Here is a 115343-nt window from a genome sequence, read left to right on the forward strand (position 1 = left end):
CGCTGAACAACTCGAAGAAAAACTGCTCGATTTTTAATTTCGGAAGCGATTATGGCCTTATTACAAATTAGTGAGCCTGGCTTAAGCGCTGCGCCACACCAGCGTCGTCTGGCGGTGGGCATTGACTTAGGCACCACCAATTCCCTCGTGGCGACCGTTCGTAGCGGCCTGGCGGAAACGCTGGCAGACGCCGAAGGGCGTCATCTGCTACCCTCCGTCGTCCACTACCAGCAGCAGGGCCACTCGGTGGGATATGACGCGCGCACCAACGCGGCGAAAGATCCTGCCAACACCATCAGCTCCGTTAAACGCATGATGGGCCGCTCGCTGGTGGATATTCAACAACGCTATCCGCATCTGCCGTATCAACTGCAGGCTAGTGAAAACGGCCTGCCGATGATTGCCACCGATGCCGGACTGCTGAACCCGATTCGCGTTTCTGCCGATATCCTGAAAGCCCTGGCTGCGCGCGCAACCGCGACGCTTGAAGGCGATCTCGATGGCGTCGTGATCACCGTACCCGCATATTTCGACGATGCACAGCGTCAGGGCACCAAAGACGCCGCGCGTCTGGCGGGCCTGCACGTATTGCGTCTGCTGAATGAACCGACGGCTGCGGCAATCGCCTACGGTCTGGATTCCGGACAAGAAGGCGTCATTGCCGTGTACGATCTTGGCGGCGGGACGTTTGATATTTCCATTCTGCGCTTAAGCCGCGGCGTGTTTGAGGTGCTGGCGACCGGCGGTGATTCTGCGCTGGGCGGTGATGACTTCGACCATCTGCTGGCGGACTACATTCGCGAGCAGGCGGGTATTGCCGATCGTAGCGATGCCCGCGTACAGCGTGAGCTGCTGGATGCTGCTATTGACGCGAAAATCGCGCTCAGCGATGCCCAGGCGGTTACCGTGAATGTGGCGGGCTGGCAGGGTGAAATCACGCGCGATCAGTTCAACGAACTGATCGCCGCACTGGTTAAACGCACGCTGCTGGCGTGTCGTCGTGCGCTGAAAGATGCGGATGTCGATGCCAGCGAAGTGCTTGAAGTCGTCATGGTCGGCGGCTCAACCCGCGTGCCGCTGGTACGTGAGCGCGTGGGTGAATTCTTTGGCCGCACGCCGCTGACGTCTATCGACCCGGATAAAGTCGTGGCAATTGGCGCGGCTATCCAGGCGGACATTCTGGTCGGCAACAAGCCGGACAGCGAAATGCTGTTGCTGGACGTCATCCCGCTTTCCCTTGGTTTAGAAACCATGGGCGGCCTGGTCGAGAAAGTGATCCCACGTAACACCACCATTCCGGTGGCGCGCGCGCAGGAATTTACCACCTTCAAAGACGGCCAAACCGCGATGTCCATCCACGTGATGCAGGGCGAGCGCGAGCTGGTTCAGGATTGCCGTTCGCTGGCGCGTTTTGCGCTACGGGGTATTCCAGCATTGCCTGCGGGCGGGGCGCATATCCGCGTCACTTTCCAGGTCGATGCGGACGGTTTGCTGAACGTCACGGCGATGGAAAAATCGACCGGTGTCGAGTCGTCCATCCAGGTTAAACCGTCTTACGGTTTAACGGATAGCGAAATCGCCTCCATGATTCAGGATTCAATGAGCTATGCCGAACAGGACGTGAAAGCGCGCATGCTGGCGGAACAAAAAGTAGAAGCCGCACGCGTACTGGAAAGTCTTGAAGGCGCACTCACTGCTGATGCCGCGCTGCTCAGCGCCGCAGAGCGTCAGGTGATTGATGAGGCAACGGCCCGTTTACGGATCGTTGCTGAAGAAAATGACGCTGACGCAATAGAACAAGCGATTAAAAACGTTGATAAAGAAACCCAGGACTTCGCCGCTCGCCGCATGGATAAATCTGTCCGTGTTGCGCTGAAAGGCCAGTCCGTGGACGAGGTGTAATATGCCAAAGATTGTTTTTTTGCCTCATGCGGACCTGTGTCCGGATGGCGTAATTCTGGAAGCTGAGACCGGCGAAACCATTCTCGATGTTGCCCTGCGCAACGGTATCGAGGTGGAACACGCCTGTGAAAAATCCTGTGCCTGTACGACCTGCCACTGCGTGGTTCGTGAAGGTTTTGACTCCCTTGCGGAAAGCACGGAAGACGAAGATGACATGCTGGATAAGGCATGGGGTCTGGAGCCCGATAGCCGTTTGAGCTGTCAGGCGCGCGTCACCGATGAAGACCTGGTGGTCGAATTCCCTCGTTACACGATTAACCATGCCCGCGAGCATTAACAGAGGTTAGTATGGGACTGAAGTGGACTGATAGCCGCGAAATCGGCGAGGCGCTGTACGATGCCAACCCGGATCTCGATCCGAAGACCGTGCGATTCACCGATATGCACCAGTGGATCTGCGATCTGGAAGATTTCGATGACGATCCCAGCGCATCCAGTGAAAAAATTCTGGAGGCGATTCTGTTAGTCTGGTTAGATGAAGCAGAATAGAAAATGAAACGGGCTGCCTTGAGGCGGCCCGTTTGCTAGTTGCTAATAAGGATAAATAAAATGACCGAAGCGATGAAGATTACGCTCTCTACCCAGCCTGCTGATGCGCGCTGGGGCGAAAAAGCCACCTACAGCATCAATAATGACGGCATTACCCTGCACCTGAACGGCAGCGATGATTTAGGTTTGATCCAGCGCGCCGCGCGCAAAATTGACGGCCTGGGTATTAAGCACGTTACGCTGGCGGGCGAAGGCTGGGATACGGATCGCAGCTGGGCATTCTGGGCAGGTTACAAAGGCCCGAAAGGCACGCGTAAAATCGAGTGGGCCAACCTCGACGAAGCCGGTCAGAAAGAGCTGGAAAGCCGTCTGATGATCATCGACTGGGTGCGCGACACCATTAACGCTCCGGCGGAAGAGTTAGGTCCGGAACAGCTGGCGCAGCGCGCAGTGGATCTGCTGTGCAAAGCGGCAGGCGACAAAATGTCTTACCGCATCACCAAAGGCGAAGACCTGCGCGAGCAAAACTACATGGGTCTGCATACGGTCGGTCGTGGATCTGAGCGTCCGCCAGTGCTGTTGGCGCTGGATTACAACCCGACGGGCGACAAACAAGCGCCGGTATATGCCTGTCTGGTCGGCAAAGGCATTACCTTTGATACCGGTGGCTACAGCCTCAAACAGAGCGCGTTCATGGACTCTATGAAGTCCGATATGGGCGGCGCGGCGACCATTACCGGTGCGCTGGCCTTTGCTATCACCCGTGGTTTGAACAAGCGCGTGAAGCTGTACTTGTGCTGTGCAGACAACATGGTGAGCGGTAACGCATTCAAGCTTGGCGATATCATTCGTTATCGTAACGGTAAAAACGTCGAAGTGATGAACACCGACGCCGAAGGCCGACTGGTCCTGGCGGATGGCCTGATTGATGCGTCTGCGCAGAAACCAGAGCTGATCATTGATATGGCCACGCTGACCGGTGCGGCGAAAACTGCGCTGGGCAACGACTATCACGCGCTGTTCACCTTTGACGATAAACTGGCGAGCCGTCTGATGGCGAGCGCGGCGGCTGAGAACGAACCATTCTGGCGTCTGCCGCTGGCGGAATTCCACCGCAGCCAGTTGCCGTCTAACTTTGCTGAGCTGAACAACACCGCGAGCGCGGCATATCCAGCCGGTGCAAGCACCGCGGCAGGTTTCCTGTCCCACTTCGTTGAGAACTATCACGAAGGCTGGCTGCACATCGACTGCTCCGCAACTTACCGTAAAGCGGGCGTTGAGCAGTGGTCTGCGGGCGCAACCGGTTTGGGCGTACGCACCATTGCGAACCTCTTGACCGCAGGGTAACTGTTGCACTCACCCTAGCCCTCTCCTGGGGGAGAAGGGATGGTTTGCTCCCTCGCCCTTGAGAGAGGGCCGGGGTGAGGGGGAAAAATGACATCTGGAAAGTTTATGTCCGATACCAAAAACGAATTAGAAACTCTGCTGGAGCAAGCGGCGACTGAGCCAGCCCATCGTCCGGCATTTTTCCGCACACTGCTGGAATCCACGGTGTGGGTACCAGGAACGGCGGCGGAAGGCGAGCAGGTTGTTGAAGACAGCGCGCTGGATCTGCTGCACTGGGAAAAAGACGACGGCACCTCGGTGATCCCGTTCTTCACCTCCCTCGAAACGTTGCAGGAAGCGGTGGAAGACGAGCAGGCTTTCGTCGTGATGCCGGTGCGCACGCTCTTTGAGATGACGCTTGGCGAAACCCTGTTCCTCAATGCCAAACTGCCGACCGGTAAAGAGTTCACCCCGCGTGAAATCAGCCATCTAATCGGTGAAGAGGGCAATCCGCTGAGCACGCAAGAAGTGCTGAAAGGCGGCGAAACGCTGCTGCTGTCCGAAGTAGCAGAACCCCCGGCGCAGATGATTGACTCTTTAACCACGCTGTTCAAAACCATCAAGCCGGTCAAACGCGCGTTTCTGTGCTCTATCAAAGAGCGAGCCGACGAACAGCCGATTCTGCTGATCGGTATTGAAGCGGACGGTGAGATTGAGGACATTATTCAGGCGGCGGGAAGTGTGGCAACGGATACGTTGCCGGGCGATGAGCCGATTGATATTTGTCGGGTTGTGAAAGGTGAAAAGGGCATCAGCCACTTTATTACTGAGCACATCACGCCGTTTTACGAACGTCGCTGGGGCGGATTCTTGCGCGATCTTAAAACCAGCCGCATCCTCTAAATTGATCGGGGTGAGCGTTCACCCCGTCGCTTCCAGCAGCAATAAATCCATCAGCAAAACCAGATTTGATTCAAACGACGTCACGCCTGCAGCTTCTGCAGCGTAATGCACCGCCTCGTCATACAGCGCAAAATGCACATCCGCCATCCCCGCCAGGGTATTCGCCGACGCGCGCGTAAACGCGACCACTGTCATGCCGACATTTTTCGCAATCCGCGCTTTATCCAGCACCTGTTCCGTTTCACCGCTGCGTGAAACGGCGATAAACACCTGGTAGCGAGCCGCGTTGCTCAAAAAGATATTTCGACTGTCGCCGGGGCCAGAGATAAACGCCGTTTTGCCTAACACCTGCAATTTCTTGGTCAGGTATTCAGCAAACAAATACGAAAAGCCCGCGCCGTAGAGAAAGAAGCTCTCTTTCTCGCGCAATAGCGTCGCAAATTGCTGTCGCTTCTCTTGCGTGGCCCATTGAAAGGTCAACTGATAGTTGGCGATAAACTGATTAAACAGAGCAGGGAGCTGCGGCAAATCCTGAGCCTGCGACGCAATATGCGGCGTATCGGAAAGTAGCTGTTTACAGTGCCAGATAAACTCGCTGAAACCGCTAAACCCCAGCTTTTGACACAGCCGCATGATGGTCGCGGTCGAGACAAACGTCGCCTGCGCCAGTTCGCGCACCGTGATATTGCCCACCAGCAACGGGTGTTCTGTCAGGTGCGCTAAGACGCGATACTCCGCGCGGGTCAGTGATTCCCCGCGCGTCAGCAGCGTTGCCAGGCGATTATCCATTACGGCGTAGGTTCAATCGGCAGGTCGTCGCGCGCACCCCATTCGCTCCAGGCGCCGTCATAGAGCGTGACGTCTGAAACACCCAGCGTCGCTAGCGCCAGAATCACCACGCAGGCCGTCACGCCGGAACCACAGCTGGCAATAATGGGCTGATGAAGATCCACACCCTGACGCTCAAAAATCTCGACCAGCTCATCGGTGGTTTTCAGTTCACCTTCAAAGACTAAATCGCCCCACGGCACGTTGAGCGCGCCGGGAATATGGCCGCGCTTCAGGCCAGGACGCGGTTCGTCCGCTTGCGCGTTAAACCGTGGCGCCGGACGGGCATCGACGATTTGCGCTGTTTTTTCGTGGCTGACCAGCAACACATCGGTGAGGCGTTTCACCTGGGCGGCATCTAACGAGGCATCAAAGTCCCCTTCAGGCAGCGCAACGTCACCCTGTTGCAAGGGCAATTCATCACGCTTCCAGCCAGCGAGACCGCCCGCCAGAATAGACACCTTGTCTGCACCAAAGGCTTTCAGCATCCACCACGCACGCGGGGCGGAGAAAAGATTCCCTTCGTCGTACACGACAAGATGTTTTTCGCGATTCACGCCCAGCTCACGCATGGCCACGGCAAAGGCTTCCGGGCGCGGTAGCATATGAGGAAGCGGGGATGTGTGATCGGACAGGGCTTCAATATCAAAAAAGACCGCGCCCGGCAGATGTCCGGCGCGGTATTCAGCGGTGAGGTCGCGGTGTTCCTGACCGAGAGGTGCCATACGGGCGTCAATAATTTGTACTTCCGGATCGTCGCTATGTTCAATCAGCCAGTCGGCTGCAACAAAATATGAGGTGGACATGGTTGCCTCCATTTTCGCCACTTAACCGTTCCCCTTAGTGCTGCAAATGCTGCAACCCGAAGGATTGACGGTAAAAATGGATTGTCGGTGTTTTTTCTGACACCGACAAGCAAACCACGTTCAACTCGCGAGCAACCCCTTATTTTTTCACCGCTTCGCCGTCCTGCCAGGCTTTTTGCAGCGCAGGCCAGTAGTCACGGTTAGCTTCTATCATGTCATCCAGAATCGCTTTCGCGTGTTCCATTGTTGGCACCGTGCGGTTCAGGGTGAAGGCCTGCAGGGCTTTTTCGTAGCTGCCTTCAACAGTGGCTTCGACCAACAGTTGCTCAGACGCAAGCTGCTGCTGCAGCAAAGTCTGATGGAACAGCGGCACCTGCCCGACGCGAATCGGTTCTGGCCCTTCGGATGTGATATACGCAGGGACTTCAACAACCGCATCGTAAGGCAGATTGGTGATCGCGCCACGGTTTTCGACCATCACCAGATGGCGCTGGCGCAGGTTGAACGCCAGCGAACGGGCGACATCCACAATAAACTCGCCATGAACGCCGACGTGGAACGCATCAGATAAAATACCGGTACGCTTGTACTCTTCAGCTGCCGCGAACAGCTTTTTCTCGCGCCCGTTCATCACTTCGTTGGCACGGGTGTAGTCCGGGGTCTGATGTTCAACGATCTGGTTAGGCATCAGGTAATACTGCAGATATGGATTCGGCAGATAGTCCGGGAAATTATCCATGATCGGCTTAATGTTGCGCCAGGTTTTGACCCATGACGGATCGGAGTGCTGCGGATCGGTTTTGGCCGCGTCTTCGGTCAGCAACCCAAATTTGGCGATGTGGCTGCGCAGCTCCGGCAGTCTGTCGACGCCGTCCACCATCACGCGCGTAAACCAGCCAAAGTGATTCAGGCCAAAGTAATCGACTTCCAGTTTGTGGCGATCGACGCCCAAAATCGCCCCCATATTGCGCATCGCCGCCACCGGCATATCGCAAATGTTGAGCACGCGTGCGTTCGGACGCAGACGGCGCACACCTTCTGCCACTATCGCCGCCGGGTTGGAGTAGTTCACAATCCAGGCCTTCTCGTGGGCAAAACGCTCGACAAGATCGATCAGTTCCACCATCGGCAGGATTGTGCGCAGTCCGTAGGCCAGCCCACCCGGCCCGCAGGTTTCCTGGCCGACTACGCCGTGACGCAGCGGGATCTTTTCGTCCTGTTCACGCATTTTGTACTGACCCACGCGCATCTGAGCAAAAATAAAGTGCGCGCCACTGAAGGCCACTTCTGGATCGTCGGTGACGGTGAAAATAATGCTCTGGCTGTGATCGCGTATGACTTTTTCAACGACTGGCGCAATGGTGTTCTGGCGCGCCGCGTCGATATCATAGAGGCGAATTTCTGCCAGCGGAAAGTCTTGTAACTGCACCATCAGGCTTTTCACAATGCCAGGCGTATAGGTGCTGCCGCCACCGGCGATGGACAGAATAAAAGGGGGGTTAAACATATTTATCTCCTTCAGAGAAACGTCTCAACGGCTTCTCGCATTTTTTTGACATGCAGCCCGTAGACCACCTGAACGTTGTTACCTTGTTTGATAATTCCCTTCGCGCCGGTCGCCTTGAGTCGCGGCTCATCAATAATGGCGACATCTTTCACAGTGACGCGCAGTCGGGTGTAGCAGTTATCCACCACTTCGATGTTTTCTCGCCCGCCGAGGCCGATAACAATGGATTCTCCCAGCCCGTCGTTATTGCCTTTCGCCTGATACTCTTGCTTGCTGTACAGGCGGGTCTCCTGATCCTCGTCTTCACGACCTGGCGTCTTCATGTTGAAGCGCAAAATCAGGAAACGGAACACGATGAAATAGAGCGCGAACATAATCAGCCCGACCACGATGTACATCGGCCAGTTCGATTTCTCCGTGCCAAGCGGCAGGTTATAGAGAATGAAATCGATAATGCCGTTGGCACCGATGGCGTGAACGCCGAACAGATAAAACAGCATCATGCCGAGGCCGGTCAGCACCGCATGCACCACAAAAAGCAGCGGGGCAACAAACAGGAAGGAAAACTCAATAGGTTCGGTGACACCCACCAGCAGCGACGTCAGCGCCGCCGGGATCAGAATCGCTTTGGCGATCGCTTTGCGCTCCGGTTTAGCGGTCATGTACATCGCCAGAGCCGCGGCGGGCAGGCCAAACATTTTGCTGATGCCGCGCGCATCCCACACCACGGTGCTGCTGAGTTGCTTCACGTCAGGGCAGGCCATCTCGGCAAAGTAAATATTGCGCGCGCCCTGGTAAATCGTCCCGCAGACTTCCTGCGTGCCGCCCAGTTCGGTATAGAGGAAAGGGGTGTAGACAAGGTGATGGAGGCCGGTCGGCACCAGAATGCGCTCCAGGAACCCGTAGATGGCGACGCCAAACGGACCGGACCCTTTAATCGCCAGTGCCATCGTGCTGATACCGTGTTGAGCAAATGGCCACAGCTCGCTCATTATGACGCCCAGCAGCATTGAGACGGGCAGCATGATAATGGCGACAAAACAGTGTCCGGAATAGATAGCCATCGCGCCGTTAAACTGTACGCTGGAATATTTGTTGTACAGATATCCAGACAGGGCACCCGTCAGGATCCCGGCGAAGACGCCCATCTCCAGAACCTGTACGCCCAGCACCATGCTTTGACCGGCTGCTTTCATGTGCTCCGCAGGCGCGAGTTCCCCCTGCAACTGAAGCGTGACATTCATGGCGTTGATAAACACCACAAACGTCACCAGACCAATTAATGCCGCGTAACCTTTGTCGCGCGCCGCAAGGCCGACAGGGATCCCGACGGCAAACACCAGTGCCAGGTTTACAAGCACCGATACGGCAGATTTGGCAATCAACTGACCGATGTTTTGAATCAGCGGATTCCCCAGAAACGGAAGGTACTCGGCAAGATTACCGTTACCAAACACGTTGCCGAAAGCGATGAACAGACCGACAATAGGTAAGATAAGTACCGGTCCGTACAATGATTTTCCGAAGTTTTGTAGGGCGTTCACGGCTCGTTTCATGGCTATCTCTCTTAATGAACCGCGCACTCAGAGTGCGTCTCAGGTTTAAAACTAGCAGGTGAAGGGGCAAGGGATCTATCTATCTTATTGTTTTAAAAACAAATGACTTCGAAGGTTACATGTAACGTGCGACACTGTGATCGGTGTGGCAGCAGGGATTCAAGTGAAGAGATATGCGAGGCGCTTTCCAAATTCTTGCACTGGACTTTTGAATTAATGAAACTAGCCGATAATAATTACCCGGATGACCATCAACAGGCCCACAGGCCAGGGATATAAGATGAAACCGTTTCGTATAGCCGCAATTTCGCTGGCACTGTTTTCCACGTTCACGCTTTTCGGTTGTGACAACAGCGACGATAAAACTCAGGCCGCTGCACCCGCTGCATCGGCCGCCCCACCTTCAAAAGCTGCTGAAAAACCTGATGGTGAAAAGCTTGCGAAACTGGCTGCGCAAAGCCAGGGAAAAGCGCTGACGCTGCTCGATGCGTCTGAAGTGCAGCTCGACGGCGCATCAACCCTGGTGCTGACCTTCTCTGTCCCGCTCAATCCTGATCAAGATTTCGCCCGTACCGTTCATGTCGTCGATAAAAAAAGCGGCAAAGTGGATGGCGCGTGGGAACTCTCCCCCACGCTTAAAGAGTTGCGCCTGCGTCACCTGGAACCGAACCGCAATCTGGTGGTGACTATCGAGCGTGACCTTCAGGCACTGAACAAAGCCACGTTTGGGATTGATTACGAAAAGGCCCTGACTACGCGTGACATTGAACCCAGTGTGGGGTTTGCCAGCCGGGGTTCACTCCTGCCGGGAAAAGTGGTTGAAGGCTTGCCGGTCATGGCCCTGAACGTCAACAATGTGGACGTCAATTTCTATCGAATTAAGCCGGAGTCGCTGGCGGCATTTGTCAGCCAGTGGGAATACCGCAATTCCCTGACTAACTGGGAGTCCGATAATCTACTCAAAATGGCAGAGCTGGTTTATACCGGACGTTTTGATCTGAACCCGGCGCGTAACACCCGTGAAAAACTGCTGCTCCCACTGCGTGATATCAAGCCGTTGCAGCAGTCAGGTGTCTACATCGCCGTGATGAATCAGGCCGGACATTACAACTACAGTAATGCCGCCACGCTTTTTACTCTGAGCGATATCGGCCTGTCTGCTCATCGTTACCACAATCGTCTTGATATCTTCACCCAGAGTCTGGAAAACGGCGCTGCGCAAGCGGGAATCGAAGTCACGCTGCTAAACGATAAGGGGCAAACCCTGGCACAAGGCACCAGTGATGCGGATGGACACGCGAAGCTCGAAACCGATAAAGAGGCCGCGCTGATCCTGGCGCGCAAAGATGGCCAAACGACGCTGCTCGACCTCAAACTCCCGGCGCTCGATCTGGCTGAGTTTGATATCGCCGGTGCGCCCGGTTTCAGCAAGCAATTCTTTATGTTTAGCCCACGCGATCTTTATCGTCCGGGTGAAACGGTCATTCTCAACGGTTTGCTGCGTGACAGTGACGGCAAACCGCTTCCCGATCAGCCTGTGAAGCTCGAAGTCCTTCGTCCCGATGGGCAAGTGGCGCGCACGTTTGTCAGCCAGCCCGAAAACGGGTTGTATCGCTTCAATTATCCGCTGGATAGCGGTGCCCAAACCGGCATGTGGCATATTCGCGCGAATACGGGCGACAACCAGCAGCGGATGTGGGATTTCCATGTTGAAGATTTTATGCCAGAGCGCATGGCGCTTGACCTGAAAACGCAGAAAATGCCTGTTTCGCCACAAGACGAAGTGAATTTCAACGTTGTGGGTTATTACCTTTACGGTGCGCCGGCCAATGGAAATAGCCTGCAAGGGCAACTGTTCCTGCGCCCATTGCGTGAAGCTGTCAGCACATTACCTGGCTTCCAGTTTGGCGACATTGCAGAAGAGAATCTCAGCCGCAGTCTCGATGAAGTGCAATTGACGCTCGATGAAATGGGGAGAGGGCAGGTTTCAACCGAGAGCCAGTGGAAAGAGACCCATTCACCGCTTCAGCTTATTCTTCAGGCGAGCCTGCTGGAATCCGGTGGCCGTCCGATAACTCGACGTGTGGAACAGGCGATCTGGCCTGCAGAGACACTTCCAGGGATCCGCCCGCAGTTTGCCAGCAAAGCAGTGTATGACTACCGAACCGATACCACGGTGAATCAGCCCATTGTGGATGAAAACGGTAACGCCAGTTTCGATATCGTCTATGCCGATGCCAGCGGAGCTAAAAAAGCTGTGTCGGGTTTACAGGTTCGTTTGATCCGGGAGCGCCGTGATTACTACTGGAACTGGTCGGAAAGCGAAGGCTGGATGTCCCAGTTCGACCAAAAAGAGCTGGTAGAAGGCGAGCAGGAGATGACGCTGGCAGCCGACGAGACGGGCAAAGTGACGTTCCCCGTGGAGTGGGGTTCATACAGGCTTGAAGTCAAAGCGCCAGACAACGTGGTCAGTAGCGTACGATTCTGGGCCGGTTACAGCTGGCAGGACAACAGCGACGGCACCGGTGCGGCTCGTCCGGATCGCGTGACGCTGAAGCTCGACAAACCCGCCTATCAACCGGGCGATACCATTAAGTTACATATCGCCGCACCGGCCGCAGGTAAAGGCTATGCGATGATCGAGTCCAGCGAAGGTCCGCTATGGTGGAAGGAGATCGACGTGCCGGCAAATGGGCTGGATCTGTCCATACCGGTCGATAAAACCTGGAAGCGCCACGATCTTTACCTGAGCACGCTGGTGGTTCGCCCGGGTGATAAATCCAAATCTGCTACACCAAAACGTGCTGTGGGACTACTGCATCTGCCGATGGGAGATGAGAATCGCCGTCTGAATATCGCGCTGGATAATCCGCAGAAAATGCGTCCGAATCAAACGCTGTCGGTAAAAGTGAAAGCCAGCGTAAAAGAGGGGACGGTACCTCAAAAAGTGAACGTACTGGTTTCCGCCGTGGATAGCGGGGTGTTGAATATTACCGATTACGTCACGCCGGATCCGTGGCAGGCCTTCTTCGGCCAGAAACGTTACGGAGCAGATATCTACGATATTTATGGTCAGGTGATTGAAGGGCAGGGCCGACTGGCAGCGCTACGTTTTGGTGGCGATGGTGATGAACTGAAACGTGGCGGTAAACCGCCGGTGAATCATGTCACTATTATTGCTCAACAGGCGCAGCCCGTCGTGCTGGATGCCAACGGAGAAGGAACGGTTTCTTTACCGATTGGTGATTTTAACGGTGAGCTACGGCTAATGGCGCAGGCCTGGACCGAGGATGACTTCGGCAGCAATGAAAGCAAAGTGATCGTCGCCGCGCCCGTCATTACTGAGCTGAACATGCCACGTTTCCTGGCCAGCGGCGATACCACACGATTAACGCTCGATCTCACTAACCTTACCGACCAGCGGCAAACGCTGAACGTCGCGCTGAACGTTTCAGGGCTGATGGCTCTTGAAGGCGCTCAACCGCAGCCGGTTGAATTAGCACCAGGTGCGCGAACCACACTCTTTATTCCTGTGCGTGCCCTGGAGGGCTACGGTGACGGCGAAATCGCTGCACAAGTCTCAGGCTTGACGCTTCCGGGCGAGACGTTCGCTGCGCAGCAGAAGAGCTGGAAAATTGGCGTGCGTCCGGCATTCCCGGCACAAACGGTCAATACGGGGGCGATGCTCAACCCGGGTGAAAGCTGGACCGCACCTGCCCAACATCTCACCGGGTTCTCTCCGGCAACCCTGCAAGGGCAATTGCTGCTCAGCGGTAAGCCGCCGCTGAATCTGGCGCGTTATATCCGCGAGTTACAGGCTTACCCTTATGGTTGTCTGGAGCAAACCGCCAGCGGGTTGTTCCCGTCGCTTTATACCAATGCAGCGCAACTCGCCGCGCTTGGCATCAAAGGAGACACGGACGATAAACGGCGTACGGCCATTGATATTGGCATCTCGCGCTTGCTGCAAATGCAGCGCGACGAGGGTGGTTTTGCTTTGTGGGATAAGAACGGCCCGGAAGAGTATTGGCTCACCGCATACGTCACTGACTTCCTGGTACGTGCCGGTGAGCAGGGCTACAGCGTGCCGGTTGATGCCATCAATAATGCCAACAGCCGTCTGCTGCGCTATCTGCAAGATCCCGGCATGATGTCGATTCGCTACAGCGATAATGCGCAGGCGAGTAAATTTGCCGTGCAGGCTTATGCTGCGCTGGTCCTGGCGCGTCAGCAAAAAGCGCCGCTGGGGGCGTTGCGTGAAATCTGGCAGCGCCATGATCAGGCCGCTTCAGGGCTGCCGTTGATGCAGTTAGGTATGGCGCTGAAACTGATGGGTGACGCACCGCGAAGCCAGCAGGCACTGGATTTAGCGCTTAAAACTCCGCGGAGTGATTCCAGAAACTGGATGGCAGATTATGGTAGCCAGCTTCGTGATAATGCGCTGATGCTTTCGCTGCTGGAAGAGTACAAGCTGTTGCCGGATGCGCAAAATAGCTTGTTGAATGTTCTATCAGAACAGGCATTCAGCCAGCGTTGGCTGTCGACTCAAGAAAGTAATGCTCTGTTCCTGGCCGGACGTTCGTTACAGACGCTTTCAGGAAAATGGCAGGCAACGACCAGCCTGGCGGAAAGTGCGCTCAGTGGCGATCGCGCGCAGGTGCAAAATGTCGCGGGCGATCGGCTTGGCACATTGCAGGTCACAAACAGCGGGACGGGGCCGTTATGGGTACGTCTTGATACCTCGGGGTATCCGGAATATGCACCGCAGCCGAGCTCAAACGTTCTGCAAATTGAACGCCATATTCTGGCCACCGATGGCAGCACTAAATCGCTCTCTTCTTTAAAAAGCGGCGAACTGGTACTGGTCTGGCTAGAAGTCAAATCCAACCAGAATGTCCCCGATGCACTGGTTGTCGACTTATTGCCTGCTGGGCTTGAGCTTGAAAACCAAAACCTGGCCAGCAGTAGCGCCAGCCTGCAAGACAGCGGCAGTGAAGTTCAGAATCTGCTCAGTCAGATGCAGCAGGCCGATATCCAGCATATGGAGTTCCGCGACGATCGCTTCGTTGCGGCGGTCCCGGTAAACGAAGGACAACCTGTTACGCTGGTCTATCTGGCGCGCGCTGTCACGCCGGGTACATACCAGGTTCCGGTTCCTATGGTGGAGTCCATGTATGTTCCGCAGTGGCGGGCAACAGGTGCGGCAAGTGGCCCGCTGATTGTCGTTCCGTAACGTGCGGTCAATGCATCTGAGACGCTCCCGTTGGCTATGGCTGGCGGGCGCTTTTCTTATTTTATGGGGGCTGGTTTTCGCTGCCGATCGCCTGTGGCCGTTGCCTTTAAAAGAGGTCAGTCCCGCGCGCGTGGTCACAGATGAAAAAGGAATTCCGCTTTGGCGATTTGCGGATAGCGAAGGGATCTGGCGCTATCCCGTCACCATTGAAGACGTTTCTCCGCGCTATCTTGAAGCCCTGATCCAGTATGAGGATCGCTGGTTCTGGGATCATCCTGGTGTAAACCCTTTTTCAGTCATGCGCGCGGCCTGGCAGGATTTGCGTTCGGGTAAAGTCGTCTCGGGTGGCAGCACGCTCACTATGCAGGTAGCGAGGCTTCTTGACCCTCATCCGCGCACCTTTGGCGGAAAAATCCGCCAGCTATGGCGTGCCATGCAGCTGGAATGGCATCTTTCCAAGCGCGATATCCTCACGCTTTATCTTAATCGCGCTCCATTTGGCGGGACGCTACAGGGCGTTGGTGCAGCAAGTTGGGCTTATCTTGGTAAATCCCCCGCCCAGTTGAGTTATTCAGAAGCCGCGCTTCTGGCAGTGCTCCCTCAGGCACCGAGCCGCCTGCGCCCAGACCGCTGGCCGGATCGTGCTGAAGCAGCCAGGAATAAAGTCCTGGAGCGCATGGTGACGCAAGGCGTCTGGACTGCGCAGCAGGTCAAAGAGTCGCGCGAAGAACCAGTCTGGCTTGCTCCGCGACAGATGCCGCAATTAGCTCCGCTGTTCTCGCGCATGATGCTCAACAAAAGCCGCGAAAATAAAATTGTAACCACTCTGGATGCCTCCCTTCAGCGACAACTGGAAGAGCTGGCGATCAACTGGAAATCCCGGCTCCCGTCGCGCAGTTCATTGGCGATGATCGTAGTGGATCATACCAATATGAAGGTGCGCGGCTGGGTGGGGTCGGTAGACATCACCGATGACAGCCGTTTTAGCCATGTTGATATGGTTAATGCGATTCGATCGCCAGGATCGGTGCTGAAGCCTTTTATCTACGGAATGGCGCTGGACGATGGCCTGATTCATCCCGCCTCTCTGCTGCAGGATGTTCCGCGCCGCACGGGAGATTATCGGCCGGGTAATTTCGACAGCGGATTTCACGGTCCCGTCAGCATGAGTGAAGCATTAGTCCGTTCGCTGAATCTACCCGCCGTGCAAGTGCTGGAAGCTTACGGGCCAAAACGTTTTGCAGGATTACTCAGTAACGCAGGCTTACCGCTATTGCTACCTGCAGGCGCACAGCCAAATTTATCACTCATTCTTGGCGGAGCAGGGGCGCGGCTTGCCGATATTACGGCAGCCTACAGTGCGTTTGCCCGGCACGGTAAAGCTGGTCGATTGCGCCTCCAGCCAGGCGAGCCGCTTGTCGAACGACCGTTACTTTCGCCGGGCGCAGCCTGGATTATTCGGCGTATTTTAGCCAATGAGTCGCAGCCGCTGCCCGATGCCGCGCTGCCGCAGGTTGCCCCGCTGGCGTGGAAAACCGGCACCAGCTATGGCTATCGCGATGCCTGGGCGGTGGGTTTGAACGCGCGTTATCTTATCGGTATCTGGACGGGACGCCCCGACGGGACCCCTGTCGCCGGGCAGTTTGGGTTTGCCAGCGCCGTGCCGCTGCTGAATCAGGTCAACAACTTGCTTCAGTCTAACTCGACGATTGACGAGTCACGCTTGCCGCGAGACTTGCGCCCAGACTCCGTGGGGCGCGGCGTGATTTGCTGGCCGGGCGGCCAGTCGCTGCCCGTTGGGAGTGAAAACTGTCGCCGCCGGTTGTCGACATGGCTACTTGACGGCAGCCAGCCGCCAACGCTGTTGCTGCCGGAGCAGGAGGGTATTCGGGGAATTCGTTTTCCAATTTGGGTAGATAACGAGGGCAAGCGCGTTGCCGCCGATTGCCCTGGCGCGCAAGAAAAAGTCCTGGACGTCTGGCCGCTACCGCTTGAGCCATGGCTGCCTACTTCAGAGCGAAGACAGGCGCGTATCCCATTAGCATCTTCGGTTTGCCCTCCTTTGGCGCAGGATTCACCCGCGCCCTTCCAGTTATCCGGGGTGCGTGAGGGGGCTGTTATCAAACGTTTGCCTGGCGAATCGCGCGTATCGTTGCCGCTCGCCACATTTGGTGGGGAAGGAAGGCGCTGGTGGTTCCTGAATGGCGAGCCTTTGGATGTTCAGGGGCGCGCTTACACTTTGCAGCTTGATAAAGCAGGCGATTATCAGGTACTGATCATGGATGAAACGGGGCAGGTTGCCACAGTGAACTTCGTCCTGCAGTGAATAAAAGCAAATTGTCGATGCGGTCTGTTGCTAAAGCTCGTCTTATTTTAAAAAAATGTTACTTAGATCCATAGGCAATAGGGATAATGCTCTCTATAATCCGCGCCAGGTCATACAGACGTATGCAAAACAACAGAACAAATTACAGGGGTTATCATGACTATTGAACGTACTTTTTCCATCATTAAGCCAAACGCGGTGGCAAAAAACGTTATTGGCAGCATCTTTGCTCGCTTTGAATCTGCAGGGTTCAAAATTGTTGGCACCAAAATGCTGCATCTGAGCGTTGAACAGGCTCGCGGCTTCTATGCAGAGCATGACGGTAAACCTTTCTTCGACGGTCTGGTTGAGTTCATGACTTCCGGCCCAATCGTTGTTTCCGTGCTGGAAAGCGAAAATGCAGTACAGCGTCACCGCGATCTGCTGGGTGCGACCAACCCGGCTAACGCCCTGGCGGGTACTCTGCGCGCTGATTATGCTGATAGCTTCACTGAGAACGGAACTCACGGTTCTGATTCAGTTGAATCTGCCGCGCGCGAAATCGCTTATTTCTTCGGTGAAGGCGAAGTGTGCCCACGCACACGTTAATTTTTTCGTAAATGCTGCGTGCAAACGTGGCATCCCTGCGCCAGAATTTGTACAATGCTACGCCCCGGAAGAGCAGACTGCTCACCGGGGCGTTTCTTTTTAACCCTCCACGGGCCACAACGTGTAACAACGAGGCCGGAAAATATTATGTCTGAATTAGTGAATACCTCAGAAGTCGCCACTGTCGCGGTTCCCAATAAAAATGGAAAAATCAACCTGCTGGATCTGAACCGCCAGCAGATGCGCGAGTTCTTTCTTGAAATGGGCGAAAAGCCGTTTCGTGCCGACCAGGTCATGAAGTGGATGTACCATTATTGCAGCGACAACTTTGATGACATGACGGACATCAACAAAGTGCTGCGTAACAAGCTGAAAGACGTCGCTGAAATCCGCGCACCTGAAGTGGTCGAAGAGCAACGCTCAGCCGACGGCACTATCAAATGGGCGATTGCAGTTGGCGATCAGCGCGTTGAAACGGTTTATATCCCGGAAGAAGATCGCGCGACGCTGTGCGTTTCCTCTCAGGTGGGTTGTGCACTTGAGTGTAAATTCTGTTCAACGGCGCAGCAGGGCTTTAACCGTAATCTGCGCGTTTCAGAAATTATCGGGCAGGTATGGCGCGCAGCGAAAATCGTTGGCGCGGCTAAAGTTACGGGCACGCGTCCTATCACCAATGTGGTGATGATGGGCATGGGTGAACCGCTGCTGAACCTGACTAACGTCGTTCCGGCGATGGAAATCATGCTGGACGATTTCGGTTTTGGTCTGTCCAAACGCCGTGTGACGCTCTCCACGTCTGGTGTTGTTCCTGCGCTGGATAAGCTGGGCGACATGATTGACGTTGCGCTGGCGATCTCTTTGCATGCACCTAACGATGAAATCCGTGATGAAATTGTACCGGTCAACAAAAAGTACAATATCGAAACATTCCTCGCTGCCGTGCGCCGCTACCTTGCGAAGTCGAATGCGAATCAGGGCCGTGTCACTATCGAGTATGTGATGTTGGATCATGTGAATGATGAAACCGATCATGCACATCAGTTGGCAGAGCTGCTGAAAGACACACCGTGTAAAATCAACCTGATCCCATGGAACCCGTTCCCGGGCGCGCCATATGGACGTAGCTCAAACAGCCGTATCGACCGTTTCTCCAAAGTGCTGATGGATTATGGGTTTACCACTATCGTGCGTAAAACCCGTGGCGATGACATCGATGCAGCCTGCGGACAACTGGCGGGCGATGTGATTGACCGTACCAAACGCACGCTGCGTAAGCGTATGCAGGGTGAGACAATCGACGTTAAAGCTGTTTGATTATCATGCAGTCACGGCGCATGCTTTGCGCCGTGAAGCATCAGCTTACTGAATAATCAGTCAGATTCATTGTAATCACTTAATAATTACGGTGCGTTTCTGACGACTTTAAGGCAGTATGTAACGTCGTAACAACAGTTTAGCTTCGCGAGTTGAGCTGCACTGTAAACTAAGGCCTGGCAGTCCTATACTGTCTGTCTAAGGTTAATTGACCAGAAGTTTCGCGGTGCGGGTGGCATTGTGACTGACCGGCACCTGAATCCTAATTTACACGTACCAGTAGTTGTAGCGAATGAATACTGAAGCCACTCACGATAAAACTGAAGCACTCTCCACTGGCGTTCGTCTTCGCAACGCCCGTGAACAACTCGGACTCAGCCAACAAGCTGTTGCAGAACGCTTGTGCCTGAAAGTTTCCACGGTTCGCAATATTGAAGAAGATAAGGCACCTGCCGATCTTGCTTCAACGTTTCTGCGTGGTTACATCCGCTCTTATGCAAAACTGGTGCATATCCCCGAAGAAGAACTGTTGCCGATGATGGAAAAACATGCACCGGTTCGTGCGGCGAAAGTCGCTCCGATGCAGACCTTCTCTCTGGGCAAACGTCGTAAAAAACGTGACGGCTGGTTAATGAGTTTTACCTGGCTGGTTCTGTTTGTGGTTATTGGCCTGACCGGCGCCTGGTGGTGGCAAAACCACAAAGCGCAGCAGGAAGAGATCACCACCATGGCCGATCAATCTTCGGCGGCATTGAATAATTCCGGCAACAACGGCGCGCAAAGCGTGCCGTTAAACACTGACAGCGCTTCGACGTCAAGCGAACCTCAAACCGCTGAGACGGATTCTCAGACTGTCGAGCCTGTCCAGAATCCAGCGCCTGCTATGACGCCAGATCAGACTGCTGCGCAAAACGCAGTGGTATCGCCTTCTCAGGCAAACGTTGATTCTGCACCGGCGGTAACCCCCACAACGACTGGCAATGCTAACGTTACTCAGCCACTGCCTACCGATCAGGCTGGCGTTGCGGCAACGACTGCCGATGCCAACGCGCTGGTCATGAACTTCTCTGCCGACTGCTGGCTTGAAGTGACAGACGCGACTGGTAAAAAGCTGTTCAGCGGTTTGCAGCGTAAAGATGGCACGTTAAATCTAACGGGTCAGGCACCGTATAAGCTTAAAATCGGTGCTCCATCTGCGGTACAGATCCAGTATCAAGGTAAACCTGTCGATCTAAGCCGTTTTATCAGAACAAACCAGGTTGCGCGTCTTACCGTTAGTGCCGAACAATCTGCAGCACAGTAACAGGCGAGTAACGCGGGAGACTTTTCATGCATAACCAGGCTCCGATTCAACGTAGGAAATCCAAACGGATCTACGTTGGGAATGTGCCAATTGGCGATGGTGCACCTATCGCCGTCCAGTCGATGACCAACACCCGCACCACGGATGTTGCTGCGACAGTTAATCAAATCAAAGCATTAGAGCGCGTAGGTGCGGATATTGTTCGCGTTTCCGTGCCGACAATGGATGCGGCTGAAGCATTCAAACTCATCAAGCAGCAGGTCAATGTTCCGCTGGTTGCGGATATCCACTTCGACTATCGCATTGCGCTAAAAGTGGCCGAATACGGCGTTGATTGCCTGCGTATTAATCCGGGTAACATCGGCAGCGAAGAACGTATCCGCGCAGTAGTTGATTGTGCTCGTGATAAAAATATACCTATCCGCATCGGCGTTAACGCCGGGTCGCTGGAAAAAGATCTGCAGGAAAAATACGGCGAACCTACTCCGCAGGCGCTGCTGGAATCAGCCATGCGTCATGTCGATCATCTCGATCGTCTCAACTTTGATCAGTTCAAAGTGAGCGTTAAAGCGTCAGATGTGTTTCTGGCGGTCGAATCCTATCGTTTGCTGGCAAAACAGATCGAACAGCCGCTGCACCTTGGGATCACTGAAGCTGGTGGTTTGCGTAGCGGTTCCGTTAAGTCGGCCATTGGTCTGGGGCTGTTGCTTTCCGAAGGTATCGGCGACACGTTACGCGTTTCGTTAGCGGCCGATCCGGTCGAAGAGATCAAAGTTGGTTTCGATATTTTGAAATCACTGCGCATTCGTGCCCGCGGCATCAATTTTATCGCGTGTCCAACCTGTTCGCGTCAGGAGTTTGACGTTATCGGTACGGTAAACGCGCTGGAACAACGCCTCGAAGATCTCATTACGCCAATGGATGTCTCGATCATCGGGTGTGTCGTTAACGGTCCTGGTGAAGCGCTTGTGTCTACCCTCGGGGTGACGGGTGGGAATAAGAAAAGTGGCCTTTATGAAGATGGCATTCGTAAGGATCGTCTTGATAATAACGACATGATCGATCAGCTTGAAGCCCGCATCCGAGCGAAAGCAACAATACTGGATGAAGCGCAGCGCATCAGCATTCAGCAGATTGAGAAATAACGTGATGGGAAGCGGTGCTTCCCATGTATGATTGAACCCATTCTTAGGGTTCTTTTTTGTATATAGAAAGAGAATAAACGTGGCAAAAAACATTCAAGCCATTCGCGGCATGAACGATTATCTGCCTGGCGAAACCGCCATCTGGCAGCGCATTGAAGGCACACTGAAACAGGTGCTCGGCAGCTACGGTTATAGTGAAATCCGTTTGCCGATTGTAGAGCAGACCCCGTTATTTAAACGCGCGATCGGCGAAGTGACTGACGTCGTTGAAAAAGAGATGTATACCTTTGAGGATCGCAATGGCGATAGCCTGACGCTGCGTCCTGAGGGAACGGCGGGCTGCGTACGTGCCGGCATCGAACATGGTCTTCTGTACAATCAGGAACAGCGCCTGTGGTATATCGGCCCGATGTTCCGTCACGAACGTCCGCAAAAAGGCCGTTATCGCCAGTTTAACCAGTTGGGTGTCGAAGTGTTCGGTCTGCAAGGCCCGGATATTGACGCTGAACTGATCATGCTGACTGCGCGCTGGTGGCGTGAGCTGGGGATTTCTCAGCACGTTGCACTGGAGTTGAACTCCATCGGGTCCCTGGAAGCACGCGCGAACTACCGTGATGCGCTGGTTGCGTTCCTGGAACAGCATAAAGACAAGCTGGATGAAGATTGCCAGCGTCGTATGTACAGCAACCCGCTGCGCGTTCTGGATTCCAAAAACCAGGATGTTCAGGCACTGTTGAACGATGCGCCTGCGCTGGGTGATTATCTTGATGAAGAGTCTCGCGAGCATTTCGCGGGCCTGTGTAAATTGCTTGAAGCCGCTGGCATTGCGTATACCGTAAATCAGCGTCTGGTACGTGGTCTGGATTACTACAACCGCACCGTGTTTGAGTGGGTGACCACCAGTCTCGGCTCTCAGGGCACTGTCTGTGCTGGCGGGCGTTATGACGGTCTGGTCGAGCAACTGGGTGGCCGCGCAGCGCCAGCGGTTGGTTTTGCGATGGGACTTGAGCGACTTGTTTTGCTGGTTCAGGCAGTTAATCCGGAATTTAAAGCAGAATCCGTTGTCGATATATACCTGGTCGCTTCAGGTGCGGATACGCAGTCTGCAGCCATGCAGTTTGCCGAACGTGTGCGCGATGCGCTACCGGGCGTTAAACTGATGACCAACCACGGCGGTGGCAACTTCAAAAAACAGTTTGCCCGTGCTGATAAATGGGGCGCAAGTGTTGCACTGGTACTGGGTGAGTCCGAGGTGGCCGCTGGTGAAGTCGTGGTGAAAGACCTGCGCTCTGGTGAGCAAACAACGGTAACGCAGGATGGCGTTGCGGCGCACTTGCGCACTTTACTGGGCTAAGGGGAAGAACGGCGTGGAAATGTACGAGAACGAAAACGACCAGGTTGATGCGGTTAAACGCTTTTTTGCTGAAAACGGCAAAGCCCTGGCTGTTGGTGTAATTTTAGGTGTGGGTGCGCTGATGAGCTGGCGTTACTGGAACAGCCATCAGGCTGATTCCGCGCGTGGAGCTTCCCTGTCTTACGAAAATACCGTGAGCGCAATTCGCGCCGATCAGCCTCAAACGCTGACGGCCGCTGAAAAATTTGCTGCTGACAATAAAAACATCTATGGCGCACTTGCGTCGCTTGAAGTTGCTCAACAATTCGTTGATAAGAACGAACTGGATAAAGCGGCTGCGCAGCTCCAGCAGGGTCTCTCTGCAACGAGCGATGATAATCTGAAAGCGGTGATCAATCTGCGTCTTGCCCGTATTCAGGTTCAGCAGAAAAAGGCTGATGATGCGTTGAAAACGCTCGACACCATCAAAGGCGAAGGTTTTGCTGCCATTGTCGCTGACCTGCGCGGTGAAGCTCTGCTGAGCAAAGGCGACAAACAAGGCGCGCGCAGCGCGTGGGAATCAGGCGTGAAAAGTAACGCCTCACCTGCGCTTAGCGAAATGATGCAGATGAAAATAAATAATTTGTCCGTCTGAGAGGGACCCGATGCAATTGCGTAAATTACTTCTGCCAGGACTGCTTTCCGTTACGTTATTGAGCGGCTGTTCATTGTTCAGTGGCGAAGAAGATGTTGTAAAAATGTCTCCATTGCCAACCGTTGAAAATCAATTTACCCCCTCCACCGCGTGGAGTTCTTCCGTGGGTAGCGGTATTGGTGATTTCTATTCCAACCTGCATCCAGCTTTTGCAGACAACGTTGTTTATGCAGCTGACCGCAAAGGCACCGTTCGCGCATTTAATGCAGATGACGGTAAAGAAGTCTGGTCTGTGAACCTGGCGGAAAAAGACGGTTGGTTCTCTCGTGCACCTGCGCTGCTCTCTGGCGGGTTGACCGTTTCCGGTGGACACGTTTATATCGGTAGCGAGAAAGCCCAGGTTTATGCGCTGAACACCAATGATGGCTCCATCGCATGGCAATCTCGCGTTGCAGGTGAAGCGCTGTCACGTCCTGTCGTCAGTGACGGTGTGGTGCTGATTCACACCAGTAATGGTCAGTTGCAAGCGCTGAACGAGGCTGATGGTGCTGTGAAATGGACCGTTAACCTGGACATGCCAGCACTTTCTCTGCGTGGTGAATCTGCTCCGGCTACGGCTTTTGGTGCAGCTATCGTGGGTGGTGATAACGGCCGCGTGAGCGCCGTATTAATGCAGCAAGGCCAGATGATTTGGCAGCAGCGTATTTCTCAGGCTACAGGGCCGACTGAAATCGACCGTCTGAGCGATGTTGATACCACCCCAGTCATTGTCGACAACGTGGTTTATGCGCTTGCATATAACGGCAACCTCACGGCGTTGGATCTGCGCAGCGGCCAGGTCATGTGGAAACGTGAACTGGGATCTGTGAATGATTTCGTCGTTGAAGGTAATCGCATTTATCTGGTCGATCAGAACGATCGCCTACTGGCACTGAACACAGACGGCGGCGTCACGCTGTGGACGCAAAGCGATCTGCTGCACCGTCTGCTGACCGCACCGGCGCTGTATAATGGCAGCCTGGTTGTGGCTGATAGCGAAGGTTACATGCACTGGATTGATCCAGAAAACGGACGCTTTGTGGCACAGGAGAAAGTCGATAGCTCAGGTTTCCTGACCGACCCTGTTGTTGCTGGTGGCAAACTGCTGATCCAGGCAAAAGACGGAACGCTGTACGCAATCACGCGTTAATCGTAGCGTTTGTAGTATAATAAACGGCTCCTGTTAACTCAGGAGCCGTTTTACTGTTTTTATAGACGTCGTGAATACGGCGTTATTTTGAATTTTATGAGGCTTCAAACATGGTACCTGTGGTCGCGCTTGTCGGGCGCCCGAACGTTGGAAAATCCACTCTTTTTAACCGTTTAACACGCACCCGTGATGCGCTGGTTGCGGATTTCCCGGGGCTGACTCGTGACCGTAAGTACGGTCGTGCTGAAGTGGAAGGACGAGAGTTTATCTGTATCGATACCGGTGGTATTGATGGCACAGAAGACGGCGTGGAAACGCGTATGGCGGAACAATCTCTGCTGGCAATCGAAGAAGCGGACATTGTGCTGTTTATGGTTGATGCCCGTGCGGGTTTAATGCCAGCCGATACGGCTATTGCCAAACACCTGCGTTCTCGCGAAAAGCCCACCTTCCTGGTGGCGAATAAAACTGACGGTATTGATGCCGATCAGGCCGTCGCGGATTTTTGGGCTTTGGGCCTGGGAGAAATCTATCCGATCGCGGCTTCTCATGGTCGTGGCGTCACTAGCCTGCTGGAAACGGTGCTGATGCCATGGGTTGACGAAATCAACCCGCCTGAAGAAATCGACGAAGACGCCGCCTATTGGGCGCAATTCGAAGAGGCCGTGGAAGGCAAAGAAGAGCCTGTGGATGACTTTAACCCGCAGGATCTGCCGATCAAGCTGGCGATTGTTGGCCGTCCAAACGTAGGTAAGTCAACGCTAACTAACCGTATTCTCGGTGAAGATCGCGTCGTGGTTTATGACATGCCTGGCACCACGCGTGACAGCATTTATATCCCGATGCAGCGTGACGAGCGCGAATACGTGCTGATTGATACTGCGGGCGTGCGTAAGCGTGGGAAAATCACCGATGTGGTAGAAAAATTCTCCGTTATCAAAACGCTGCAGGCGATTGAAGATGCAAACGTGGTCATGTTGGTTATCGACGCGCGTGAAGGTATCTCCGATCAGGATCTCTCACTGTTGGGCTTTATCCTCAATAGTGGGCGCTCACTGGTTATCGTCGTCAACAAATGGGACGGCCTGAGTAATGATGTGAGAGAGCAAGTGAAAGAGATGCTGGACTTCCGTCTGGGCTTTATCGACTTTGCTCGCATTCACTTTATCTCCGCGCTGCACGGCAGTGGTGTGGGGAACCTGTTTGAATCTGTTCGTGAAGCCTACGACAGCTCAACGCGTCGTCAGAGCACCGCAATGCTGACTCGTATTATGACCATGGCCTCTGAAGACCATCAGCCGCCGTTAGTTCGTGGTCGTCGTGTGAAGCTGAAGTATGCTCATGCCGGTGGTTATAATCCGCCAATCGTGGTCATTCACGGCAACCAGGTGAAAGATCTGCCTGATTCCTACAAACGCTACCTGATGAACTACTTCCGAAAATCGCTGGACGTGATGGGTACGCCTATCCGAATTCAGTTCAAGGAAGGGGAAAACCCGTTTGCAGATAAGCGCAACACATTGACGCCAAACCAAATGCGTAAGCGTAAGCGTTTAATTAAGCACATCAAGAAAAGTAAATGATGATTCACTAAAAAATCATCCGCTTCCAAAAATCCCAGAAGCCCGCAATGCGTCGGGCTTTTTTATTACTGGTCGCTATCCGGTTGATGCAGATGTGAAGGATGCAGAACGCTGCACTTAAGGTGGAAAGCCAGTTCCTGTATCTTGCTCACTAGCAGGTAGCTGATGACACAACCTCCTTGAGCGAACCCCGCAATTCCAACACGCTTGTCGGCCGAAGGCTCCCCCCAGCCTCATCACGGGCAAACAGTAATTAATCACCGGATTGACAGTTTTTCAGACGCCTAAAGTGGCGGAAGCATTGAGCGAATTAGCTTTCAGAATATCCATATAAAAAATAGCACCTTTAGTTTATGGGATGCCGTCGCGCAGGTGTAAGAAAGTGACAGGATTAACCCACTAAAAGGAAAGCAAAATGGCTGTTCCCGTATATATCTGGCTTTAAAATTATCCTCATGGATTTAATGAATTTTATACAAAAACCAGCGCTTCAGTTTTGAATGTATACAAGGATGTACACAAAGTTTTTATTAGATTTAACATGTATAAAAATCAATAGAATATTTCGTGTTGTATTTTCACATCAAGAAAAGCAAGTCATGGCACGATAACACGCGACTCTGTCAGGTTTTTTGTTTTTTATCTGCTGGGATTCATAACGACTCAGGGCGGTAGAATGATCGCAGCGATTACAGCGGGTGTTCACGACGTCATGTTAGAATGATCGTGTCACTAACATTCAATTGAGGAGTCACAATGACGATTATCTGTCCGGCATGCCAGGCAACGCTTGAGCCTGAAAATGGGATGGCGCATTGTGGTAACTGTGGTAACGATATCGCTCTGGTGGCACGTTGCCCTGAGTGCCATCTGCCTCTTCAGGTCTTAAAGGCTTGCGGTGCGGTCGATTATTTCTGCCAAAACGGTCATGGATTGATTTCAAAAAAGCGTGTTGAGTTTGAGCCGGTTTAAACCGGCTTTTTCTTACGCGTTTTTTTGGCAGGCGTTATGCCTTTCACTTCGCTTTCTACCCAGCCATCTGCCAGGCGGGTCGTCATTAAATCTCCCGCTTTAACCTGTTTAGTCTGCTTCAGCACTTTGCCATTCGTCGCTGTGGTCACGCTGTAGCCACGTGCCAGCGTGGAGAGCGGGCTGACGGCTTCGAGATGGGTAACGGCATTGCCAAAACGTTCTCGCGTCGTGCTTAAACGTGCGCGTAAGTTCTCGGCGAGACGATATTCCAGCTGTTGAATACGGGTTTGCGAACGGTAAATCTTCGGCTGCGGGTTTTGCTGATTCAGCCGCTGAGTCATGCGCTGCTGACGAGAAACAACGCGTTTAAGCTGATTATCCAACGCGAAATTCATACGCTGCCGCAGGCGTTCCAGTACGGTTTGCTGGCGCGCAAGTCGCAGCTGTGGATGCTGTTGCTGCAGCCGATGGTGCAATTGAGTAAAGCGGCGCGCGCGATTAGCCAGGAAATAGTCCATCGCCATTTCAAGACGCTGTTGCCCGTTCTGCACCTGGCGTAGCAGTTCCAGCTGATTTCGACTGACTACCTCAGCCGCAGCTGATGGCGTCGGCGCACGCATATCCGATACAAAATCGGCGATAGTGACATCGGTTTCATGCCCAACGGCGCTTACGACGGGTATCTGACTGGCAAAAATCGCCCGCGCGACGCGCTCATCGTTAAAGCTCCAGAGATCTTCAAGAGACCCGCCGCCGCGTCCAACAATTAACACGTCGCACTCATGACGCGCATTTGCCAGCTCAATCGCGCGAACAATTTGCCCCGGCGCATCGTCACCCTGAACTGCTGTTGGGTAGATAATGACGGGCAGGGAGGGGTCGCGACGCTTCAGCACATGCAGAATATCATGCAGCGCTGCACCGGTTTTGGAGGTGATGACGCCGACGCAGTTTGCAGGGGAGGGCAGTGGTTTTTTGAACTGCTGATCGAACAGACCTTCCGCTGACAGCTTCGCCTTTAACTGCTCATATTTTTGCTGTAACAACCCTTCGCCTGCGGGCTGCATGCTCTCAACGATGATTTGATAATCACCGCGCGGTTCGTACAGTGTGATATTGGCGCGGACCAGCACCTGCTGGCCATGCTGAGGACGAAACGTTACGCGGCGATTGCTGTTGCGAAACATCGCGCAGCGCACCTGAGCGTTATCGTCTTTAAGCGTAAAATACCAGTGACCGGATGACGGCTGCGTGAAATTGGAAATCTCACCGCTGATCCAAACCTGTCCCATTTCCTGCTCGAGCAGTAAACGAACCGATTGATTGAGGCGGCTAACAGTATAAATTGAGGGGCTTTGGGAAGATAACATGTGAGCGGGATCAAATTTTAAATCAGCAAGTTATTCAATCGATAGTAACCTGATGAGACACGATCGCAAGCATTTTTATAAAAAAGTGTAGATGCAATCGGTTACGCTCTGTATAATGCCACGGCAATATTTAACCCTCCAGGTCAGAGATATTGCCCATGCTACGTATTGCCAAAGAAGCACTGACGTTTGACGACGTCCTCCTCGTTCCCGCTCATTCTACCGTTCTGCCGAATACTGCCGATCTCAGCACGCAGTTGACGAAAACCATTCGCCTGAACATTCCTATGCTTTCTGCGGCAATGGACACCGTGACTGAAGCGCGCCTGGCGATTGCCCTGGCACAGGAAGGCGGCATCGGCTTTATTCACAAAAACATGTCTATCGAGCGCCAGGCTGAAGAAGTTCGCCGCGTGAAAAAACATGAATCCGGTATTGTCTCCGACCCACAGAGCGTTCTGCCAACCACCACGCTGGCGGAAGTCAAAGCGCTGACTGAACGTAACGGTTTTGCGGGCTATCCGGTAGTTACCGAAGATTACGAACTGGTGGGTATCATCACTGGCCGTGACGTGCGTTTCGTGACTGACCTGTCTCAACCCGTCAGTGTTTATATGACGCCAAAAGAGCGTCTGGTTACCGTGCGTGAAGGCGAAACGCGCGATGTCGTGCTGGCCAAAATGCACGAAAAACGCGTTGAGAAAGCGCTGGTTGTTGACGACAGCTTCCATCTTCGCGGCATGATCACCGTTAAAGACTTCCAGAAAGCAGAACGTAAACCAAACGCCTGTAAAGACGAGCATGGCCGTCTGCGCGTTGGTGCTGCTGTTGGCGCAGGTGCGGGCAACGAAGAGCGCGTTGACGCGCTGGTTGCCGCAGGCGTTGATGTTCTGCTAATTGACTCCTCACACGGCCATTCCGAAGGCGTTCTGCAACGTATTCGCGAAACCCGCGCTAAATATCCTGACCTGCAAATCATCGGCGGCAATGTGGCCACGGGTGCTGGCGCGCGTGCTCTGGCAGAAGCCGGCTGCAGTGCAGTTAAAGTCGGTATCGGTCCTGGCTCCATTTGTACGACCCGTATCGTTACCGGCGTAGGTGTACCGCAGATCACAGCGGTATCCGACGCTGTAGAAGCGCTGGAAGGTACCGGTATTCCGGTTATCGCTGATGGCGGTATTCGTTTCTCCGGCGACATCGCAAAAGCCATCGCGGCTGGCGCAAGCGTGGTGATGGTGGGCTCTATGCTGGCGGGTACTGAAGAATCTCCTGGCGAAATCGAACTGTTCCAGGGTCGTTCTTATAAGTCTTACCGCGGGATGGGTTCTCTGGGCGCGATGTCCAAAGGGTCATCTGACCGCTACTTCCAGACGGACAACGCTGCGGACAAATTAGTGCCAGAAGGTATCGAAGGTCGCGTGGCGTATAAAGGTCACCTGAAAGAGATTATTCACCAGCAGATGGGCGGCCTGCGTTCCTGTATGGGTCTGACCGGCTGTGGTACCATCGATCTGCTGCGTACTAAAGCGGAATTCGTACGTATCAGCGGTGCGGGCATCCAGGAAAGTCACGTTCACGACGTCACGATCACTAAAGAGTCCCCGAACTACCGTTTAGGCTCCTGATAAGTTTCCGCGCCCGGCTTAATGCCGGGCGCTTTGTTTCACTTGCCTCGGAATTATCGTCAATGACGGAAAACATTCATAAACATCGCATTCTTATCCTCGACTTCGGCTCCCAATACACGCAGCTCGTTGCTCGTCGCGTTCGTGAACTTGGCGTTTATTGTGAACTGTGGGCATGGGATGTCACGGAAGCACAGATCCGTGAATTTAACCCAAGCGGCATTATTCTTTCTGGTGGTCCGGAAAGTACCACTGAAGATAATAGCCCACGCGCGCCGCAGTATGTATTTGAAGCAGGCGTTCCTGTATTTGGCGTGTGCTACGGCATGCAGACGATGGCGATGCAGTTGGGCGGCCATGTTGAAGCCTCTAACGAGCGCGAATTTGGTTACGCGCAGGTCGAAGTGTTGACTGATAGCGCGCTGGTGCGTGGCATTGAAGACTCCCTGACCGCAGACGGTAAACCGCTGCTGGACGTGTGGATGAGCCACGGCGATAAAGTGACGGCCATTCCGTCAGACTTCGTGACCGTTGCCAGCACCGAAACCTGTCCGTTTGCCATTATGGCCAACGAAGAAAAACGCTTCTACGGCGTGCAGTTCCACCCGGAAGTGACACATACCCGCCAGGGCATGCGCATGCTGGATCGTTTTGTTCGCGATATCTGCCAGTGTGAAGCCCTGTGGACGCCAGCGAAAATCATCGACGACGCCATTGCGCGTATCCGTCAGCAGGTTGGCGACGATAAAGTGATCCTCGGTCTGTCCGGTGGCGTTGACTCCTCCGTAACTGCCATGCTGCTGCACCGTGCTATCGGTAAAAATCTAACCTGTGTATTCGTCGATAATGGCCTGTTACGCCTGAACGAAGCCGAGCAGGTGATGGACATGTTTGGTGACCACTTCGGCCTGAACATTGTTCACGTTGAAGGCGAAGAGCGTTTCCTGACCGCACTGGCGGGCGAGAACGAGCCGGAAGCAAAACGTAAAATTATCGGCCGCGTGTTTGTTGAAGTCTTCGACGAGCAAGCGCTGCGTCTGGAAGACGTGAAGTGGTTGGCACAGGGTACGATTTACCCTGATGTGATCGAGTCTGCGGCCTCTGCTACCGGCAAGGCACACGTCATCAAATCTCACCACAACGTGGGTGGCCTGCCGAAAGAGATGAAGATGGGGCTGGTTGAGCCGCTGCGTGAGCTGTTCAAAGACGAAGTGCGTAAGATTGGCCTTGAGCTGGGTCTGCCATACGACATGCTGTACCGTCACCCGTTCCCGGGACCAGGTCTTGGCGTGCGTGTGCTGGGCGAAGTGAAGAAAGAGTACTGCGACCTGCTGCGTCGTGCTGATGCTATCTTCATCGAAGAACTGCACAAAGCCGATCTGTACAACAAAGTGAGCCAGGCGTTCACCGTGTTCCTGCCGGTTCGTTCCGTCGGCGTGATGGGCGATGGCCGCAAATACGACTGGGTAGTCTCTCTGCGTGCGGTAGAAACCATCGACTTCATGACGGCACACTGGGCGCACCTGCCGTATGATTTCTTAGGCCGCGTGTCTAACCGTATCATCAACGAAGTAAACGGTATTTCTCGTGTCGTGTACGACATCAGCGGGAAGCCGCCAGCGACGATTGAGTGGGAATGATTTAACGTCCTGCGTAAAGCTGAACAGACTTTCGAGCCCGCGTCACTGCGGGCTTTTTTGTTTTTGTATCTGGCGTTTTCTGGCGTAACACGTTTGCAGCGCGTCATCCCTTTTTCTGAATTCAGTCCTGTGAGCGGCTATTTTGAGACGTTGTTTTTATCGGCTGGTTGTCCAAACTGATTTCAGGCGGATGGAACAAAATAAACGGACATAATGAATTTCCTAAGTTAGTTTTCAGCAAATATATGACTATAGCGTATCCTGTATTTTCCTCGCCGATTACTCAATTACGTTATTTCACTCTTGCGTTAAGATAATACTCAAACGTGACAGATATCGCAAAAATGACTGCCATGTATAAAACACGATATTAGCCTTGCGAAGCTTGTTTTTTCAGGAAATACAGGTGATAAAAATATCAGTTTTACGAGGGCTATTCACTTGCCAGGGCGGTGATGTTGAGAGCTGACAATCACCATTTTGAATATAGGGTTTATAAATGACATTTGTATCGATGATCACAGAAATAAAAAAACATAATTAATTAATTTAAAAACGTAATGGATTCTCCGGGGGCCCTGTGTCAGAAACTCTCCCACCTTCACAAAAGAAACCGGAGATTGGATTAGAATGAGTGAAAAAATATTGCAACACCGGCATGATGAATATCATATATTAACCCGCAGCGAGCGGATTGGTTATGGGATGGGTGACTTTGCTCAAAACCTTGTGTTCGGTACAATAGGTGGGTTTCTGGCTCTTCATATGTTGACTGTCAATACAATCAGTACAGCAACGGCAGGGTTTATATTTCTGTTTGTTCGAATCATAAATGTTTTATGGGACCCGATGGTCGGGACCTTTGTGGATAAACGAAGTTCACCTGCAGGGAAATATCGCCCCTGGCTTTTAAGAGCAGGCGTTCCACTTGTTATTCTGTCTGCTTTACTTTTTGCACCTATCCCAGGTATCCGAGGTTCAGTTCCATTTGCATTTATCGTTTATCTGGCACTGGATTTGGTTTATTCCGTTGTGAACATCCCTTATGGTTCTCTTAATGCCTCTCTGACAAGAGATCCGGAATCTATTGATAAACTGACCAGCACACGCATGATGCTGGCTAATAGTGCCAATCTGCTTGTCTATACGCTATTCCCGATGTTTGTACAAATGGCCTCACCAAAAGATCGAAGCCTCAAGGATACGGGGTTCTTTGGTCTTAAACTCAATATGGGGAACTACACCGATCCCTCAGCGAATTATGCCTGGTTTGGGGTTTATTCGATATATATGATATTAGGCGCGGTTGCGCTTTTCATCTGTTATAAATTTACCAAAGAACGTGTCGTAGCGACTGCAGAACAAACGGCCAACGTTAAAACGACAGATCTGTTCCTTGAACTCAAAAATAACCGACCGCTCATCATTCTTGGGTTATTTTTCATGTTGGCCTTCACGTTCATGTTTTTCATGAATACCGTAAATGGTTTTTTCAATCAATACGTTGTTAACCATTCTGAATGGATGGGGGCTATCGGCCTTGTTGCCTCAATTCCGGGCATTTTATTCCCTATTTTTTGGTCAAGACTTAAGAAAATCTTTGGTAAAAAAGGCTTCTTCCATCTCTTCCTCGGCATGTTTATCGTGGGGCAGTTGTTGACTTACGTTTGGTCACGCGCAGGAATGCATGATGAACTTTGGCTTGCTTATATCGCAACATTTATCAAACAGTGGGGCTTAAGTTCGGCGACAGGTTTCATGTGGGCACTTGTCCCTGAAGTGATTGCTTACGGCGAGTTAAAATCGGGTAAGCGAAATGCCGCGATCATTAATGCGATTATGGGACTCTTCTTCAAAATTGGTTTTACTATTGGTGGCGCAATTCCACTTTGGTTACTCGCTGCTTATGGCTTTAATGAAACGGGCGCGAATCAAAGCGCAAATGCGATCGATGGAATAATTATCACCGCAGTTTGGATTCCCATCGTTCTAGCCGCTATTTCGATGATTGTCATTCAAATCTATCCAATCTCCGACGAAAATGTTACAGACATCAACCGTCAGCTTGATGAGATACGGGTATAGTTTGAAACGTAATTATAAATCGAAGTGAATATATAAAATAAAATTCTCAGAAAAGGTCTAATGATATGTCGCTTATTCAAAACCCTATCTTACCTGGATTTAATGCGGACCCGAGTATTATCCGTGTTGAGGACACCTACTATATTGCAAACTCTACATTTGAGTGGTTCCCAGGTGTTCGTTTACATGAGTCAAAAGATCTTGAACACTGGAATCTTCTCCCAAGCCCGCTGTCAACTACCGCGCTTTTAGATATGAAAGGTAATCCTTCATCCGGTGGGATTTGGGCTCCGGCTCTCTCTTATGCTGATGGAAAATTCTGGCTGGTTTATACGGATGTGAAAATCACAGAAGGCGCTTTTAAAGACATGACAAACTATCTGACCACAGCGACAGATATTGGTGGTCCATGGTCCGATCCGATTAAACTTAATGGTGTGGGTTTTGATGCGTCACTGTTCCATGACGACGATGGTCGTAAATATATCGTTCAGCAAACCTGGGATCACAGAGAATATCATCACCCCTTCGATGGAATTACGTTAACTGAACTTGATACGCAGACTCTGAAATTAAAACCTGAAACAGCGCGTACTCTTTATCGAGGCACGGCCGTTGCACTCGTTGAAGGGCCACATCTCTACAAACTGAACGGATATTATTATCTCTTTGCTGCTCAGGGGGGAACAGTATTTACCCACCAGGAGGTTGTGGCGCGTTCAAGAACGTTGGATGCCAATAGTTTTGAGACACAGCCGGGGGACGTATTCTTAACGAATGTCGATACGCCTGACAGTTACATTCAGAAGCAAGGGCATGGCTCCTTGGTTTCAACCCCTAAAGGTGAATGGTATTATGCTTCGCTCTGTGCGCGCCCGTGGAACCGTCCTGGTGAGTCAGTTTACGATCCTCGTGGCTGGTCAACCCTTGGCAGAGAAACATCTATCCAAAAAGTGTACTGGGATAAAGAGGGCTGGCCGCGTATCGATGGCGGTCACGGTGGCAAAACATTTGTCGAAGGCCCAACCGATGCCATTTACACCGAAAGCGCAAAAGATCATAGCCAGTACGATGAATTTAAAGCGCCGACACTTGATCTTAACTGGAATACACTCCGTGTCCCGTTCACCGAAAAAATGGGTACAACTGGCGACGGAAAGCTGACGTTAATTGGCCAGGGTTCTTTGGCGAATACACATGACCTTTCGCTTATTGCCCGACGCTGGCAAGCCTTTTATTTTGATGCGCACGTTAAAGTAAAATTTAATCCTTTTAACTATCAACAAATGGCAGGGTTAACGAATTATTATAACGATCGCCACTGGAGTTTTGTTTTCATTACCTGGAATGAAATTAATGGCGCCGTTATCGAAGTCGGTGAAAATAATCGCGGGAAATATACGTCACATCTTAAAGATGAAGCAATCAAGATCCCAGAAGGTACTGAATATGTTTGGTTCCGCACGAAAGTTCGCAAGGAAACTTATACGTATGAATATAGCTTTAATGGGATCTCATTTACTGAAATCCCTGTCAAATTAGATTCCGCCGTGCTTTCAGATGATTATGTGCTGCAAAGCTATGGCGGATTCTTTACCGGCGCATTCGTTGGCCTGGCCGTTGTGGACTACTCGGGTTACGCCGCCAGCGCAGAGTTTTACAATTTCGAATATCAGGAGTTGGGCGATGCGTTCGTTGAAAACGGCACTTACAGTTGGGAGACATCTGAATCACGTGTTTATTAAACGCTAACATGTGAATTCAGATTATGAATGAAGCGCCCGGTCATAATGAGGCGGTTACCAATAAGCACGGCGTGCCGTGCTTAAAGCCTTTACGGCGCTGTGCTTTCTGCCTGTGCTGGAAGGGAGTGCTGTTTTTGTTTCACGGCAATCCCTGCCGCCAGGCCGCCAATAATTAGCGTTAATCCCCACGACACCCACATCGATCCGATTACCCCTAATGCTTTGTTTAATCCCGCGTACGCAAAAGGCGATATCGCAGCCATTAACTGGGCGGGGATCAGCAGCAGGCCCGTTCGCTGTGCATAGTCCTCAGGCGCGAAGAGTTCCAGGGGGAGAGTGGCTTTGACGATCGTGACCAGGCCGTTGATCGCGCCATATCCCAGAACAAACCCGGCGGCAGATTCGATAAACACCGAGCTGCTTATTCCCAACAAAAAGCACAATGGCATGGCGAAGGCAGTGATGAGCATGAGCTGCGTTGGCGTTAATTTCGCGCCAGCCATCACGTCTAGCAAACGTGCACCCGTCTGGCCAATACCCCACAGCATCCCAATCGCTACGGGCAAACCAGCGTTCGCGATAAATTCGGGGAGGTGCGTGGATGTCCCATTCGAGACAAACGTGATCAGCGCGATAAACGCAGCATAGAGCCAGGCGTTCAGGCGTTCGTGAGGTCGTGTGGCGACAGGATTTTTAGGTGGAGTTCTTACTGCAAGTGTCTGATTGGGCAGTTCGCGAATCAACGCCGCGCTCACTAGCCCGAAAAGAGCATAAATCAGCAGCGCTTCTCGCCAGCTCATTATCGTCAGTAGTGCTGCACCGAGCGGCCAAAAAACGGCAGAAGCGAGTCCGCCAGCCAGAGTGACGCGAGAAATCATCCGTCGCGCATTTTGCCCGTAAAGATTCACAAGCGATGCAAACAACGCGTCGTACAAAGACAGACGCATACCGACTCCTGCCAGCAGCCAGGCGCAATACCAGCCCGCCAGAGAGTGTGATTCAGCCATTATCAGGCAGCTAACAGAAATGAGTAGCGTGCCGCACATCACCACTCTCTGCCCGCCAAAATGGGTCAGCAATCGGGCCACAAACGGTGAAACGGCTGCCATTACCAGCATGGCAAGCGTCAAACCCAGATAGATCTGTGGTGACGACCAGCCCGTATCGGTCACAAGAGTGCGAGCGAATGTCCCCGGCATATAAAATGAAATTCCCCAGTTGATAAGTTGGTTGCTTCCGGCGGCAAGCGAAAGCAGGCGGGGGGCGGCAGGCGTTTTCATTATTTTTCATTCCGTTAGACAGTTGTCCTAAGCATACTGTGCGCGGTATGGTGCTGGCAGGCCCCTGTGTTTATGACCTCTATAAGAGAAACTTTGCGATGACGACGCTGAATCTGGGTAATCTGGCTACCTTCCGACTGGTTATCCAGCGCGGCAGTTTTTCTGCTGCTGCGGATGCGCTTGGGCTTTCTCAACCTGCGGTAAGTTTGCAGATTCGCCAGCTTGAACAGTTTCTCCAGACGCGTTTAGTTGAACGCACCGGGCGCGGCGTCAAAGCTACGGCCACAGGCCTGGCATTGTTGAAACATAGCGACCGCATTGAACACGTGGTTGATGAGGCGATTTGCTCGGTGAGGGCGTTGAGTGACGAGATAAGCGGCGAAGTGACAATAGGGACGGGCGCAACGGCATGCATTCATCTTTTGCCACGACTATTACAGCAACTGCGGCAGGATCACCCGCTGCTAGGCGTGGGCGTGACCACGGGTAATACGCTTGATATTGTCCGAGCCGTCGAAGAAAACCGCCTGGATATCGGCCTTGTAACCCTTCCGGCAAGCGGTCGTACGCTGGATGTTATGCCGATCCTGGATGAGGAGTTTGTCTGTATTATTGCGCGCGAGCAGGGTGACAGCCCGGGGCAGCTCACCCCATCTGTTTTGCATACGCTACCGCTGATTGCGTTTGAATCAGGGAGCGGAACGCGGGCACTCATCGATGGTTGGTTCCAGGCGAGTGCTTTTTCTGTCGCCCCAGTGATGCAGTTAGGCAGTATAGAAGCCATCAAACGGATGGTGAGAGCAGGGCTGGGGTACAGTATTGTCCCGAGAATGGCGGTTCAGCATGCAGCGGATCGCGAAGGTTTGACCGTCGGTTCACTGGATCCCATTCTGCATCGGCAGTTAGGTATCGTGATGCGCCAGGACAAAATTCTCAGTAAAGGAATCGCTGAAGTCATCCGGTTGCTGCGTCAGGACGCTAGCGGTTTGTGGTATCCAGTGGCTGAGTGACCTGCTGAGACTGGATTTTGTCCTGATGGTGATACCAGGCGCCAATGGAGGAATAAACGAAGCGACCAAAGAAAAACAGAAAGCTTATCAGCAATATAATGCGGGTCATTCGAGTGTTAAATCGATGTCGTTTGTGCATACGCGTTGCCTGACTCACTGTATTTTCCTGGGCATACCCTTTCGGGCGATACGGCTATTAAGGCACACCGGGATGAGGGGGTCAATTATGCTAGGTGTAAAAAATCGTCAATGTTTAAATTAATTATTGTTATCGAAGATGATTCAAGTATTTACCGCTTTGATAGAAAAGAGAAAACAGCACAATTATCTTGTCATAAGCCCTTTTTTGAACCATATAGTTTGATTTAAGTCAATTCCTGCCGGTCATTGAGCACTAAAATTCTTCTTCCATATTGTTTGTATCGCGCAAACAGCATGCGGCAATGATGTCAGGATGGACGCCTGTCTGAAATTCCCTCTGGATGAAAGGGCTTATATTGGGCATCTATGAAAATTCTGGCATTCCTCAAGAAAAACAAAGACCGCTGGTGGGCACTTCCTCTCATTTTGCCGGTTGCTTTACTTCCTGTATTTAGTTTCGCCAGTACGTATACGCAATTAAACGGCGGCCTGGTTGCGCTCTATTATATGCCCCTGGCATTTTTACTCGCCACGATGCTATTTTTTGGCCTCGCGGCAGTGCCCGGTATCATTCTGGCTCTGTTTCTTCGCTACTACCCTACCGCTGGCTGGTTCGAAACGATCGCTATCACCTGTCATTTTATCGTTCCGCTGATCCTCAGTTGGGGGGGATATCGCGTGTTTGCCCCGCGTCGCAACATGGTGTCATATGGTGACGACAGGCTCATGGGGCAGCGTATCTTCTGGCAGGTGATCTGTCCGTCGACCCTCTTTTTACTGCTGTTCCAGTTTGCGGTCTATTTGGGTATCTACGCGACTCGCCAAAGCATGGTCGGTATAAATCCAATGAGCATCCGTACCTTGATTAATTATCAGGGCCTGCTGGTGGGAGGGCTCACGGGAGTGCCGTTAAGCTATCTGTTGATTCGTGTGATTCGGCATCCCCGCTATCTGAAAGGGCTGATTTCGCAGATCCGACTACAGATTGACAAAAAAGTGAGCGTGGCTGAATTTGTCATCTGGGGCACAGTGCTGGTTGGGTTGCTGTCCCTGCTGCTCATACCCATCAGTGAAAACAGCTCAATATTCAGCACCAACTACACGCTGTCATTGCTGATGCCTTTGATGCTGTGGGGTTCCATGCGTTTTGGCTACAAACTGATGTCGTTGATCTGGACGCCAGTTCTGATGGTCTCCATCCATTATTTTTACCGCTACATCCCGCTGTATCAGGGTTACGACATCCAACTGGCAATCACCTCGTCAAGCTATCTGGTTTTCTCCTTCGTGGTGATTTACATGGCCATGCTGGCGACTCGTCAGCGCGTCATCATGCTACGCACGAGCCGACTGGCGTTTCTCGATCCGGTCGTCCATATGCCCAACCTGCGCGCATTGTCGCGCGCGCTGACTCAATCACCGTGGTCAGCGTTGTGCATGCTCCGCATCCCCGAGCTGGAAGTGCTAGGGCGCAATTACGGCGTGCTGCTGCGGATCCAGTACAAGCAAAAGCTCGCCGCGTGGATTAACGGTACGCTCCAGCACAATGAGTGCGTCTATCAATTGTCGGGATACGATTTGGCTGTACGACTGAACACCGAATCGCATTCCGCGCGAATCGAGGCGCTGGATGAACACATCAAGCAGTTTCGGTTTATCTGGGATGGCATGCCGCTGCAGCCGCAGGTTGGCGTGAGCTATTGTTGCGTGCGCTCCCCTGTAAACCATCTTTATTTACTGCTGGGTGAGTTGAGCATCATTGCGGATTTATCATTATCCACCAATCATCCTGAGAGCTTACAGCAGCGCGGGGCAGCGCATCTGCAACGGAGCCTGAAAGATAAAGTGGCGATGATGAATCGCCTGCAAGCGGCGCTTGAAGGAAACCAATTTGTGCTGATGGCGCAGCGGGTACAAGCCGTTCGCGGCGATCATTACCATGAAATTTTGCTGCGCATGCCGAATGAAAATGGCACGTTACTTTCACCGGACGCCTTCCTCCCCGTTGCGCAGGAATTTGGTTTGTCGTCGCGGGTAGATTTATGGGTGCTCGAGCGCACGCTGCAGTGTATGGCGACACATCGCGAAAAGCTGCCGGGCAAGCGCTTTGCCATCAATTTATCGCCCTCGACGGTATGCCGCTCGCAATTCCCCCTTGAGGTGAATCGGTTACTCAAGAAATACGCGATTGAAGCCTGGCAGTTGATCTTCGAAATCACCGAAAGCAGCGGTTTTGGCAATGCCGTTTTGGCCGGCCAGATCGTCAAACAGCTTCAGATGATGGGCTGTCGGATCGCTATCGACGATTTTGGTACGGGATACGCCAGCTATGCGCGGCTGAAAAGCGTCGACGCAGATATTCTGAAAATCGATGGCAGTTTTATTCGCAATATAGCCGACAATAGTCTCGATTATCAAATCGTTGCCTCTATATGCCATCTGGCGCGGATGAAGAAAATGCTGGTCGTGGCGGAATACGTGGAAAGCGAAGCGATACGCAGCGCCGTCACGGCGTTAGGTATTGACTATTTGCAGGGCTATTTGATGGGTAAACCTGAACCGCTTGAAGGGCTTATTGAGACCCGGGCGCCATTGTCAGACGCCTGAGTCTCAGGCGTTATGCCGCAATTTCTGGTGATTCTTCTTCTTCGATTTTTAACAACCAGCCCGTTACGGCTTCCCAGTATTGCTGCTCTTTTTCGAGATCCAGCAGCACCAGTGCATTCTGGCTAAACCAGGCATGCGGGAAGCTCAGCGTCCAGTGGTGGTCATCCGTTTTCAGCCTTAACGTTGGCGGTGTGGTTGTCGCCTGACGCTGATTATTGAGTAATACACCCAAGCGCAACAGCTGGATCAACGGGAGGAACTGCTTTTTCTTGAACAACGTAAAGCGCGGCAAATCGTCCAGCTTAATCGCTTTACGATGGTAACGCACCAGCGTCGCCATCATGGTTTGCTGTTCCTGATTAAAGCCAGGCAGATCGCTGTTCTGCAGAATGTAGGCCGAGTGGCGGTGCATGCCGCTGTGGTTAATATTCAGGCCCACTTCGTGCAGGGTAGTAGCCCATTTGAGCAGTGCCGCTAGCTGCGGGTGCGCCAGTTTGGGATTTTGCGCTTCCCACTGTTCATAGATATGCGTCGTGGTTTCCAGAACGCGCTTGGCTTGCTCACGGTCAATGTTGTACTGATTCGCCAGGCTCTGCGCGGTGCGGCTACGAATATCCTGATGGCGGAAGCGGCCTTCCATTTCGTACAGCACACCTTCACGCAGCGCGCCGTCGGAAAGACGCAGTTCGCGGATCGCCAGGGCATCAAACACGCCGCACAGAATCGCGAGGCCAGGCACAAATACGGCCTTACGCTCGTCGGAAAGTCCCGGTAGGCTGAGCGACTCGAAACTCTTATGTTTCAGAACCTCTTCGCGCAACATTTCCAGGCGTTCCGGGGTGATAAAACCATCTTTTTCGCCCATCGCCAGCAGGACTTCGTGAGAGGCTTTGATACTTCCGGATGCGCCTAGCGCGACGTTCCACCCCTGAATACGGTATTGCCACGCCAGAGATTCGAGTTTTTGTACTGCGGCCATGCGCGCACGCTGGAAGTTCTCACGGGTGATCGCGCCGCCAGGGAAGTACATTTGCGCAAAGCTGACGCAGCCCATGCGGCGGCTCTCAACCAGTTTTGGCTCGAAATCTTCGCCAATCACCAGCTCCGTCGAACCACCACCGATATCGATGACCAGTTTGCGGCCTTTTTCCGGCTGGGTATGCTCCACACCCATGAAAATCAGACGGGCTTCTTCATTGCCCGAAATGATTTCAATGGGGTAGGGGATCACTTTTTCGGCGCGTTTTAAAAACTCCGGTGCATTCAAAGCCTGGCGCAAGGTATGCGTGCCAACGATACAGACGCTGGATGCGGAAAAACCTTGCAGGCGCTCAGCAAACAGCGACAAGCAGGCTAAGCCTCGCTCCATCGCCTCTTCGCTGAGCATGTTTTTATCGTCAAGACCGTCGGCCAAATGGACGCGTTGCTTGAGGCGACCGATGATCTGCATTGCGCCATCGACTTCGCGGGCGATGACCATATGGAAGCTGTTAGAACCTAAATCGACCGCAGCAAATTCCTGCGCTCGTGGGGTCTTATCATTTATCGGCATAGGTTAATTAGGTTGCTCGAGTGATTTGATATAGTCGTAAATCGCCAGTTGTGCGCGCACTTTACGGCGGTTGCCGCGCTGCACATAGCGGTTACTCAGTTCTTTGTCGATATAACGCGCTTTTACAGTGTCACTCAGTAAAAGTTCGATAATATCCAGGATCTGCTGCTTAAGACGCGGGTCCAGCAGCGGGGTGGCCACTTCGATTCGATAATCAATATTACGCGTCATCCAGTCCGCAGAAGAGAGATAAACCTGTTTGTCGCCACCATTTTCGAAAATATAAACGCGATCGTGTTCGAGATAGCGGTCAACAATACTGATCACTCGAATATTGTCGCTAATGCCTTCAAGTTCAGGAATCAGCGAGCACATTCCGCGGATCAGCAGGTTCACCGACACGCCGGAGCTTGAGGCGGCGTAAAGTCGATCCACCAGTCCTTTGTCGACTAAATTGTTGAGTTTCAGCGTAATACCTGAAGGCTCACCTTTTTGCGCGGCGGCGATCTCTTTGTCGATCATCGCGTACAGCAGTCGGCGGGAGTTCTGGGGCGAAACCAGCAGATAATCGAAATTCACCGGACGATACGGATTCTCGATAAAGTTAAACACCCGACGCACTTCGTTGGTGATACGCGCATCGGCGGTTAGCAGCGAGTAGTCGGTATAAATACGCGCGGTTTTCTCGTTAAAGTTGCCGGTACCAATATGGGCGTAGCGCACCACGTCTTCGCCTTCTTTGCGCGAAATCAGGAACAGCTTGGCGTGAATTTTCAGACCCGGTGCCGAGAAGATAACGTGTACACCGGCTTCTGTCAGACGACGCGCCCAGTGAATGTTGGCCTCTTCATCGAAGCGAGCCTGCAACTCCACCACCACAGAGACTTTTTTGCCGTTGTGCGCAGCGTGGATCATCGCATCAATAATGCGCGAGTCTTTCGCCACGCGGTAAATATTGATTTTGATGGCCAATACGTTGGGATCAAACGATGCCTGGCGCAGCAGTTCCAGCACGTGTTCAAACGTGTGGTACGGATAATAGAGCAGCACGTCGCGCTCGCGGATGGCGTCAAATCCGTTACGGAATTTATCGAACCAGATATGACGCAGGCGAGGCAACGGTTTGTTGACCAGATTGGCTTTGCCGACGTTCGGGAAACCAATAAAATCTTTAAAGTTGTGGTAACGACCACCCGGCACGATGGAGTCATAGCGAGAAATCGTCAGCTTATCACGCAGCATTTCCACCAGCGCGTCCGGCATATCGCGCTGATAGACAAAGCGCACCGGCTCTGCCGTCAGGCGTTGTTTCAGGCTCGACGACATCAGCTCCATCAGGCTGGCTTCCATCTCATGGACCAGATCGTATTCAGCATCGCGGGTCATTTTCATTGAATACGCGTTCAGCGCATCGTAATCGAAGAAGCCCTTGAAAATGTCGTCCAGGCAATAGCGCAGAATGTTATCCAGCAGGATCATCGGCTTGCGTCTGCGCGGGGTTTCCGGCGGCAGATTGACGAAGCGCGGCACTTTGTCCGACGGGATTTCCAGCAGCGCATAGCGAATGGATTCGCCGCGAATAATTTCAACCGCCAGATAGGTGTAGTCATCTTTCAGGAACTGCACCAGATCCGTTTCGCGATTGATAAGAATGGGGGTGATGTGCTGGCGAAGATAATGTTTGAAATAGTGCCGCAGCCAGGTTTGCTGATTGGCAGAAAGCTGACGCTCGTTAATCAGGAAAATCTGGTTGCGCGCCATTTCCAGCAGCAGTTCGTTATACAGACCGTCGAATTCCTGATCTGCCTTCAGCACTCGCGCCTGAATTTTGCCCAACAGATGACGCGAATGAGAGTTTAAACCCTGCTCTTCGCTGATGATAATCCGCCGTTTCAGTTCAGCAAAACGCACCTTGTAGAATTCATCCAGGTTATTGGAATAAATCCCCAGAAAACGCATACGCTCAATCAGCGGGTTGCTCTTGTCAGCCGCTTCCTGAAGGACACGTTCGTTGAACGCTAACCAGCTTAGCTCTTTCTCGATGTATAACTTTTCCTGACCCATTACAACTTACACTCCGTTTCAATCACGGGACGCAGCAAATCCGTCTCGATTCTATTATGGCGAGCTTTGCCACGAGATGTCCAACTGTGCCAGAAAAGTATGACAGTAAACCGACCACGCAGCGTGAAAATTAGCGCTAAACCGTCTGATTATTTGCGGTTTTTACGAATGACAGGCAACAAAAAGCCGGCAATCGCCGGCTTGAATTATCATTCTTCTGAAGCATGCCCCTGAGGGGGCAGTTTTATACCATCCAGCCAGGCTGCGTTTTCACGCATCTCCAGGCGCCCATCGACGAACCAGCTCACCACAAGCGGGTAAATGGCATGTTCCTGCGCCTGAACGCGATCCGTGATGTCATCTTCATTGTCGCCATCAAACACCGGGACTTTGGCCTGCAGAATAACCGGCCCGCCATCCAGCTCGTCAGTGACAAAATGCACCGACGTACCATGTTCCTCATCACCGTTTTCCAGCACCTGACGGTGGGTATGCAGACCTGGATATTTTGGCAGAAGAGAAGGGTGGATGTTCAGCAGACGTCCGGAATAATGCGCGACAAACGCGGGGCTGAGAATTCGCATGTAGCCGGCGAGCACCACCACATCCGGTGCATAGGCGTCAATTTCCTGGACCAGTTCGCGGTCAAAGGCTTCGCGGCTGGCAAACTGAGACGCTTCAAGCGCGTGCGCGGGAATGTGCGCTTCGCGTGCGCGCTCAAGGCCGAACGCGTCGGCCTTGTTGCTGAAAACTGCGCGTAGGGTGCCATTAATCTGTTTCTGTTTGCAGGCATCAATGATTGCCTGCAAATTGCTTCCGTTACCGGAAATGAGCACCACTATATTTTTCATTCAATGACCACACGCTCGTCGGAATCAGATGCTTTGATGGTACCAATTTTCCACGCGTTTTCACCTTTCGCCGTCATCAGGGCGATGGCCTTATCCGCTTCGCTGGCAGGCAGGGCGATGAGCATCCCAACGCCGCAGTTGAAGGTGCGATACATCTCGTGCTGGCTCACGTTACCCGCCGTTTGCAGCCAGTTAAACACGGCTGGCCACTGCCATGAGGATTCGTCAATCACGGCCTGGGTGTTATCAGGAAGAACGCGTGGGATATTTTCCCAGAAGCCGCCACCGGTCAGGTGGGCGATGGCATGAACGTCAACGTTCTCAATCAGCTCAAGAATATTTTTCACGTAGATGCGGGTTGGCGCGAGCAAATGATCGGCCAGCGGCTTGCCTTCAAGCTCGGTGGTCTCTGGATCGGTTTCGCTTACTTCGAGTATTTTACGTACCAGCGAGTAACCGTTTGAGTGCGGGCCGCTGGATCCCAGCGCAATCAGCACATCGCCATCGGTCACTTTGCTGCCATCGATAATTTCTGATTTTTCTACCACGCCGACGCAGAATCCCGCGACGTCGTAATCTTCACCGTGGTACATCCCCGGCATTTCTGCCGTTTCACCACCGACCAGCGAACAGCCAGACTGCAGACAGCCTTCAGCGATACCAGTGATCACGCTTGCTGCGGTATCAACGTCGAGTTTGCCGGTGGCATAATAGTCGAGGAAGAAAAGCGGCTCTGCACCCTGTACGACCAGGTCGTTGACGCACATGGCGACCAAATCGATACCGATGGTGTCGTGGCGTTTAAGATCCATCGCCAGACGCAGTTTCGTTCCCACGCCGTCAGTGCCAGAAACCAGAACAGGTTCGCGATATTTTTGCGGCAGTGCACACAGTGCGCCGAATCCACCCAGACCGCCCATCACTTCAGGACGGCGGGTTTTTTTCACCACACCTTTGATTCGGTCAACCAGCGCATTACCTGCGTCAATATCAACACCGGCATCTTTGTAGCTGAGAGAAGTTTTGTTGGTCACGGCTCAAGTCCCCACGCGATTGCATTGCGATAGTAAGAAAAATCGGCGCAATTCTAACAGTCCAGGCAAACGTTTGCGAGCCTATTCTGCTGTCGTAAGAAGTCGCGGGAAATTTGCACATTTAACCCTGGGGCGCAGACAAAGTTGATACCGTTCACGAAAATGAAACCGGTTTCGGTAATGTGCTTGCAACGCTTTATGGCATTGCACATGATTTCACTGAAACCGGTTTCTGTAATGGTTTTTGCAGAACATAACGCAGAATGAGGGAAAAAGCATGCCAGGATTCAAAGAAGGTTTTCTGTGGGGTGGCGCGGTCGCGGCACATCAACTGGAAGGTGGCTGGAAAGAGGGCGGCAAGGGCGTGAGCGTCGCCGATGTGATGACGGTGGGGGCCCATGGCGTACCGCGTGAAATCACCAACGGCGTATTGCAGGGTAAAAACTACCCAAACCACGAAGCCATCGACTTTTACCATCGCTACAAAGAAGACATCAAACTTTTTGCCGAACTGGGCTTTAAATGTTTCCGTACCTCGATTGCCTGGACACGCCTCTTCCCAAACGGTGATGAGCTGGAACCCAATGAAGCCGGTTTGCAGTTCTATGACGATCTGTTCGACGAATGCCGGAAATACGGTATCGAGCCGGTGATTACCCTTTCTCACTTTGAGATGCCCTACCATCTGGTCACGGAATACGGCGGCTGGCGTAATCGCAAGCTGATCGATTTCTTTGTGCGTTTCGCAACGGTGGCGTTTGAGCGCTACCAGCACAAAGTGAAGTACTGGATGACGTTCAACGAGATCAACAATCAGGCTAACTTCCACGAAGATTTCGCGCCTTTTACCAACTCCGGTCTAAAGTATGAGCCGGGCGAAGATCGCGAGCCGGTGATGTTCCAGGCAGCGCATTATGAGCTGGTTGCCAGTGCGCTGGCAGTCAAAGCCGGACGTGGAATCAATCCGTCACTGCAAATCGGTTGCATGATCGCCATGTGCCCAATCTATCCGTTAAGCTGCGCGCCGAACGACATCATGATGGCGATGAACGCCATGCACCGCCGCTACTGGTTCACCGACGTGCATGTGCGTGGAAAATACCCTCAGCACTTGCTCAACTACTTTGAACGTCGCGGTTTTGAACTGGACATCACAGCCGACGATCTTGCCGCGCTGCAACAAGGCTGTGTGGATTACATCGGTTTCAGCTATTACATGTCTTTCGCCACCAAAGCGACGCCAGATAACCCGCAGCTGGACTACGACGAAAGCAAATCTCTGGTGTCCAATCCTTACGTGCAAAAATCTGACTGGGGCTGGCAGATCGATCCGGTTGGGCTGCGTTATTCCATGAACTGGTTCTGGGATCACTATCAGCTGCCGCTGTTTATCGTTGAAAACGGCTTCGGTGCCATCGACGTGCAGGAAAGTGACGGCACGGTGAACGATCAGTACCGCATTGATTATCTTGCCGCGCATATCAGCGAGATGAAAAAAGCCGTTGTCGAAGATGGTGTCGATCTGATGGGCTACACCCCGTGGGGTTGTATCGATCTGGTTTCTGCCGGAACTGGCGAGATGAAAAAACGGTACGGATTTATCTTCGTTGATAAAGATAACGAAGGTCACGGCACGCTTAAACGCAGCAAGAAAAAGTCTTTTGACTGGTATCAGAACGTGATCGCCACCAACGGCGAATCGCTCTAACCCGCATAAATGACGAATAAGCCCCGCAAAGCGGGGCTCTTTTTTGTCTTGATGTAGACTCAATATCGCAGTATTCATCACTTTGCTTGATCACCGTCAAGCAAGATGGGTATGGCGCACTCCGAAAAAAGCGGTATAATCCGGCGATTTTTTTTGCGGTAGCCACCTCAGAGGAGAATGAAAATGAAGATTGTGGAAGTGAAGCACCCACTCGTTAAACACAAGCTGGGCCTGATGCGTGAGCATGACATCAGCACGAAGCGTTTTCGCGAACTGGCCTCTGAAGTTGGAAGCTTACTGACTTACGAAGCAACCTCCGATCTGGCCACTGAAAAAGTGACCATCGAGGGCTGGAACGGCCCGGTTCAGGTTGAGCAGATCAAAGGTAAAAAAATTACCGTTGTGCCAATCCTGCGCGCAGGTCTGGGTATGATGGAAGGCGTGCTGGAGCACGTCCCGAGCGCGCGTATCAGCGTTGTCGGTATCTACCGTAACGAAGAAACCCTTGAGCCTGTTCCGTATTTCCAGAAGCTGGTTTCTAACATTGATGAGCGTATGGCGCTGGTGGTGGACCCTATGCTGGCAACCGGTGGTTCGATGATCGCGACTATCGACCTGCTGAAAAACGCAGGCTGTAACAGTATTAAAGTGCTGGTGCTGGTTGCGGCGCCAGAAGGTATCGCGGCGCTGGAAAAAGCGCACCCGGACGTTGAGCTGTATACCGCTTCTATCGACCAGGGTCTGAACGAGCACGGGTACATCATCCCGGGGCTTGGCGATGCCGGCGACAAGATTTTTGGTACGAAATAATCGAATAACGAATAAGAAGCCGACTTTGATAGTCGGCTTTTTTTTGAATAAAAACACCAACAACCAACAATACTTGAGGAAAACACTATGACGCGCCGTACTATCGGGGTGAGTGAAAGACCGCCGCTTTTGCAGACGATCCCGCTTAGTTTGCAGCACCTGTTTGCCATGTTTGGCGCAACCGTGCTGGTGCCAATCCTGTTTCACATCAACCCGGCCACCGTGCTGCTGTTCAATGGCGTCGGTACACTGCTTTATCTCTTCATCTGTAAAGGAAAAATCCCGGCTTATCTGGGGTCAAGCTTTGCGTTTATTTCGCCGGTTCTGCTGCTGTTGCCGTTAGGGTACGAAGTGGCTTTGGGCGGTTTCATCATGTGCGGCGCGCTGTTCTGCGTTGTGGCCTTTATCGTGAAAAAAGCCGGTACCGGCTGGCTGGACGTGATGTTCCCGCCTGCCGCGATGGGCGCAATCGTTGCCGTCATCGGTCTTGAGCTTGCAGGCGTCGCTGCCAATATGGCGGGTCTGTTGCCGGCTGATGGGCAATCACCTGATTCCAAAACCATTATCATCTCGCTGGTTACTCTAGGTGTGACGGTGTTTGGTTCCGTCCTGTTCCGTGGTTTTATGGCGATTATCCCGATTCTGATTGGGGTGCTGGCGGGCTACACGCTCTCCTTCGCGATGGGCGTCGTGGACACATCCCCGATTGCGCAGGCGCACTGGTTCGCGCTGCCAACCTTCTACACCCCGCGTTTTGAGTGGTTTGCTATTTTCACCATTCTGCCTGCCGCGCTGGTGGTTATCGCTGAACACGTCGGTCACCTGGTTGTCACGGCGAATATCGTCAAAAAAGATCTGATCCGTGACCCTGGTCTGCACCGCTCGATGTTTGCCAACGGGCTGTCGACCATGATCTCCGGTTTCTTTGGCTCAACACCAAACACCACCTACGGTGAGAACATCGGCGTGATGGCGATTACCCGCGTCTACAGCACCTGGGTGATTGGCGGGGCGGCTATCTTTGCGATTCTGCTCTCCTGCGTCGGCAAGCTGGCGGCGGCAATCCAGATTATCCCGGTTCCAGTGATTGGCGGTGTTTCGCTGCTGCTGTACGGGGTGATTGGTGCGTCCGGTATTCGCGTGCTGATTGAATCCAAAGTGGATTACAACAAAACGCAGAACTTGATCCTGACCTCCGTCATTCTGATCATCGGTGTGAGCGGTGCGAAGGTTCACATTGGCGCGGCAGAATTGAAAGGCATGGCGCTGGCCACCATCGTTGGTGTGGGGCTGAGCCTGATTTTCAAACTGATTTCCGTCCTGCGTCCTGAAGAAGAAATTCTGGACGCGGACGACAGCGAAAACGCGTCACGTTGATCGTTAAGCCGGGCGGACGATCCGCCCGGTTCTCTCATTGCAGGTTCCGTGGTAAACTCTTCGCCGATTTTACGTTAGACCTTCATCGAGGTATTTCTGAACGGACCGGCACAGCTCTCTCTGCCACTTTATCTTCCTGACGACGAAACTTTCGCGAGTTTTTGGCCGGGTGATAACCCCTCTTTACTGGCTGCGCTGCAAAACGTGTTGCGCCAGGATCACAGCGGATACATTTATATCTGGTCACGCGAAGGTGCGGGGCGTAGTCATCTTTTGCATGCCGCCTGTGCTGAACTTTCGCAACGTGGCGACGCGGTAGGCTATGTGCCGCTAGACAAGCGCACCTGGTTCGTACCGGAAGTGCTCGACGGCATGGAACATCTTTCGCTGGTGTGCATCGACAATATCGAATGTATTGCCGGGGACGAGCAGTGGGAAATGGCGATGTTCAATCTGTATAACCGGATTCTGGAATCGGGCAAAACTCGTTTACTGATCACCGGGGATCGTCCGCCGCGCCAGCTCAATCTAGGTTTACCGGATCTGGCCTCTCGTCTGGACTGGGGGCAAATCTACAAGCTGCAGCCGCTGTCCGACGAAGATAAGCTCCAGGCGTTACAGCTGCGTTCACGACTGCGTGGATTTGAGCTTCCGGAAGACGTGGGCCGTTTTCTGCTTAAGCGCCTGGATCGGGAAATGCGCACGCTTTTTGATACGCTCGATCAGCTCGATCACGCCTCAATTACCGCCCAGCGTAAGCTGACGATCCCGTTCGTGAAAGACACCCTGAAGCTTTAATGTGCCGGGCGGCACTGATACTTGCCCGGCTCCAGAGCAAATGTTTTACCCTTTCTGTATATCACCCAATAAATGCTCAATAAGAAGCGGAATCGGTCTGCCTGATGCCACGCTTTTTCCACCTTCCCGCCATAACGCCGTACCGCTAATATCAAGATGCGCCCATGCAATAGTCGGTGGGCAAAAGTGATGCAGTAGCCAGGCCGCCGAAGCACTGATCGCGGCGTTGTTAGTTGGCGTATTACACAGATCGGCGATAGCGCTTTGGGTCTGTTTTTTCAGCCGCGCATCCAGCGGCAATGACCACACTTCGTCTCCACTTTTTACGCCAGCAGCCGTCAGTGACTGACGCAGCGGCTCATGTTGCGTCATCAAACCACTTAACTCATACCCCAGCGCCTTCACCACCGCACCCGTTAACGTTGCGATGTCGATAATATAATGCGCCTGCGGATGGCGCTGGCTCGCCCACGCAATGGCATCGGCCAGTACTAATCGTCCTTCAGCGTCGGTATTATTAATCTCGACCGTCATGCCGTTGCAGGCGCGCGCCACCGTGCCGGGCTGCATCGCATCCGGGCCTATGGCATTTTCCGCCAGCGCCAGCACGCCCATCACCCGCACCGGCAGATTCAGCTCAGCGATAGTGAGCATTAGCCCCATCACATTTGCCGCGCCGCACATGTCATATTTCATGGTGTACATGCCCGCGCCGTCTTTGAGCCACAGGCCACCGGTGTCGAAAGTGATGCCTTTACCGACGTAACAACGCACTGGGCCATCCTTGATACCGTCGTAATGGATTGCCAGCAGTCGCGGCGGGCAGGCCGCGCCTTTCCCGACGGCATGCAGCAGTCCCAGCCCTTGCTCAACGATTTGTTTTTCATCGAGCGACTCGCAGCGCAGGGATGGGAAGACGGCACATAATCTTTGCGACTCCTCGACCACAAACTGCGGTGTGCAGCGGTCAGGGGGCATATCTGATAGACGTCGTGCGGCAATCATCCCGTTCGCAATTGCCTGCTGCTGACGGAAGACTGACTCTACATGCGCCTGCTGCTCGGGCAGACACAGTGCGGTGATGTGGCGAAGTCGAATCGCCGAGGCATCCGGTTTTTTCAACTGCAAATCGCTGAGCCGGTGCGCCTGGCTGAACAGAAAACGCAGCAGTTGCGCCAGCACGGTGTCATCAATTTCGGTAACGTCGATAATCACCGTTTCGCTGACCGGATCGGCAAAAAGCGGGCGCAGTGCGGTGAGCAAACTCTCGGTCAGATTATCCTTCCATAAGGCATCTGGCAGCAGGGTGATGCGCGTAAAAGGGGCACAGCCGAAGCGGGTGTCCGCCACGCTTTTCTGCGCGCGCATTTCGTTAATCAGCGCGGTGCCGGGCAGATGTTGGCAGGCGCTGCGGGCAATCAAATGACTCGCTGCATCGGCCTGCGCGAGCGCGTTAATAAGCTGGTAGCTAATCATGATTACTCCTCAATCGGCGCACGAATGCGTGTGGCATAATCCTGCATCCACAGGTCATCGACAGGCTGATAATGGGTTTTCTCATGCTGACGCTCGGTGCGAAAAACGGTGAGCGGCTGACGCGCAGTAGCAACGACGAAGGAGAACGTTTTGATATTGGTTGCTGCACCAAACTCACCCTTGTTGTTCATGCAGACCACCGAGAGATCGCCTACGCGCCCGAAGCGCGACATCAGCTTGTCTTCCAGTTCGAAGACTACGGAATCCGCCGCCTGTTGCGGAGTCATTCCCTGAGCCATTCGACGAACGATTTCGTAACTGGTGCAACCTTTCATCAGGTCTTCGCCCACGCCTGTGGCGGTCGCCGCGCCCGTTTCGCTGTCGCAATAAAAACCGGAGCCGATGATCGGCGAATCGCCTAGCCGTCCGCGCTTTTTCATAAACAGGCCGCTGGTGGACGTGGCGACGCTCATCGATCCGTGATTATCCAGGCCAATGATCCCGACCGTATCGTGTCCGTTGTAAGGACTTAACCCTTTATCCAGCGTTTCACGGCAGCGTTTGCGATAGTGCTGCAAGGCTCTGTCGGTGAGCATTGTCTTGTCGGTGAATCCCTGGCTCAGCGCCCATTCACGCGCACCCTGGCCGACTAACAAGCTGTTATAGCGCTGACGGCTCAAGGCATGCGCCACGCGGATCGGATTTGCGATATCGACCAGATTGCCGACTGCGCCGAAAGCCAGCGTGTCGCCATCCATGTAGGCGGCATCCAGCTCAACGTCACCGTTCTCGGTAGGCAGCCCACCATAACCGACGGACTTATAAAACGGGAAGTCCTCGACGGTCGCGACGGCATCGACCACCGCCGTTGAAACCGGCTTTCCCGCCGCCAGCGCCGTTGCCGACTCCGTGACCCCTTCCAGTGCCATTCGCCAGGTCGCAATAATTCCCCACATGGTTTACTCCTGTTTAGCCAGCGTGGTTTCAGTTGGCATCGCGGTTGCAAGCTCCGCGGCGCGGTATTGTTTGTCCAGGATGCGCATAAACGGCAGGTAGAGCATCGCGCCGATCAGCAAATTGAGGAGCTGCATCACGCTGCCGCTAATGTGGCCGGTAACGATAAATCCGCTGATGACCGGCGGTAGCGTCCAGGGGATGAAAACGCCCGTCGTCACCGCCACCGCGCCGAGTTTCATCGCGGCATACTGCACGGTGACGAGCACCAGCGGCACCAGGTTGAACGGGATGAGCATGATTGGATTCATGATAACCGGCAGACCAAACAGAATCGGCTCGTTGATGTTAAACACCGACGCCCCCGCGCCGAGTCGTGCCACTTCGCGCATGTTTTTACTGCGAGCAAAAATCAGCATCGCAATGACCAGCGACAGCGTTGCGCCTGCGCCACCCATCCAGATCATGTCAAAAAACTGTTCGGTGATAATGTGCGGCGGGGTCACGCCAGCCTGAATGGCAGCGATATTGTCGGTCTGATTTTCCATCCACAGCGGACGAATAATGCCGTTAACCATCGAGCCGGAGTTAATGCCCACTGACCACAGAATGGTGATGCTGAATACCGTCATCAGCGCGCCAAAGTAGGATGTCCCGTAATGTCGCACCGGCGTGGCGACCACTTCGTAGATGAACTGGTGAATGGTGTTGTAGTGGGTGTTTTCAAACGCGATGCGAATCATCAGCACCAGAATCATGACCACCAGCGCGGGGATCAGCGCGGCGAACGATTCCTGTACCGCAGGCGGTACGCCTTCTGGCATTTTGATCACCAGATTTTTGCGCTTCAGCCAGCAGAACAATTCGGTCCACAGCAGCGAGCCAATCATCGCCACAAAGAGCCCTTTGCTGCCGATCCATTCCACGGGGATGACCGTGATGCCGCCGTTCTCGGCCACTTTGATAAACGGCGTGAGGATCAGGAAACTCACCAGCGCAAGGATGCCACATGACACGCGGTCTTCATTGTAGTGTTCCGCCAGACGGTACGCGACGAGGAAGCTGATAAACAGCGACATCGTGGAGAACACTGCGTTGAACGGGATCTCGATAATGGCGCTCCAGCTCGCACCAAAAGCCTGAGACATAAACTGCTGGTAAGTCTGATTGGGGAAAGAAGAGATAACCAGCAGGATTGAGCCGACAATAATAAACGGCATGAAGGAAACATAGGCGCCACGAATAGCGCCCAGATGACGTTGTTGAGCCGTTTTAGCCGCCAACGGCATCAGTTTTGCTTCAAGAAATCCCAGAACATTGTTCATTGTGAACTCCGTACAAGATTGAGTGATGTGGTTTGTGTTATGTGTGTGGATTATCAGTGGAGCGTAACGAGAAAAAGGTGAAATCGGTCACAATGCAGTCACACTATAAATATATATCTCATAAGATTGGTTAGATAAAATTTAACGGAATCCTCACGATGGAAATTAAACTGCACGCCAATGCCACGACCACACCGCGTATCCGTCGGTATCTTCAGCAGTCCGATAAGAGTGACAGGGAGCTGTCTGTGGAACTGGGGATATCCGTCACCACCGTCCGCCGCTGGCGTAACCGTGAACATATTTCAGATAACCACACCACACCGAAAGTGATACACAAAGCGATGAGACAAGAACAGATCTCGTTGATTAATGCCCTACGTGATGCCACGGGCGCGCCGCTCGATGAGCTTCTGTTGTTAGTCAACGATGGGTTGGGTATTCACGTCTCTCGCGCCACGCTAAACCGCTATCTTAAAGCGGCGGTGACACCGCGTCAGGGCGCGCCGCTGAAGGGGCTAAAAGCGATAAAGGCGGGGCGACGGCCGGACCATCTTGAACTTCACCATCTCTCATTTTCACTGCATATGGACGACGGTGGCGAGCAACATGTGCTCTGGGCGCGAGAGCCCATCAGCGGCTGGTGCTTTGCGCGGGTTTACGCGGGGATCTCGCCACAATTACTCGCAAACTGGATTCGTGAAATGCTAAAGGTTTGCCCGGCCGATATACAATCTATTGAGACTTTTGGTTTTGAATCGCCCTTCATCCCCGACGGCATAGCCCTGGCGATCGGTCGCGCAAAGCAAAATGCCGTGCAGGTGGCGGTGCGGCTGGTGGAGATTATTCCGCGTATCCAGGCCGAGCCAGTAGAGCGCTTACTGGAAAAAATGTGTGAGTTTTATAACGAGGGGAAAGCGCAGAAAAAACTGGGGGATCGTACGCCGCAGGCATTTCTGCAAGCGCTGCGGCGTCAGGATTAGTTGAGGATCGCGAGCACGTCTTCCGGCGGACGGCCAATGCGTGCCTTGCCATGAGCGACGACAATAGGGCGTTCAATCAGCTTTGGATTATCGATCATCGCCTGAATCAGATCATCTTCCGTCAGCTGGCTGTTCGCCAGATTTAACGATTTATACAGATCTTCTTTCTGGCGCATGAGTTCCCGCGCGCTTGCCATATTCAGCATGCTCAACAGCTGGCGAAGAGTCTGTGCGTCCGGTGGCGTCTCCAGATACAACACCACTTCGGGTTCGACGCCTTTTGATTTCACAAGCTCAAGCGTTTCGCGGCTCTTGGAGCAGCGTGGGTTATGATAAATTTTTACCGCGTCTGACATGAATTCTCCTTTTATTCGTCGCACTTCACGTTGCAGGTGCGTTGGCTTTCCTGCAACGTGCTAAATCACATTTTCTCGTAAGGCTTGAACCGCTGCTGCAATGAACGCAGCTGGTCGATACGCGCATCGTATCGGGCCTGTTGCAGACTACCCAGCTTCACTTGCGAGCTGGCGCTGCTCAACAGCGAAATGGACTGATCCAGACGCCCCACTAGCGCGAAGCCTTCTGCGCGTGCAGCCAGTTCCTGGTCGCGATTGCCGAGCTGTGCTTCCGTTTGTGCCAGTAAATCCCAGCCGTTAGGATCGTCTTTATTATTGAAGGTGTAACGGTTAAGGATTGTGGCGGCCTCTTTCGGCTGTCCACCCTGTAAGTAAGCATTCGCCAGGTTGAGCTGCAATACCGGGTTGGTGCGCAGATCTTTTGCCCCTTTCAGGCGATTGATCGCATCGGTGGTTTTCTTCTGGCCCAAATCAATGTCGGTCGACAGATCGAGATACCACGGATTATTGGCATCAGCGGTCAGCAAAGGCTGTATCGCTTTTCGCGCCTCGTCGAATTTGCTGGCCTCCATCGCCTCAAGCGCACGACCGTACTGCGCTGCATTTTGCTCACGGATATTGCCTTTAGACAGGCTGTCGAGCAGATCGCTGGTGAGCTGATTTCGCCCGGAATTGTACATCCCGAGCGTTCTGACTTTTGCCATGTAGAAATCTTGCGACGACTGCACTACTACAGGACGCATCTGGTTGGCACGGTTTCGCGCATCGGACAGACGGCTTTCTGGCAGCGGGTGCGTCAGTAAGATTTCTGGCGGGCGAGTCGAATAGCGCGCCTGATCCAGCAACTTTTCGAGGAACGTGGGCATCGCCTGAGGATCAAAGCCTGAGCGCTGAAGCACCTGAATACCGATGCGATCGGCTTCCTGCTCGTTCTGTTGGGTAAAGCTGATCATGCCCTGGCGCGTACCGGCGAGCGTGCCGGTCAGTGCTGCCATACCCGCCTGCGGGCTGGCCATGGCCAGCAAAATAGAGCCCAGTGCGCCGACCCAGGTGAGCGGGGCAGTACGTTTTTGATCTTCCATCGCACGCGCCAGATGGCGCTGGGTGACGTGGGAGATTTCATGCGCCATAACCGACGCAAGCTGGCTTTCGTTATCGGAATAACGGAATAACGCCGAATGCAGCACTACGTTTCCACCAAAGAAGGCGAAGGCGTTGATTTCGTCGTTATTAATTAAATAGAAGTGGAAAGGGGTTTTGACCGAGTCAGCATGGGCGACCAGGCGCATTCCAAGCCCGTTGATGTATTGCACCAGCAGGGGGTCGTTAATCAGCGGCGCGCTACCGCGAAGCTGACGGACGTAAAAATCGCCCATTTGCATCTCTTGCCCGATGGACAGCGTGCTGCCTGCTGAGGTGCCCATATCCGGCAAGGTATCCGCCGAGTCCGCGACCGCGGGCATCGCCTGACCGACAGTCAGCGCGGCGATAAGTGTTGCAACCAGAGTTTTTTTCAACTGCCTGAACATAGCCTCTGCCCTGTATTTTGGATGTGCTCATTTGACCGGTGAACCCGTATATCGTTCACCTTAGATTGCTCTGCGAGTGTAGCCGTGTTGAGGCGTGAAGAAAATCCCATTCGCCCGGCTTTTGCTAAACGTGAGTGAGATACAAAAAGCGAAAGTCTTTTTTGCGACAGTTAGATACAATTCGCCCTCTCAGTCCCGCCATCCGATTCAGGGAAGGGTTGTATGCTCGAAATGTTAATGCAGTGGTATCGGCGCCGCTTCAGCGATCCCGAGGCCATTGCTTTGCTGGTCATTCTGGTCGCCGGATTTGGTATTTTATTCTTCTTTAGCGGTCTGCTGGCACCTTTGCTGGTGGCCTTAGTGTTGGCTTATCTTCTCGAATGGCCGACGGTTCGTCTGGAAAAGATCGGCTGCTCTCGCCGCTGGGCAAGCAGTATTGTCCTCATTTTGTTCGTCGGTATTCTTTTGCTCATGTCGTTTGTGGTGCTACCGATTGCGTGGCAACAGGGGATTAACCTGATCCGCGACATGCCGGGCATGCTGAATAAACTGTCCGATTTTTCTGCGACGTTGCCGCGGCGTTATCCGGCTCTAATGGACGCCGGCATTATCGATGCGATGGCTGAAAACATGCGTGCCCGCATCATGACGATGGGCGATTCGGTGGTGAAATATTCGCTCGCCTCGCTGGTGGGGCTGCTGACGCTGGCCGTATATCTGGTGCTGGTGCCGCTGATGGTCTTCTTCCTGGTGAAGGATAAAGAGCAGATGCTGAACGCGGTGCGTCGTATTCTGCCACGCAATCGCGGCCTGGCAGGGCAGGTCTGGAAGGAGATGAATCAGCAGATCACCAATTACATTCGCGGCAAAGTGCTGGAGATGATTGTGGTTGGCGTTGCCACCTGGATTGGCTTTGTGATCTTCGGGCTGAATTATTCATTGCTGCTGGCGGTGCTGGTGGGCTTCTCGGTGCTGATTCCGTACATCGGTGCATTTGTAGTGACGATTCCGGTTATCGGCGTGGCGCTGTTCCAGTTTGGTCTGGGAACCGAGTTCTGGAGCTGTTTCGCGGTGTATCTGATTATTCAGGGGCTGGATGGTAACTTGCTGGTGCCCGTGCTGTTCTCGGAAGCGGTCAACTTGCATCCGCTGGTGATTATTTTGTCGGTGGTGATTTTCGGCGGTTTGTGGGGATTCTGGGGCGTGTTTTTCGCCATTCCGCTCGCCACGCTTATCAAAGCGGTGGTTCACGCCTGGCCGGATGTGCCAGCAGTAGAAGAGTAAAAAAATCCCGGTTCATTGAACCGGGATTTTTTATAGGTTTCAGGCGTTTTCTTTTAACCAGGCCAGGACCACATCGTGGTGGTTACTGGTTTTAAAATCGTCAAATACATGTTCAATTTTGCCATCTGCACCGATCAGGAAGCTGATGCGATGGATGCCGTCGTAAGTTTTGCCCATAAAGGTCTTCTCACCCCAGATGCCAAACTGCTCGCAGACCTGATGGTCTTCGTCAGACAGTAGCGTGAAGTTCAGCAGCTCTTTTTCGGCAAAACGTGACAGTTTTTCTGACTTGTCGGTGCTGATACCCAGCACGTCAACGCCCGCTTTTTTCAGATCGTCCATGTTATCGCGTAAACCGCAAGCTTGTACGGTACAGCCTGGGGTCATGGCCTTCGGGTAAAAATAGACCAGAACGCGCTGTCCCTGGAAGTCGGTCAAATTTACTTGCTCGCCGTCTTGATCGGGCAGGCTAAATTTCGGTGCGATGTCACCGGCTTTCAGTGGATTCATTACTCAACTCCATCCTGTTCGTGCTGTGAATAATCTACGACGTTTATACTGCCTTGCGCATTGAGTTCTGTACAGAGCGCTTTGAATGACTGTTCAATATTTGATGCATCCTGTGACGCGGGGCTGTGCGCGGTGATCTGAATAAACAGTTTTGGCGTGGCGCCTGGCTGCGTACGCGATACCAGTTCAGCAATGTTCATTTGATGGCTGTCAAAAAGTGCCGTAAAGCGTTCAATCAAATGCGGGGAGTCGGTGACTTCAACCTGAACCCACACCGTGGCTGGCATCGCCGGGCGCGGATGCGCGGTGGTGCGCTTCATGACGATCAGTAAATCCAGCTCAGCGCCCTTGAGCGGCAGCGTCGATTCGATCAGCGTGATTGCGTTCCAGGTCCCGGAAAGCAGCATAATAAACGTAAACTCATCGCCAAGCATCGCAAGGCGGCTGTCTTCGATATTGCAGCCGCAACTGCTGACGTGGCGGGTGATGGTGTTCACAATACCGGCTCTGTCAGCACCCAGCGCAGTGATAACCAGGTAATGTTGTGATGAGGTTGTCAAACCTGTTCTTCCTTTGCGTGGTCAAGTGTTCTAAGGAAAGCATAAAAAAAACATGCATACAACAGCCTGGACGCCTTACGTCGCTTGCTTTTATTACAGTTCCAAACGTACCATTGAGAATCTTGTTTGCACAGAGGATGGCCCATGTTCACGGGAAGTATTGTTGCGCTTGTTACGCCGATGGATGAGAAAGGTAATGTCTGCCGGTCAAGCCTGAAAAAACTGATTGATTACCATGTCGCCAACGGGACTGCGGCGATCGTTTCGGTAGGGACTACCGGAGAATCCGCCACCCTGAGCCACGATGAGCACGGTGATGTGGTGATGATGACCGTGGAACTGGCTGACGGGCGTATCCCGGTGATTGCCGGTACCGGTGCAAACGCCACCGCTGAGGCCATTAGCCTAACGCAGCGTTTCAACAATAGCGGCATTGTCGGCTGCCTGACGGTGACGCCTTACTACAATCGCCCGACGCAGGAAGGTCTCTTCCAGCACTTCAAAGCCATCGCTGAACATACTGACTTGCCACAAATTCTGTATAATGTGCCGTCACGTACTGGCTGCGATATGCTGCCTGAAACAGTAGGGCGTCTCTCGAAAGTTAAAAATATTATCGCAATTAAAGAGGCGACCGGGAACTTAAGCCGCGTTCATCAGATCAAAGAGCTGGTTTCTGACGACTTTATTCTGCTCAGTGGTGATGATGCGACCGCGCTGGACTTTATGCAGCTCGGCGGCCATGGCGTGATTTCCGTTACCACTAACGTGGCGGCGCGCGATATGGCTGAAATGTGCAAACTGGCTGCGGCGGGTCATTTCGATGAAGCGCGCGTGATTAACCAGCGTCTGATGCCGCTGCACACAAAATTATTTGTCGAACCCAATCCGATCCCAGTGAAATGGGCATGTAAGGAGTTGGGACTTGTAGCAACCGATACGCTGCGTCTGCCGATGACCCCTATCACCGACCATGGTCGTGATGTGGTTGCCGGGGCGCTGAAGCATGCCGGTTTGCTGTAGAGTTTAGGGAGATTTGATGGCTTACTCAGTACAGAAAACGCGCCTGGTGAAGGTTGCGGGTGTTTCGCTTGTTATGCTGCTCGCTGCCTGTAGTTCAGACTCGCGCTACAAGCGCCAGGTGAGCGGTGATGAATCCTATCTGGATGCCGCCCCGCTTGCTGAACTTCATTCCCCAGCGGGTATGATCCTGCCGATTCAGAACGGCGATTACAACATTCCTGTCACTAACGGCAGCGGTGCTGTGGGTAAGGCGCTTGATATTCGCCCACCTGCACAGCCGTTGGCACTGGTGAGCGGTGCGCGTACCCAGTTTACGGGTGATACCGCGACGCTGCTGGTTGAAAACAACCGCAGCAACACGCTTTGGCCGCAGGTTGTGAGCGTGATTCAGTCGAAGAATTACACGATTGATAAACGTGATGATGCCAGCCAGACGCTGACCACCGACTGGATCGAGTGGAACCGTCTTGATGAAGATCAGCAGTACCGTGGTCGTTATCAGGTCTCTGTGAAACCACAGGGTTATCAGCAGGCTGTCGCGGTCAAACTGCTGAACCTTGAGCAGGCTGGCAAGCCTGTTGCTGACGCTTCCTCATTGCAGCGCTACAGCACTGAAATGATGAACGTGATTGCTACTGGGCTGGATAAAACTGCGACCGATGCTGCAAACTCTTCACAAAGCCGCAGTGGTGTTACCTTTGACGTACAAAGCGCCGCGGATGATACGGGTCTGCCAATGCTGGTGGTGCGTGCACCGTTCAACCAGACATGGCAGCGTCTGCCAGCCACGCTTGAAAAAGTGGGCATGAAAGTCAGTGACAGCACTCGTTCAACGGGCAGCATCACGGCGACCTACAAACCGCTTTCTGACAGCGGGTGGCAAGCACTGGGCGCAACCGATCCAGGACTGGCTTCAGGCGATTACAAAATTCAGGTCGGTGACCTCGATAACCGCAGCAGCTTGCAGTTTATCGATCCTAAAGGTCACACGCTGACCCAGTCGCAGAACGATGCGCTGGTCGCTGTCTTCCAGGCGGCATTCAGCAAATAAAAAAAGGGCTGGTTAATCCAGCCCTTTTTATTTTAGTGCCACGCAAACGTGTGCGTGGCATAATATCCCCAGTTTTGAACACAAATCATCACACCAGGAGTAATCAAGATGCAGAAGCAAGCTGAGTTGTATCGTGGCAAAGCGAAGACCGTATACAGCACGGAAAACCCGGATCTGTTGGTGCTCGAGTTCCGCAATGATACGTCAGCAGGAGATGGCGCACGCATTGAGCAGTTCGACCGTAAAGGCATGGTGAACAACAAGTTTAACCATTTCATTATGAGCAAACTGGCTGAAGCGGGCATTCCGACTCAAATGGAAGCGTTGCTGTCCGATACGGAATGTCTGGTCAAAAAACTGGATATGGTTCCGGTTGAATGTGTGGTCCGTAACCGTGCCGCAGGCTCCCTGGTGAAGCGTCTGGGTATTGAAGAAGGCATCGAGCTGAACCCGCCATTATTTGATTTGTTCCTGAAAAATGACGAAATGCACGATCCGATGGTGAACGAATCCTACTGCGAAACCTTTGGCTGGGTGAGCAAAGAAAACCTGGCACGTATGCAAGAGCTGACTTTCAAAGCCAACGACGTCCTGAAAAAGCTGTTTGACGATGCCGGTCTGATCCTGGTCGATTTCAAACTGGAGTTTGGTCTCTATAAAGGCGAAGTGGTGCTGGGCGATGAGTTTTCTCCGGACGGTAGCCGTCTGTGGGACAAAGAGACGCTGGATAAAATGGACAAAGACCGTTTCCGTCAGAGCCTGGGTGGCCTGATTGAAGCCTATGAAGCGGTTGCCCATCGTCTGGGCGTTAAGCTCGACTAAATCCTCCCGACTCACGCCAAAGGGTGAAAACATCCTTTGGCGTCTTACCTCTGTTTCCTATGGTAATTCTGCCCCTAACCGCCTACGATCACTCTATTATTGATGGAATTTATTCGAGGTGGTTATGCGCTGGCAAGGGCGTCGTGAAAGTGACAATGTAGAAGACAGGCGCAGCAATGGCGGCGGTGGTCCATCGATGGGCGGCGGCGGTATGCGCTTACCTGGCGGGAAGGGCGGCATTATTCTGCTCGCCATTGTACTGGTCGCGGGTTATTACGGCGTTGATTTGACGGGATTAATCACCGGAGACCCCGTTCAGCAACAGCAAACTTCTCCGCGCTCCATCAGCCCGAATGAAGATGAAGCCGCAAAATTTACCTCTGTCATTCTGGCGACGACGGAAGATACCTGGGGTCAGCAGTTCGAAAAAATGGGACGCACCTATCAGCAACCCAAGCTGGTGATGTATCGCGGCGCAACCCGCACTGGCTGCGGTACGGGCCAATCGGTGATGGGACCTTTTTATTGCCCTGCCGACAGCACCGTGTACATCGACCTCTCTTTCTATGACGACATGAAACGCAAGCTCGGCGCGGACGGTGATTTCGCCCAGGGCTACGTGATCGCGCATGAAGTCGGCCACCACGTTCAGAAACTGCTCGGTATCGAACCGAAAGTTCGTCAGCTTCAGCAAAATGCATCGCAGGTCGAAGCCAACCGGCTTTCCGTGAAAATGGAGTTGCAGGCTGACTGCTTTGCGGGCGTGTGGGGCCATAGCATGCAGCAGCAGGGCGTGCTGGAGTCCGGCGACCTCGAAGAAGCACTCAACGCCGCACAGGCTATCGGTGACGACCGTCTGCAACAGCAGAGTCAGGGGCGCGTTGTTCCGGACAGTTTTACCCACGGCACTTCAGAAGAACGTTACAGCTGGTTTAAACGCGGTTTCGCCAGCGGTGACCCTTCGCAATGCAACACCTTCGGTAAAGCCATGTGACGGTGCGTGTCAGGGATGAGACGGATAGTGCGCTTGAAGACGTGACCGCTCAGCTTGCGCGGTCAGGCCATCGACGATTGCTGGTACTGAGCGGCGATGACGACTGGTCACATACGCACTCTCTGGCGCTACGCGCTCAATTGCAAGGTGACTGGCTTTGGGTCGGCCACGGGACCTCTGTCGAGCCCTGTTGTGCGCCACAGCATCTGAAAAGCCTGCTCGGGCGCGAATATCTTCACGCTATTTTTGATGCCCGCGACGGTTTTGACGTCGCGGCATTTGCCGCCTTGAGCGGCACCTTACGCGCAGGCAGTTTGCTGGTGCTGCTGGTTCCGCCTCTCTCCCTCTGGCCTGAAAAGGCCGATGCCGATTCCCTTCGCTGGAGCGACAGCGAGGAGCCAATTGCCACGCCGCATTTTGTTCATCATTTTTGTCGGGTGATCACCGCCGATCCTGACGTCATTGTCTGGCAGCAACATCAGCCACCCAAAATAGCAAGCCGTCCACCGTTTTCCGACTGGCACCCCGCCAGCGGTGATCCGCTGCGCGAACAGGCCGACATTCTAAATGCCCTCACACAGATGAGTGCTGGGATCGCGGTCGTCACCGCAGCGCGTGGGCGAGGAAAATCGGCGCTGGCCGGAATGCTGCTGCAACGCGTGGAAGGCCGTGCAATTGTCACCGCACCCGCGAAAGGCGCTGCTGACGTTATCGCGCGTTTTGCCGGTGACAACTTCCGTTTTGTCGCACCAGATGCGTTGTTAGCCTCTGATGAACGCGCCGACTGGCTGGTGGTGGATGAAGCGGCCGCCATTCCTGGCCCGCTGCTTGAACAGCTTGTTTCTCGTTTTACGCGGGTGCTGCTGACCACAACAGTGCAGGGTTATGAAGGCACTGGACGCGGGTTTTTACTGAAATTCTGCGCACGCTTTGCGCACCTGCATTATTTCACCCTCACGACGCCCGTTCGTTGGGCGGCAGGGTGCCCGCTGGAACGCGTGGTGAGCAACGTGCTGCTGTTTGATGATGAAGCCCTTGATGCGATCCCTGATGATGTAGCACAGGTCACCGCGCTCGGACAGCGGCTGTGGGAGAGCTATGCGGATCTCGCCGCTGATATCTATAAACTGCTGTGTTCTGCTCACTATCGCACTTCGCCGCTCGATTTACGCCGGATGATGGACGCGCCGGGGCAGCATTTCGCCATTGCCCGCGCCGCAGAAAAACCTATTGGCGCACTGTGGCTGGTGGAGGAAGGCGGTTTGAGCCCGGCGCTCAGCCAGGCGGTATGGGCGGGATATCGGCGGCCGCGCGGCAATCTGGTGGCACAGTCGCTGGCGGCTCACGGCGGTTCACCGTTAGCGGCTACGCTTATCGGGCGACGTATTACTCGCGTGGCCGTGCATCCGAGGCGTCAGCGCGAGGGCATTGGTCAGGCTCTTATCGCGGGCGCGAGTCAGCATATTCAGCAGGATTATCTTTCCGTCAGCTTTGGTTTCACCGATGAGCTATGGCGATTCTGGCAGCGCTGCGGGTTTGTTCTGGTGCGGATGGGCACACATCGTGAGGCCAGCAGCGGGTGTTATACCGCAATGGCGCTGCTGCCGATAAGCGAGGCGGGTAGGGCGATTTGTGTGCGGGAGCATCAGCGCTTATGCCGTGATGCCCGAATCATTGAGAGATGGAACGGTGAAAAGATCCCCGTGGATGAGGCGTGGGAACCTATTCTTAATAATGATGACTGGCTTGAACTGGGCGGGTTTGCTTTCGCCCATCGGCCATTCGCCACGTCTGCGGCGGCGCTTACACGATTACTGCTGGCGGTGGATCTCCCGCTTCCCGCCCTGCGTGGGAAAATAGAAAGCCAACGCGATGATGCCCAGCTGTGCGCGGAGCTTTCGCTTCAGGGGCGCAAACAGTTGCTCGCAATGCAGCGTCGTGAAGCGCATCAGGCCCTTGATTCACTGGATATTCTGCGTAGCCAACGGCTTAAAAGTGACATTTTGCAATGGCAATTTTTTCAATGACTCCTTCAGTAAAGTGGCATGGTGATTACCTCCCGGAGGCGTAAAATCCATCGTATCGAATCAAGGAGACTGCCATGAAACATGACCATTTTGTTGTCCAAAGCCCCGAAAAACCTGCGCAACAATTGCTGCTGCTGTTTCATGGTGTAGGCGATAACGCCGCCAATATGGGGCAGATTGGGCGCTGGTTTGCACCCATTTTCCCCGATGCGCTGATCGTCAGCGTGGGCGGCGTTGAGCCGTGCGGTCCAAATGGACGCCAGTGGTTTTCTGTGCAGGGTGTGACGGAAGAAAATCGTCAGGCGCGTATTGACGCCATAATGCCGACGTTTCTTGATACGGTGCGTTACTGGCAAAAACAGAGCGGCGTTGGTGCAGCGGCCACCGCGCTGATTGGTTTTTCTCAGGGGGCAATTATGTCGCTGGAGAGTGTAAAAACCCAGCCAGGCCTGGTGTCACGCGTGATTGCGTTTAACGGTCGCTTCGCAACGTTACCGAAAACGTCGACTACTTTGACGACGATCCACTTGATCCACGGTAGTGAAGATCGGGTCATCGAACTTTCTCACGCGATTGCTGCGCAGGAAGCGTTGATCCGTGAAGGCGGGGACGTGACGCTGGATATCGTTGATGAGCTGGGGCATGCGATTGACGATCGCAGCATGCAGCTTGCCCTTGATCACCTGCGCTTTACCGTGCCGAAGCATTATTTCGACGAAGCGCTGAGCGGCGGTAAGCCGAATGACGACGATATCGTAGAGTTTTTGTAATGTGGCTTTCCTCTCTCCTGGCGGAGAGAGGAAATAAAACGATTACTTTTTCTGGTCTTTCTTCGGCCAGTTGTCGTCATCGTCCCACTTATCGTTGAAGTCACGGTGTGGTGGAAGTTCGGGTTTGTTGGCGAGAAACTTCTTATGATCAACGCGCTTAAGATCTTTGATGACGTTAAGTAAGACGCCTACCAGAAACACTAACACCAAAATCCACCAGTATTTACTGAGCCAGTCCATTCGCTATTCCTTCTCAGAGCCATCGTCAGGCGACGAGTTGCTCCATGATACGTTGATACATACGCGCCAGTAGCTGCAAATCAGCCGCATTCACGCATTCATTGATTTTATGAATGGTGGCGTTCACTGGTCCCAGTTCGACAACCTGCGCACCCATACGGGCGATAAAGCGTCCGTCTGATGTGCCGCCCGTTGTCAGCAGTTGCGGTTTAATTTCATTATAGTGCGCGATGGCGTTAACTACCGCATCGACCAGCTTGCCGCGCTGGGTCAGGAACGGCTGACCAGACAGCCACCAGTCCACGGAGTAGCGCAATTCGTATTTTTCCAGCAGAGCGACGACACGGTTTTTAATCATTTCGTCGGTCAGTTCCGTGCTGAAACGGAAGTTGAACTGCACGGAGAAATCACCGGGGATCACGTTGTTGCTGCCCGTACCCGCCTGAAGATTCGCAATCTGCATGCTGGTCGGCGGGAAGAATTCGTTGCCTTTATCCCACTCGATATTGACCAGCTCATTCAGCATGGGCGCAGCGCGATGCACCGGGTTATCGGCAAGATGCGGATACGCGACGTGGCCTTGCACACCGTGAATCGTCAGGTTGCAGGTCAGCGATCCGCGGCGGCCATTTTTCACCACATCGCCCACGACTTCGGTGCTGGACGGTTCGCCTACCAGACAATAATCCAGGCGTTCGTGGCGTTCCATCAGCGTTTCAACGACTCTCACCGTGCCATTTTTGGCGCTGGCTTCTTCATCGGACGTGATCAGGAATGCAAGACGGTTTTTGTGGTTTGGATGCTGGGCGACGAAGCGCTCGGCGGCCACCACCATCGCAGCAAGTGAGCCTTTCATATCCGCCGCACCGCGACCAAACAGCATGCCGTCACGAATCGTCGGTTCAAACGGAGGATTGATCCAGCGGTCAGCATCGCCTGCCGGGACGACGTCAGTATGTCCGGCAAAAGCGAGGGTTTCTCCCTGGCCGCGCCATGCCCAAAAGTTCTGGGTATCGCCAAAATCCATCCGCTCAACGGTAAAACCGATCGCGCGCAGACGTTCAATCATTAAAGCCTGACAACCTGCATCGTCCGGGCTAAGGGAAGGGCGGCGAATAAGCTGCTGAGTCAGCTCAATGACCGGGCATGACATAAACTGCACCTCAAATATAAGTCTGATAACTGGATTCACTAAAGCCCAGCAGCATAGGCTGACCGGGCGCGCAGAGCAATGGGCGTTTGATTATTGCTGGCATTTCGAGCATTAATTTTGCTGCGCTGTCAGCGTCAGTGATGCGATTGCGAACGGATTCATCCAGTTTACGCCAGGTTGTTCCGCGCGTATTCAGCAGCGCTTCCCAGCCCAGTTCCGCGATGGCGGTATGCAGAAAATCAGCGTCAAGCCCATCAACGCGGTAATCATGAAAGCGATACTCGACATTTTGGCTCTCCAGGAAGCGGCGCGCTTTTTTAATGGTGTCGCAGTTTTTAATTCCATACATCACAACCATGATGAATCCTTTTGTCTTTATTAATTAAAAATGTTCAGTTTTTTCGATGTTATATTATTTGGCAAAACATAACATATTAGCTTTATGCCTGATTGTACTATGTCTGATAATTCAACCTACACATGTAAGCTGAATATTATTTCATCTATAGCGCATAAATGTCCAGATAAGCAAAATTTCGCTTAAAGTCAGTGCGTAATAAGATTATCACCCACACGTATGGTTGTTTCTAAATATTGCTATTGGTCACATAAAATTTATGGTTAAAGGACCATATTTGAAGCACGTCAGGTACAGCAAGGGGAAGGGCAGCAAACCGATTGATTAAATTATCTTCACAATACCAATATATTCTCATAGAATACGCATAATAATAAGAGAGGTTGTTATGATTGAACGTGAACTGGGGAACTGGAAAGATTTTATCGAAGACATGCTTCGTAAATGACATTCAGGAAGAATTGCAAGAGCACTTATTTAGTATAAAAATGATGTGATTCATCACACAATAAAAAGGCGGCCCTGGAGCCGCCTTTTTTAATGCACTTTTATTCTGGCCGCTCTTTCAGCGGGAAGCGACGGCGTACCAGCACAAAGAACAACGGAACGAAATAGATTGCCAGAACCGTGGCTGAAATCATTCCGCCCATCACCCCCGTCCCCACAGCATGCTGGCTGCTGGAACCTGCCCCTGAACTGGTCGCCATGGGTAACACGCCGAAAACAAATGCCAGAGACGTCATCAGGATCGGGCGCAGACGCTGACGACACGCGTGTAGCGTAGACGACAGCAGATCGTGTCCCTTCGAATTCATCTCATTGGCAAACTCGACGATCAGAATCGCGTTCTTCGCCGACAGGCCGATGACCGTAAGCAACCCTACCTGGAAGTACACGTCGTTTTCCAGACCACGCATCCAGGTGGCGAGTAATGCCCCGATGACACCGAGTGGAACCACCAGCATGACGGAGAACGGTACGGACCAGCTTTCATAGAGCGCAGCGAGGCACAGGAATACCACCAGCAATGACAGCGCATACAGGGCAGGGGCTTGCGCGCCAGAGAGCCGTTCCTGATAGGACATCGCGGTCCACTCCAGGCCAAAACCGGCCGGCAGTTGCTGAACCAGCTTCTCCATGGTGTCCATCGCGGTTCCGGTACTGATTCCCGGCGCGGCTTCACCCACGATTTCTAGCGCGGAATAGCCGTTATAGCGTTCCAGACGCGGGGATCCACTCTCCCAGTGAGACGTCGCGAACGCGGAGAACGGTACCATCCCGCCAGCGTTATTGCGCACGTACCAAAGATTGATATCGTCGGGCAGCATGCGGTAAGGCGCCGCCGCCTGAACGTAAACCTTTTTCACACGGCCGCGATCCATAAAGTCGTTCACGTAGCTGGAGCCCCAGGCCGTTTGCAGCGTATCGTTAATATCATTGATGGAAACCCCCAGCGCCTGGGCTTTGCGCTGATCGATATCGATCTGTAATTGCGGGCTGTCATCAAGACCGTTGTGGCGCACGCGCGTAAGCGAAGGGTCTTTTCCCGCCAGGTCCAGCAACCGATCGCGGGCGGCCATGAGCGCATCGTGTCCGGCTCCCGCATGATCCTGCAATTCCATATCAAAACCCGCCGAACTGCCCAGGCCACTAATGGCCGCCGGGCTGCTGGCAAATACGCGTGCTTCTTTAATGCGCGTAAATGCTTTGGTGGCGCGTTCGATAATGGCGAAAGAAGACCCGGTCTTGCTGTCGCGCTCGTCCCAGCCTTTCAGGCGGACGAACATCCGTGCGACGTTCTGCCCGTTGCCTCCAGGGCCGGAGCCGACGGTTGAAAACACCGACACAATGTTGTCTTTTTCTTGGGTGAAAAAGTACTGTTCAACCTTCTGCACCACCTTCAGCGTTTGCTGCTGGGTGGCACCGCTGGGCAACTGCACTGACGTGATAAACATGCCCCTGTCTTCCAGCGGCAGGAACGAGGTCGGCAGGCGCAGGAATAAAAATACCATCCCACCGAGCAGTAAAACGTAAATGACGATCCAGCGCAGACTGCGGTGCAATATCTTTGCGACGCCCGCCTCATAGCGCGCCGCATTGCGATTAAACATGCGGTTAAACCAGCCGAAGAACCCTTTTTGCCCGTGCTGTTCGCCTTTGTGCAACGGTTTGAGCAGCGTTGAGCAAAGAGCGGGCGTCAGGATCATTGCCACCAGCACCGAAAGCACCATGGCAGAAACGATGGTTATCGAGAACTGGCGGTAAATCGCGCCGGTTGTACCGCCAAAAAACGCCATGGGCACGAAGACCGCGGAGAGCACCATCGCGATCCCCACCAGCGCGCCCTGAATTTGCCCCATCGATTTACGCGTCGCTTCGCGCGGCGAAAGGCCCTCTTCCGTCATGATCCGCTCGACGTTTTCCACCACGACGATGGCGTCATCCACCAGCAAGCCAATCGCCAGCACCATGGCGAACATGGTGAGGGTGTTGATGCTGTAGCCGAAGGCGTATAACACGGCGAACGTTCCGAGCAGTACCACCGGGACAGCAATCGTTGGGATAAGCGTCGCGCGAAAATTTTGCAGGAACAGATACATCACCAGGAACACCAGCGCGATGGCTTCGAGCAACGTTTTGACCACATCTTCGATGGACGCTTTTACGAAAGAGGTGGTTTCAAAAGCGACTTTATATTCCAGGCCGTGCGGGAAATAGGGCGCGAGCTCGTCCAGCCGATCAATGACCAGCTTTGCGGTGGCCATTTCGTTGGCCCCTGAGGCAAGTTTTACCCCTAAACCAGATGCCTGATTGCCGTTAAATCGACTCAGGTTGTCGTATTTTTCCGCGCCCATTTCCACTTTTGCGACATCTCCCAGACGCACTTCCGACCCGTCCGGATTGACGCGCAGGGTGATGTCGCGGAATTGCTGCGGTGTCTGAAGCAATGACTGCGAATTGATGGTGGCGTTTAGCGCCTGGTTATCAACTGACGGCGTGCCGCCAAGTTGGCCGACAGCAATTTGCGCATTCTGGGATTTGATGGCATTTGTCACATCCGTTGCCGTCATTTGCACGCTATTCAGCTTCGCCGGATCGAGCCAAATACGCATGGAATATTGCGAGCCATAGGCGTCGATGTCGCCAACGCCGTTAATGCGACTCAGCGGATCCTGAATATTACTGGCGACATAGTCCGAGATATCCTGCTTATCCATCGAACCGTCGGTGGAGACAAAGGCAATCGTCAGGATATTTGAATCACCGGTTTTACGGACCGTGACGCCCTGATTTTGCACCGCCTGCGGCAGTTTTCGCATGGCTGATTGCAGCTGGTTTTGCACCTGCTGTACGGCTTCATCGGGGTCAGACCCGGCGGTGAAACTCAAGGTAACGGTCGCCTGGCCAGTCGCGCTGCTTTGCGAAGACATATACATCAGATTGTCCAGCCCGGTCATGTTCTGTTCAATCACCTGGGTAACGGTGTTTTCCAGCGTTTGGGCTGATGCCCCCGGGTAGTTCGCGGTAATACGAACGTTCGGTGGGGCCAGATCGGGATATTGCTCAACAGGAAGTGACAGAATAGCGAGAGTGCCTGTCAGACATAAAATAATTGCCAGCACCCAGGCAAAAATGGGGCGATCAATGAAGAAATTCGCCATGAAAATAAGACCTCGTTTTGCTGCGCATCATTATTGTACATTGCCCGCTTAACTCTAGCGGCAAGGCGGATGCCAAACGTGGAGAAAATAAGGAGATAGTGTAAATTATCATGCGCATTTACAGCGCGTTCCTGACGTTCCGCACTGCGAATTATTGCCCACAAGCGAAGCTGACTGGCGAGAATACTCTTTTATTTACCGTTATTTACCCTCTACGACCTCTGGCGTGCGAAAGCGAATACACACCTGCGTCCCGCCATTTTGCGGCTGCGAGAAGCCTAGCGACCCGCCAAGTCGTCCGGCGCGCTCGCGCATGATATTCAGTCCGTAGTGCCCCGCTGGCTCGCTGGCATCACCAATACCAATGCCGTTGTCACGAATATAGACCGTGTGCATGCCGTCAGGCGCGGTGACGCAACTGACGGTAATCTCGCTCGCCTGAGCATGCTTGATGGCGTTCAGCACCGCTTCGCGCACGATTTGCAGCAAGTGGACCTGCTTTTGTGCATCTAAAGCCAGGGAAGAGAGTCGGCAGTCCAGATTCAGTCTGGCCGTGGTTTGGCTTTGCAGTCCCTCCAGCGCCTCTTGCAGGGCGGCAGGAAGATTCGAATGATTGAGCGTCAATCGGAAAGTGGTTAGCAGCTCGCGTAACTGTCGCCAGGCGTTGTTCAGCTCACGCGAAAAGTCTGTGATAATAGTTTGCGCAGGCACGTTATCGTTCGGTACAGCGCGTTTGAGCAGCGCCAACTGGATACGCAAATACGAGAGCACCTGCGCCAGCGAGTCGTGCAGTTCGCGGGCGATGGTGGCCCGTTCTTCCATCAGCAGCAATTGCTGGTAGTGCTTCTGCGCCTGATTAAAATAGAGCCCACGCCCGAGCATTGTTGCCACGCTTTTCATCAATGGCAGAGAAACGGTCACACTCTCGCTCTGCCAGCGTAGCTCGCCAAAACGCGTGTCCTGCATAATGACCGGCAGGGTAAACGTCTCCCGATCGTCTTGTTTCACCCCTTCGCACAGCTGCCAGTTATCGCTGGCCTGCAGTTCCAGAAAACTCATTCCCGTATATTCCTGAACAATTTGCAGAATATGCCGGAAACAGTGCGCGTCAATCTGGCTGGTATTCAGCGCCTGTGAGCATTTGAAAAGCATTTCGAGCTGCTGGTGGGCTTCATTCAGGTGACGGGTTTTTTCTTCGACCGTTATCTCAAGCGATCGGTAGTGTTTATGCAGTTCCGAGGACATATGGTTAAAGGTGCGCGAAAGCAGTCCCAGCTCGTTTGGCAGGCTGGTGCCCTGAGCCTGAATGTCAAAATCACCTTGTTCCATCTGCAGGCTGGCAATAACCAGATGATTGAGCGGGGCAACAACCTGTCGGCGTATCCGTCGCAGGGTGACGACCACCAGCAGTAAAATTCCTACTCCCCCCGCCAGGGAAATCGCCACCACCAGTTGCATTTTATGTTCCGCATAGTGCTGAAGCGCGAGCACGAAAGCGTCGATACGTTCCACATACTGCTGAATATGATCCTGATACCACGCTTTGTCTCCCGCTTCGAGATGGCTGTCCATCTCATGCCAGGCGAGCTGCAACTGTTGGTAACCGGTTTTGACTGATTCAGGCACATACCAGCGATCCAGCTCTTTCAGAACGGGGGAGTTAAGGGTGTTTTGCCAGTGAAGGCGATGATCGGAAAAACGATCGCTGTTGCGTTCCAGATCGTAGCCGAGACGGTAGCTTTGCATACGCAAAGAACCCGCAATATTAATGGCTTCGGCGTCACGCAGGCTGCTGGCGAGCGTCATTAGCGCAATGCCGCTGGTCAGAACGGAGAGCAAAATAATCGAAATGAAAGCCCGGGCCAGGCTTCCTGAAACAGGACGTTTAACGATCACAACACGGCTTCCTGAACGTTACTGAAACGCAATTTCACCTGTGCTGAAATAAATTGATCTGCCACAGGTAAGTCGTAAATAGTGCCCTTTTCTGGGCAAATGAACATTGCCTGAGACCGTCAGCCCAGTTAAATACAATATTCTTATAAAAACTAAGGGTAATGCTACCAGAACGGGTGTCTTATGAATCGATTTATTATGACCGATAACCTGCGCTGTATTGGATGTCATGCCTGCGAAGTTGCCTGCGTGATGGCTCACAATAATGAACAACATGTGCTCAGTTCGCGCCAGTTTGTTCCTCGGATCACAGTCCTGAAGCAGGGATCGCGTCGCAGTGCTGTGACGTGCCATCACTGTGAAAACGCCCCCTGTGCTCAACGCTGCCCAAATGGCGCGATCGCAAGAATCAACGACAGCGTACAGGTGAATCAACAAAAATGCATCGGCTGTAAAGCGTGCGTTGTGGCCTGTCCTTTTGGGACGATGGAAATAGTCGTGACGCCGCTGGCGGACGGTCACGTTAAAGCCGCGGCGCATAAATGCGATCTGTGCCATGACAGACCGCAAGGCCCTGCGTGCGTCGAGAATTGCCCTGCGGATGCGCTGACGTTGGTCACGGAAAAAGGGTTGAATCAACTGGCCAGGATGCGGCGTCAACGTACCGCCAGTCAGGAAGCACAGCCGTGGCACAGTACATCCGTGCCAACTGAAACGCGACAGAGCAAAGTCAGTCAGATGCAGGCGCTGGCGGCGCGCGGTGAGCCGGACAAACTCACGCCTGCTCAAAGAGCCGGAAACTTTGACGAGATTTATCTGCCTTTTCGTCCCGAGCAGGCGCATCGTGAAGCAGATCGCTGCCTGAAATGCGGCGAGCATTCCATCTGCGAGTGGACCTGTCCGCTGCACAATCATATTCCCCAGTGGATTGAGCGCGTTAAGGCCGGTGATATCGACGGCGCGGTGGAACTTTCCCATCAGACCAACTGTTTACCGGAAATCACCGGGCGCGTCTGTCCGCAGGATCGCTTATGCGAAGGTGCCTGCACGGTTCGTGACGAATCCGGTTCCGTCACGATTGGCAATATTGAGCGCTATATTTCCGATCGGGCGCTGGCAAAAGGCTGGCGACCCGATATCAGCGGCGTGGTGTCCGTTGATAAACACGTCGCCATTATCGGCGCAGGACCTGCGGGTTTGGCCTGTGCCGACGTGCTTATTCGTCATGGCATTAATGTCACGGTTTATGATCGCCATCCGGAAATCGGCGGTTTGCTGACGTTCGGCATCCCGGCCTTTAAGCTCGACAAATCCCTGCTGACGCGCCGTCGCGAGATCTTTACCGCGATGGGGATCCGCTTTGAGCTGAACTGCGAGGTGGGGAAAGATATCCCGATGTCCCGGCTGCTCAGCGACTATGATGCGGTGTTCATCGGTGTCGGGACGTACCGCTCAATGAAAGCGGGCATCCCGCACGAAGATGCGCCGGGTGTGTATGACGCGTTACCGTTCCTCGTCGCGAATACGCGGCATTTGATGGGCCTCGCGCCATCGGAAATTGAACCTTACATCGATACCGCCGGGTTAAACGTGGTGGTGTTGGGCGGCGGAGATACGGCGATGGACTGCGTGCGCACCGCGTTACGCCACGGTGCTGCCAGCGTCACCTGCGCTTATCGCCGGGATGAAGCCAACATGCCAGGCTCGAAGAAAGAGGTCAAAAACGCCAAAGAAGAGGGGGCGCGTTTTGAATTTAACGTCCAGCCCGTTGAGCTGGTGCTGGATGACGCTGGTAAAGTGAACGGTGTCCGCCTGCTGCGGACTCAGCTTGGTGAGCCTGATGGGCAGGGGCGTCGTCGTCCGGTGCCGATTGAGGGCAGCGAATTTGTCATGCCCGCGGACGCGGTCATTATGGCATTTGGCTTTAACCCGCACCCCATGCCGTGGCTGCAGGCGCAAGGCGTCAACGTGGATGACTGGGGACGTATCGTGGCAAGCGTTGAGAGCCGCTATCGTTATCAAACCAGCCACCCGAAAATTTTCGCCGGTGGCGATGCGGTGCGCGGCGCGGACCTGGTTGTCACAGCGATGGCGGAAGGGCGTCATGCGGCACAGGGCATAATGGACTGGCTTGAAATAAAACAGCCCGAAATTCACTAAATCAGTGGGGCGACAAAGCGGGTTTCACGGCGTACTATGAATGACTCATTACGTTCTGGAGCCCGTATGAGTCTGAAAATTGAGATCATCAAAGATAAAATCCTTTCCGACAATTATTTCGTCCTGCGCAATATCACCTATGACTTAACACGTAAAAATGGCGAGGTGATCCGTCATAAACGTGAGGTTTATGACCGTGGCAATGGTGCAACCATTCTTTTATACAACCGTGAAAAGCAAACCGTGGTGTTGATTCGCCAGTTCCGCGTGGCCACTTGGGTCAACGGCAATCCCGATGGACGCCTGATCGAGACCTGTGCCGGGCTACTGGATAACGACGCGCCAGAAGTCTGCATTCGCAAAGAAGCCATCGAAGAAACTGGTTTTGCCGTGGGTGAAGTCAAAAAACTCTTCGAACTGTATATGTCCCCTGGCGGCGTGACGGAGATAGTTTACTTCTTTATCGCGGAATATACCGACGCACAGCGCGCTAATGCGGGCGGAGGCGTAGAGGATGAAGACATTGATGTGCTGGAAATTCCGTTTGAACAGGCGCTGGAGATGATCAAAACCGGCGAAATCCAGGATGGTAAAGCGTTGATCCTGTTGCAGTATTTGCAGATTTCCGGGCTAATGGCTTGATCTCTATACCGTTAATAAATTGCATTTTAAATAAATCTATCCGATAAATCCGATTGAGCAACCCCGGTCATGACACGAAGATACTGCCAGTTTTCGAGTCTATGTATCCGGGATTGTGCTTTTCATGCGCCACTGCATTTTACTTATTATATTTCTCAGCGTGCTGCCTGCGCCATTGGTATGGGCAGCACCTGCACAGCAGTCTTTCACCGACTGGCAAGTCACCTGCAACAACCAGAACTTTTGCGTCGCGCGTAATACGGGTGAACACGGCGGTCTGGTGATGACGTTGAGCCGCAGCGCCGGTGCCAAAACCGATGCGTCACTGCGCCTCGAATTAGGCGGATTGTCGAAGGCTTCAGTGAAGGACGCGCCAATTGCGCAAAGACTCTTGCTGAATAACGCTCCTTTGGCGCTGAATGCGCAGCGCTGGCAGATTTCGCCCACGCGACTGATCACCGACGACGCCACGACGGTCACTCAGTTTCTGAAAACGATTCAGGAAGGGGAAGCGCTGACGCTGCGCAGCGGTAAGCAGACGATTTCGCTGTCAGGTCTGAAAGCCGCGCTGCTGTTTATCGATGCGCAGCAAAAACGCGTGGGCAGTGAAACCGCCTGGATTCAGAAAGGTGACGATCCCCCGCTGAGCGTCCCGCCCGCTCCGGCTCTCAAAGAAGTTGCCATCGTAAACCCCACCCCTACGCCACTCACGCATGAAGAACTCAACGATCTGCTGGATTACGGCTCATGGCGTATGAATAACAGTCAGTGCTCGCTCGATCCTAATCGCCGCGAAGTGCGCGTCACGGCGCTCACCGATGACAAAGCCCTGCTGATCATCAGCTGCGAAGCGGGGGCGTACAATACGGTTGATTTGGCGTGGCAAGTGTCGCGTAAAAAGCCGTTTGCCGCCCGAGCGGTGCGATTGCGTCTGCCGTTTGTCTCGTCGAGCGAGAGCAGTGAAATGGAGTTGATGAACGCGCGATTTGATGAGAAAACGCGTGAGTTGACGACGCTGGCGTTAGGACGCGGCATGGCGGACTGCGGTATCCAGACACGCTGGCGTTTTGACGGCCAGCGTTTTCGTCTGGTGCGTTATGCAGAAGAGCCGAGCTGTGATAACTGGCATGGGCCAGACTCCTGGCCCACGCTGTGGATCACGCGTTAAATCACGCCGAGCGCTTTCTCGACCACGTTTTCCACGGTAAAGCCAAAGTACGGGAACAGCTTATCCGCCGGTGCGGATTCACCGTAGCCGGTCATCCCGACGATGGCGCCTTTCAGGCCGACATATTTGTACCAGTAGTCGGCGATCCCCGCTTCAACCGCCACGCGGGCCGCGACGTTGGACGGCAGTACCGATTCGCGATATTCCTCATCTTGCGCATCAAAAATATCCGTGGATGGCAGCGAAACGACGCGTACCGCGTGGCCTTCAGCGGTCAGTTTCTCTGCGGCTTGCACGGTGATTTCGATTTCAGAACCGGTCGCAATGAGGATCACGTCTGGCTTGCCGCCGCTGTCTTTGAGCACGTAGCCCCCGCGCGAGATGTTTTTCACCTGCTCCGGCGTGCGCTCAATTTGCAGCAGATTCTGACGTGACAGGATCAGCGCGGTTGGGCCGGTGTGGCGTTCAACCGCCAGTTTCCAGCCGACCGCCGCTTCCACCTGATCGCACGGACGCCAGGTGCTGAAGTTTGGCGTCAGACGCAGGCTGGCGAGCTGTTCGACGGCCTGGTGCGTGGGCCCATCCTCGCCAAGACCGATTGAATCATGGGTATACACCATAATTTGCCGCGCTTTCATCAGCGCCGCCATACGTGCCGCGTTACGCGCATATTCGACAAACATCAGGAACGTAGCGGTATACGGCACGAACCCGCCGTGATGGGCGATACCGTTGGCGATGGCGGTCATGCCGAATTCACGCACGCCGTAGTGGATGTAATTCCCGGCGATATCTTCTTTCAGCGATTTTGAACCGGACCAGAGGGTGAGGTTACTTGGCGCTAAATCCGCCGAGCCGCCGAGCAATTCCGGCAGAATCGGACCAATCACATTGAGCGTATTTTGCGAGGCTTTACGGGTGGCGATTTTTGCCGGATTCGCCTGTAAATTCTCGATCAACGCCTGGGTTTTCTCTTCCCAGTCTTCCGGCAGGCCGCCGCTCATCCGGCGAGAGAATTCTGCTGCCAGCTCAGGATGTGCTTTTTTGTAGGCGGCGAATTTTTCGTTCCACGCCTGCTGGGCTTTTTCGCCGTCTTCACGCGCGTCCCAGGCTTTATAGATCTCTTTCGGGATCTCAAATGCCGGGAATTTCCAGCCCAGTTTCTGACGTGTGAGCGCGACTTCTTCTTCGCCCAGCGCTGCGCCGTGCGCCTCCTCTTTGCCCGCTTTATTTGGCGAGCCAAACCCGATAGTGGTGCGGCAGATAATCAGCGATGGTTTATCGGTGACGCGTTGCGCTTCTTCAATCGCCAGCTTAATTGCCTGCGGATCGTGGCCGTCGATTTCATGCACCACATGCCAGTGATAGGCCTCGAAGCGTTTTGCCGTGTCGTCGGTAAACCAGCCATCGGTTTCACCGTCGATGGAAATGCCGTTGTGATCGTAGAACCCGATCAGCTTGCCGAGCCCCAGCGTGCCGGCCAGCGAGCAGACTTCGTGCGAAATCCCCTCCATCAAACAGCCGTCACCCATGAAAACGTAGGTGAAGTGATCGACGATGTCATGGCCAGGCTGGTTGAACTGTGCGGCAAGGGTGCGCTCGGCGACCGCCAGCCCGACGGCGTTTGCCAGCCCCTGACCGAGTGGTCCGGTCGTCGTTTCAACGCCCGGCGTATAGCCAAGCTCAGGGTGTCCAGGGGTTTTGGAATGCAGCTGGCGGAAATTTTTGATCTCGGACAGCGGCAGATCGTAGCCGGATAAATGCAGCAGGCTGTACAGGAGCATGGAGGCGTGACCGTTTGAGAGAATAAAGCGGTCGCGGTCGTACCACGTCGGATCGGTTGGATTGTGTTTCAGGAAATCATTCCACAGCACTTCGGCAATATCAGCCATACCCATCGGTGCGCCAGGATGGCCGGAATTGGCTTTTTGCACGGCATCCATGCTGAGGGCGCGGATGGCATTAGCGAGCTCTTTACGGGACATATTTCACTCCATGGCGAGATTAAAGTTTGGCGGCAAGAAGATCTTCCAGTTTGCGCTGGTCAACGGCGAAGAGGCGGATGCCATCTGCCAGTTTATCCACGGCCATTGGGTCCTGATTGTGTTCCCAGCGGAACTCGGCTTCCGTTAACGGTTTCGGTTTTGGCAGCACGGTAGAGGTAGGCACCAGCTTGCGCATCACCGGCTCATCGTGGTCCTGAAGCTCTTGTAACAGGTTAGGGGAGAGGGTGAGGCGGTCGCAGCCCGCCAGCGCCAGAATCTGCTCAATACGACGGAAGCTTGCCCCCATCACAATGGTTTCGTAGCGGTGCTGTTTGTAATAATCGTAGATATTGCGCACCGATTTCACGCCAGGATCTTCATCCACCACGTACGGTTCCATCGGTTGTTTGGCCTGATACCAGTCGTAAATACGACCGACAAACGGAGAGACCAGATACACGCCCGCTTCAGCACAAGCGCGTGCCTGTGCAAACGAGAACAGCAGCGTCAGGTTGCAGTTGATCCCCTCTTTTTCCAGCACTTCGGCGGCGCGGATGCCCTCCCAGGTGGAGGCCAGTTTGATCAAAATGCGGGATTTATCGATGCCTTGCTCCTGGTACAGCTCGACCAATCGGTGCGCTTTGGCGATGCTTTTTTCCAGGTCGAATGACAGGCGCGCGTCCACTTCCGTCGAGACGCGTCCGGGTATGCTTTTCAGAATTTCCGCACCGATATTCACCGCCAGTTTGTCGCTGGCTTCAGCCACTTGCTGTTCCTGAGTCTTGCCGCGTTGCTTACCGTAGGCGATAGCGTCGTCAATCAAATGGCTGAAATGCTCAAGGCTCGCGGCTTTCAACAGCAGCGAGGGATTGGTGGTCGCATCTTGTGGCTGGTAGTGACGAATCGACTCGATATCGCCGCTGTCCGCGACCACGGTTGTGAATTGTTTGATGCCGTCTAGTTGGTTCATAAAGAAATACTCCTTCGAAAACAAAGTCTCAGGCGAGTGCGTTGGTTCACACTTCTGCGAAATACATGACGTACTTAACGAAAAAGCATAGCAGAAGGGGGATACCTTGCTTTTGGGAGGGGTAACAGGATTGTTATAAATTGATAACAAATTTTGCGCTGGGATGGTGAGAGTTTGGCAGCCTTCAAAGTTTGCAGGGCTGTCAGGGGCGATACTATGCGCCACTCCAGGGTGAGCATCAGGAACGTGAGCACGCCACCCTTTTTGATCGATACGTGAAAGGAACACCAAGATGGATGATCAGTTAAAACAGAGCGCCCTCGATTTTCATCAATTCCCAGTTCCGGGCAAAATCCAGGTTTCACCGACTAAGCCACTCGCCACTCAGCGCGATCTGGCGCTGGCCTATTCGCCGGGCGTGGCGGCGCCTTGTCTTGAGATTCAAAAAGACCCACTCGCCGCGTTCAAATACACCGCGCGTGGCAATCTGGTTGCCGTTATTTCTAACGGTACGGCAGTGCTTGGGCTGGGCAATATCGGCGCACTGGCCGGAAAACCGGTGATGGAAGGCAAGGGCGTACTGTTCAAAAAATTCGCCGGAATCGATGTGTTTGATATCGAGGTGGATGAACTCGATCCGGATAAATTCATCAATGTGGTCGCCGCGCTGGAACCGACGTTCGGCGGGATCAATCTCGAAGACATCAAAGCGCCGGAATGTTTTTACATTGAGCAGAAACTGCGTGAACGTATGAACATTCCTGTGTTCCATGACGATCAGCACGGCACAGCGATCATCAGCACAGCCGCCATTCTGAATGGTCTGCGCGTGGTCGAGAAAACGCTCTCTGATGTTCGCATGGTGGTGTCCGGAGCGGGTGCGGCGGCGATTGCCTGTATGAACCTGCTGGTGGCGCTGGGCATGCAGAAGCACAACATTGTGGTGTGCGACTCAAAAGGGGTTATCTACAAAGATCGCGAGCCAAACATGGCCGAAACCAAAGCCGCGTACGCGGTGGAAGATGACGGCAAACGCACTCTGGATGACGTGATTGACGGTGCGGATATTTTCCTGGGATGTTCAGGCCCTGGCGTATTAACCCCGGAAATGGTTAAGAAAATGGCGCGCGCACCGCTGATTCTGGCGCTGGCGAACCCGGAACCGGAAATCCTGCCGCCGCTGGCCAAAGCGGTGCGTGAAGACGCGATTATTTGTACCGGGCGTTCAGATTATCCGAACCAGGTGAACAACGTCCTGTGCTTCCCGTTCATCTTCCGCGGTGCGCTGGACGTGGGCGCAACGGCGATCAACGAAGAGATGAAGCTGGCGGCGGTACACGCCATTGCTGAACTGGCGCACGCCGAGCAAAGCGAAGTCGTGGCATCCGCGTACGGCGATCAGGATCTGAGCTTTGGCCCGGATTACATTATTCCTAAACCGTTTGACCCGCGCCTGATCGTCAAAATCGCCCCAGCCGTTGCCAAAGCGGCAATGGATTCCGGTGTGGCGACGCGTCCGATTCAGGATTTTGACGCTTACGTCGATAAGCTCACTGAATTCGTCTACAAAACAAACCTGTTCATGAAACCGATTTTCTCGCAGGCGCGTACCGACGCAAAACGCGTGGTGCTGGCCGAGGGGGAAGAGGCGCGTGTGCTGCATGCCACGCAGGAACTGGTGTCGCTGGGGCTGGCGAAACCGATTCTGATTGGTCGTCCGAGCGTTATCGAAATGCGTATCCAGAAACTTGGCCTGCAAATTAAGGCGGGCGTGGATTTTGAGATCGTTAACAACGAATCCGATCCGCGCTTTAAAGAGTACTGGAGCGAGTACTACAGCATCATGAAGCGCCGCGGAATCACGCAGGAACAGGCGCAGCGCGCGGTGATTGCTAACACGACGGTGATCGGCGCGATCATGGTTCATCGTGGCGAAGCGGATGCGCTGATCTGCGGTACGATTGGCGATTATCACGAACATTTCAGCGTGGTGCAGGAGATTTTCGGCTATCGCGAAGGCGTCCACACCGCTGGTGCGATGAACGCGCTGTTGCTGCCAAGCGGCAACACCTTTATCGCGGATACCTACGTCAATGACGATCCTACGCCGGAGCAGTTGGCAGAAATCACCGTGATGGCGGCTGAAACCGTGCGTCGTTTTGGTATCGAACCGAAAGTGGCGCTGCTATCGCACTCGAACTTTGGCTCATCCAAATCTGCGGCGGCATGCAAAATGCGCGAGACGCTGGAACTGGTGCGCAAACGTGCGCCGGAGCTGATGATTGACGGTGAGATGCACGGCGATGCCGCGCTGGTCGAAAGCATTCGTAACGAACGTATGCCGGACAGCCCGCTGAAAGGCTCGGCGAACGTGCTGATTATGCCGAACGTTGAAGCGGCGCGTATCAGCTACAACCTGCTGCGCGTTTCGAGTTCTGAAGGGGTGACGGTCGGACCGGTGCTGATGGGCGTGTCGAAACCGGTGCATGTGTTAACGCCGATTGCTTCTGTGCGTCGCATTGTGAACATGGTGGCGCTGGCGGTGGTTGAAGCGCAGACGCAGCCGCTGTAACTGTTTTCCCCTCTCCCTTGTGGGGAGAGGGGAAGCGTTTTTAAATCCAGTCCCGCACTTTTATAAACTCAGCAAGGGCAGCCTCAGGGCTGCCTTCTTTTGGTTCAAAACTGTATTCCCAGCGCACCAGCGGCGGCATCGACATCAGAATCGACTCCGTGCGCCCACCGGTTTGCAGGCCAAACAGCGTGCCGCGATCCCACACCAGATTAAACTCCACGTAACGCCCACGGCGATACAGCTGGAACTCGCGCTCGCGTACGCCATAATCGGTGTTTCTGCGACGTTCCACTATCGGCAGGTAGGCGTCGGTATATCCCTGGCCGACGGCCTGCATAAAGTTAAACGCGGTGTCAAAATCTGGCGCATTAAGATCGTCAAAGAACAGGCCGCCAATGCCGCGCTGTTCATCGCGATGCTTAAGATAGAAATAGTCATCGCACCATTTTTTATACTTCGGATAAACCTCTTCGCCAAACGGCTGGCAGATATCCCGCGCGGTGCTGTGCCAGTGCACGGCATCTTCGTCAAATCCGTAATAGGGCGTTAAGTCGAAACCACCGCCAAACCACCAGACCGGATCAGCTCCGGGCTTTTCAGCAATAAAAAAGCGCACGTTGGCGTGGCTGGTTGGGACAAAAGGGCTGTGCGGATGAACCACCAGCGACACGCCCATCGCTTCAAAACTGCGCCCGGCCAGCTCCGGACGATGCGCCGTCGCTGAGGCAGGCATCGCATCGCCATGAACGTGAGAAAAGTTAACGCCTGCCTGTTCGAAGACGCCGCCGTTACGCAACACGCGGCTGCGTCCGCCGCCACCGGCTTCACGTTGCCAGCTGTCTTCGTGGAATTCGCCGCCGTCAACGGCGCTGAGTTTCTGGCAAATGTCATCCTGAAGCTGCATCAGAAACGTTTTGACCTGCTGTACATTCGGTTTCATCGGCGTCTCGACGAGTGGGCTTTTTGGTTATCGAACCAGTTAAAATAACTGATCACTCCGGAGGCAATCGCATTGGCGATTTTCTGGCGAAACGCCGTTGTTCCGAGCAGGCGCTCTTCTTCCGGATTGGTGATAAATGAGGTTTCGACCAGCACAGACGGAATCGACGGCGATTTCAGCACCACAAACGCCGCTTGCTCGGTCCCTTTGCTGTGCAGGCGATGCACGGGCTTAATGCGCTTTAAAATGTGCGAGCCGAGCGTCAGGCTGTTTTTGATGGTATCCGTCTGGACCAGGTCAAACAAAACCTGTTGCAGCAGATGATCTTTATCGGTGGTTTTTTTACCGGCCACTTCATCCGCGCGGTTTTCGCGATCGGAAAGGTATTTCGCCATGGCGCTACTCGCGCCGCGATTCGATAATGCAAACACGGAAGCACCGGCCGCGCTTGGGTTGGTAAAACCGTCAGCATGGATCGACATAAACAGATCCGCGCCGTGCTGGTGGGCGATTTCCACGCGATCGTACAGCGGAATAAAAGTGTCGCCACTGCGGGTTAAACGCGCGTCAATGCCGTTACTCCGCAGGATTGAGCGGACGTTTTTCGCAATCGCCAACACAACGTGTTTTTCTTTAGAACCGTTGCGCCCGATAGCCCCGGTATCGATGCCGCCGTGACCGGGATCTAGCATCACGACCCGCTTTGCTCCTGCCTTTTTAACCTTCGGTTTACTGTGACCGTTAGCCGTTTTCAGCGTGCTGTCATCTTTTGCTTGCGCTTGCGCAATGCCGGTTAACGTTAAGGCCGCCAGCCCCGCTTTGAGAACCTGACGACGCGATGTGAGTGTTTTTAATGGTTTGAATGTGCTCATGCGGCCTGGATTGTAAAAAATTGGAGTCCTGGTGTTATATCGTATCGCGTTTTCCGTTACGACAGTCCATGTTGAGAATTGTTTTACTTTTCATTTCAATACGTGACAGAGTGACATTATGCCAAAATTTCACGCCTTTTTCGCCGGTTATTGGCTAAAGGCGGCGTTCGCGTCATAATCACTGTTTTTGAACCCAAAAAGGCGGTTAATACCATGGAGATACGCGTTTTTCGCCAGGAAGATTTCGAAGAGGTGATTACCCTTTGGGAGCGCTGCGATCTGTTGCGTCCGTGGAACGATCCGGAAATGGATATCGAGCGAAAGGTTAATCATGACGTCAGTCTGTTCCTGGTGGCCGAAGTGAACGGCGAAGTGGTGGGCACGGTGATGGGCGGTTACGACGGGCATCGCGGCTCGGCCTATTACCTGGGTGTGCACCCGGAATACCGCGCTCGCGGCATTGCCAATGCGTTGCTTAATCGCCTGGAAAAGAAGTTGATCGCGCGTGGCTGTCCGAAGATTCAAATCATGGTGCGCGAAGATAACGATGTGGTGCTGGGGATGTATGAACGCCTCGGCTATGAACATGCCGACGTGTTGAATCTGGGTAAGCGCCTGATCGAAGATGAAGAGTACTGAATTCCATCCCGGCGATTATGACGTGCACGGGCGCGTCAGACTGCCATTTTTATTCTGGTGCGTGTTGTTGCTCCAGGCCCGAACCTGGGTGTTGTTCGTGGTGGCAGGGGCGTCGCGCGATCAGGGAAATACGCTGCTGAATTTGTTCTATCCCGATCATGATAATTTCTGGCTCGGATTATTGCCCGGCGTGCCTGCGGTAGTGGCTTTTTTGCTGAGCGGACGTCGGCAGCATTTCCCGCGCGTGTGGAATAGCCTGCGATGGATGTTGGTTCTGGCGCAGGTTGCGTTACTTGTCTGGCAACCGTTGCTCTGGTTTTACGGTGAGCCGCTGAGCGGTATCGGGATTACGCTGGTGGTTGTCGACATCGTGGCGCTGAGTTGGTTTTTGACCAATCCCCGCCTGCGCGCCAGTTTTGCCCTCGAAAAAGATTAAACGGCACTTTTTACCGATGCTGCACTCCAACAAGCGTTGAATTAACACGAAAGGACGTTTCAATGAAATCGCTGCGTTTAGTTTTATGTGCTTTGCCGCTGGTTTTAACGGGGTGTTCGACACTCTCGTCGATCTCCTCGATTAACTGGTCGGCGGCGTATCCGTGGAACTGGTTTGGTTCATCCACCGAAGTGACCGACCAAGGCGTGGGTAATATTACCGCCGCAACGGCGCTGGATCAGGACGCCATCGAATCCGCATTAGGCAGCGGTTACCGCCTGCGCAGCGGGATGAAAACGGAAAATGGCAATATCGTCCGCTACTTTGAAGCGCTGAAAGACGACAAGCTGGCGATGGTGATTAACGGCGATAAAGGCACGGTAAATCGCATCGACGTGATGGACAGCGAGATTGAAACCGACACCGGCGTGAAGGTGGGGACACCATTCAGCGAGCTCTATCAGAAAGCGTTCGGTAACTGCACCAGCGCCGTTGCTGAAGAGAAAGTCGCTGTGGAATGTAAAGCCGATGGCCGCCAGCATATTAGCTATCTCTTCACCGGCGAATGGAGTGGCCCGGAAGGCTTAATGCCGTCTGACGATACGCTCAAAAACTGGAAAATCAGCAAGATTATCTGGAAGCAGTAATTTGCGCCTGGACAAGCCGCCTCGCTGAAATCCAGGTATAATAGCCGCCATCAATGCCACGACTTCGTGGCATCTTTTTTTCAGGAGGAGCGATGTCTCAGGTTCAGAGTGGCATTTTGCCAGAACATTGCCGCGCGGCGATTTGGATTGAAGCCAATGTCAAAGGGGATATGGATGCCCTGCGTGCGGCCAGTAAAATTTTTATCGATAAACTGGCCACCTTTCAGGCTAAATTCCCGGACGCGCATCTTGGCGCCGTCGTGGCTTTTGGCAATAACGTCTGGCGTCAACTGAGCGGTGGCGAAGGGGCAGAAGAGCTAAAAGACTTTATCCCTTACGGTAAAGGTTTGGCTCCCGCGACCCAATACGACGTGCTGATCCATATCCTTTCTCTGCGTCACGATGTGAACTTCTCGGTGGCGCAGGCTGCGGTGGAAGCCTTTGGTGACAGCGTTGAAGTGCAGGAAGAGGTTCATGGCTTCCGCTGGGTGGAAGATCGCGATTTGAGCGGCTTTGTTGATGGCACGGAAAACCCGGCGGGCGAAGAGACGCGTCGCGACGTGGCGGTCATCAAAGATGGCGTGGACGCGGGTGGCAGCTACGTGTTCGTGCAGCGTTGGGAGCACAATCTCAAACAGCTTAACCGCATGAGCGTGCACGATCAGGAAATGATGATTGGTCGCACGAAAGACGCCAACGAAGAGATCGACGGCGACGACCGCCCGGTGACCTCTCACCTGACCCGCGTTGACCTGAAAGAAGACGGCAAAGGCCTGAAAATTGTCCGCCAGAGCCTGCCTTACGGCACGGCAAGCGGCACGCACGGTCTGTATTTTTGCGCCTATTGCGCGCGCCTGTATAACATCGAGCAGCAGCTGCTGAGCATGTTTGGCGATACCGACGGCAAGCGCGACGCCATGCTACGCTTCACCAAGCCGGTGACCGGCGGCTATTACTTCGCGCCGTCCGTTGAGCGTTTGCTTGCGCTGTAAGTGAGTCCTCACCTTGACCCTCTCCTTTAGGGAGAGGGGAATTCCCCCTCCCCTTATTCCCTTTTCTGCTTCCAAATCACCAAACGGTATATAAAACCGTTACTCCTTTAGTACTCGTTATAAATATGATGAACATAAGATAGTCATCACACTTATAAGGGCGAGCAATGGTCGTTACCGTACTGAAAAAGAGCACTCTGGCAATGGCGGGTTTATTGCTGATGGGGCAGGCGCAGGCCACTGAGTTGCTCAATAGCTCCTATGATGTTTCGCGCGAGCTTTTTGCCGCCCTGAATCCACCGTTTGAACAGCAGTGGGCGAAAGAGAACAACGGCGACAAGCTGACCATCAAACAATCTCACGCCGGTTCTTCAAAGCAAGCGCTGGCGATTTTGCAGGGTCTGAAAGCCGATGTGGTGACGTACAACCAGATTACCGACGTGCAGATCCTGCATGACAAAGGCAACCTGATCCCAGCGAACTGGCAGAGCCGTTTGCCGAATAACAGCTCGCCGTTCTACTCCACCATGGGCTTCCTGGTGCGTAAGGGTAACCCGAAAAATATTCACAGTTGGAACGATCTGGTGCGTCCTGACGTGAAGCTGATTTTCCCGAATCCAAAAACGTCCGGTAACGCGCGCTATACCTATCTGGCGGCATGGGGTGCGGCTGACAAAGCGGACGGTGGCGACAAAGCCAAAACCGAACAGTTTATGACGCAGTTCCTGAAAAACGTTGAAGTGTTTGATACCGGTGGTCGCGGGGCGACAACCACGTTCGCAGAGCGTGGGCTGGGTGATGTGCTGATCAGTTTCGAATCGGAAGTGAACAACATTCGCAAACAGTACGAAGCGCAGGGTTTCGAGGTGGTGATTCCTGAGACCAATATTCTGGCGGAGTTCCCGGTTGCCTGGGTTGATAAAAACGTCAAAGCCAACGGGACCGAAAAGGCCGCGAAGGATTACCTGAATTTCCTTTACAGTCCGCAGGCGCAGACCATCATTACCGATTACTACTATCGCGTGAACAATCCGGACGTGATGAACAAACTGAAAGATAAATTCCCGCAGACAGAGCTGTTCCGCGTGGAAGACAAATTCGGCTCGTGGCCGGAAGTGATGAAAACGCATTTTGTCACCGGCGGTGAGTTAGACAAACTGCTGGCGGCGGGGCGTAAGTAATGTTTGCAGTGTCCTCCAGACGCGTGCTGCCGGGCTTTACGTTAAGCCTCGGGACCAGCCTGCTGTTCGTCTGCCTGATTTTATTGCTGCCGCTGAGCGCGCTGGTGATGCAGCTCTCTGACATGAGCTGGTCGCAGTACTGGGAAGTGGTCACCAACCCGCAGGTGGTGGCGGCGTATAAAGTGACGCTGCTGTCGGCATTTGTGGCCTCGATTTTTAACGGTGTGTTCGGCCTGCTGATGGCGTGGATCTTAACCCGCTACCGTTTCCCGGGTCGTACGTTGCTCGATGCGTTAATGGATCTGCCCTTCGCACTACCAACGGCGGTTGCCGGTTTAACGCTGGCGTCGCTCTTTTCGGTAAACGGTTTTTACGGCGAGTGGCTGGCAAAGTTTGATATCAAAGTGACCTACACCTGGCTCGGTATTGCGGTGGCGATGGCCTTCACCAGCATCCCGTTTGTGGTGCGTACCGTGCAGCCCGTACTCGAAGAGTTAGGCCCCGAGTACGAAGAAGCGGCGGAAACACTGGGTGCAACGCGCATCCAGAGCTTTTGCAAAGTGGTGTTGCCCGAGCTTTCTCCGGCACTGCTGGCCGGCGTGGCGCTCTCTTTTACCCGTAGCCTCGGAGAATTCGGCGCGGTGATCTTTATCGCCGGGAACATCGCGTGGAAAACGGAAGTGACCTCGCTGATGATTTTTGTCCGTTTGCAGGAGTTTGATTACCCGGCAGCGAGTGCGATTGCCTCGGTGATCCTGGCCGCATCGCTGCTGCTGCTGTTCTCAATTAACACTCTGCAAAGTCGCTTTGGTCGACGTGTGGTAGGTCATTAATGGCGATCGTTGCTCAATTGAAGCGCTATGACGCACCCCGTATAAACTGGGGAAAATGGTTTCTGATTGGTACAGGCGTGCTGGTATCAGCATTAATCCTTGTCGTGCCAATGGTTTATATTTTTGTTCATGCCTTCAGCCAGGGGTTGATGCCGGTACTGAAAAACCTGGCCGATCCGGACATGTTGCACGCGATCTGGCTGACCGTGATGATTGCCCTGATTACCGTGCCGGTGAACCTGGTCTTTGGCGTTTTGCTGGCCTGGCTGGTGACGCGCTTTGACTTCCCGGGTCGTCAGCTGCTGCTCACGCTGCTGGATATTCCCTTTGCCGTGTCGCCAGTGGTGGCCGGTCTGGTTTACCTGCTCTTTTACGGCTCGAACGGCCCGCTGGGCGGCTGGCTGGATGAGCACAACCTGCAGATCATGTTCGCCTGGCCGGGCATGGTGCTGGTGACCGTCTTTGTGACCTGTCCGTTTGTGGTGCGTGAGCTGGTTCCGGTGATGTTAAGCCAGGGCAGCCACGAAGACGAAGCCGCAATTTTGCTCGGCGCATCGGGCTGGCAAATGTTCCGCCGTGTGACGCTACCGAATATTCGCTGGGCGTTACTGTACGGCGTGGTGCTAACCAACGCGCGTGCGATTGGTGAGTTTGGCGCGGTATCCGTCGTATCGGGATCGATTCGCGGCGAAACTCTGTCTCTGCCGTTGCAGATTGAATTGCTGCAACAGGACTACAACACCGTCGGTTCCTTTACTGCCGCAGCGTTGCTGACGCTGATGGCGATTTTGACCCTGTTTTTGAAGAGTATAGTGCAGTGGCGTTTAGAGAATCAGGAAAAACGTCTGCATCAGGAGGGAAATCATGAGCATTGAGATTGCCAATATTAAGAAGTCTTTTGGTCGCACCCAGGTGCTGAATGATATCTCGCTGGATATCCCTTCCGGACAAATGGTGGCGTTGCTGGGGCCATCTGGCTCCGGTAAAACCACGCTGCTGCGGATCATCGCCGGACTTGAGCATCAGACCAGCGGGCATATCCGCTTTCACGGCACCGATGTGAGTCGCCTGCATGCCCGGGACCGTAAAGTTGGCTTTGTATTCCAGCATTATGCGTTGTTCCGCCATATGACCGTCTTCGACAATATCGCGTTTGGCCTGACGGTTCTCCCACGCCGTGGGCGCCCTGATGCGGCCGCGATTAAAGCAAAAGTGACCAAACTGCTTGAGATGGTGCAACTGGCACATCTGGCCGATCGGTTCCCGGCGCAGCTTTCCGGTGGACAGAAGCAGCGTGTGGCCCTGGCACGTGCGCTGGCGGTTGAGCCGCAAATTCTGCTGCTTGATGAGCCCTTTGGCGCGCTGGATGCACAGGTGCGTAAAGAGTTGCGTCGCTGGCTGCGACAGCTGCATGAAGAGCTGAAATTTACTAGCGTGTTTGTGACCCACGATCAGGAAGAGGCGATGGAAGTTGCGGATCGTGTGGTCGTGATGAGTCAGGGAAATATTGAGCAGGTTGATGAACCAGAACAGCTGTGGCGCGAACCGGCAACCCGTTTTGTGCTGGAGTTTATGGGCGAAGTGAACCGCATGCAGGGCACTATCCGTGGCGGACAATTCCATGTCGGCGCGCATCGCTGGCTGCTGGGGTATACGCCCTCTCATCAGGGACCGGTCGATCTGTTCCTGCGTCCTTGGGAAATAGACGTGAGCCGCCGAACCAGCCTTGATTCACCGCTTCCGGTGCAGGTTCTGGAAGCGAGTCCTAAAGGGCACTACACCCATCTGGTGGTACAGCCGCTAGGTTGGTATACCGAACCATTGACCGTGGTGATGCGTGATGAGGAGCCGCCGTACCGCGGTGAGCGGCTGTTTGTCGGCTTGCAGAATGCGCGTATTTATCACGGTAACGAGCGAATCGAAGCGCGTGAGGACCTTGCTCTGGCCGAGTCAGCCTGATAGGTTAATCAGTATGTTTATCGCCCGGTGGCGTTGCGCTCCCGGGCTTTTTTTGAGCAAAAACCGTGAACACATTAGAGCAAACCATCGGCAATACCCCTCTGGTCAAACTGCAGCGTATGGGGCCAACCAACGGCAGTGAAGTCTGGGTCAAACTTGAAGGTAATAATCCGGCGGGTTCCGTCAAAGATCGCGCGGCGCTGTCGATGATTGTCGAGGCTGAAAAGCGCGGCGAAATACAGCCCGGCGATGTGCTGATCGAAGCGACCAGCGGAAACACGGGTATTGCGCTGGCGATGATTGCCGCACTGAAAGGCTATCACATGAAGCTGCTGATGCCGGACAACATGAGCCAGGAGCGTCGCGCTGCGATGCGTGCCTATGGCGCAGAGCTGATTCTCGTGACGAAAGAGTTGGGCATGGAAGGGGCCCGCGATTTGGCCCTCGAGATGGCACAGCGCGGTGAGGGTAAATTGCTGGATCAGTTCAACAATCCTGATAATCCTTATGCCCATTACACCACAACGGGGCCGGAAATCTGGCAGCAGACAGAAGGGCGAATCACGCATTTTGTCTCGAGTATGGGAACGACGGGGACGATCACGGGCGTTTCTCGTTTTCTGCGTGAACAGGACACTGCAGTGACGATTGTTGGCTTGCAACCGGAAGAGGGCAGCAGTATTCCTGGGATCCGCCGCTGGCCTGCGGAGTATATGCCGGGCATTTTTAATGCATCGTTGGTGGATGTCGTACTGGATATTCATCAGCGCGAGGCGGAAAATACGATGCGTGAACTGGCGGTACGCGAAGGTATTTTCTGCGGCGTCAGTTCGGGGGGCGCGGTAGCAGGAGCATTGCGGGTTGCCCAGCAGAATCCGGGCGCGCGAGTGGTGGCGATTATTTGCGACCGCGGCGATCGTTATCTTTCTACCGGCGTTTTTGGTGAAGAGAGTTATTCGCAGGGGGCTGGGATTTAAGCGTCATGGAGATGATTTTATTTCGGGATAAAACCCGCGCGCAGCAGACCGATATTGTGGCTGTGCAGTCGCAGGTGGTTTACGGCAGTGTGGGCAACAGTATCGCGGTGCCAAACATTAGACTGCATCAGCTCACCGTGACGGCCGTTCCAACGGTGCTGTTCAGCAATACTCCGCATTACGACACGTTTTACGGTGGCGTGATCCCGGACGACTGGTTTAGCGGTTACCTGAAGGCGCTGGAAGAACGCGACGTGTTACGCGAGCTGAAAGCCGTGACAACCGGTTATATGGGCAGCGCCAGTCAGATTAAAATCCTGGCGCAATGGCTTAAAACCGTGAAGCAACAGCATCCCGATTTGCTGGTACTGGTCGATCCGGTGATGGGGGATATCGACAGCGGTATGTACGTTAATCCTGAAATCCCTAAGGCCTATTGTGAGCACTTGCTGCCACTGGCGCAGGGCATTACCCCTAACGTCTTTGAGCTTGAAGTGCTGAGCGGCCAGTCGTGCCGTACCCCTGAAAGCGCCGTTTCAGCGGCAAAAGCATTGTTGTCAGAGACACTCAAATGGGTGGCGATTACCAGCGCGCCAGTGGCCGCTGATCCCGAAAATATTCATGTGGTGTTGGTGACAAAAGAGGATGTTGTGGTGACTCATCATCCGCGTGTCGCGACCGATTTGAAAGGAACCGGCGATCTCTTCTGTTCAGAGTTGGTGAGCGGCATTGTGCAGGGTAGTGACGTTGCAGAGGCGATACGTCGTGCAGGCGATCGGGTGACGGAAGTAATGAAGTACACCCAGCAAAAAGGTTTCGACGAGTTGATACTCCCGGTATAAAAAACCGCTCACGACATAAACAAAAATGGCGCCCTAGGGCGCCATTTCTCTGTGCGGCAAGAATTACTTCTTGATGCGGATCACTGGGGTTTCGCCCACGGTCACGCTGCCAGACAGTTTGATCAGTTCTTTGATTTCGTCCATGTTGGAGATAACAACCGGAGTCAGGGTAGACTTGGCTTTCTCTTCCAGCAGGGCCAGATCGAATTCGATCACTGTGTCGCCAACTTTCACACGTTGACCTTCTTCTGCGATACGTTTGAAGCCTTCGCCTTTCAGTTCGACAGTGTCGATACCAAAGTGGACGAACAGTTCGATACCGCTATCGGATTCGATAGAGAACGCATGGTTAGTTTCAAAAATTTTACCGATGGTGCCGTCAACTGGCGCAACCATTTTGTTGCCGGTTGGTTTGATAGCAATGCCATCACCAACGATTTTCTCGGCAAAAACAACATCCGGCACGTCTTCGATATTCACGATTTCGCCAGACAGCGGAGCAATAATCTCAATAGTTCCGGTGTCTTTCTTATCATCAGAAACCAGAGATTTCAGTTTATCGAACAAACCCATGATCTTCTCCTAAGCAGTAATTGGGCCGCATCTCGTGGATTAGCAGATTGTTTTTTCTTCAATGAACTTGTTAACCAGCGTCATTAACTCGTCCGTTGTCGGTTGAGCAAGAGCCTGCTCTGCTAACACCTTCGCATCTTCGAAGTTCGTGTTACGGATAATCTTCTTAATGCGCGGGATGGAAATGGCGCTCATAGAGAACTCGTCCAGACCCATACCCAGCAACAGAAGTGTAGCACGTTCGTCGCCTGCAAGCTCACCACACATGCCAGTCCATTTGCCTTCAGCATGAGAAGCATCAATAACTTGCTTGATCAGGTTGAGTACGGATGGAGACATTGGCTGGTAGAGATGTGAAATCATATCATTACCACGGTCAACTGCCAGAGTGTACTGCGTTAAATCATTGGTGCCGATACTAAAGAAATCAACTTCTTTGGCTAAATGACGAGCAATAACGGCGGCGGCCGGTGTTTCTACCATCACGCCGACTTCGATTGTCTCATCAAAGGCTTTGCCTTCGTCACGCAGTTCCTGTTTGTAGATTTCGATCTCTTTCTTCAGTGCACGCACTTCTTCAACAGAGATGATCATCGGGAACATAATGCGCAGTTTACCGAAGGAGGATGCACGCAGAATCGCGCGGACCTGATCGCGCAGGATCTCTTTGCGGTCCATAGCGATACGCACTGCACGCCAGCCCAGGAACGGGTTCTCTTCTTTCGGGAAGTTCATGTACGGCAGTTCTTTATCGCCGCCGATGTCCATGGTACGCACGATAACGGCCTGAGAACCGCAAGCTTCAGCAACTGCTTTATAGGCTGCGAACTGCTCTTCTTCGGTTGGCAGGGCGTCACGGTCCATGAACAGGAATTCAGTACGGTACAGACCTACACCTTCCGCGCCGTTGCGCTCAGCGCCATCAACGTCACGTACGGTACCGATGTTCGCGCACACTTCTACCTGATGACCATCCAGGGTGATAGCTGGCAGATCTTTCAGTTTCGCGAGTTCGGTTTTCTCGGAAGCCACTTGCTCCTGAACGGCGCGCAGTTTCTCGATTTCTTCGTTGGTTGGGTTGACGTAAACCAGATTGTTTACGGCATCCAGAATCAGATAGTCATCGTTTTTAACCTGAGAAGTCACGCTACCTGTACCCACGATCGCAGGCAGTTCAAGTGAACGCGCCATGATAGAGGTGTGAGAGGTACGGCCACCGGCGTCAGTAATGAAACCCAGCACCTTGTTAAGGTTCAACTGTGCGGTTTCTGACGGCGTCAGGTCAGCGGCGACCAGGATAACTTCATCCTGAATAGAGCTGAGATCGATGATGGCCAAGCCTAAGATGTTACGCAGCAGGCGCTTACCGATGTCGCGTACGTCAGCCGCACGCTCTTTCAGGTATTCATCATCCAGTTCTTCAAGGGCAGTTGCCTGACCTTCGATAATTTCATGCGCAGCCGCGTCGGCCGTCATGCCTTTATCTTTAATCAGGGCTATGATTTCCTGCTCAAGCTCCTCATCTTCGAGCAGCATGATGTGCCCTTCGAAGATGGCTTCTTTTTCTTCACCGAAAGTTTCACCAGCTTTGGTTTTGATCGCTTCCAGCTGCGCAGATGCCTTTGCACGGCCACTCAGAAAACGTTCAACTTCCTGATCAACCTTGTCGGCAGAAATTTTTTTCCGGTCGATGACGATCTCGTCTTCTTTCAGCAGAAGTGCTTTGCCGAAAGCGATACCCGGGGATGCTAAAATGCCTGAAATCATAACCCTACCTTACTTGTGACTGATATTAAAAAGAACCCGGAACTTACTCGAGCTCAGCCATCAGTTTTACCAGATGCTCAACTGCTTTCTGCTCGTCTTCGCCTTCTGCAGAAATAGTGACTACGGTGCCCTGAGTCAGGCCCAGAGTCTGCAGTTTGAACAGGCTTTTGGCGCTAGCGCTTTTGCCGTTGGAGGTAACAGTGATCTCAGAAGTGAAGCCTTTAGCTTCTTTAACAAACTGAGCAGCAGGGCGGGTATGCAGACCGTTTGGAGCAGTAATGGTAACTTCTTGCTGGAACATTGTATTTCCCCAACTTATAGGTTTAGTGTTGTGGAACTAAAGTCTAGCCTGGCGGCTTAACTTTAGCCTGTCTTGTTAGCGCTGACGTTTCGCTCGTCATTAAACATTATGCAGTCAAAGCAAGACTTGAACCAAATCATAAAATCGATTCAGCAAGTCGATTTCTCACATTGATTAATTTCGCGCTTCAAAATAATTGTCAGGTTAAATACCAGACCCGACGGGGTGAATCAATGCCAGGAGGAGTAAAAGTTTGAAGTAGACCACAAAAAAGCACCCATTAGGGTGCTTTTTTACGCGTTTTTAACATGCTGGCATTACTGTTGCAGCTCTTTTTCGGTAAAGAGATCGGCAAACAGAGCAGTGCTTAAATAACGCTCACCCGAGGAGGGGAGGATAACCACTATATTCTTATTGGTAAAGGTTTCGTCTTCCTGGAGTTTCAATGCAGCCGCAACTGCCGCTCCGGAAGAGATGCCAGCAAGAATACCTTCTTCATCCATCAGACGACGAGCCGTAGAGATGGCTTCTTCGTTGGTAATGGCAACGACTTTATCAATCAGCTTCAGATCCAGGTTACCCGGAATAAAGCCTGCGCCGATACCTTGAATTTTATGTGGACCTGGCTTCAGCTCTTCACCCGCCAGCGCCTGAGCGATAACCGGAGAATCCGTTGGTTCAACAGCAACGGTAATCAGATCTTTTTTGCCTTTGGTGCCTTTAATATAACGGCTAACGCCGGTCAGCGTACCGCCAGTGCCGACACCGGAGATAAACACGTCAACCTGACCGTCCGTGTCTTCCCAGATTTCAGGACCCGTCGTTTTCTCGTGGATTTCCGGGTTTGCCGGGTTGCTGAACTGCTGGAGCAGCAGATATTTAGCCGGATCGCCTGCAACAATTTCTTCTGCTTTCTGAATGGCACCTTTCATGCCTTTCGCGCCTTCAGTCAGTACCAGATTGGCACCCAGCGCTTTCAGCAGCTTGCGGCGCTCAATGCTCATGGTTTCTGGCATGGTCAGCGTTAATTTATACCCACGCGCAGCGGCGACGTAAGCGAGGGCGATACCGGTGTTGCCACTGGTAGGTTCAACTAACTCAACGCCAGGCTTCAGAACGCCACGTTTTTCGGCATCCCAAATCATATTTGCACCGATACGGCATTTCACGCTGAAGCTCGGGTTACGTGATTCGACCTTCACCAGAATGCGTCCATTACCGATACGGTTCAGTCGAACCAAGGGCGTATGACCGATCGTCAACGAGTTGTCTTCGTAAATCTTACTCATGGCCTGTCCTTAACTGTATGAAATTGGGATACCGCTCCAGCATACCTGTTGAAAAGGTATGGGGAAGTAAGGAAATCGCATATCTATATGCTGTTGAGAAATAATGCGTTCAAGTATGGAATAAGGAGAGGCATAAGCCACTCCTGTTTACACAGTTTTGCACTACTTCCATAAGGCATGTTTATCGCGATAACAGTCGACCCACATAGATGTCGCACCGCAAACGGCAACAGGCATAATGAACAAGTTCAGCACAGGAATCATGGTGAACAGGCTGGTGAGAGCGCCAAACTGCATGTTGATCACTTTTTGACTGCGAAGGGCTGTTCGCATCGATTTGAAAGGCACTTTGTGGTTGTCGAAGGGATAGTCGCAATACTGAATGGCCAGCATCCACGCACTGAACAGGAACCACAGAACGGGCGCCACAGTCTGGCCGATGCCCGGAATAAAATAGAGAATGAGCAGCACAATGGCTCGCGGCAAATACCAGGCAAATTTCTGCCATTCACGCTTCATGATGCGCGGCACGTCTTTCATAATACCGAACACACCAGTATCGGGCGGCGTAGCGCCTGTCAGTCGGGCTTCCAGTTGTTCCGCCAGCAGTCCGTTGAACGGGGCCGCGATCCAGTTGGCTATCGTCGAGAAGAAATAGCCAAAAACCAACAGCACCGAAATGACCACAATCGGCCATAACAGATAGCTAAGCCACTGCAGCCAGTCTGGGACGTGGCTCATAATGGAGGGCACCCAACTTTCCAGTTGGGTAAACAGCCACCAGAATGCGGTGCCCATCAGTAAAATATTGATCAGTAAAGGCATGATCACAAAGCGTCGGATACCTGGCAGGGATACCAGTTTCCATCCCTGTGAAAAATACCCAATGCCGCTGCGTGGGGCTGAATTTGAGGTTGAGACCATAACCAGGCTGTACTCCTTTTTTCACAACCAGTGGAATTGCTCACCTATATTATCGAGTTATGGATCAATGACCAGTTCGGAAATGTTCGAAAAAACAGCAAAAAGCACGATTTCATCCATCTTTATGCTGTGAATGCTCCGCACACACTTGCACTTGACGTAATCGGCAAATACTCTTAGTGAGTAAATGTTTGCCGTGGTGGCAAGGTGTTAGAACAACAGAGAATATAATGATGCAGGATTTGCGTCTGATATTAATCATTGTTGGCGCGATCGCCATACTTGCTTTACTGGTACATGGTTTTTGGACCAGCCGTAAAGAACGCTCGTCTATGTTTCGCGATCGCCCACTGAAGCGCATGAAGTCTAGCCGTAATGATGACGGTGATGAAGACATCGAAGATAACGACGACGAGGGCGTGGGTGAAGTGCGCGTCCATCGGGTCAATACGGCACCCGGCGTAGGCCATGGGGAGCAAGAAGCGCCTCGTCAGTCTGTGCAGCATCAGTATCAGCCGCCGTATGCTTCTGCACAGCCGCGCCCGCAGGCACCTCAGCCTGTGGAAGAGCCGGTCCGCCAGCCACAACCGCAGCCAGTGCATCAACAGCCTGTCGCGCAGCCACAGCCGGTTCAGCAGCCTCAACCTGTGCAACCTGTTCAGCAGCCGCAGTCAGACCCTCAGCCTGTCCAGACTCAGCCTGCACCGACTGTTGAGCCAGAACCGGTTGTAGAAGAAGCGCCAGTGGTTGAAAAACCGCAGCGTAAAGAAACGGTCATCATCATGAACGTGGCGGCTCATCATGGCACCCAGCTTAATGGTGAATTACTGCTTAACAGTATTCAGCAAGCAGGCTTCAAATTTGGCGATATGAATATTTTCCATCGTCATTTAAGCCCTGATGGCAGCGGTCCTGCGCTGTTTAGCCTGGCCAATATGGTGAACCCTGGGACGTTTGATCCTGAAATGACCGGCGATTTCCTTACGCCGGGTATCACCATTTTTATGCAGGTGCCGTCTTACGGTGATGAACTGCAAAACTTTAAGCTGATGCTGCAATCCGCTCAGCATATCGCCGATGAAGTCGGCGGTATGGTACTCGACGATCAACGTCGTATGATGACGCCGCAGAAACTGCGCGAATATCAGGATCGCATCCGCGAAGTGAAGGAAGCCAACGCGTAATTCCTGCGTGTCTTCCTCTCCTCCAGAACCCCCGCATGTCGGGGGTTTTTCTCATTGATGGTGCGTTATGGACTCAATCGAACAACAACTGACACAGCTAAGAACCACACTTCGCCATCATGAATATCTTTATCATGTGATGGACGCCCCGGAAGTCCCGGATGCGGAATATGACCGTCTGATGCGTGAGTTGCGCGAGCTTGAAGCGCAGCACCCAGAATTAATTACACCTGATTCCCCGACTCAACGCGTGGGAGCCGCGCCGTTGGCCTCCTTCAGCCAGGTGCGTCACGAAGTTCCAATGCTTTCGCTGGACAACGTGTTCGATGAAGAGAGTTTTCTTGCGTTCAACAAGCGCGTGCAGGACCGGCTGAAAAGCACGGATACACTGACCTGGTGCTGTGAGCTCAAGCTTGACGGGTTGGCTGTCAGTATTTTGTATGAAAATGGTCTGCTGGTGCGCGCAGCTACGCGTGGCGATGGCACAACAGGCGAAGATATCACCGCCAACGTACGGACCATTCGCGCCATTCCATTAACGCTGCGTGGCGACAACATTCCCGCGCGTCTTGAAGTGCGTGGTGAGGTTTTCCTCCCGCAGAAGGGCTTTGAGAAGATCAACGACGAAGCGCGTCGCACCGGCGGGAAAATTTTCGCTAACCCGCGTAACGCCGCAGCAGGTTCATTGCGTCAGCTGGATCCACGCATTACAGCGAAGCGACCGCTCACTTTCTTCTGCTACGGCGTCGGTATCCTGGAGGGGGGCGTATTGCCTGATACCCATCTGGGGCGTTTGCTGCAGTTTAAAGAGTGGGGCCTGCCGGTCAGCAACCGCGTACAGCTGTGCGACTCTCCCGAAGCCGTGCTGGCGTTTTATCACAAAGTTGAAGAAGACCGCCCGTCGCTGGGGTTTGATATCGACGGCGTGGTGATCAAAGTGAATTCCCTGGCGCTTCAGGAACAGTTGGGCTTTGTCGCCCGCGCGCCGCGCTGGGCCGTCGCGTTCAAATTCCCTGCGCAAGAACAGATGACCTTTGTGCGCGACGTGGAGTTCCAGGTTGGACGCACTGGCGCTATCACGCCTGTTGCGCGACTGGAGCCGGTGCAGGTCGCGGGCGTGCTGGTCAGCAACGCGACTTTGCATAATGCCGACGAAATTGCGCGCCTGGGCCTGCGTATTGGCGATAAAGTCGTTATCCGTCGTGCCGGTGATGTCATTCCCCAAGTCGTTAACGTCGTGGAATCTGAGCGCCCTGACGATACCCGTGAGATTGTTTTCCCCGCCCATTGTCCCGTCTGTGGAGCCGATGTCGAACGTGTGGAAGGCGAAGTGGTAACGCGCTGCACGGGCGGTTTGATTTGTGGCGCTCAGCGCAAAGAGGCACTCAAGCACTTTGTTTCGCGCCGAGCGTTAGATGTGGATGGGATGGGCGATAAAATCATCGACCAACTGGTTGAGAAAGAGTATGTCCACACGCCTGCCGATCTGTTCCGCCTGAGCGCTGGCAAGCTGACCGGACTCGACCGAATGGGGCCGAAGTCCGCGCAAAACGTCGTTAATGCGCTGGAGAAGGCGAAAGAAACGACGTTTGCCCGCTTCCTGTATGCGCTGGGTATTCGCGAAGTGGGTGAGGCAACGGCAGCAGGTCTGGCGGCTCATTTCGGTACGCTTGAGCAGCTTGAAAAGGCGACGATTGACGACCTGCAAAAAGTGCCAGACGTCGGAATTGTTGTCGCCACTCACGTTTTTAACTTCTTTGCTGAAGAGAGTAACCGCGACGTGATCGGCAAACTGCTGGAAGAGGGCATTCACTGGCCCGCACCGGTGGTTATCAATGTCGAAGAAATCGACAGTCCATTTGCCGGTAAAACGGTGGTGTTGACCGGTAGCCTGAGCCAGATGTCGCGAGACGATGCTAAAGCGCGTCTGGTCGCACTTGGCGCTAAAGTGGCGGGCAGCGTGTCGAAGAAAACCGATCTGGTAATTGCTGGAGAAGCGGCCGGTTCAAAACTGGCGAAGGCCCAGGAGCTGGGTATTGACGTGATTGACGAAGTGGAAATGCTGCGTCTGTTTGGGGAATAGCGTGGAGAAAGAACAGCTCGTCGAAATCGCGAATACCGAAATGCCTTTTGGGAAATACAAAGGCCGTCGGCTGATTGATGTTCCAGAAGAGTATTTATTGTGGTTCGCGCGAAAGGATGAATTTCCTGCCGGACGGCTGGGCGAGCTGATGGCAATCACGCTGCTTATCAAAACAGAAGGGCTGAGCCATCTGGTTCAGCCCCTCAAACGGCCTTAAGCTTTTGCGGCGTGGGACTCTTCCTGCGCCAGCTTTTCGGTTTGACGTTTGTAGCGTCGTGCCATCACCGCGCACACCATGAGCTGGATCTGGTGGAAGATCATTAGCGGCAGTACCATCATCCCAATGACCGACGTCGGGAACAGAATATTGGCCATCGGTATGCCGTTCGCCAGACTCTTTTTCGACCCGCAGAAGACGATGGTGATTTCATCGGCTTTATTAAATCCGAATCGACGCGCGGCAAACGTGTTTACCGCAATAATTATCGCCAGCAGCACGCAGCTCACTAGCGCAATAAACAGCAACGAACCGATGCCGACTTTGTGCCAGATACCGTTTACGACGGCTTCACCAAAAGCGGAATAGACCACCAGCAAAATCGACGTCTGATCAGTTTTCCCAATCCACTTTTTATTTCTCGCCACAAAGTCGCCAATCCATGGGCGAGAAAGGTGGCCCAGCACAAATGGCAGCAGCAACTGCAGGCAGATTTTACCCACCTGTTCCAGATTGCCTTCCGCACCATGCATGTTCATCAACAACCCGACCAGCAGTGGCGAAACAAAAATCCCTAACAGACTTGAGGCGGATGCGGAACAGACCGCCGCCGCCACATTGCCACCCGCGAGAGAGGTAAAGGCAATGGCTGACTGCACCGTCGCGGGCAAAATGCACAGATAGAGGAAACCGGTGTAAAGCGCGGGATCGACATTCACCGGTGCCCACCACGCGAACAGCACGCCGAGTATGGGGAATATCACGAACGTACTGCACATCACCCACAAATGCAGCCGCCAGTGGCTACCGCCTGCAATGATGGCTTCGCGGGAGAGTTTGGCACCGTGCATAAAGAACAGCAGGGCAATAGCTGCTGTCGTCAGGCCTTCAACGAAAGGCACGAAGCTGCCACGGGCCGGGAAAAATGAGGCCAGTAACACGACGGCAATCAGGGTAAGAGTAAAGGGATCGAGAATGCGAAAGAGTTTCATAAACGCTCCTGAAAACAGATTTCGCTATTGTGCTTTGTTCTGTTTGAGAAATAAAATCGATTTATTGAATCCATTCATGAATAAAATAGATGAATTATTCGTTACGTCAGCTTCGTGTTTTTGTCACCGTCGCGCAGGCCAAAAGCTTTAGCCGCGCGGGCGAAATAATCGGCCTAAGCCAGTCGGCGGTGAGTCACAGCGTGAAAGAGCTGGAACTACAAACCGGCGTGCGTCTTCTCGATCGCACCACGCGTGAAGTGGTGCTCACCGAAGCGGGGCAGCAGCTGGCCTTACGTCTTGAAAGACTGTTGGATGAACTTAATAGCACTTTGCGTGATGTGGGCCGAGTCGGGCAGCAGCTTTCCGGAACGGTGCGCGTGGCAGCAAGCCAGACGATTTCAGCGCATCTCATTCCGCAGTGTATTGCAGAAAGTAATCAACGTTATCCCGATATCAATTTTGTGCTGCACGACCGGCCACAGCAATGGGTTCTGGAGAGCATTCGACAGGGAGATGTCGATTTTGGGATTGTTATCGACCCCGGTCCGGTCACGGATCTTGAATGCGAGATGGTGCTCTCAGAGCCGTTCTTGTTGTTATGTCGTGACGATGACCCGCTGGCAGCTTTGCCAGAAGTTACATGGCAGGCACTGCAAGGGGCTAACCTGGTGCTGCAGGATTACGCCTCCGGAAGTCGCCCATTGATTGACATGGCGCTGGTTGAGCAAAAAGTGAAGGCGTCAATCGTGCAGGAAATTGGTCATCCCGCGACGTTATTCCCGATGGTTGAGGCGGGAATAGGCATTAGTGTTTTACCCGCACTGGCATTGCCATTGCCTCAAGGAAGCCGGCTGGTTGTTAAGCGCTTCACGCCATGCATCGAACGCAAGTTGATGCTTGCGCGGCGTAAAAATCGTTCGCTTTCGGGGGCGGCTCACGCTTTATGGGAGGTGGTTCGTATGCAGGCGCAGCAATTAATGGAGGCCCGCATACGCGATCCGTTGTTTAACGCAACAGACGATTAGATGTAGATATCAATCTGGTTACTGGCGGTAGGTGAATTCACACCTTCGGCCTTGCTCTGCTGTTGAGCTTGTTTTTGCTGGCTTTCTTCAGCTTGCTGACGCTGTAACTGCGCCAGTTGGGCCTGCAGCATTTTGATCTGATTCTGAATAAGCTCAGCCTGCTTTTTCTTGTCTTCAGCGCTGCCGCTGGTGTCGCTTGCCACGTCCTTCAACTGCTGGGTCAGCTTAGTAATTTGCGACGTTATACGGCTAATCTGCGCAGAAATACTATTGCCACTGGCGCTGCTGCTGCCACTGCTGGTTTGTAATGATGGTGTGGGTCCCTGGATAGTTGTCATGTTATTTCCTCTCGCTATAAAACAAGAATATCGGCATTAGCGACAATAGCTTGAGTGTACCTGCCAGATTTAGCGGGTCTGCATGCATTGATACTGAAAGAGTATTGATGAAATGCTGAAAGTGTATTGGTGATAATGAAGGTGCTGCGGATATAAGTCAGGGGTGATGCGATGTATTTATCGCAATTTTAGCCCTGAAGGAGCCTCCATGACCCTCTCAAATAATCCGTGGTATTGCGCTGATATTATTCGTACCGCCAAACCTGATTTCACTCCCCGAGTAGCCTTTATTCTTGGCTCTGGACTGGGAGCGCTTGCGGATCAGATTGAAGATGCCGTTGCGATTTCGTACGACAAATTGCCTGGTTTTCCTGTCAGTACCGTCCACGGCCATGCCGGTGAATTGGTATTAGGTCATCTGGCGGGCGTTCCCGTTGCGTGCATGAAAGGCCGTGGGCATTTCTATGAAGGCCGCGGAATGACGGTAATGACTGAGGCGATCCGCACTTTTAAATTGCTCGGCTGTGAGTTCTTGTTCAGCACTAACGCGGCTGGTTCTTTGCGACTGGACGTAGGGCCTGGGAGCCTTGTTGCGCTTAATGACCATATCAATACCATGCCGGGTACGCCGCTGGTGGGCTTGAATGACGAGCGCTTTGGCGAGCGTTTTTTCTCTCTGGCGAATGCCTACGATCCTGAAGCTCGCGCAATCTTACAAGCCGTTGCGAATGAAGAGGGTTTTGCGCTCAGCGAAGGTGTCTTTGTCTCCTATCCCGGACCCAATTTCGAAACTGCTGCCGAGATCCGCATGATGCAAATTATCGGCGGGGATGTGGTGGGAATGTCAGTCGTACCTGAGGTGATTTCAGCCCGTCATTGCGGGCTGAAAGTCGTCGCCGTTTCGGCAATTACCAACCTGGCGGAAGGGCTTGGCGATGTGAAACTGTCCCATGAACAAACGCTGGCCGCGGCAGAACTCTCTCGACAGAACTTCATCGATCTTATCCGTGGATTTTTACGCAAAATTGCCTGATTAATAAAAAAAAGTGGCCTGTAAGGGCCACCTGCTGCAATAAGGAATGTGATATGCACATCACGACTCGCTTAAAAATGATGTCCTTTATGCAATATTTTATCTGGGGGAGTTGGCTGGTCACCCTCGGTTCTTACATGATTAACACCCTACATTTTACCGGTTCCGACGTTGGTATGGTTTACAGCTCTAAAGGCCTTGCCGCGATTGTGATGCCATCGCTGGTGGGCATAATTGCTGATAAATGGCTTCGCGCTGACCGCGCGTATATGATTTGTCATCTCGTCTGCGCAGTTGCGCTGTGTTATGCCGCGCATATTAACGAGCCCGGTCTGATGTTCTGGGTGATGCTCATTAACGCAATGGCGTTTATGCCTACGATTGCGCTCTCCAATACGATTTCTTACTCGTGTCTGGAGCAGGCAGGGCTGGATACAGTGAATCATTTCCCACCTGTACGCGTGTATGGCACGGTGGGTTTTATCGCTGCAATGTGGACAATTAGTTTGATGGGCGTTGAACTGAGTAACGTACAGCTTTATATCGCTGCGGGTTCATCTCTGGTTTTAGCGCTCTATTCGATGACGTTCCCCAAAATTCCTGTAGTGCAGAACAAAGCCAGTGCAACGCTTATCAGCAAGCTCGGACTTGATGCATTTGTCCTCTTTAAACAACCCCGCATGGCGGTATTTTTTCTGTTTGCCATGCTTCTGGGCGCTGTTTTGCAAATCACGAATACCTTTGGCAGCCCCTTTCTGCATGATTTTGCGCGTAATCCTGAATTTGCCGACAGCTATATCGTTCTATACCCATCGATTTTGCTCTCTGTATCGCAAATGTCAGAGGTATTTTTCATTCTGACCATTCCTTATTTTCTTAAGCGTTTCGGCATCAAAACGGTGATGATGATGAGCATGATCGCCTGGATGCTACGTTTTGGATTGTTTGCTTTCGGCGATCCGTCCGGAATTGGTTTCGCTTTACTGATGTTGTCGATGATTGTTTATGGATGTGCGTTCGATTTCTTCAATATTTCTGGCTCAGTGTTTGTCGAGCAGGAGGTGAGTTCTGATATTCGTGCCAGTGCTCAGGGGCTATTTATGACGATGGTGAACGGCGTAGGCGCATACCTGGGCGCAATTCTGAGCGGCATGGCAGTGGACTTTTTCTCAGTGGATGGCGTAAAAGACTGGCAGACGATATGGTTGGTATTCGCGTCCTATGCCTTGATGCTGTCTGTCATCTTTTGGTTTAGCTTTCACTATCGCCACACACCTGAAAACAGCACAATGCGCACCGCTACACATTAAAATGTGTCATTTGTTACGGAAAAGGCATTAAGGTGGCGAATGAGATTTTTTTTGCCGGGTATGCTTTGATGGAACGCGTTTATCGTACCGATCTTAAACTGCTGCGCTATTTTCTTGCTGTCGCTGAGGAACTGCATTTTGGACGGGCTGCGGCCCGTCTTAACATGTCCCAGCCTCCCTTGAGTCTACATATTAAAGAGCTGGAAAGTCAGCTCGGTACCTTGCTGTTTATTCGTCATTCAAGAAGCGTTGCTTTGACTCATGCAGGCAAAATTCTGATGGAAGAGTCCCGACGTCTGCTTGCCAGTGCAGGCCAGGCACTTGCGCGTGTAGAACAGATTGGCCGGGGCGAAGCGGGGCGGATTGAACTGGGTATTGTCGGAACGGCAATGTGGAGCGAAGTACGTTTGCTGATGCGGGCGTTTTTAAAAGCGCACCCAAACGTTGACGTTGTTTTCCGTGAAAAATCACCGGTGATGCAGATGGCATTGCTCGAACGACGTGAGCTGGATGTTGGGATCTGGCGGATGGCGACGCATCCTTCGGCGGGTTTTACCAGCATCAATTTAAGTGCCGCCTCGTTTCTGGTCGCGATGCCGGAGGATCACCGTCTGGTCGGACGGTCCGCCGTTTCGTTAACCGAACTGCAAAACGAATATTTTGTCACAATGCCCTCGGCGCATTCCGACTGGGCATTTCTGCATGGCGTATGCCAGCAAGCAGGCTTTACACCATTGATTGTTCGCGAGGCCGTCGAGCCGCAGACGGTACTGGCGATGATCAGCATGGGAATGGGGATTACGCTTGCAGCAGACAGCTACGCACAAATGCAGTGGCCAGGTGTGGTGTTCCGCCCATTGGAAGAGCGCATTCCCGCAGATTTATATGTTGTCTATGACCAGAAGCAGGCGACGCCAGCAGTCGAGAAATTAATCGAAGGATTGAAAGTGTAGAGCAGATCCGAATCTGCTCAAATCGCAGAAAGCAAAAAAGCGCCCTAAAGGCGCTTTTTTACTATCTGCGATTTGAAAGATTCGAACCTGCAGCAGGTTCGAGCCGAACGCAGTGAGGCACCGGAGCCGCAGGCGACGCCCCTGTTCTAGAGCAGACTCGGGTCATCCTACACGACCCACCAAAGCAAAAAGGTGCCTTTTTGCTTTTCAATTCCTGTGACTTTTCACGTCAAATTCGCTATCTTGTTTAGTATATAAAACATGGTTGCTGACCTTTTTGCTAAGTTCCCTCGAAATAGCGCAAAACGGTTAAGCCAGCAAAACGAGATGCAATTGATGAGCGTGATGTTTGATCCTGAAGCCGCAATCTATCCTTTTCCGCCTAAACCTGTACCGTTAAATCTGGACGAAAAACAGTTTTATCGTGAGAAAATCAAACGTTTGCTGAAAGAGCGTGATGCCGTGATGGTGGCGCATTATTACACCGATCCTGAAATTCAACAGCTGGCTGAAGAGACCGGCGGATGTATTTCTGATTCTCTTGAGATGGCGCGTTTTGGGGCAAAGCATTCTGCGTCAACGCTTCTGGTGGCAGGCGTTCGCTTTATGGGCGAAACAGCGAAAATTCTGAGTCCGGAAAAGACTATTTTGATGCCGACGCTGAATGCGGAATGCTCGCTTGATCTGGGCTGCCCGATCGAAGAGTTCAGCGCATTTTGCGATGCGCATCCTGACAGGACCGTCGTGGTGTATGCCAATACCTCCGCTGCGGTCAAAGCCCGTGCTGACTGGGTTGTCACCTCCAGTATTGCCGTCGAGCTGATCGAGCATCTCGATAGCCTCGGCCAGAAGCTCATTTGGGCACCAGATAAACATCTGGGAAACTATGTGCAAAAGCAAACGGGCGCGGATGTGCTTTGCTGGCAGGGAGCCTGTATCGTTCATGACGAGTTTAAAACCCAGGCGCTGGCACGCATGAAGGCACTCTATCCCGAAGCCGCCATTCTGGTTCATCCAGAGTCACCCCAGTCGATTGTCGATATGGCAGATGCCGTCGGCTCTACCAGCCAACTGATCAACGCGGCGAAAACGTTGCCGCAGCAGAAGCTTATCGTCGCAACCGATCGCGGTATCTTTTATAAGATGCAGCAAGCGGTGCCGGAAAAAGAGCTGTTTGAAGCACCCACAGCCGGGGAAGGGGCAACTTGCCGCAGCTGTGCGCATTGTCCGTGGATGGCGATGAACGGGCTTAAAGCGATTGCCGACGGCCTGGAGTCGGGCGGCGCGGCACACGAAATCCATGTTGATGCAGCTTTACGTGAAGGCGCATTACTTCCGCTTAACCGGATGCTGGAATTTGCGGCTACACTACGTTCTTGATTTAAGACAACGCGTTATACGCGGTCAGGGGAAGAGATGGATTTTTTTAGCACGCAGAACATTCTGGTTCATATTCCGATCGGGACGGGTGGCTACGACCTGTCATGGATTGAAGCTGTTGGCACGATAGCGGGCCTGCTCTGTATCTGGCTGGCGAGTCTGGAGAAGATCAGTAACTATGCGTTCGGCCTGGTCAACGTGACGCTCTTTGCGATTATTTTTTTCCAGATTCAGCTCTATGCCAGTCTCTTGCTGCAACTTTTTTTCTTTGCTGCCAATATTTACGGCTGGTACGCGTGGTCACGGCAAAACAGCCAGCAGGAGGCAGAACTGCAAATTCGCTGGCTACCGCTGCCTAAGGCTATCGCATGGCTTGCGGCTTGCGTCGTCGCCATCGGTCTGATGACGGTCTACATCAACCCGGTATTTGGCTATCTCACGCACATCGCCGTCTCGGTAATGAGCAGCCTTGGACTCAACGTAACAATGCCTGAGCTGCAGCCTGACGCCTTCCCGTTCTGGGATTCCTGTATGATGGTGCTTTCCATCGCAGCGATGATTTTGATGACGCGAAAATACGTCGAAAACTGGCTGCTGTGGGTCATCATCAATGTGATAAGCGTGGTGATCTTTGCCTTGCAGGGCGTTTACGCGATGTCGCTGGAATACCTGCTTCTCACATTTATCGCCCTCAACGGCAGTCGGATGTGGATTAACAGCGCGCGTCAGCGTGGCTCACGCGCACTTTCCCGTTAATGAGGGTGATGATGTGAATGATCGGGCTGCGTCTCATTGAGATGGCAGTCCGGTCCATTACAGGGCTGATACTCCATCTGAATGGTGACGTGTGAAATAGTGTAGTGGTGCTCGAGAAAGTGCTGAATACGGCCCAGCAACGCATCATGGTCATGTGGAGGAACAACCTGAACATGCAGCGTCATGACGGGTTTCTCGCCCACCTGCCAGACATGAACGTGGTGAACATTACGCACTTCCGGGATGGAGCGAGATAGATTGCGTTTTAGCGCAGGAATATCCATAGAAACTGGCGCACCTTCCAGCAGTTCATTCACGCTCTCCCGTAACAAACCCCAGGCGCTACGTAAGACCAGACATGACACCAGCACCGACAAAATCGGGTCAATGGGTGTCCAGCCGGTATAGATAATCACCAGCGCCGCCACAATGGCACCCACCGACCCGAGCAGATCGCCCAAGACATGCAGCGCTGCTGCGCGCACGTTCAGGTTCTTCTCTCCGCTGCCACGATGCAAAATCCAGAATGCTGCGATATTTGCCAGCAATCCGGTAATGGCAATCACCATCATCGTCATTCCGGCGATGGGTTGCGGATGGCGAAAACGCTGGAAAGCTTCCCACACAATCAAAATCGTTATGACGACCAGCGCGATAGCATTGACGAAAGCCGCGAGCGTCGTAAGCCTTAGCCAGCCGAAAGTATGGCGCGTATTGGACGGGCGACGGGAAAAATGCACTGCGATGAGGGCGAACAGCAGAGCGGCGGCGTCGGTGAGCATATGTCCCGCATCAGCCAGCAAAGCGAGCGAGCCAGAGATCAACCCGCCAATCACCTCGACCACCATAAAGGTCGCGGTGATGCCAAACGCGAACATCAAGCGCCTGGCGTTGTCGTCCCGCGGCGAATCGGAGTGAGAATGTGCATGCGCCATGAAAATGTCCTGATGAGTGAGTATTTTACATTTTGATTTTTTAACATTTTGCACAAAAAAGAAAGGAGAGCTTCAGCTCTCCTTTTATCTTCAGGCGACACGTTCGTAAAACAACCCATTATTGAGTTGTACCGTCCGTTTTGGTGTCTACTTCGCTGTTGTCACCGCTGCCGGTTTCAACTTTTTTGTTCATGTCTGGGCATTTACCGTCTTTACACATTGAGTTTTTGTGCACTTCGTCTTTGGTCATGCCTTCATGGTTCATCGTGCCTGAATCGGTACCGTTCGGATGCAGCATCGTTCCGCTGCTGTTGCCGCTCCCGGTGTTGATATTGTTGTTATCAACATTATTAGGGGCTACGTTCTGTTTAGCATCCGGTGCGACCTGGCCTGCGCTGGCCGCCGCGTTGGCCTGGCCGTTGTTATCAGAACTTGACGTGTCGGCTGCGAGTGCGGCGCCGCTTGCCATTGTCAGCGTTGCTGTCAGGAAAAGCGTTGCCAGTTTAGTCATTTTCATCATGATGCTCCTGTTCTGGTTGTTATTTGCTGGATAACTTCGTCCAACAGTGCAAAGGCGAAAGAGGGTTTCGCTCAGTGGTTAAAGATTCTGAAGTCTGGCGTTATGTCAGAATAGAATCATGTTAAAACATATAAATAGAGTTATTACATTTAAAAAGTGTAGGGTACATCTCGCTTTTCGCTACTTTGTGGCGTTTATTAGCGTAATTCCAGGAATTATCCGTGAGAAGTGTAAAAGCCCGTTTACACTTCCTGGCCGACAAGTTAGATTGAAAGGATTGCATTCATTACCAAATATATGGCTAAGCCGGAACGATCATGAATTATCAGAATGACGATTTACGTATTAAAGAGATCAATGAGTTATTACCCCCTGTAGCGCTCCTTGAGAAATTTCCCGCCACTGAAAACGCAGCGAATACCGTTTCTCATGCCCGTAAAGCGATCCACAAAATCCTTAATGGCAATGACGATCGTTTGCTGGTCGTCATCGGTCCCTGTTCCATTCACGATCCCGCTGCAGCGAAAGAGTATGCCGCGCGTCTGCTCACGCTTCGCGAGGAATTGAAAGGTGAGCTGGAAGTGGTCATGCGCGTCTATTTTGAAAAGCCGCGTACCACGGTAGGCTGGAAAGGGCTGATCAACGATCCGCACATGGACAACAGCTTCCAGATCAACGATGGACTGCGTATTGCGCGCAAACTGCTTCTGGAAATTAACGATGCTGGCCTGCCTGCGGCAGGTGAGTTCCTGGATATGATCACTCCGCAATACCTTGCCGATTTGATGAGCTGGGGTGCAATTGGTGCCCGTACCACCGAATCCCAGGTGCACCGCGAATTGGCGTCAGGGCTGTCTTGTCCGGTTGGTTTCAAAAACGGGACGGACGGCACGATTAAAGTGGCTATCGATGCTATCAACGCAGCGGGTGCGCCACACTGCTTCCTGTCCGTGACCAAATGGGGTCACTCCGCGATTGTGAATACCAGCGGTAACGGCGACTGCCACATTATTCTGCGTGGTGGCAAAGAGCCAAACTACAGTGCTAAGCATGTCGAAGAAGTTAAAGCGGGGCTGGAAAAAGCAGGCCTTTCAGCGAAAGTGATGATTGATTTCAGTCATGCCAACTCCAGTAAACAGTTCAAAAAGCAGATGGAAGTCGGCGCTGACGTTTGTCAGCAACTGATTAGCGGCGAGAACGCGGTGATTGGCGTGATGATTGAGAGCCATCTGGTAGAAGGCAATCAGAATCTGGAGAGCGGCGAACCGCTGGTCTACGGCAAGAGCGTGACGGATGCTTGTATTGGCTGGGATGATACCGATACGATCCTGCGTCAACTGGCAAACGCGGTAAAAGCGCGTCGCGGATAATTATTCGGACAAATAAAAAAGCGTGGATTGCTCCACGCTTTTTTTTACTCTGGCGAAAATTACTTCGCTTTACCCTGGTTCGCCACGGCCGCTGCTTTTGCGGCGATTTCGTCAGCGTTACCCAGATAGTAACGTTTGATTGGTTTGAAGTTTTCATCGAACTCATACACCAGCGGTACGCCAGTAGGGATGTTCAGTTCGAGAATTTCTTCTTCGCCCAGGTTGTCCAGGTATTTCACCAGCGCACGCAGGGAGTTACCGTGAGCGGCAACGATCACGCGCTCACCGCTTTTCACGCGTGGCAGAATCGTGTCGTTCCAGTAAGGCACAACGCGATCGATGGTCAGCGCCAGGCTTTCGGTCTGTGGCAGCTCGGCATCGGTCAGTTTAGCGTAACGCGGATCGTGGCCCGGATAGCGCTCGTCGTCCTTGGTCAGCTCTGGTGGAGTCACCGCAAAGCCGCGACGCCATTGCTTAACCTGTTCGTCACCGTATTTTTCAGCGGTTTCAGCTTTGTTCAGACCCTGCAGCGCACCGTAGTGACGCTCATTCAGCTTCCAGGATTTCTCAACCGGCAGCCAGGCTTGATCGAGTTCATCCAGAACGTTCCACAGAGTATGGATGGCACGTTTCAGCACTGAGGTGTAAGCAAAATCAAAGCTAAAGCCTTCATCTTTCAGCAGTTTACCTGCAGCTTTTGCTTCGCCCACGCCTTTCTCAGACAGATCAACATCATACCAACCGGTGAAGCGGTTTTCGTTGTTCCACTGACTTTCGCCGTGGCGCACCAGAACCAGCTTAGTTACAGCCATATCTCACTCCTCATAAGCTTTATTTGCGCTTCATCTCTCACGCTGCCTCTGGTTGACGTCGCTCTCAAAACCCAGTCACAGATTTGCTCCTGGCTTTTTCAGGCTATCCGGTTTGACGCAGCATGAATGATTGTACGCGTTGAATGATAACAATTCTCATTATATTGCCGTGGCGGGGCCAGCGGCAACGCTTAACCCTAACCATAGCGAAAATAGTGGCCCAGTGTAAGCTGCTTGTGAATTGCGGGTTATGATTTTGTCTGTGAATGGCGCTATTTTCAGCAAGATGGACAAAAAAAAACCCTCCGAGCGGAGGGCTTGAGATTAATGCGTTATAAACTGATATTCCGTCAGGCTGACGTACTCCGAACCCGGTCGCAGAATGCAGTCCGGCTGCGGGTATTCTGGATGATTCGGGCTATCAGGCAAAAACTCACTTTCCAGCGCCAGACCCTGCCAGTCACTGTAATCACCTTGTTCGCGCGCCGGCGTTCCGCCGAGATAGTTGCCCGAATAAAACTGCAACGCAGGAGCATTGGTGAACACCGTCATTTGCAGTTTTTCATCTGCAGACCACACCTGCGCGGCGGGTTGGGTGACATCCCCTTTCGCCTGCAGCAAGAACGCGTGATCGTAGCCTTTCACCTTGCGCTGGTCATCATCGCTCATGAACTCTTTCGCGATGGTTTTAGGTGTGCGGAAGTCAAAGCTCGTACCGGCAACGGCTTTTAGCCCTTCAGAAGGAATACCCATCTCATCGACCGGCAACCAGGCATCGGCCAGCAGCTGGAGCTTATGCTGACGGACGTCGGACTGGTCGCCATCCAGATTGAAATACGCATGATTGGTCATGTTCACCGGGCATGGCTTGTCGACTGTCGCACGGTACTCAATTGAGATGCGGTTATCTTCTGTCAGCGTAAATTTCGCTGACGCAGACAGGTGGCCGGGGAAGCCCTGATCGCCATCAGCAGATTCCAGCGCAAACAGGACCTCACAGTCATTCTGCTGCACGATACGCCAACGGCGTTTGTCGAACCCTTCAGGCCCACCGTGAAGCTGGTTTTCACCCTGGCTTGGTAAAAGCGCGTAATCTGCACCGTCGAGCGTAAAACGGCTTTTCGCGATGCGGTTCGCGTAACGGCCCACGGATGCACCGAGATACGCGGCCTGATTCACATACTGCTCCGGCGACGAGCAGCCGAGCAGCGTTTCGCGCACGCTGCCGTCAGGCATCGGAACGCGAGCAGAAAGTAAAGTTGCGCCCCAATCCATGACCGTGACCACCATCCCCGCGCTGTTGCGCAGGGTTAACAGCCGGTACGGCAGGCCATCGGCGGCAAGCGTAGGTGTTTCGTTTAGCACTGACCCGCTCCTTGTGAAGGTTTGCAGACGTAGAAGGTTTCTTTGATTCCGGTTTTCGCTTCATATTGCTGTGAAACGGCGTCCTGAACGGCAGGGACCAACTCTTCCGGGATGAGGGCGACAACACAACCGCCGAAGCCGCCACCGGTCATGCGTACGCCGCCTTTGTCGCCGATAGTCGCTTTGACGATCTCCACCAGCGTGTCGATTTGCGGAACGGTGATTTCGAAGTCGTCGCGCATAGACGCGTGCGATTCAGCCATCAGTTCGCCCATCCGTTTCAAATCGCCCTGCGCCAGTGCTGACGCGGCTTCAACGGTGCGTGCATTTTCGGTCAACACGTGGCGAACGCGTTTGGTCACGATGGGATCCAGCTCGTAAGACACTTTATTGAACTCGTTTAGAGAGACATCACGCAGCGCCGGTTGCTGGAAGAAACGCGCCCCGGTTTCGCACTGCTCGCGGCGGGTGTTGTATTCGCTGCCCACCAGCGTGCGTTTGAAATTACTGTTGATGATCACCACCGCCGCGCCTTTTGGCAGGGGAACCGCTTTGGTGCCGAGCGAGCGGCAGTCGATCAGCAGCGCGTGCTCTTTTTTACCAAGAGCAGAGATCAGCTGGTCCATGATGCCGCAGTTGCAGCCCACGAACTGGTTCTCAGCTTCCTGGCCATTCAGGGCAATTTGCGCGCCGTCCAGCGGCAGGTGATACAG

99 protein-coding genes (2 of these 99 only partly in view) are annotated in these 115343 nt (G+C 53.2%); 60 read left to right on the forward strand and 39 right to left on the reverse strand.

Annotation, left to right across the window (positions count from 1 at the left end):
• From hscB to sseB, 6 genes are all read left to right on the forward strand, one after another.
• Nucleotides 1-37, forward strand: the 3' portion of a protein-coding gene (gene hscB / locus ACKI5T_RS05190; protein ID WP_407436066.1) for a co-chaperone HscB. 479 nt of this gene lie to the left of the window's left edge; the window shows 37 of its 516 coding nt (coding positions 480-516); its start codon lies beyond the left edge, outside the window; it ends in the stop codon at nucleotides 35-37.
• Between the two features lie 14 nt (nucleotides 38-51).
• Nucleotides 52-1902, forward strand: a complete 1851-nt coding sequence (hscA, locus tag ACKI5T_RS05195) for a Fe-S protein assembly chaperone HscA (RefSeq protein WP_407436068.1) — start codon at nucleotides 52-54, stop codon at nucleotides 1900-1902.
• A 1-nt stretch (nucleotide 1903) separates the two neighbouring features.
• A complete protein-coding gene (gene fdx, locus ACKI5T_RS05200; RefSeq protein ID WP_407436070.1) occupies nucleotides 1904-2239 on the forward strand; it encodes an ISC system 2Fe-2S type ferredoxin in 336 nt (111 codons plus the stop codon).
• Between the two features lie 11 nt (nucleotides 2240-2250).
• On the forward strand, nucleotides 2251-2451 hold the full coding sequence (gene iscX, locus ACKI5T_RS05205; protein ID WP_015960017.1) for a Fe-S cluster assembly protein IscX: 201 nt from the start codon (nucleotides 2251-2253) through the stop codon (nucleotides 2449-2451).
• Between the two features lie 60 nt (nucleotides 2452-2511).
• On the forward strand, nucleotides 2512-3798 hold the full coding sequence (pepB, locus tag ACKI5T_RS05210) for an aminopeptidase PepB (protein ID WP_407436072.1): 1287 nt from the start codon (nucleotides 2512-2514) through the stop codon (nucleotides 3796-3798).
• A gap of 105 nt (nucleotides 3799-3903) precedes the next feature.
• Nucleotides 3904-4680, forward strand: coding sequence for an enhanced serine sensitivity protein SseB (gene sseB / locus ACKI5T_RS05215; RefSeq protein ID WP_407436074.1), 777 nt, complete (start codon nucleotides 3904-3906; stop codon nucleotides 4678-4680).
• 18 nt (nucleotides 4681-4698) lie between these two features.
• Here sseB and ACKI5T_RS05220 read toward each other — a convergent pair whose 3' ends face one another.
• From ACKI5T_RS05220 to ACKI5T_RS05235, 4 genes are all read right to left on the reverse strand, one after another.
• Nucleotides 4699-5469 (reverse strand): MurR/RpiR family transcriptional regulator, encoded by a 771-nt coding sequence (locus ACKI5T_RS05220; protein ID WP_407436076.1) that lies wholly within the window; start codon nucleotides 5467-5469, stop codon nucleotides 4699-4701.
• Nucleotides 5469-6314 carry a 3-mercaptopyruvate sulfurtransferase gene (gene sseA / locus ACKI5T_RS05225; RefSeq protein WP_407436078.1) on the reverse strand — a complete coding sequence of 282 codons (846 nt, stop codon included), beginning with the start codon at nucleotides 6312-6314 and terminating at the stop codon, nucleotides 5469-5471. Before sseA ends, ACKI5T_RS05220 begins: the two co-directional genes overlap by 1 nt.
• Nucleotides 6315-6453: 139 nt before the next feature.
• Complete coding sequence (locus ACKI5T_RS05230) at nucleotides 6454-7821, reverse strand: 6-phospho-alpha-glucosidase (RefSeq protein ID WP_407436080.1); 1368 nt, start codon at nucleotides 7819-7821, stop codon at nucleotides 6454-6456.
• Between the two features lie 11 nt (nucleotides 7822-7832).
• On the reverse strand, nucleotides 7833-9377 hold the full coding sequence (locus ACKI5T_RS05235; protein WP_407436082.1) for a PTS transporter subunit EIIC: 1545 nt from the start codon (nucleotides 9375-9377) through the stop codon (nucleotides 7833-7835).
• Between the two features lie 280 nt (nucleotides 9378-9657).
• Between ACKI5T_RS05235 and ACKI5T_RS05240 the strand changes: the two genes are divergently transcribed.
• The 11 genes from ACKI5T_RS05240 to ACKI5T_RS05290 all read left to right on the forward strand — a co-directional run bounded on the left by ACKI5T_RS05240 (nucleotide 9658) and on the right by ACKI5T_RS05290 (nucleotide 27018).
• A complete protein-coding gene (locus tag ACKI5T_RS05240) occupies nucleotides 9658-14610 on the forward strand; it encodes an alpha-2-macroglobulin family protein (protein WP_407436084.1) in 4953 nt (1650 codons plus the stop codon).
• Between the two features lie 10 nt (nucleotides 14611-14620).
• A complete protein-coding gene (gene pbpC, locus ACKI5T_RS05245; protein WP_407436086.1) occupies nucleotides 14621-16936 on the forward strand; it encodes a peptidoglycan glycosyltransferase PbpC in 2316 nt (771 codons plus the stop codon).
• Between the two features lie 156 nt (nucleotides 16937-17092).
• Nucleotides 17093-17524 (forward strand): nucleoside-diphosphate kinase, encoded by a 432-nt coding sequence (gene ndk, locus ACKI5T_RS05250; RefSeq protein ID WP_133629607.1) that lies wholly within the window; start codon nucleotides 17093-17095, stop codon nucleotides 17522-17524.
• A 147-nt stretch (nucleotides 17525-17671) separates the two neighbouring features.
• Complete coding sequence (locus ACKI5T_RS05255) at nucleotides 17672-18838, forward strand: bifunctional tRNA (adenosine(37)-C2)-methyltransferase TrmG/ribosomal RNA large subunit methyltransferase RlmN (protein WP_015960007.1); 1167 nt, start codon at nucleotides 17672-17674, stop codon at nucleotides 18836-18838.
• A gap of 292 nt (nucleotides 18839-19130) precedes the next feature.
• Nucleotides 19131-20141: a cytoskeleton protein RodZ gene (gene rodZ, locus ACKI5T_RS05260; RefSeq protein ID WP_407436089.1), complete on the forward strand. Its 1011-nt coding sequence runs from the start codon at nucleotides 19131-19133 to the stop codon at nucleotides 20139-20141.
• A gap of 26 nt (nucleotides 20142-20167) precedes the next feature.
• Nucleotides 20168-21286, forward strand: coding sequence for a flavodoxin-dependent (E)-4-hydroxy-3-methylbut-2-enyl-diphosphate synthase (ispG, locus tag ACKI5T_RS05265; RefSeq protein WP_015960005.1), 1119 nt, complete (start codon nucleotides 20168-20170; stop codon nucleotides 21284-21286).
• A gap of 79 nt (nucleotides 21287-21365) precedes the next feature.
• Nucleotides 21366-22640, forward strand: coding sequence for a histidine--tRNA ligase (gene hisS / locus ACKI5T_RS05270; RefSeq protein WP_235133837.1), 1275 nt, complete (start codon nucleotides 21366-21368; stop codon nucleotides 22638-22640).
• A gap of 13 nt (nucleotides 22641-22653) precedes the next feature.
• A complete protein-coding gene (locus ACKI5T_RS05275) occupies nucleotides 22654-23274 on the forward strand; it encodes a YfgM family protein (protein ID WP_407436092.1) in 621 nt (206 codons plus the stop codon).
• Between the two features lie 10 nt (nucleotides 23275-23284).
• Nucleotides 23285-24463 (forward strand): outer membrane protein assembly factor BamB, encoded by a 1179-nt coding sequence (bamB, locus tag ACKI5T_RS05280; RefSeq protein WP_407436094.1) that lies wholly within the window; start codon nucleotides 23285-23287, stop codon nucleotides 24461-24463.
• Between the two features lie 110 nt (nucleotides 24464-24573).
• Nucleotides 24574-26046 (forward strand): ribosome biogenesis GTPase Der, encoded by a 1473-nt coding sequence (der, locus tag ACKI5T_RS05285; protein ID WP_015960001.1) that lies wholly within the window; start codon nucleotides 24574-24576, stop codon nucleotides 26044-26046.
• 756 nt (nucleotides 26047-26802) lie between these two features.
• Nucleotides 26803-27018: a zinc ribbon domain-containing protein gene (locus tag ACKI5T_RS05290; RefSeq protein ID WP_015959997.1), complete on the forward strand. Its 216-nt coding sequence runs from the start codon at nucleotides 26803-26805 to the stop codon at nucleotides 27016-27018.
• Here the strand turns inward: ACKI5T_RS05290 and xseA are convergent.
• Nucleotides 27015-28388: an exodeoxyribonuclease VII large subunit gene (xseA, locus tag ACKI5T_RS05295; protein ID WP_407436097.1), complete on the reverse strand. Its 1374-nt coding sequence runs from the start codon at nucleotides 28386-28388 to the stop codon at nucleotides 27015-27017. The genes ACKI5T_RS05290 and xseA overlap by 4 nt on opposite strands.
• Before the next feature lie 158 nt (nucleotides 28389-28546).
• On the opposite strand from xseA, the gene guaB reads away from it, so the two are divergent.
• The 4 genes from guaB to ACKI5T_RS05315 all read left to right on the forward strand — a co-directional run bounded on the left by guaB (nucleotide 28547) and on the right by ACKI5T_RS05315 (nucleotide 35483).
• Nucleotides 28547-30013, forward strand: a complete 1467-nt coding sequence (gene guaB / locus ACKI5T_RS05300) for an IMP dehydrogenase (RefSeq protein WP_059179435.1) — start codon at nucleotides 28547-28549, stop codon at nucleotides 30011-30013.
• A 62-nt stretch (nucleotides 30014-30075) separates the two neighbouring features.
• Nucleotides 30076-31653, forward strand: a complete 1578-nt coding sequence (guaA, locus tag ACKI5T_RS05305; RefSeq protein ID WP_407436099.1) for a glutamine-hydrolyzing GMP synthase — start codon at nucleotides 30076-30078, stop codon at nucleotides 31651-31653.
• 645 nt (nucleotides 31654-32298) lie between these two features.
• The gene (locus ACKI5T_RS05310) at nucleotides 32299-33738 is read left to right on the forward strand and encodes an MFS transporter (protein ID WP_407436781.1); all 1440 of its coding nucleotides are present in this window, start codon (nucleotides 32299-32301) and stop codon (nucleotides 33736-33738) included.
• A gap of 65 nt (nucleotides 33739-33803) precedes the next feature.
• On the forward strand, nucleotides 33804-35483 hold the full coding sequence (locus ACKI5T_RS05315; protein WP_407436101.1) for a glycoside hydrolase family 43 protein: 1680 nt from the start codon (nucleotides 33804-33806) through the stop codon (nucleotides 35481-35483).
• Nucleotides 35484-35572: 89 nt separating this feature from the next.
• On the opposite strand, the gene ACKI5T_RS05320 is transcribed toward ACKI5T_RS05315, so the two are convergent.
• Nucleotides 35573-36763, reverse strand: coding sequence for an MFS transporter (locus ACKI5T_RS05320; RefSeq protein ID WP_407436103.1), 1191 nt, complete (start codon nucleotides 36761-36763; stop codon nucleotides 35573-35575).
• A gap of 98 nt (nucleotides 36764-36861) precedes the next feature.
• Between ACKI5T_RS05320 and ACKI5T_RS05325 the strand changes: the two genes are divergently transcribed.
• Nucleotides 36862-37773: a LysR family transcriptional regulator gene (locus ACKI5T_RS05325; RefSeq protein WP_407436105.1), complete on the forward strand. Its 912-nt coding sequence runs from the start codon at nucleotides 36862-36864 to the stop codon at nucleotides 37771-37773.
• Here the strand turns inward: ACKI5T_RS05325 and ACKI5T_RS05330 are convergent.
• Nucleotides 37742-37912, reverse strand: coding sequence for a YfgG family protein (locus ACKI5T_RS05330; RefSeq protein ID WP_072241889.1), 171 nt, complete (start codon nucleotides 37910-37912; stop codon nucleotides 37742-37744). The two genes, ACKI5T_RS05325 and ACKI5T_RS05330, sit on opposite strands and share 32 nt — an antisense overlap.
• 368 nt (nucleotides 37913-38280) lie before the next feature.
• Here ACKI5T_RS05330 and ACKI5T_RS05335 point away from each other — a divergent pair, with 368 nt between their 5' ends.
• Nucleotides 38281-40521 (forward strand): EAL domain-containing protein, encoded by a 2241-nt coding sequence (locus ACKI5T_RS05335; protein WP_407436107.1) that lies wholly within the window; start codon nucleotides 38281-38283, stop codon nucleotides 40519-40521.
• Nucleotides 40522-40531: 10 nt separating this feature from the next.
• On the opposite strand, the gene ppx is transcribed toward ACKI5T_RS05335, so the two are convergent.
• The 4 genes from ppx to purM all read right to left on the reverse strand — a co-directional run bounded on the left by ppx (nucleotide 40532) and on the right by purM (nucleotide 46022).
• Entirely contained in the window at nucleotides 40532-42073 is a 1542-nt protein-coding gene (gene ppx, locus ACKI5T_RS05340) for an exopolyphosphatase (protein ID WP_407436109.1), read from the reverse strand.
• A 3-nt stretch (nucleotides 42074-42076) separates the two neighbouring features.
• Nucleotides 42077-44137 (reverse strand): polyphosphate kinase 1, encoded by a 2061-nt coding sequence (ppk1, locus tag ACKI5T_RS05345; protein ID WP_407436111.1) that lies wholly within the window; start codon nucleotides 44135-44137, stop codon nucleotides 42077-42079.
• 209 nt (nucleotides 44138-44346) lie between these two features.
• Nucleotides 44347-44988 (reverse strand): phosphoribosylglycinamide formyltransferase, encoded by a 642-nt coding sequence (gene purN / locus ACKI5T_RS05350; RefSeq protein WP_015959985.1) that lies wholly within the window; start codon nucleotides 44986-44988, stop codon nucleotides 44347-44349.
• Nucleotides 44985-46022: a phosphoribosylformylglycinamidine cyclo-ligase gene (gene purM / locus ACKI5T_RS05355; RefSeq protein ID WP_407436114.1), complete on the reverse strand. Its 1038-nt coding sequence runs from the start codon at nucleotides 46020-46022 to the stop codon at nucleotides 44985-44987. The genes purN and purM overlap by 4 nt, the downstream gene beginning before the upstream one ends.
• 277 nt (nucleotides 46023-46299) lie before the next feature.
• Here purM and ACKI5T_RS05360 point away from each other — a divergent pair, with 277 nt between their 5' ends.
• The 4 genes from ACKI5T_RS05360 (at nucleotide 46300) to ACKI5T_RS05375 (ending at nucleotide 50715) form a co-directional block, all read left to right on the forward strand.
• Nucleotides 46300-47730 carry a 6-phospho-beta-glucosidase gene (locus ACKI5T_RS05360; protein WP_407436116.1) on the forward strand — a complete coding sequence of 477 codons (1431 nt, stop codon included), beginning with the start codon at nucleotides 46300-46302 and terminating at the stop codon, nucleotides 47728-47730.
• A 183-nt stretch (nucleotides 47731-47913) separates the two neighbouring features.
• Nucleotides 47914-48540 (forward strand): uracil phosphoribosyltransferase, encoded by a 627-nt coding sequence (gene upp / locus ACKI5T_RS05365; RefSeq protein WP_015959982.1) that lies wholly within the window; start codon nucleotides 47914-47916, stop codon nucleotides 48538-48540.
• Nucleotides 48541-48627: 87 nt separating this feature from the next.
• A complete protein-coding gene (gene uraA, locus ACKI5T_RS05370; protein WP_235133822.1) occupies nucleotides 48628-49917 on the forward strand; it encodes a uracil permease in 1290 nt (429 codons plus the stop codon).
• A gap of 96 nt (nucleotides 49918-50013) precedes the next feature.
• Nucleotides 50014-50715, forward strand: coding sequence for a DnaA inactivator Hda (locus ACKI5T_RS05375; RefSeq protein WP_189683356.1), 702 nt, complete (start codon nucleotides 50014-50016; stop codon nucleotides 50713-50715).
• 45 nt (nucleotides 50716-50760) lie between these two features.
• Here the strand turns inward: ACKI5T_RS05375 and ACKI5T_RS05380 are convergent, their stop codons facing one another.
• The 3 genes from ACKI5T_RS05380 to celB are packed head-to-tail and all read right to left on the reverse strand — an operon-like array spanning nucleotide 50761 to nucleotide 54470.
• Entirely contained in the window at nucleotides 50761-52191 is a 1431-nt protein-coding gene (locus ACKI5T_RS05380; protein ID WP_407436118.1) for a leucyl aminopeptidase family protein, read from the reverse strand.
• A 2-nt stretch (nucleotides 52192-52193) separates the two neighbouring features.
• Entirely contained in the window at nucleotides 52194-53147 is a 954-nt protein-coding gene (locus ACKI5T_RS05385) for a N(4)-(beta-N-acetylglucosaminyl)-L-asparaginase (RefSeq protein WP_407436119.1), read from the reverse strand.
• Nucleotides 53148-53150: 3 nt separating this feature from the next.
• Nucleotides 53151-54470, reverse strand: a complete 1320-nt coding sequence (gene celB, locus ACKI5T_RS05390; protein WP_015959977.1) for a PTS cellobiose transporter subunit IIC — start codon at nucleotides 54468-54470, stop codon at nucleotides 53151-53153.
• A gap of 158 nt (nucleotides 54471-54628) precedes the next feature.
• Here celB and ACKI5T_RS05395 point away from each other — a divergent pair, with 158 nt between their 5' ends.
• Nucleotides 54629-55453, forward strand: a complete 825-nt coding sequence (locus ACKI5T_RS05395; RefSeq protein ID WP_407436122.1) for an XRE family transcriptional regulator — start codon at nucleotides 54629-54631, stop codon at nucleotides 55451-55453.
• Here the strand turns inward: ACKI5T_RS05395 and arsC are convergent.
• Both arsC and bepA read right to left on the reverse strand, forming a co-directional pair.
• Nucleotides 55450-55809: an arsenate reductase (glutaredoxin) gene (gene arsC / locus ACKI5T_RS05400; protein ID WP_407436124.1), complete on the reverse strand. Its 360-nt coding sequence runs from the start codon at nucleotides 55807-55809 to the stop codon at nucleotides 55450-55452. The genes ACKI5T_RS05395 and arsC overlap by 4 nt on opposite strands.
• A gap of 65 nt (nucleotides 55810-55874) precedes the next feature.
• Nucleotides 55875-57338: a beta-barrel assembly-enhancing protease gene (gene bepA, locus ACKI5T_RS05405; protein ID WP_407436126.1), complete on the reverse strand. Its 1464-nt coding sequence runs from the start codon at nucleotides 57336-57338 to the stop codon at nucleotides 55875-55877.
• A 222-nt stretch (nucleotides 57339-57560) separates the two neighbouring features.
• Between bepA and ACKI5T_RS05410 the strand changes: the two genes are divergently transcribed.
• Nucleotides 57561-58622, forward strand: a complete 1062-nt coding sequence (locus ACKI5T_RS05410; RefSeq protein WP_015959973.1) for an AI-2E family transporter — start codon at nucleotides 57561-57563, stop codon at nucleotides 58620-58622.
• Between the two features lie 39 nt (nucleotides 58623-58661).
• Here ACKI5T_RS05410 and bcp read toward each other — a convergent pair whose 3' ends face one another.
• Nucleotides 58662-59132, reverse strand: coding sequence for a thioredoxin-dependent thiol peroxidase (gene bcp, locus ACKI5T_RS05415; RefSeq protein ID WP_015959972.1), 471 nt, complete (start codon nucleotides 59130-59132; stop codon nucleotides 58662-58664).
• Nucleotides 59132-59692 (reverse strand): glycine cleavage system transcriptional repressor, encoded by a 561-nt coding sequence (locus ACKI5T_RS05420; RefSeq protein WP_015959971.1) that lies wholly within the window; start codon nucleotides 59690-59692, stop codon nucleotides 59132-59134. Before ACKI5T_RS05420 ends, bcp begins: the two co-directional genes overlap by 1 nt.
• Nucleotides 59693-59836: 144 nt before the next feature.
• On the opposite strand from ACKI5T_RS05420, the gene dapA reads away from it, so the two are divergent.
• The 6 genes from dapA (at nucleotide 59837) to ypfH (ending at nucleotide 66379) form a co-directional block, all read left to right on the forward strand.
• Nucleotides 59837-60715: a 4-hydroxy-tetrahydrodipicolinate synthase gene (dapA, locus tag ACKI5T_RS05425; protein ID WP_015959970.1), complete on the forward strand. Its 879-nt coding sequence runs from the start codon at nucleotides 59837-59839 to the stop codon at nucleotides 60713-60715.
• Between the two features lie 16 nt (nucleotides 60716-60731).
• A complete protein-coding gene (gene bamC / locus ACKI5T_RS05430; RefSeq protein ID WP_407436129.1) occupies nucleotides 60732-61766 on the forward strand; it encodes an outer membrane protein assembly factor BamC in 1035 nt (344 codons plus the stop codon).
• 108 nt (nucleotides 61767-61874) lie between these two features.
• A complete protein-coding gene (gene purC, locus ACKI5T_RS05435) occupies nucleotides 61875-62588 on the forward strand; it encodes a phosphoribosylaminoimidazolesuccinocarboxamide synthase (protein WP_407436131.1) in 714 nt (237 codons plus the stop codon).
• 124 nt (nucleotides 62589-62712) lie between these two features.
• Nucleotides 62713-63582: a neutral zinc metallopeptidase gene (locus tag ACKI5T_RS05440; RefSeq protein ID WP_015959967.1), complete on the forward strand. Its 870-nt coding sequence runs from the start codon at nucleotides 62713-62715 to the stop codon at nucleotides 63580-63582.
• Nucleotides 63579-65609, forward strand: a complete 2031-nt coding sequence (locus ACKI5T_RS05445) for a tRNA(Met) cytidine acetyltransferase TmcA (RefSeq protein WP_407436133.1) — start codon at nucleotides 63579-63581, stop codon at nucleotides 65607-65609. The genes ACKI5T_RS05440 and ACKI5T_RS05445 overlap by 4 nt, the downstream gene beginning before the upstream one ends.
• 74 nt (nucleotides 65610-65683) lie before the next feature.
• On the forward strand, nucleotides 65684-66379 hold the full coding sequence (ypfH, locus tag ACKI5T_RS05450) for an esterase (protein WP_407436135.1): 696 nt from the start codon (nucleotides 65684-65686) through the stop codon (nucleotides 66377-66379).
• Between the two features lie 42 nt (nucleotides 66380-66421).
• On the opposite strand, the gene ACKI5T_RS05455 is transcribed toward ypfH, so the two are convergent.
• Genes ACKI5T_RS05455 through ACKI5T_RS05465 form a run of 3 tightly spaced genes read right to left on the reverse strand, consistent with a single transcriptional unit; the run spans nucleotide 66422 to nucleotide 68130 of the window.
• A complete protein-coding gene (locus ACKI5T_RS05455) occupies nucleotides 66422-66619 on the reverse strand; it encodes a YpfN family protein (RefSeq protein ID WP_015959964.1) in 198 nt (65 codons plus the stop codon).
• A 25-nt stretch (nucleotides 66620-66644) separates the two neighbouring features.
• A complete protein-coding gene (gene dapE, locus ACKI5T_RS05460) occupies nucleotides 66645-67772 on the reverse strand; it encodes a succinyl-diaminopimelate desuccinylase (RefSeq protein ID WP_407436137.1) in 1128 nt (375 codons plus the stop codon).
• A 10-nt stretch (nucleotides 67773-67782) separates the two neighbouring features.
• Nucleotides 67783-68130 carry an ArsC family reductase gene (locus ACKI5T_RS05465; protein WP_407436139.1) on the reverse strand — a complete coding sequence of 116 codons (348 nt, stop codon included), beginning with the start codon at nucleotides 68128-68130 and terminating at the stop codon, nucleotides 67783-67785.
• Between the two features lie 388 nt (nucleotides 68131-68518).
• Here ACKI5T_RS05465 and ypfM point away from each other — a divergent pair, with 388 nt between their 5' ends.
• Complete coding sequence (gene ypfM / locus ACKI5T_RS05470) at nucleotides 68519-68578, forward strand: protein YpfM (protein WP_100780840.1); 60 nt, start codon at nucleotides 68519-68521, stop codon at nucleotides 68576-68578.
• Nucleotides 68579-68678: 100 nt separating this feature from the next.
• Here the strand turns inward: ypfM and acrD are convergent, their stop codons facing one another.
• A complete protein-coding gene (gene acrD / locus ACKI5T_RS05475) occupies nucleotides 68679-71792 on the reverse strand; it encodes a multidrug efflux RND transporter permease AcrD (protein WP_407436141.1) in 3114 nt (1037 codons plus the stop codon).
• A gap of 201 nt (nucleotides 71793-71993) precedes the next feature.
• Nucleotides 71994-73688, reverse strand: a complete 1695-nt coding sequence (gene narQ / locus ACKI5T_RS05480; protein ID WP_407436143.1) for a nitrate/nitrite two-component system sensor histidine kinase NarQ — start codon at nucleotides 73686-73688, stop codon at nucleotides 71994-71996.
• Nucleotides 73689-73871: 183 nt separating this feature from the next.
• Between narQ and aegA the strand changes: the two genes are divergently transcribed.
• The 3 genes from aegA to ACKI5T_RS05495 all read left to right on the forward strand — a co-directional run bounded on the left by aegA (nucleotide 73872) and on the right by ACKI5T_RS05495 (nucleotide 77658).
• Entirely contained in the window at nucleotides 73872-75848 is a 1977-nt protein-coding gene (aegA, locus tag ACKI5T_RS05485; RefSeq protein WP_407436145.1) for a formate-dependent uric acid utilization protein AegA, read from the forward strand.
• Between the two features lie 66 nt (nucleotides 75849-75914).
• Nucleotides 75915-76490, forward strand: a complete 576-nt coding sequence (gene nudK, locus ACKI5T_RS05490) for a GDP-mannose pyrophosphatase NudK (protein ID WP_407436147.1) — start codon at nucleotides 75915-75917, stop codon at nucleotides 76488-76490.
• Nucleotides 76491-76614: 124 nt separating this feature from the next.
• Nucleotides 76615-77658, forward strand: coding sequence for a DUF1176 domain-containing protein (locus ACKI5T_RS05495; RefSeq protein ID WP_407436149.1), 1044 nt, complete (start codon nucleotides 76615-76617; stop codon nucleotides 77656-77658).
• Here ACKI5T_RS05495 and tkt read toward each other — a convergent pair.
• Both tkt and tal read right to left on the reverse strand, forming a co-directional pair.
• The gene (gene tkt, locus ACKI5T_RS05500; RefSeq protein ID WP_407436151.1) at nucleotides 77655-79643 is read right to left on the reverse strand and encodes a transketolase; all 1989 of its coding nucleotides are present in this window, start codon (nucleotides 79641-79643) and stop codon (nucleotides 77655-77657) included. The genes ACKI5T_RS05495 and tkt overlap by 4 nt on opposite strands.
• A gap of 19 nt (nucleotides 79644-79662) precedes the next feature.
• Nucleotides 79663-80613 carry a transaldolase gene (gene tal / locus ACKI5T_RS05505; protein WP_407436153.1) on the reverse strand — a complete coding sequence of 317 codons (951 nt, stop codon included), beginning with the start codon at nucleotides 80611-80613 and terminating at the stop codon, nucleotides 79663-79665.
• 292 nt (nucleotides 80614-80905) lie between these two features.
• On the opposite strand from tal, the gene maeB reads away from it, so the two are divergent.
• Nucleotides 80906-83185: an NADP-dependent oxaloacetate-decarboxylating malate dehydrogenase gene (gene maeB, locus ACKI5T_RS05510; protein ID WP_407436155.1), complete on the forward strand. Its 2280-nt coding sequence runs from the start codon at nucleotides 80906-80908 to the stop codon at nucleotides 83183-83185.
• A 40-nt stretch (nucleotides 83186-83225) separates the two neighbouring features.
• Here the strand turns inward: maeB and hemF are convergent, their stop codons facing one another.
• Both hemF and amiA read right to left on the reverse strand, forming a co-directional pair.
• Complete coding sequence (gene hemF / locus ACKI5T_RS05515; protein WP_407436157.1) at nucleotides 83226-84125, reverse strand: oxygen-dependent coproporphyrinogen oxidase; 900 nt, start codon at nucleotides 84123-84125, stop codon at nucleotides 83226-83228.
• Nucleotides 84122-84997, reverse strand: coding sequence for an N-acetylmuramoyl-L-alanine amidase AmiA (gene amiA, locus ACKI5T_RS05520; protein WP_015959952.1), 876 nt, complete (start codon nucleotides 84995-84997; stop codon nucleotides 84122-84124). Before amiA ends, hemF begins: the two co-directional genes overlap by 4 nt.
• Nucleotides 84998-85210: 213 nt before the next feature.
• On the opposite strand from amiA, the gene ACKI5T_RS05525 reads away from it, so the two are divergent.
• The 10 genes from ACKI5T_RS05525 (at nucleotide 85211) to pdxK (ending at nucleotide 93503) form a co-directional block, all read left to right on the forward strand.
• Nucleotides 85211-85636, forward strand: a complete 426-nt coding sequence (locus ACKI5T_RS05525) for a GNAT family acetyltransferase (RefSeq protein WP_041689485.1) — start codon at nucleotides 85211-85213, stop codon at nucleotides 85634-85636.
• The gene (locus tag ACKI5T_RS05530; protein ID WP_407436159.1) at nucleotides 85623-86072 is read left to right on the forward strand and encodes a DUF2919 domain-containing protein; all 450 of its coding nucleotides are present in this window, start codon (nucleotides 85623-85625) and stop codon (nucleotides 86070-86072) included. Before ACKI5T_RS05525 ends, ACKI5T_RS05530 begins: the two co-directional genes overlap by 14 nt.
• 62 nt (nucleotides 86073-86134) lie before the next feature.
• A complete protein-coding gene (locus ACKI5T_RS05535; RefSeq protein ID WP_407436161.1) occupies nucleotides 86135-86719 on the forward strand; it encodes an RpoE-regulated lipoprotein in 585 nt (194 codons plus the stop codon).
• A gap of 92 nt (nucleotides 86720-86811) precedes the next feature.
• Nucleotides 86812-87711: a Dyp-type peroxidase gene (locus ACKI5T_RS05540; RefSeq protein WP_407436163.1), complete on the forward strand. Its 900-nt coding sequence runs from the start codon at nucleotides 86812-86814 to the stop codon at nucleotides 87709-87711.
• A gap of 167 nt (nucleotides 87712-87878) precedes the next feature.
• Entirely contained in the window at nucleotides 87879-88892 is a 1014-nt protein-coding gene (locus tag ACKI5T_RS05545; RefSeq protein ID WP_407436164.1) for a sulfate ABC transporter substrate-binding protein, read from the forward strand.
• A complete protein-coding gene (gene cysT, locus ACKI5T_RS05550; RefSeq protein ID WP_407436167.1) occupies nucleotides 88892-89725 on the forward strand; it encodes a sulfate/thiosulfate ABC transporter permease CysT in 834 nt (277 codons plus the stop codon). The genes ACKI5T_RS05545 and cysT overlap by 1 nt, the downstream gene beginning before the upstream one ends.
• Nucleotides 89725-90600, forward strand: a complete 876-nt coding sequence (gene cysW, locus ACKI5T_RS05555; RefSeq protein WP_407436169.1) for a sulfate/thiosulfate ABC transporter permease CysW — start codon at nucleotides 89725-89727, stop codon at nucleotides 90598-90600. The genes cysT and cysW overlap by 1 nt, the downstream gene beginning before the upstream one ends.
• On the forward strand, nucleotides 90590-91684 hold the full coding sequence (gene cysA / locus ACKI5T_RS05560) for a sulfate/thiosulfate ABC transporter ATP-binding protein CysA (protein WP_407436171.1): 1095 nt from the start codon (nucleotides 90590-90592) through the stop codon (nucleotides 91682-91684). Before cysW ends, cysA begins: the two co-directional genes overlap by 11 nt.
• 65 nt (nucleotides 91685-91749) lie before the next feature.
• Nucleotides 91750-92661: a cysteine synthase CysM gene (cysM, locus tag ACKI5T_RS05565; protein WP_133629660.1), complete on the forward strand. Its 912-nt coding sequence runs from the start codon at nucleotides 91750-91752 to the stop codon at nucleotides 92659-92661.
• 5 nt (nucleotides 92662-92666) lie between these two features.
• Nucleotides 92667-93503, forward strand: a complete 837-nt coding sequence (gene pdxK, locus ACKI5T_RS05570; RefSeq protein WP_407436173.1) for a pyridoxine/pyridoxal/pyridoxamine kinase — start codon at nucleotides 92667-92669, stop codon at nucleotides 93501-93503.
• Nucleotides 93504-93566: 63 nt separating this feature from the next.
• Here the strand turns inward: pdxK and crr are convergent, their stop codons facing one another.
• The 5 genes from crr to cysZ all read right to left on the reverse strand — a co-directional run bounded on the left by crr (nucleotide 93567) and on the right by cysZ (nucleotide 98357).
• Nucleotides 93567-94076 (reverse strand): PTS glucose transporter subunit IIA, encoded by a 510-nt coding sequence (gene crr, locus ACKI5T_RS05575; protein WP_015959941.1) that lies wholly within the window; start codon nucleotides 94074-94076, stop codon nucleotides 93567-93569.
• Nucleotides 94077-94115: 39 nt separating this feature from the next.
• Nucleotides 94116-95843, reverse strand: coding sequence for a phosphoenolpyruvate-protein phosphotransferase PtsI (gene ptsI / locus ACKI5T_RS05580; RefSeq protein WP_015959940.1), 1728 nt, complete (start codon nucleotides 95841-95843; stop codon nucleotides 94116-94118).
• Nucleotides 95844-95886: 43 nt separating this feature from the next.
• A complete protein-coding gene (gene ptsH / locus ACKI5T_RS05585; protein WP_000487600.1) occupies nucleotides 95887-96144 on the reverse strand; it encodes a phosphocarrier protein Hpr in 258 nt (85 codons plus the stop codon).
• Between the two features lie 317 nt (nucleotides 96145-96461).
• Entirely contained in the window at nucleotides 96462-97433 is a 972-nt protein-coding gene (cysK, locus tag ACKI5T_RS05590; protein ID WP_015959939.1) for a cysteine synthase A, read from the reverse strand.
• Between the two features lie 162 nt (nucleotides 97434-97595).
• Entirely contained in the window at nucleotides 97596-98357 is a 762-nt protein-coding gene (gene cysZ / locus ACKI5T_RS05595) for a sulfate transporter CysZ (protein ID WP_407436175.1), read from the reverse strand.
• Between the two features lie 230 nt (nucleotides 98358-98587).
• Between cysZ and zipA the strand changes: the two genes are divergently transcribed.
• The 3 genes from zipA (at nucleotide 98588) to ACKI5T_RS05610 (ending at nucleotide 101841) form a co-directional block, all read left to right on the forward strand.
• On the forward strand, nucleotides 98588-99541 hold the full coding sequence (gene zipA / locus ACKI5T_RS05600) for a cell division protein ZipA (RefSeq protein WP_407436176.1): 954 nt from the start codon (nucleotides 98588-98590) through the stop codon (nucleotides 99539-99541).
• Between the two features lie 67 nt (nucleotides 99542-99608).
• The gene (gene ligA / locus ACKI5T_RS05605) at nucleotides 99609-101624 is read left to right on the forward strand and encodes an NAD-dependent DNA ligase LigA (protein WP_407436178.1); all 2016 of its coding nucleotides are present in this window, start codon (nucleotides 99609-99611) and stop codon (nucleotides 101622-101624) included.
• Nucleotide 101625: 1 nt separating this feature from the next.
• Nucleotides 101626-101841, forward strand: a complete 216-nt coding sequence (locus tag ACKI5T_RS05610; RefSeq protein WP_015959935.1) for a DUF3820 family protein — start codon at nucleotides 101626-101628, stop codon at nucleotides 101839-101841.
• On the opposite strand, the gene ACKI5T_RS05615 is transcribed toward ACKI5T_RS05610, so the two are convergent.
• Nucleotides 101838-102833: a bile acid:sodium symporter family protein gene (locus ACKI5T_RS05615; RefSeq protein ID WP_407436180.1), complete on the reverse strand. Its 996-nt coding sequence runs from the start codon at nucleotides 102831-102833 to the stop codon at nucleotides 101838-101840. The genes ACKI5T_RS05610 and ACKI5T_RS05615 overlap by 4 nt on opposite strands.
• A gap of 89 nt (nucleotides 102834-102922) precedes the next feature.
• On the opposite strand from ACKI5T_RS05615, the gene ACKI5T_RS05620 reads away from it, so the two are divergent.
• Complete coding sequence (locus ACKI5T_RS05620; protein WP_015959933.1) at nucleotides 102923-103858, forward strand: LysR family transcriptional regulator; 936 nt, start codon at nucleotides 102923-102925, stop codon at nucleotides 103856-103858.
• On the opposite strand, the gene ACKI5T_RS05625 is transcribed toward ACKI5T_RS05620, so the two are convergent.
• Entirely contained in the window at nucleotides 103855-104196 is a 342-nt protein-coding gene (locus ACKI5T_RS05625; RefSeq protein ID WP_015959932.1) for a FlxA-like family protein, read from the reverse strand. The two genes, ACKI5T_RS05620 and ACKI5T_RS05625, sit on opposite strands and share 4 nt — an antisense overlap.
• A 208-nt stretch (nucleotides 104197-104404) precedes the next feature.
• On the opposite strand from ACKI5T_RS05625, the gene xapA reads away from it, so the two are divergent.
• From xapA to pnuC, 5 genes are all read left to right on the forward strand, one after another.
• Nucleotides 104405-105229 (forward strand): xanthosine phosphorylase, encoded by an 825-nt coding sequence (gene xapA, locus ACKI5T_RS05630; protein ID WP_407436183.1) that lies wholly within the window; start codon nucleotides 104405-104407, stop codon nucleotides 105227-105229.
• 53 nt (nucleotides 105230-105282) lie between these two features.
• Nucleotides 105283-106539, forward strand: coding sequence for a nucleoside permease (locus ACKI5T_RS05635; protein WP_407436186.1), 1257 nt, complete (start codon nucleotides 105283-105285; stop codon nucleotides 106537-106539).
• A 68-nt stretch (nucleotides 106540-106607) separates the two neighbouring features.
• On the forward strand, nucleotides 106608-107492 hold the full coding sequence (locus ACKI5T_RS05640) for a LysR family transcriptional regulator (protein ID WP_407436188.1): 885 nt from the start codon (nucleotides 106608-106610) through the stop codon (nucleotides 107490-107492).
• 336 nt (nucleotides 107493-107828) lie between these two features.
• On the forward strand, nucleotides 107829-108872 hold the full coding sequence (gene nadA, locus ACKI5T_RS05645) for a quinolinate synthase NadA (RefSeq protein WP_407436190.1): 1044 nt from the start codon (nucleotides 107829-107831) through the stop codon (nucleotides 108870-108872).
• A 36-nt stretch (nucleotides 108873-108908) separates the two neighbouring features.
• Nucleotides 108909-109628 (forward strand): nicotinamide riboside transporter PnuC, encoded by a 720-nt coding sequence (pnuC, locus tag ACKI5T_RS05650; RefSeq protein WP_407436193.1) that lies wholly within the window; start codon nucleotides 108909-108911, stop codon nucleotides 109626-109628.
• On the opposite strand, the gene zitB is transcribed toward pnuC, so the two are convergent.
• Complete coding sequence (gene zitB / locus ACKI5T_RS05655; RefSeq protein ID WP_407436195.1) at nucleotides 109625-110563, reverse strand: CDF family zinc transporter ZitB; 939 nt, start codon at nucleotides 110561-110563, stop codon at nucleotides 109625-109627. The two genes, pnuC and zitB, sit on opposite strands and share 4 nt — an antisense overlap.
• 118 nt (nucleotides 110564-110681) lie before the next feature.
• Nucleotides 110682-111080: a YbgS-like family protein gene (locus ACKI5T_RS05660; RefSeq protein WP_235135716.1), complete on the reverse strand. Its 399-nt coding sequence runs from the start codon at nucleotides 111078-111080 to the stop codon at nucleotides 110682-110684.
• Between the two features lie 320 nt (nucleotides 111081-111400).
• On the opposite strand from ACKI5T_RS05660, the gene aroG reads away from it, so the two are divergent.
• Nucleotides 111401-112453 carry a 3-deoxy-7-phosphoheptulonate synthase AroG gene (aroG, locus tag ACKI5T_RS05665; RefSeq protein WP_407436197.1) on the forward strand — a complete coding sequence of 351 codons (1053 nt, stop codon included), beginning with the start codon at nucleotides 111401-111403 and terminating at the stop codon, nucleotides 112451-112453.
• 59 nt (nucleotides 112454-112512) lie between these two features.
• On the opposite strand, the gene gpmA is transcribed toward aroG, so the two are convergent.
• From gpmA to galK, 3 genes are all read right to left on the reverse strand, one after another.
• Nucleotides 112513-113265 carry a 2,3-diphosphoglycerate-dependent phosphoglycerate mutase gene (gene gpmA / locus ACKI5T_RS05670; protein WP_012016646.1) on the reverse strand — a complete coding sequence of 251 codons (753 nt, stop codon included), beginning with the start codon at nucleotides 113263-113265 and terminating at the stop codon, nucleotides 112513-112515.
• A gap of 324 nt (nucleotides 113266-113589) precedes the next feature.
• Complete coding sequence (gene galM / locus ACKI5T_RS05675) at nucleotides 113590-114630, reverse strand: galactose-1-epimerase (protein WP_407436199.1); 1041 nt, start codon at nucleotides 114628-114630, stop codon at nucleotides 113590-113592.
• Nucleotides 114624-115343 carry the 3' portion of a galactokinase gene (gene galK, locus ACKI5T_RS05680; protein ID WP_407436201.1) on the reverse strand. 429 nt of this gene lie beyond the right edge of the window, so the window shows 720 of its 1149 coding nt (coding positions 430-1149); its start codon lies off the right edge, out of view — the gene reads right to left on this strand; its stop codon occupies nucleotides 114624-114626. Before galK ends, galM begins: the two co-directional genes overlap by 7 nt.

Source organism: Lelliottia sp., assembly GCF_045627565.1.
Lineage (GTDB): Bacteria > Pseudomonadota > Gammaproteobacteria > Enterobacterales > Enterobacteriaceae > Enterobacter.

Bases quoted from the DNA above. Each gene is read 5' to 3' on its own strand.
- hscA (WP_407436068.1), top strand. From the start codon at position 52: ATGGCCTTATTACAAATTAGTGAGCCTGGCTTAAGCGCTGCGCCACAC.
- fdx (WP_407436070.1), top strand. From the start codon at position 1,904: ATGCCAAAGATTGTTTTTTTGCCTCATGCGGACCTGTGTCCGGATGGC.
- iscX (WP_015960017.1), top strand. From the start codon at position 2,251: ATGGGACTGAAGTGGACTGATAGCCGCGAAATCGGCGAGGCGCTGTAC.
- pepB (WP_407436072.1), top strand. From the start codon at position 2,512: ATGACCGAAGCGATGAAGATTACGCTCTCTACCCAGCCTGCTGATGCG.
- sseB (WP_407436074.1), top strand. From the start codon at position 3,904: ATGTCCGATACCAAAAACGAATTAGAAACTCTGCTGGAGCAAGCGGCG.
- ACKI5T_RS05220 (WP_407436076.1), bottom strand. From the start codon at position 5,469: ATGGATAATCGCCTGGCAACGCTGCTGACGCGCGGGGAATCACTGACC.
- sseA (WP_407436078.1), bottom strand. From the start codon at position 6,314: ATGTCCACCTCATATTTTGTTGCAGCCGACTGGCTGATTGAACATAGC.
- ACKI5T_RS05230 (WP_407436080.1), bottom strand. From the start codon at position 7,821: ATGTTTAACCCCCCTTTTATTCTGTCCATCGCCGGTGGCGGCAGCACC.
- ACKI5T_RS05235 (WP_407436082.1), bottom strand. From the start codon at position 9,377: ATGAAACGAGCCGTGAACGCCCTACAAAACTTCGGAAAATCATTGTAC.
- ACKI5T_RS05240 (WP_407436084.1), top strand. From the start codon at position 9,658: ATGAAACCGTTTCGTATAGCCGCAATTTCGCTGGCACTGTTTTCCACG.
- pbpC (WP_407436086.1), top strand. From the start codon at position 14,621: ATGCATCTGAGACGCTCCCGTTGGCTATGGCTGGCGGGCGCTTTTCTT.
- ndk (WP_133629607.1), top strand. From the start codon at position 17,093: ATGACTATTGAACGTACTTTTTCCATCATTAAGCCAAACGCGGTGGCA.
- ACKI5T_RS05255 (WP_015960007.1), top strand. From the start codon at position 17,672: ATGTCTGAATTAGTGAATACCTCAGAAGTCGCCACTGTCGCGGTTCCC.
- rodZ (WP_407436089.1), top strand. From the start codon at position 19,131: ATGAATACTGAAGCCACTCACGATAAAACTGAAGCACTCTCCACTGGC.
- ispG (WP_015960005.1), top strand. From the start codon at position 20,168: ATGCATAACCAGGCTCCGATTCAACGTAGGAAATCCAAACGGATCTAC.
- bamB (WP_407436094.1), top strand. From the start codon at position 23,285: ATGCAATTGCGTAAATTACTTCTGCCAGGACTGCTTTCCGTTACGTTA.
- der (WP_015960001.1), top strand. From the start codon at position 24,574: ATGGTACCTGTGGTCGCGCTTGTCGGGCGCCCGAACGTTGGAAAATCC.
- ACKI5T_RS05290 (WP_015959997.1), top strand. From the start codon at position 26,803: ATGACGATTATCTGTCCGGCATGCCAGGCAACGCTTGAGCCTGAAAAT.
- xseA (WP_407436097.1), bottom strand. From the start codon at position 28,388: ATGTTATCTTCCCAAAGCCCCTCAATTTATACTGTTAGCCGCCTCAAT.
- guaB (WP_059179435.1), top strand. From the start codon at position 28,547: ATGCTACGTATTGCCAAAGAAGCACTGACGTTTGACGACGTCCTCCTC.
- guaA (WP_407436099.1), top strand. From the start codon at position 30,076: ATGACGGAAAACATTCATAAACATCGCATTCTTATCCTCGACTTCGGC.
- ACKI5T_RS05315 (WP_407436101.1), top strand. From the start codon at position 33,804: ATGTCGCTTATTCAAAACCCTATCTTACCTGGATTTAATGCGGACCCG.
- ACKI5T_RS05320 (WP_407436103.1), bottom strand. From the start codon at position 36,763: ATGAAAACGCCTGCCGCCCCCCGCCTGCTTTCGCTTGCCGCCGGAAGC.
- ACKI5T_RS05325 (WP_407436105.1), top strand. From the start codon at position 36,862: ATGACGACGCTGAATCTGGGTAATCTGGCTACCTTCCGACTGGTTATC.
- ACKI5T_RS05330 (WP_072241889.1), bottom strand. From the start codon at position 37,912: ATGCACAAACGACATCGATTTAACACTCGAATGACCCGCATTATATTG.
- ACKI5T_RS05335 (WP_407436107.1), top strand. From the start codon at position 38,281: ATGAAAATTCTGGCATTCCTCAAGAAAAACAAAGACCGCTGGTGGGCA.
- ppx (WP_407436109.1), bottom strand. From the start codon at position 42,073: ATGCCGATAAATGATAAGACCCCACGAGCGCAGGAATTTGCTGCGGTC.
- ppk1 (WP_407436111.1), bottom strand. From the start codon at position 44,137: ATGGGTCAGGAAAAGTTATACATCGAGAAAGAGCTAAGCTGGTTAGCG.
- purN (WP_015959985.1), bottom strand. From the start codon at position 44,988: ATGAAAAATATAGTGGTGCTCATTTCCGGTAACGGAAGCAATTTGCAG.
- ACKI5T_RS05360 (WP_407436116.1), top strand. From the start codon at position 46,300: ATGCCAGGATTCAAAGAAGGTTTTCTGTGGGGTGGCGCGGTCGCGGCA.
- upp (WP_015959982.1), top strand. From the start codon at position 47,914: ATGAAGATTGTGGAAGTGAAGCACCCACTCGTTAAACACAAGCTGGGC.
- uraA (WP_235133822.1), top strand. From the start codon at position 48,628: ATGACGCGCCGTACTATCGGGGTGAGTGAAAGACCGCCGCTTTTGCAG.
- ACKI5T_RS05380 (WP_407436118.1), bottom strand. From the start codon at position 52,191: ATGATTAGCTACCAGCTTATTAACGCGCTCGCGCAGGCCGATGCAGCG.
- ACKI5T_RS05385 (WP_407436119.1), bottom strand. From the start codon at position 53,147: ATGTGGGGAATTATTGCGACCTGGCGAATGGCACTGGAAGGGGTCACG.
- celB (WP_015959977.1), bottom strand. From the start codon at position 54,470: ATGAACAATGTTCTGGGATTTCTTGAAGCAAAACTGATGCCGTTGGCG.
- ACKI5T_RS05395 (WP_407436122.1), top strand. From the start codon at position 54,629: ATGGAAATTAAACTGCACGCCAATGCCACGACCACACCGCGTATCCGT.
- arsC (WP_407436124.1), bottom strand. From the start codon at position 55,809: ATGTCAGACGCGGTAAAAATTTATCATAACCCACGCTGCTCCAAGAGC.
- bepA (WP_407436126.1), bottom strand. From the start codon at position 57,338: ATGTTCAGGCAGTTGAAAAAAACTCTGGTTGCAACACTTATCGCCGCG.
- ACKI5T_RS05410 (WP_015959973.1), top strand. From the start codon at position 57,561: ATGCTCGAAATGTTAATGCAGTGGTATCGGCGCCGCTTCAGCGATCCC.
- bcp (WP_015959972.1), bottom strand. From the start codon at position 59,132: ATGAATCCACTGAAAGCCGGTGACATCGCACCGAAATTTAGCCTGCCC.
- dapA (WP_015959970.1), top strand. From the start codon at position 59,837: ATGTTCACGGGAAGTATTGTTGCGCTTGTTACGCCGATGGATGAGAAA.
- bamC (WP_407436129.1), top strand. From the start codon at position 60,732: ATGGCTTACTCAGTACAGAAAACGCGCCTGGTGAAGGTTGCGGGTGTT.
- purC (WP_407436131.1), top strand. From the start codon at position 61,875: ATGCAGAAGCAAGCTGAGTTGTATCGTGGCAAAGCGAAGACCGTATAC.
- ACKI5T_RS05440 (WP_015959967.1), top strand. From the start codon at position 62,713: ATGCGCTGGCAAGGGCGTCGTGAAAGTGACAATGTAGAAGACAGGCGC.
- ypfH (WP_407436135.1), top strand. From the start codon at position 65,684: ATGAAACATGACCATTTTGTTGTCCAAAGCCCCGAAAAACCTGCGCAA.
- ACKI5T_RS05455 (WP_015959964.1), bottom strand. From the start codon at position 66,619: ATGGACTGGCTCAGTAAATACTGGTGGATTTTGGTGTTAGTGTTTCTG.
- dapE (WP_407436137.1), bottom strand. From the start codon at position 67,772: ATGTCATGCCCGGTCATTGAGCTGACTCAGCAGCTTATTCGCCGCCCT.
- ACKI5T_RS05465 (WP_407436139.1), bottom strand. From the start codon at position 68,130: ATGGTTGTGATGTATGGAATTAAAAACTGCGACACCATTAAAAAAGCG.
- acrD (WP_407436141.1), bottom strand. From the start codon at position 71,792: ATGGCGAATTTCTTCATTGATCGCCCCATTTTTGCCTGGGTGCTGGCA.
- aegA (WP_407436145.1), top strand. From the start codon at position 73,872: ATGAATCGATTTATTATGACCGATAACCTGCGCTGTATTGGATGTCAT.
- nudK (WP_407436147.1), top strand. From the start codon at position 75,915: ATGAGTCTGAAAATTGAGATCATCAAAGATAAAATCCTTTCCGACAAT.
- ACKI5T_RS05495 (WP_407436149.1), top strand. From the start codon at position 76,615: ATGCGCCACTGCATTTTACTTATTATATTTCTCAGCGTGCTGCCTGCG.
- tkt (WP_407436151.1), bottom strand. From the start codon at position 79,643: ATGTCCCGTAAAGAGCTCGCTAATGCCATCCGCGCCCTCAGCATGGAT.
- tal (WP_407436153.1), bottom strand. From the start codon at position 80,613: ATGAACCAACTAGACGGCATCAAACAATTCACAACCGTGGTCGCGGAC.
- maeB (WP_407436155.1), top strand. From the start codon at position 80,906: ATGGATGATCAGTTAAAACAGAGCGCCCTCGATTTTCATCAATTCCCA.
- hemF (WP_407436157.1), bottom strand. From the start codon at position 84,125: ATGAAACCGAATGTACAGCAGGTCAAAACGTTTCTGATGCAGCTTCAG.
- amiA (WP_015959952.1), bottom strand. From the start codon at position 84,997: ATGAGCACATTCAAACCATTAAAAACACTCACATCGCGTCGTCAGGTT.
- ACKI5T_RS05525 (WP_041689485.1), top strand. From the start codon at position 85,211: ATGGAGATACGCGTTTTTCGCCAGGAAGATTTCGAAGAGGTGATTACC.
- ACKI5T_RS05530 (WP_407436159.1), top strand. From the start codon at position 85,623: ATGAAGAGTACTGAATTCCATCCCGGCGATTATGACGTGCACGGGCGC.
- ACKI5T_RS05535 (WP_407436161.1), top strand. From the start codon at position 86,135: ATGAAATCGCTGCGTTTAGTTTTATGTGCTTTGCCGCTGGTTTTAACG.
- ACKI5T_RS05540 (WP_407436163.1), top strand. From the start codon at position 86,812: ATGTCTCAGGTTCAGAGTGGCATTTTGCCAGAACATTGCCGCGCGGCG.
- ACKI5T_RS05545 (WP_407436164.1), top strand. From the start codon at position 87,879: ATGGTCGTTACCGTACTGAAAAAGAGCACTCTGGCAATGGCGGGTTTA.
- cysT (WP_407436167.1), top strand. From the start codon at position 88,892: ATGTTTGCAGTGTCCTCCAGACGCGTGCTGCCGGGCTTTACGTTAAGC.
- cysW (WP_407436169.1), top strand. From the start codon at position 89,725: ATGGCGATCGTTGCTCAATTGAAGCGCTATGACGCACCCCGTATAAAC.
- cysA (WP_407436171.1), top strand. From the start codon at position 90,590: ATGAGCATTGAGATTGCCAATATTAAGAAGTCTTTTGGTCGCACCCAG.
- pdxK (WP_407436173.1), top strand. From the start codon at position 92,667: ATGGAGATGATTTTATTTCGGGATAAAACCCGCGCGCAGCAGACCGAT.
- crr (WP_015959941.1), bottom strand. From the start codon at position 94,076: ATGGGTTTGTTCGATAAACTGAAATCTCTGGTTTCTGATGATAAGAAA.
- ptsI (WP_015959940.1), bottom strand. From the start codon at position 95,843: ATGATTTCAGGCATTTTAGCATCCCCGGGTATCGCTTTCGGCAAAGCA.
- ptsH (WP_000487600.1), bottom strand. From the start codon at position 96,144: ATGTTCCAGCAAGAAGTTACCATTACTGCTCCAAACGGTCTGCATACC.
- cysK (WP_015959939.1), bottom strand. From the start codon at position 97,433: ATGAGTAAGATTTACGAAGACAACTCGTTGACGATCGGTCATACGCCC.
- cysZ (WP_407436175.1), bottom strand. From the start codon at position 98,357: ATGGTCTCAACCTCAAATTCAGCCCCACGCAGCGGCATTGGGTATTTT.
- zipA (WP_407436176.1), top strand. From the start codon at position 98,588: ATGATGCAGGATTTGCGTCTGATATTAATCATTGTTGGCGCGATCGCC.
- ligA (WP_407436178.1), top strand. From the start codon at position 99,609: ATGGACTCAATCGAACAACAACTGACACAGCTAAGAACCACACTTCGC.
- ACKI5T_RS05615 (WP_407436180.1), bottom strand. From the start codon at position 102,833: ATGAAACTCTTTCGCATTCTCGATCCCTTTACTCTTACCCTGATTGCC.
- ACKI5T_RS05620 (WP_015959933.1), top strand. From the start codon at position 102,923: ATGAATTATTCGTTACGTCAGCTTCGTGTTTTTGTCACCGTCGCGCAG.
- ACKI5T_RS05625 (WP_015959932.1), bottom strand. From the start codon at position 104,196: ATGACAACTATCCAGGGACCCACACCATCATTACAAACCAGCAGTGGC.
- xapA (WP_407436183.1), top strand. From the start codon at position 104,405: ATGACCCTCTCAAATAATCCGTGGTATTGCGCTGATATTATTCGTACC.
- ACKI5T_RS05635 (WP_407436186.1), top strand. From the start codon at position 105,283: ATGCACATCACGACTCGCTTAAAAATGATGTCCTTTATGCAATATTTT.
- ACKI5T_RS05640 (WP_407436188.1), top strand. From the start codon at position 106,608: ATGGAACGCGTTTATCGTACCGATCTTAAACTGCTGCGCTATTTTCTT.
- nadA (WP_407436190.1), top strand. From the start codon at position 107,829: ATGAGCGTGATGTTTGATCCTGAAGCCGCAATCTATCCTTTTCCGCCT.
- pnuC (WP_407436193.1), top strand. From the start codon at position 108,909: ATGGATTTTTTTAGCACGCAGAACATTCTGGTTCATATTCCGATCGGG.
- zitB (WP_407436195.1), bottom strand. From the start codon at position 110,563: ATGGCGCATGCACATTCTCACTCCGATTCGCCGCGGGACGACAACGCC.
- ACKI5T_RS05660 (WP_235135716.1), bottom strand. From the start codon at position 111,080: ATGAAAATGACTAAACTGGCAACGCTTTTCCTGACAGCAACGCTGACA.
- aroG (WP_407436197.1), top strand. From the start codon at position 111,401: ATGAATTATCAGAATGACGATTTACGTATTAAAGAGATCAATGAGTTA.
- gpmA (WP_012016646.1), bottom strand. From the start codon at position 113,265: ATGGCTGTAACTAAGCTGGTTCTGGTGCGCCACGGCGAAAGTCAGTGG.